This is a genomic window from Tenacibaculum aquimarinum, assembly GCF_022478115.1.
In the GTDB taxonomy this organism is placed as follows: Bacteria; Bacteroidota; Bacteroidia; order Flavobacteriales; family Flavobacteriaceae; genus Polaribacter; species Polaribacter aquimarinum_A.
Genome location: NZ_JAKGSC010000001.1, coordinates 403,701 through 519,043 on the forward strand (window position 1 = coordinate 403,701; position 115,343 = coordinate 519,043).

The window sequence follows — 115,343 nt, forward strand, 5'->3', positions numbered from 1 at the left end:
AAAGTAATCATTTTTTCATTAATTTCTAAAGAAATTTTTTCGTCTTTTTCTATCTGCTGAATATCTTCTGCCGTAAAACCTTGAACAGCATTGGCAACCAACTTCATGTCTTTACCAAATTTTGGTCCTAACGTTTTAAAGTTTGGTTTAATTTGTTTGACTAAAATGTCTGAAGCATCATCTAAAAGTTCAATTTCTTTTACGTTTACTTCTGATTTTATTAAATCTGAAACCGCTAAAATTGATGCTTTTTGTGCATCATCTAAAACCGGAATCATTATTTTTTGTAATGGTTGACGAACCTTTATCTTCTCTTTAGCTCTTAATGATAAAACTAAAGATGAAATAGTTTGTGCATCTTCCATTTTACGTTCTAAGGCTTTATCAATAATAGCTTCATTATAAACCGGAAAAGTTGATAAATGAATACTTTCAAACGTTTCTTGTTGTGTTGTAGCCATTAAATCTTGGTACAGTCTGTCCATAAAAAATGGAGCAACCGGCGCGCTTAATTTAGCAACAGTTAACATACAAGTGTATAAAGTCTGGTATGCAGAAATTTTATCTTGCTCGTATTCTCCTTTCCAAAAACGTCTTCTACACAAACGAACATACCAGTTACTTAAATGGTCTTGTACAAAGCTATTTATAGCTCTTGTTGCCTTTGTTGGCTCGTATTCGTTATAAGCTTCGTCTACTTTCTTTACTAATGTATTTAATTCTGAAAGAATCCAACGATCTATTTCTGGACGTTCATTTAATGGAACATCATCTTCAGAATAATCAAACTTATCTATGTTTGCGTATAAACAAAAGAAAGAATAGGTGTTATATAATGTTCCGAAGAACTTACGTTTTACCTCTGCAATTCCTTCTACATCAAACTTTAAATTGTCCCACGGATTTGCATTTGAAATCATGTACCAACGCGTTGCATCTGCTCCATAAGTTGATAATGTTTCAAAAGGATCCGTTGCGTTTCCTAAACGCTTCGACATTTTATGTCCGTTTTTATCTAACACTAATCCGTTAGAAACCACATTTTTATACGCTACGGAATCAAAAACCATTGTTGCAATTGCATGTAACGTATAGAACCAACCTCTTGTTTGATCTACTCCTTCTGCAATGAAATCTGCTGGAAATGATTCGTTTTTGTCAATTTTTTCTTTATTTTCAAACGGATAATGCCATTGTGCATAAGGCATTGAACCAGAATCGAACCAAACATCAATTAAATCGCTTTCGCGTTTCATTGGTTGTCCACTTGCTGAAACTAACGTAATTTCATCAACTATATTTTTATGTAAATCTATTTTAGCATAGTTTTCGTTAGACATATTACCAACTTCAAAATCTTGGTAAATATCTTTAGCTAAAACTCCTGCATCAACAGCTTTTGCCATTTCGGCTTTTAATTCTTCAACAGAACCAATACAAATTTCTTCTCTACCATCTTCTGTTCTCCAGATTGGTAATGGAATTCCCCAATAACGAGAACGAGATAAATTCCAATCGTTTGCGTTGGCTAACCAGTTTCCAAAACGACCTTCTCCGGTAGATTTTGGTTTCCAATTAATAGTTTCATTCAGCTTAAACATCTTGTCTTTAACGTCTGTAACTTTAATAAACCAAGAGTCTAACGGATAATATAAAATTGGTTTGTCTGTACGCCAACAGTTTGGATAACTGTGCACATATTTCTCTACCTTAAATGCTTTATTTTCTGTTTTTAATTTAATTGCCAACTCAACATCAACAGATTTTTCTGGCGCTTCACCATCTGCATAATATTCGTTTTTAACATATTTGCCAGCAAATTCACCCATTTCTGGTCTAAATTTACCTTGTAAATCTACTAATGGAACTGTGTTTCCGTTGTCGTCTAAAACTAATAATGGTGGGATTTCTGGTGTTGCTTGTTTTGCAACCAAGGCATCATCTGCTCCAAAAGTTGGTGCTGTGTGTACAATTCCTGTTCCGTCTTCTGTGGTAACAAAATCGCCCGAAATTACTCTAAATGCATTTTCTGCATTTTCATACGGCAATACATAATCTAATAACTGCTCGTATTTTATTCCGACTAAATCTTTTCCTTTAAATTCTTTTACAACATAAAAAGGAATCTTTTTATCGCCTTCTTTATAGATTAAAAGTTCAGATTTTTCTTCAACTTTATTGAATTTTTTATCAAACTGTTTTCCGACTAAGTTTTTAGCCAAAATAACATTCATTGGTTTAAATGTATATTGATTATACGTTTCTACTAAAACATAATCAATTTTATTTCCAACGGTTAACGCCGTATTACTTGGCAATGTCCAAGGTGTTGTTGTCCAAGCTAAAAAGTAAACAGTTCCTTCATTTTGTAAAAATTCTGGAAGTGTTTCTTCAACAGCTTTAAATTGTGCAACAATAGTTGTATCAGTTACGTCTTGGTACGTTCCTGGTTGGTTTAACTCATGCGAGCTTAAACCAGTTCCGGCTTTTGGTGAATAAGGCTGAATTGTATAGCCTTTATACATCAATTTTTTGGTGTAAATTTCTTTTAACAACCACCAAACTGATTCCATATATTTTGGATCGTAGGTAATATATGGATCGTCCATATTTACCCAATAACCCATTTTATTGGTTAAATCGTGCCAAATATCAGTATAACGCATTACTGCTTTTCTACAAGCTGCGTTGTAATCTTCTACAGAAATTGTTTTACCAATATCTTCTTTGGTAATACCTAATTCTTTTTCTACGCCCAATTCAATTGGTAAACCGTGAGTATCCCAACCTGCTTTACGCTTAACTTGGTAACCTTTCATGGTTTTATAACGTGGAAAAATATCTTTAATAGAACGTGCTAAAACATGGTGAACTCCTGGTAAACCATTTGCTGAAGGTGGTCCTTCAAAAAACACATAAGGTTCTGCTCCTTCTCTTGTAGTTACACTCTTTTCGAAAATATTATTTTCTTCCCAATAGTTTAAAATTTCTTCTGCTACTTTTGGTAAATCTAACTGCTTATATTCTGCGAATTTTACGCTCATTTTATCGATATTTCTTATATGGTTGCGAAATTACGTAATTTCTGTAAATTGTTGTGTTTGAAGTCTAAAAATGTAATAGTAAAAAAAGTAAATTAATTTCCGCTATTAGGAGTTGAATCTGGATCTTCTTGATCTAGACTAATAATTTCAGAAGTATTAGTAATTGTATTGATTGCATTTACCGTTGCAGCAATTTCAATACTAATAGTTTGACTAACTGAAATTACATTTCCTGTTAAATCCCATTCTCCAGTAACATCATTGTATGTTCCAGTAGAAATATTTGAATTTGCTAAATTAAATTGAAGTCCTGTTGGTAAGAGGTCTTTAACTACTACTCCTGTTGCTCTATGTGGTCCATTATTAGTTATTGATAATGTAAAAACAACAATACCTCCTACTTTTTGAATAGCAGAATCTACAGTTTTAACCAAACTCAAATCTGCAACAGAAACTATTTCTAAAGTAAAATAATCATTATCATCAAATTCTACTGTAGATGAATATATGCCACCTGATAATGTTAAATCATATTCTTGCACTACTGTGCTAAAGTCTGCAACTGTACTTCTAACAAGCTTAACCGTACCAAAAGGAACACCCGTAAGATCTAAGTCTGCAGCATTTACAGAAAAATTTACAGTACCTACTTCTCCTGTTTCACTAACTCTCCATTTTGTATTTAATCTATATCTTTTATTTAAAGGCGCTATGGCAGAAAAATCATAATCTGCAGCTATTTCATCTTCACCCCAAAATAGATATTCATCATTTTGTAAATCATTTGGTGTGTTAATTCTTACAATTCCTGTTCCTTGAGAATCTGTATGATTAGAACCGTCTGTAGCCTGACCAATACCAGCAACATTAAAATCGAAGTTTTCTCCAGTAGTATCTTCGTCATAAAAATTATTAGTAGTTATTGCAATATTATATTTTGCTGATAAATAATTAGAAACTATAATTCTTTCTGCTTCGTTAATATAAGTATTGTACAAAATTACTTCAGAAAAATCTCCTTGATGTGATTGCCCAGGATCAAAAGAATAAGGAGAACTACCTCCATCTTGTTCTCCCGCTAAAGCTAAATCTCCACCAGCAGTAATAGCATTTCCATTTTGATTTGCAGTAACTGTGGTTCCATTAGTACCATTTATAGACATTCTTGAATTCCCTCCTGCACTTGTCCACCCAAAACCAACAATATTCCAAACATTATTATTTGCGTCAAGGTTAAATGTTCTTGCACCCCTTCTATACATACGTAAATTCTGGCTTCTAAAAATTAGAAAATCATTATTATGACCTGTAGATGCGTATGATAAAGTTCCATCATTAGAATCTCCAGTATTATTTACATAAAAACCAGAAATTGCTGTTGTTGGAAAATTTGTAAAATTAGTTTTTTGAAGCCTTTGGTTACCTGTTCCAAAACGTACAACATCGTAACCATTAACTATATTTTCTTTAATTATTGGCTGAAAAGCAACGGTAGGCTGAGTTAAATCTGAACTAAAACCAGATAAATCTGGCCAACTTGTAAAAGCAGCATTGTCTGCTTCTGTAATGTCATCTGGATTTGTCCATAATACCAAATTAGAAGCTCCAGTTGTTCCTCCAACTCCTCCAGGACCCGTTTGAGAAAAAGCTTTAATACTGAATATTAAAAATAAAAAAAGTATATGTTTAGAACTAACCATTATGTAAATATATTAAAAACCTCTTACTCCTTTTATCTTTTGATACGCTTCTTGTATTTTCTGAAATTGCTCTTTGGCAATAATAACATCATCTTCCGTTGTATTTATTAATTTATCTGGATGATATTTTTTTACCAAACTTCTATACGTTTTTTTAATTTCAATATCCGATACAGACTCTGATAAACCAAGCGTTTCATAATAATAATTACTAGCCTGTGTATAATTTGAAGACGCTTTTTTATTGAAATCTTTAAAAAATAAAGATTGTAAGTATAAATAATCTTTTTTTCTTAAGTATAGATAACCAGCAATTCTCCTAACTTCTAATTCTTCTGCTTTAGTAACTTTTCCGTCTGAATAAGCAATGCCAAATAAAAATTGAATAAAATTGAAACGTTCTTGATAGCTAAGTAAATCAAAAACTTTTTTAGCCGTTTTTTCAATTGAAACCTTATCTAAAGTAACTTCTTTTAATTGCTCAAATGCTCTATTTGCTTTTTTCTTACCGTAGTTTTTAATAAAATAATTTCTTACAAAACCTTGTTCTATCTTATTAATTTTCCCGTCCGCTTTAATTATTTTTGAAGCTAAAATAAGTAAGTTTCTATTGTAATATTTCTTGTTTACAGAAAGGTCTAAAGCATTTGTTATATGAATATTTATGACTTTAAAAAAAACATAAAGTACAATAACAAACATTATAATTACAAGCAGTCCAAAAAATATTGGCAATACTACCGCATCTTCCTGAAACAAAAACATTAAAAACCTCTTTCGTCTTTAATTTTCTCGTAAGCTTCTTGTATTTTTTGAAACTTTTGTTCTGCTACTTTAATATGTTCTTCTCCTAAATTTTGTAATTTATCTGGATGATGCTTTTTAGCCATTTTTCTGTAGGCTTTTTTAACTTCATCATTTGTGGCAGCTTTTGTTATTTCTAAAATTTTATAAGCACTATCTACAGCGTTGTAAAACATTGCTTTTATAGACTCATAATCGCGCTGATTGATATACAAATAACCGGCAATTTTCTTTATTTCTTGTTCTTCAGATGAAGTTACATTTCCATCTGCTTTAGATATTCCGAATAAAAAATGAACTAATTGCAATCTTGATGCATGCGACATATGTTCACGTATTTGCATAGATACTTGACGTACGGATACTTTCTTTTTAAGTATTCCGCTAAAAAGTCTAAATGCAGAATTTGCACGTTCTTTACCGTACATATTTACAAAATGCTGACGTACATAATCTAACTCGCGCTGATCTACTTTTCCGTCTGCTTTTATAACGACAGAAGCTAAAACTAATAAACTAATTTCAAAATCGCCTGAAGTAGTTTGACTTTGTTGTGGTCTTCTTCTACCACGAGTTTGGGTTTGGCGTCCTCTTTCGTAATCTATTTGTTCTTGTTGAAATCCTTCAAATTTAAATCCGTCTACAAAACTACCAACTGCAAAACCTATTAATGCTCCTATTGGTCCGCCTAATGTAAATCCTAAACTTGCGCCTAACCAACTTGCAAATTTTCCCATATTATATTTTTTTTTGAATTTCAAAGATAAATAGATTATTTGGATACATATTGTTAATATTTAAAGAGACATTTCGCTGGCTCGCGTGAAGGATTGAAGCATTTGTTTGAGCTCTTTTTTGAAGTATGAAAAAAAAAGCGAGTGCGGAAAGCCTGACGGATTTGTAGTTTTTTGTGTAGAGAAACGAAGCAAGAAGCTATAAATGCGACACGCCCAAATTATAAGAAAAATGAGTATCTTTGTAGTTCAAAATTTTATAGAATATGTATCCAGAAGAATTAGTAAAACCAATGAGAGACGAGCTTATTAACGCTGGTTTTGACGCATTATATACCGCTGAAGACGTAGACAACGCCATAGCAAAAGAAGGAACAACTTTAGTAATGGTAAACTCTGTTTGTGGTTGTGCTGCAGGAACTGCAAGACCGGGAGCAATTGCTTCTTTAGGAGCAGATAAATTTCCTACGCATTTAACTACTGTTTTTGCAGGTGTTGAGAAAGAATCTACGGCAAAGGCTCGTGAATATATGATTCCTTTTCCTCCATCTTCTCCAGCAATAGCGCTGTTTAAAGATGGTAATTTAGTACATATGTTAGAGCGTCACCACATTGAGGGTAGATCTGCGCAAATGATTGCACAGAATTTAGCAGGTGCTTATGATGAGTTTTGTTAATAGAAAGAAACAAGACTTTTAGAGACAAGAAATAAGACTAAAAAACCACTCAATTTGAGTGGTTTTTTAGTTTTTATGATAACATCATTTTTGCTTTTTTGATGGCTTCTATCATCACATCAATTTCTTCTTTGGTATTGTAAAAAGCGAAAGACGCTCTTACCGTTCCTGGTATTTTGTAAAATTCCATAATTGGCTGCGCACAATGATGTCCTGTTCTTACAGCTACACCTAGTTTGTCTAAAATTACTCCAATGTCATACGGATGAATTCCTTCTATATTGAAAGAAATTACAGATGTTTTATTTGTTGTACCGTAAATTCTTAATCCGTCTATTTCTAATAACTTTTCTGTTCCGTAAGCTAATAGGTCGTTTTCTTGTTGCTGAATGTTTTCAAATCCAACTGAGTTCACATAGTCTAATGCTACACCAAAAGCAATTCCGCCACAAATATTTGGCGTTCCGGCTTCAAATTTATGCGGCAAACCCGCATAGGTTGTTTTTTCAAAAGTTACTGTTTCTATCATTTCTCCACCTCCTTGATAAGGCGGTAACATTTTTAATAACTCTTCTTTTCCGTAGAGCAATCCAACGCCTGTTGGTCCACAAATTTTATGTGCAGATGCTACGTAAAAATCTACGTCTAAATCTTGCACATCTGGTTTTATATGTGGTGTTGCTTGTGCTCCATCAATTAAAACATAAGCACCAAATTTATGTGCTGCATGTATAATTTCTTCAATAGGATTTATAGTTCCTAAAGCATTTGAAACATGGTTACAGAAAACCAATTTTGTTTTTCCGTTTAGCAACTCATGATAATTATCCATGCGTAAAGAACCGTCTTCATCCATTGGAATAACCTTTAAAACAGCGCCTGTTTTTTCGCATAGCATTTGCCAAGGCACAATGTTAGAATGGTGTTCTAATGCCGATACTATAATTTCATCTCCTTCTTCTAATAACTCAGAAAAACCAGATGCAACCATGTTTATTCCATGTGTTGTTCCTGTAGTAAAAATAATTTCATATGAATGTTTTGCATTAAAATGTTGTTGAATTTTAATACGTGCTTCTTCATATTTATCGGTAGCTTCTTGACTTAAACTATGTACACCACGATGAATATTTGCGTTGTAATTTGAATAATAATCTACAATTGCATCAATAACCACTTGTGGTGTTTGCGATGTTGCTCCATTATCAAAATACACTAAAGGCTTATTATTTACCGTTCTTTTAAGGATCGGGAAATCGGCACGAATTTTATCAACTTTAAACATAATACTAAATTATACAACAAAGATAAGGCATGCTTTTTACAACACCTACACAAAAAAATATTTGTTACTTTTAGCATATAATAGGCATTACTTATTTTTAATAATATGAAAACATTAAAACGAATTTTATTACTATTGGCTGTTTTACTTTTAACAGTTGTTTTTTATAATTATCCTAAGTTGAATATTTTAGCGGGTTATTCTGCTAAATATGCAAGTTCATCAGTTTTTGTAGCTGAAAGAACTTTAGATTTTACTGATAAAACTGATTTAGACTTTTCTCCTATAAATTTAGCTTCGGATGAAATAATTACTGAAGACAAACTAGCAACTTCATCTGCATTTGGATTATTAACCCGAAAAGCAGTTTATAGAGAAGGTTTAGGAAGTGTTTTAATTTCTGATGAAAGTGATTTGGAAGAAAACCCTTTAGTTCCTAAAAGATTAACTCCTGATAATGTAACACCTTATCCGTATGGAAATGCTACTCAAAAAGATACTGTCTTCACAAATATAGATTACACTAAATTGAACGAAACTGTTGCTTCAATTTTTAGTGATTCAACTAAAACAAGAGCCGTAGTTGTTATTTATAAAGATCAGATTATTGCGGAAAAGTATGATGAAGGATTTGATAAAAACTCTAAAATATTAGGTTGGTCAATGACCAAAAGTATTGTAAGTACTTTAATTGGAATGCGTCAATTTACAGGTAAAATGAACGTGCAAGACAAAGCTCCAATTGCAGAATGGCAAAACGATAGTAGAAAAGAAATTACCATTCATAATTTATTACAAATGAATAGTGGGTTAGAATGGGATGAAAACTACGATGAAATTTCAGACGCTACGCAAATGCTATTCCTTGATAAGGATATGACCAAAATGCAAGCAAAAAAACAATTTGTTGGTAAACCCAACGAAACTTGGAACTATTCTTCTGGAACCACTAATGTATTATCAGGAATTTTACGTGGAAATTTTGCTACGCATCAAGAATATTTAGATTATTGGTACACTTCTTTAATTGATAAAATTGGCATGAACTCAATGCTTATTGAAACCGATTTAAGCGGAAATTACGTTGGTTCTTCTTACGGTTGGGCAACGCCAAGAGATTGGGCAAAATTAGGCTTGTTGTATCTTAAAAACGGTACTTGGAAAGGTGAACAATTGTTTGATAAATCTTGGGTAGATTATGCAACTACGCCAACACCAACTTCAGATGGTTGGTATGGAGCTCAAATTTGGTTAAATGCCGGAAACAGATATCCTGATGTACCAAAAAACATGTATTCTTTTAACGGTTACCAAGGTCAGAATGTATTTATTTTACCTAATGAAGAATTGGTTATTGTAAGAATGGGATTGACTAAAAAAGCAGATGTTAATGCTTTCTTGAGTGGGATTTTAACTTCTTTAAAATAAATATGAAACAATTACTATATATAGTATTGATAATATGTTTTTCTTGTAATTCAGACAGAAAATTTAACTCAAAAAACTGGGCTCCTTATGAATCTGGTGTTATTGGAGGTGAAAGGAAAAGAATGTTATCAGATTTAACTCAAAATGTTTTAAAACCAAGTTTTACTACAAAAAAAGAAGTAGACTCTTTATTGGGTAAATATTACATAATTGACATTGAGAATAAAACATATAACTATGAGGTTTTTGAAAAATATGGATGGAATATCGATCCTGAAGGTTATATAACTTTAAAATTATCTTTTGATAAAGATTCTATTTTACAACAATGGTTAATTGAAGAAACTACTTTTAATCCTTAATTAAAACTACTTAAATCTTATAAATTTAGCTTCGTTAAAATAATATCCAGGAACTTCTGTATAGGCATTCAATTGTAAATTGTACCACGGACTCATCTTTGTATCTGTTGGGTTCTTCAACATATGCACACTTTGTGCTGGTATGTTTCCTTGTGCTAGAATGTATTTTATTTTTCCTTCGGAATTTTTAATCTTATCTACAATCATAACAATATGACCTGGAGTTCCAGGGTTTACCAACATGTCTCCAACTTCAAAATTAGTTTTAACCTTTGGCAATTCGTTGTATAAAGACAACGTACCTGAATACATATAAATTAGGTTTAAGTATTTATAAAAATTAGCTTTTGAAGTGTTAGGAGTTCCCGTTTTATGAAACGTAACTTTGTTTCCTTTTACTTTTGGCCTATAGCCTTCTGCATATTTTTTCCAAGGACAATAATGTCCGCTTGTAAACTCAAATCCTATTTTGTTTTGTTGATTGGTTTTCCACAGGTATTCAGAACGTAATCTAATAAGTGCATCTGCACATTGTTGCAATCCGTTTTTAGGCACAGACAAATCTAATACACCAATATGACCTGATTGATAAAAGTATTTACTTCCATCATAATTTATTACTTCTGCCCCGTAATTTTTAAGTGCATAATTTTGAATAAATGATTGAAAAGAACCTTCAGAGTAAGTAACTCTTGTAAAATCTTCTGGGATTTTTACTCTATTAATAACTGTATTTCCATTTTTGTTGATATAACTTGGTGAAGAAAATACAGTTGTAATTGTGTTTTTAACAATTTTTGTTTTTTTTGGTGCAAACAAATAGCTCCAAAAAACAATTAAAACAAACAATAAACCAATTAAGTAAAATAGCTTTTTCATATTAGTTACTCTAACGAATAAAATTTTAACTTTAGTATTATAAAACAAAAAAACCGATACATTTCTGTATCGGTTTTTAATATCTAAATAAACGCTTAGCGTTTATCCTCCAAAGTCATCAAAACGGATGTTTTCGTCTGCTAGACCAAAATCTTCTCCCATTTTTTGTACTGCTTTGTTCATTAATGGTGGTCCACAGAAATATAATTCTAAATCTTCTGGAGATTCATGGTGATTTAAGTAGTTATCAATTACACAATTATGTATAAAACCTACAAAACCATCTCCTGCTTCATCATTAATATCTTTTTTGGTAGTCCAATTATCTGCTTCTGCAGGATCAGATAAAGCAATGTAAAATTTAAAGTTTGGAAAATCTTTTTCTAAAGCTCTAAAGTGTTCGATATAAAATAATTCTGCTTTAGAACGACCTCCATACCAATACGTTACTTTTCTACCAGTTTTTAATGTTCTGAATAAGTGATATAAGTGAGAACGCATTGGCGCCATACCTGCTCCACCTCCAACATATAACATTTCTGCATCAGATTCATTGATAAAGAATTCTCCATAAGGTCCAGAAATAACACATTTATCTCCTTTCTTTAAGTTGAATATGTACGAAGAAGCAATTCCTGGATTTACATCCATCCATCCACCTTTCACTCTATCAAAAGGAGGTGTTGCAATACGTACATTTAACATAATTTCTCTTCCTTCAGCAGGATAAGAAGCCATAGAATATGCTCTTTCTACAGTTTCTGTATTTTTCATTACTAATGGTCTTAAGCCAAATTTATTCCATTCAGCTTCAAACTTATCTGCTACGTCATGCTCTTCTGGGTGTGCAGTAATATCCATATCAGCATAGTTTATTTCACAAGCTGGAATTTCAATTTGAATATATCCACCTGCTTTATAACCCATGTCTTCTGGAATCTCAACAACAAACTCTTTAATAAAAGTTGCTACGTTATAATTTCTTACAACAACTGCATCCCATTTCTTAATTCCAAAAATTTCTTCTGGAATAGAAATATCCATATCTTGTTTTACTTTTACTTGACAAGATAAACGAACACCGTGTGCTAATTCTTTACGAGTAAAGTGAGGTGTTTCTGTTGGTAAAGCTTCACCTCCACCAGAGTTTACGTGACATTCACATTGAATACACGTTCCACCTCCACCACAAGCTGATGGTAAAAATATTTTTTCGTTACCTAATGTAGTTAATAAAGATCCACCTGAAGCAACTTCAATAGTTCTCTCTCCATTAATGGTAATTTTTACCGGTCCAGATGGCGATAACTTTTGCTTTACAAAAAGTAACAACGCTACTAATAATAAGGTAACTACTAAAAAGGCTCCTACTGTAGCTCCAATAATTCCAAAGTCAATTGCTCCTATCATTATTTAATTTCTTTAGTGTTAACAGCTACTTCTTCTTTGACTTCTTTAGTAGCTTCTTCTATTTTTTTCTCTTCAACCGGTGTTTCGATTGCTGTTTTTTCTTCAGCTTTCGCTTCTTCTTCTCCACCTGTTAACATTCCACCGAAACTCATAAAACCAATTGCCATTAAACCTGTAACAATAAATGTAATTCCTAAACCTCTTAAAGGCGCTGGAATGTTAGAGTATCTAATTTTTTCACGAATTGCTGCAATAGCTAAAATTGCTAAAAACCATCCAATTCCTGATCCAACTCCGTACGTTAATGCCAAACCTAAAGTTGGTATCTCACGAGACTGCATAAATAAACTTCCTCCTAAAATTGCACAGTTTACTGCAATTAATGGTAAGAAAATACCTAATGAATTGTATAATGATGGTGAAAATTTTTCAACAATAATTTCTACTAATTGTACCATTGTTGCAATGGTTGCAATAAATAAAATAAATGAAAGGAAACTTAAATCGTATGCTGCATATTCTACACCTAACCATTTTAAAGCTCCTGGTTGTAATATATATTGATCTAATAACCAGTTTAACGGTACTGTTACCATTAATACAAAGATTACTGCGGCACCTAAACCTACAGCCGTAGTTACTTTTTTAGATACAGCAAGGTAAGAACACATTCCTAAGAAAGTGGCAAATACCATGTTGTCTATAAAAATCGACTTGAAAAATAATTCTAAATGTTCCATAATATTTTTTAGTTTTCTTCGATTAATGCTTCGTTTCTACTACGTTGAATCCAAATAATAATTCCAACTACAATTAACGCCATTGGAGCTAATAACATAAATCCGTTATTTTCATAACCTAATGCGTATAATCCTGTTTTTTCAATTGGATCTCCTAAAACTTTAAATCCTAATAACGTACCAGAACCTAATAATTCTCTAAAGAATCCTACCAATATTAAAATTACACCGTAACCAACTGCATTTCCAATTCCGTCTAAGAAAGAACGCCAAGGTCCGTTTGCTAAAGCGAAAGCTTCAAAACGTCCCATAATAATACAGTTTGTAATAATTAGTCCGATAAAAGCACCTAAGGTTTTACTTAAATCATAAGCAACCGCCTTTAATACTAAATCTACTATAATTACTAAAGTAGCAACAACAATAAGTTGCGCAATAATTCTAATTTTTGAAGGAATAATGTTTCTCATTAAAGAGATAACAACGTTTCCTACTCCCATTACAAACAGCACTGAAACTGCCATTACAATAGAAGCTTTTAATTCTGCAGTAATTGCTAATGCAGAACAAATACCTAATACTTGAATAGTAATTGGATTGTTATCTGCAAATGGATCTGTGATTAATGCTGCGTCTTTTTTTGATAAAAGTCCCATATTAATTTGTTTTTAATGTTTTAAAGTAAGGTACATATTTTCTCAACTCAGACTTAATCATTGCTGAAACTCCATCACCAGTAATTGTTGCACCGGCAATTGCATCTACTTCGTTATCTGTTTTATCTATATTCTTTGGATCGTTGTTGGATTTAGAAATTGCAATTCCTTTGAAATTACCATCATTTTTTAAATTTTCTCCAATAAAGTCATCCATAAAGAAACGTAGTTTAATGTTTGCACCTAAACCTGCTGTTTCTCCTTTATGATCAAAATAGGCTCCTTGAATAACCATATTTTCATCCATACCAACATAAGCCCAAACTGCATCCCAAAGACCTTTTCCTCTAATTGGTGCGATGTAAAATGTTTTACCATCTTTTTCTCCAATAAATAAAGGTAACTTTCTTTCTTTCCCTTCTTTTTCTGCTGTTTGTTGCTTTTTAACATCAATTAAATACGCATTTTCATCTTCGGTAGTTTTACCTCCTTGAATAACAATTTGCTTTGTAATGTATTTAGAAAATTCTCCAGCTACTTTATCTTTAGAAACAAAGATTGCGCTAGATTCATCATTTTCATTTACACCCATTGCGTATAAAATGTTTTGTTGTTTTTCTATACGTTTATTTTCATCAATTGTTGGTTTCAACGACGAAGCTAAAAACGCTAATAATGATCCTACTACTATTACCATTCCTGTGGCAAAAAGTAGTGTATATAAATTACTATCTGTTCTCTTACTCATAACTAGGCAGTTTTAACTTTAGCACGTTTTAATCTCTTTTTTACATTTCCTTGAACCACATAATGGTCAATTGTTGGTGCAAATACATTCATTAATAGAATTGCAAGCATTACTCCTTCTGGATATGCTGGATTGAAAACACGAATCATAATAGATATAAAACCAATTAAGAAACCGTAAATCCATTTTCCTTTATTGGTTTGCGATGCTGTTACAGGATCTGTTGCCATATACACTGCTCCAAATGCAAAACCTCCAATTAATAGATGCTTCCAGAAATCTAAACTCATTAATCCATAAAACTTACTTGTTTCACCAATCCAACCCATTTCTACAACTTGGTTGAATACAAAGCCCATTACTAAAGCTCCGATTACTGCTGATAACATTATTCTCCAACTTCCTATTTTAGTGAAAATTAAAAATAATGCTCCAAGTAGTATTAATAAAGTTGATGTTTCACCAACCGAACCTGGAATAAATCCGAAGAACATATCCCAATTAGAAAAGCTTGATTGTGCATTTTGTGCTAAACTACCTAACATAGTTTCACCTGAAATTGCATCTGCTGTTCCTGTTAATTCTCTTGCGTCTGCTACCCAAACTTTATCTCCAGACATCCAAGTTGGATATGCAAAGAATAAGAATGCTCTAATTGTTAAAGCTGGATTTAAGATATTCATTCCTGTTCCTCCAAAAACTTCTTTACCAATAACAACACCAAAGATTACGGCTACTGCCAACATCCAAAGTGGTAAATCGATTGGTACAATTAATGGAACTAGCATTCCTGTAACTAAGTATCCTTCTTCTACTTCGTGACCTTTAATTACAGCAAAAATAAATTCTACTATTAATCCAACTCCATACGATACAATTACTAATGGTAAAATTTTAGCTGCTCCGATAAGTAAATTATCTAAGTTCCAGAAATCTCCACTAAAGAAAGACATTCCTTCAGTAAAACCATTAATTGCTGCGTTGTGTTGGTAACCAGCGTTAAACATACCGAAGATTAAACAAGGTACTAATGCCATAATTACTATGTTCATTGTACGCTTTAAATCATCTGCAGCTTTTATATGAGTTCCGTTATGAGTAGTCTCATTTGGTAAGTATAAAAAGGTATGGATTGCATTAAATGCAGGTGCCATTTTGGTTCCTTTATACTTCTCTTTTAAATTATGTAAATTTTGTTTTAAGCCCATATTATCCTAATTCTTCTCTCATTAAATCTAACCCTTCTCTGATTATTTTTTGGTGAGGTTGTTTTGATACACAAATAAACTCAGTCAATGCAAAATCTTCTGGTGCAACTTCATAAGCACCTAAAGCTTCCATTTCATCTAAATCTTTATACATACAAGCTTTTAAAAGTTGCATTGGATAAATATCTAAAGGAAAAACTTCTTCATAAGACCCTGTAACTACAAATGCTCTATGCTCACCGTTTGTATTGGTGTTTAGATCATATTTTTTCTTTGGAGTTAACCAAGAAAAAGTAAATGCTCTTGAAGTAGAAATCTTATTAAAAATTGGCTTATTCCATCCAAATAGTTCATAATCATTTCCTTCTGGAATTGCAGTAATTTGAGTGTCGTAATATCCTAAGAAATTATCTTGAGAAACTTGCGTTCCACTTAAAACATTTCCACTAATAATACGCTCGTTATCTGTATCTAAATTACCTTTAACAACATCTCCTATATTTGCTCCTGCTAATGCAGTTACATAGTGAGGTTTGTTAAACTTAGAACCTGTTAATGCTACTGTTCTTGTTGCATTGAATTTTCCTGTTAAGAATAATTCACCTATTACAACTAAGTCTTGCGGATTAACAACCCAAACAACTTCTCCTTTATTTATAGGACTTACTTTAGCAATTTGCGTACTAACATTTCCTATTGGATGCGGTCCAGAAACTTGGTGCACTTCAACCCCTTTAGCCGAAGCTAATGGTGAGTTTGAAGAACCTACAGCAACATGTACTCTACCTGTTGTTAACTTTGTTAACGCAGTTAAAGCTGTTTGCAACTCTGCTTCCTTACCTTTTAAAGTATAATCTAAATCTCCTGCTAACGGTGCACTTGCGTACCCTGAAACAAAAATTGCTTTTGGTGCTTGGTTTGGATTTGCAACAACATCATACGGACGTTGTTTAACAAAAGGCCAACAACCAGAAGCAAATAAATGATTTTTAACTTCTTCAGCAGACATTGCGTCTACATTAGCTGTTCCAAAATCTTTATAATCTTGCTTACTATCTGCAGTAATTTTGATGGTTAATACTTTTCTTCTTTCTCCACGTATTATCTCAGAAATTTTACCACTTACCGGACTTGGAAATAAAATACGCTCATCACTTTTATCATAAAAAAGTGCTTCACCTGCTTTTACCTCTGTTCCTTCTTTTGCTAAAATCTTAGGGACAACTCCATGAAAGTCTTCGGGATTTACTGCATAAACACTACCTAAAGAAAGTTTGGTAGTTGTTTGTTCTGCATCACCGACAAGCTTAATATCTAAGCCTTTTTTAATTCGAATGTCTTTTGACATAGTCAAGTTTAACTTTTAGTTATCTTAAAAAACATGCAAATTTACTGATTTTGTCAATTTTTAATAAACATTTGCTTTCTTATCTTTAAACAAAAACTTTATTTATATTCGTTCTAAATAAAACGATTTTAGTTTGGCGTATATTTTGATACATTTGTAAATATGATAAAGAATTGCATCCTTTCTTTTTTTCTATTGATGTTGGGCTTAGCTCAAAGTCAAAATATAAAAACCATTCAACTACGCCCATTAGCTGAAAATCAATTTTCGGCAATTGTTCCTTTAGGTTCTGTTTTAGAATTATCTTTTGATGATTTAGATGCAGATAGTAAAGAATATCAATATAAAATAAAACATATGACTCCAGATTGGGAGCCTAGCAACTTAATCTCTAATCAATATATAAACGGATTTGAACAAAACTACATTTCAAATGTTTCAAATTCATTTAATACGTTACAAAACTACTCTCATTATTCGGTACAAATACCAAATCAAAGTACCCAAATTACCAAAAGCGGTAATTACTTATTATCTGTTTTAGATGAATATGACGAAATACTGTTTACACGTAAATTTGTTCTCTATGAAAATGCCACAACAGTTGGTGTAGCTGTTTACAGAAGTAGAGACACTAAAACAATAAACGAACAACAAACCATACAATTCTCTATAAACTATCCTGGACTTCGAATAAATAATCCATCTCAGGAAATAAGTGTTTCTCTCATACAAAATAATAATTGGAACACGGCAATAAATAATTTACAACCTCAATTTTTACGACAGAATCAACTTTTGTACAAGTACACAAGAGAAACTAATTTTTGGGGCGGAAATGAATATTTACATTTCGACAATAAATACATTAGAAACACAAGTTTAAATATTGCTAAGACGGAGCAAAAAGAAATTTTTCATAATTACCTTTATATAGACGAGCCCAGAGCAGAAAACATTTACACCTATAATCCTGATATAAACGGACAGTTTGTTGTACGAACTTTAGACGGAAAAGATTCAGAAACGGAAGCAGATTACGCAATGTTACATTTTGCCCTGGAAGCTACAGAACCTTATAAAAATAAAGATGTTTACGTATTTGGTGCTTTCAACAATTTTGAACTGAATGCTAAAAACAAAATGACATACAATAAGGAAGGAAAGTTTTATGAAGCTGAAATTCCTTTAAAACAAGGTTTTTACAATTACAGTTATGCAACAATTAATGAAAATGGCGTTGTAAATTTATCTGAAATTGATGGCTCTTTTTATCAAACAGAAAATGAATATACAGTAATTGTTTACTACAAACCTTTTGGAGAAATTTACCACAGAGTAATTGGAGTTGGCACTGGTTTTTTTGATCAAAATAGGTAATACTCTTATCACAACTTTACACATCTTCCAGTTTAAAACTTGCACTACTCAAACAAAACCATTATTTTTATTCGATGGTTACAAAAATAACAAATGGCATTCAAATTTCTGTAAAGACTACTTACGATGGAACAATCCACCGTAATAACATAACCTACCATGCTTTTAGTTATTATATTTCTATTGTAAATAAATCTAAAGACACTGTACAATTAACGGAACGCTTCTGGAATATTTACGACTCTTTAAATGACCCTGAATTTGTTGAAGGAGAAGGTGTAGTTGGACAAACTCCAACATTATTACCAAATGATGAATACACTTACAAATCTAATTGTTATTTACAATCTACCGCAGGTTCAATGAAAGGATTTTATAAAATGATTAACCAAGAAAACAATGATGAGTTTTTAGTAGCAATTCCAACTTTTCAACTAACAACGACACCACAACTTAACTAATGGCTAAAAGTAAAAAGCTCGTAAAAATAAAAGACCCTGAATGTTTAAATTGCGGCTATCCTTTTTCTGGTTATGAAGTTTTTTGCCCAGAATGTGGTCAAAAAAACAAAGGAGTTAAACTTACATTTGGTAGTTTTATTAAAGAGGTATTTAATGGTTTTGTTTCTTGGGACGCAAAATTTTGGAAAACCATTGTTCCTTTAATAATTAAACCCGGTAAAGTTTCTAAAGACTACGTAGAAGGTAAAAGAATGCGATACTCCAACCCGTTTCGTTTTTACATTACCGTTTCCATTATCTTCTTTATTCTACTTGGTTTTTTCAATAATTTTAATGAGTTTAAATACTTAAATAACGGCAATACAAAAAAAGAAACTAGTAAAAAGAAAACGAAAAAAAAATCAGGTGACAAAAAAGAGATAACACAACAAGAAATAGATTCTATAAAAAACGAAGTGAGTGAGTCTTTGGACAAAAACCCGTTTATGCCAGCAGTAGCTAAAAAAGAAATTTTAAAAGCTGTTGAACAAAAAGCTAAAGATACTACAGCTTATTCTTCCGGAGGAAATTCAATTTCTTTTGGTGGAAGCAGTAGAATTGATAAGTTCTTTAAATTTCAAAAAAAACACCCAGAGTTAGAAATAGACGATGCACTAGATAGTCTTAAATACGATAAAGTTTTTCTAAATAGATTTTTATACAAAAGAGCAAGTGTTACAAATTCGTTATTGAATAATAAAGACATAGAAAACACATTAGAAAAGGAAATGATATCTTACGGTTCTATTTCTTTATTTATTTTACTTCCAATATTTGCAATATTTTTAAAACTCTTCTATATCAGAAGAAAGTATACTTATGTAGAACATTTAATATTTGTTTTTCATACACAAACCGTGTTTTTTATACTTTCTCTAATCTATTTATTATTAAACTTCTTCTTTGAAATTGATACTGAGTGGTTATTTATTTTACTCTTTTTAATTTATCTTTTTATGGCAATGAAAAAGTTTTATCAACAAGGAAATTTTAAGACTTTTATAAAGTTTAGTATGATAAACTTTATCTACATGATTTTAGCAACTTTTGGAGTAGTGTTTGCTTTCGCAGCCTCTTTTGCTTTTATGTAATAGTTTCTAGAATAGAATTATCTTGTAAATTATAATACAAAACATTTATCTTTTCTTCGAATACTTTTTTTACTGAAGTAATACTAACAGTTTCTACAAACGGTCGTTTCATTTTTAACGAAGTACCAACAGTTCCTTTTATTTCATCTTGATGAAATTCTAAAATGTTTTCTTGCTGAAAATTGGCTTGCTCTTTTAACCAACCTGCAAACCAATCTTTTCTCATTTGCTTCATTTCTTCAGTATATAAAGTTGAAGAAGACCAAATGTGTGGTTTTTGAGCAAGTTTAATAAAATGTTTTTCAGTTCCGTCCCAAACCAATTCGTAGGTTTCTAGTTGATTATTCCAATCAACCAAAACAATAGTAAATGGTTCAATATCCACAAAATCATAATCAGTTATAAAAGCTACAGCATTATCTGAAGTTAAAATTTCTTTTACAATTATACCTCTACTTAATCTGTAATACTCGTTACGTTCGTGTTTTGTAAATCCGCCATTTAATAAACAAACTAACCTGTTTTTTTCACTTAAACCAATCCAAGTTCCTCCAGCTAATTCATCTTTCGGAAAGATCAATTCCACACCATTTTCATCATATTTTTTAGGCGGAATGGTTTTTCGTATTGGACTTTCGTCTCTATTAGAAGTTAATATAAAATCGTTATTTCCTAAAGGAAGATAGGTAACAGTACACATTTACTTTTCTTGATAAAATTAGCTTCAATTTAGCACAAAATCGTTTGATTAAAAATCGTAACTTTGTAATTCAAATTTAATATAAATTCACAAACAACATACAAAATGGCAAGAGGATTTTTTAACGTTCCAAAAGCAGTAAACGAGCCTGTAAAAGGCTATGCTCCAGGATCTCCAGAAAGAGAAGAATTATTAGCTACTTACAAAACAATGTTTAACAGCAATATTGATGTGCCAATGCATATTAATGGCGAAGAAGTTAGAACAGGAAACACAAAAAATATAACTCCACCACACGATCATAAACATGTTGTAGGACAATATCATACAGCAGACAAGTCTCACGTAGATACTGCAATTTCTACAGCATTAGCTGCAAGAGAAGCTTGGTCTTCTGTTTCTTGGATGGAAAGAGCTTCAATTTTCTTAAAAGCTGCTGAATTATTAGCAGGACCTTATAGAGCAAAAATGAATGCTGCAACAATGATTGCACAATCTAAAAACGTACACCAAGCAGAAATTGATGCCGCTTGTGAAATGATAGATTTCTTCCGTTTTAATGTACAATACATGACGGATATTTTTAAAGATCAACCAGCATCTGCACCAGGAATTTGGAACAGAGTTGAGTACAGACCTTTAGAAGGGTTTGTATATGCAATTTCTCCTTTTAACTTTACATCTATTGCCGCAAACTTACCTGCATCTGCAGCGTTAATGGGTAATGTTGTTGTTTGGAAACCATCTGATCATCAAGCATATTCTGCACAAGTAATTGTAGATTTATTTAAAGAAGCTGGTTTGCCAGATGGAGTTATAAATGTTGTTTACGGAGATCCTGTTATGATTTCTGACACTGTTTTATCGCATGCAGATTTCTCTGGATTACATTTTACAGGTTCTACATTTGTATTTAAAGAATTATGGAAACAAATAGGTAACAACATTCATACTTATAAAACGTACCCAAGAATTGTTGGAGAAACTGGTGGAAAAGATTTTATTTGGGCACACAACTCTGCAAATCCTTTACAAATTGCAACCGCAATTACAAGAGGTGCATTTGAATATCAAGGTCAAAAATGTTCTGCAGCATCACGTGCTTACATTCCAACTTCAATTTGGAGCGATGTAAAGAAACATTTAGTTGCACAAACAAACGAATTAAAAATGGGTTCTCCAGAAGATCCATCTAACTTTGTAAATGCAGTAATACACGAAGGTTCTTTCGATAAAATTGCAAAATATATTGACCTTGCAAAAGGAGACAAAGACGCAGAAGTTATAATTGGAGGTAATTACGATAAATCTGTAGGTTACTTTATTGAGCCAACAGTTATTTTAGCAAAATCGCCAACATTTGCAACCATGACAACTGAATTATTTGGACCTGTTATGACTATCTATTTATACGAAGATGCAGAATGGGAAGCTTCATTAAAATTAGTTGATGAATCTACAGAATACGCATTAACAGGAGCTGTTTTATCTACAGACAGGTACATTGTAGAAAAAGCATCTAAAGCTTTAGAAAACGCTGCAGGAAACTTCTATATTAACGACAAACCAACTGGAGCAGTTGTAGGTCAGCAACCATTTGGAGGCGCAAGAGCATCTGGAACAAATGACAAAGCAGGTTCTGCACAAAACTTATTACGTTGGACATCTGTTCGATTAATTAAAGAAACATTTGTAACACCAACAGACTATAAATATCCTTTTTTAGGGTAATCAGAAATAGTAATTAATAAAGAATCCCGAGCATTTTGCTTGGGATTTTTTTGTTTGAAGCTATTTCCTGCTTTCGCTACTCGCTTTTTTTTCGTACCTCAAAAAAGAGCTCAAACAAACCGCTCAATCAGGGCTAAAATTGTTTGCCGCTAATCTTAGTATTTTACTTCAAATCATTTCTAAATTTATTTCAGTAAATTTGAGTTTTTGAACATAAAAACACTTAATATTTTGAACCAACTTAAGACAATAATCAAGTTAAAGACACTTATTTTATTAAATATTTTCTTTTTTCTGTTTAGTGTTTTTATTTTTAGCAATCTTAGAATTTTAGGAAACATAGCAAGTGCTAGAGATTTAATTCAGTTTTTTTCTGCGGTTTCTGTGGTTCTTTTTATAATAACAATAGTTAAAAAATATAAAATATCATGGATTGTTACAAGTGCAATTCCTGCCATTATCTTTGGAATAGTTGCACTTTCTGAAACCTTATAATATCTATAAATTTAACTATTAAAAATTACATTTCTAATATCTTGTTTTAAGTTACCTTTGCATAAAAAATAAATATGCAGTTTTCTGATTTACCTTTACACGAAACTATCTTAAGAGCAATTGCTCAAGAAAATTACAGAACAGCAACACCTGTTCAAAAAAAGGCAATTCCGTTAGTGTTGGCTAAAAAAGATGTAATTGTTTCTGCACAAACAGGTTCTGGTAAAACTGCTGCATTTGCGTTGCCAATTATTCAAATGTTATTAAACGGGCAAGATTCAGAAAAAAAGAAAAAGAGAATTAAAGCATTAGTTGTAAGCCCAACAAGAGAATTAGCGTTACAAATAGAAGAAAACTTTAAGAATTATAGCAAATTTACGGACTTAAAAACTACAGCCGTTTTTGGTGGTGTTTCTTTAAATCCGCAAAAAGAAGCTTTAAAAGAAGGAGTAGATATTTTAATTGCAACTCCAGGTAGATTAATCGACCTATACATGCAAGAGCAAGTAGATTTACGCTCTCTAAAAATGTTTGTTTTAGATGAAGCCGATTTAATGTTAGATATGGGTTTTATTAACGATGTTAAAAAAATTGAAGGTTATTGCCCAGTTAAAAAACAAACCTTATTGTTTTCTGCAACAATGCCAGAAAAGATTGTAGCACTTGCAAATAGAACTTTAATTAATCCAGAAAAGGTAGAAATTAATCCAGAAAGTACAACGGCAAAAACTATTGGTCAATTATTATATCGTCTACCAAAGAAAAACAAAACCGATTTGTGTTTACACTTACTAAGAAACACCATAAACGGCAAAATTTTAATTTTTAGACGTACTAAATTTGGCGTAGACAAATTAGAACAAACCTTATTAAAAAACGATTATAAAGTTGGAAGTATTCATGGAGATAAATCACAAATATTGCGTAATCAAGCAATTGAAGACTTCAAAAACAAAAAGACACACATTTTAGTAGCAACAGATGTTGCAGCTCGTGGAATTGACATCAGTAAAATTGATGCAGTTTTAAATTTTGATATTCCTAATGTACCTGAAACCTATATTCATAGAATTGGTAGAACAGGACGTGCAGGAAAATCTGGAATTGCTTTTTCATTCTGTAGTCCAGATGAAGATGCATACATTAATCTTATTGAAGAATTATTAGGCAGACCAATAAAACAAGTAGACGATCATCCTTATCCTTTAGTACAACCAAAGAACAAAAAACCAAGCAATACGGTTAGTAAACATAAGAAAAGTAGAAAATCTGCTAATTCTAAAAAGAATAAAAAACGCTGGTATTAAGCTTTAAACTTCATTCCTAAATGCACTACTTTTTTAGTTTCAAAGAAATCTTCTTCAAAGAAATCTGGTAAATTATAAATAGTTGCAGAGGTGTATTTTTCTAGTTCCTCAGTTAAATCGCCACCTTTTAAATACAAAATTCCGTTTTTTAAATCGTGATTTTGTTTTTTAGCAATTTTACCTTTATTCCAACGAACAAAAGTTTCCATTTGTGCAACAGCTCTACTTACAATAAAATCATAGGTGTCTTTAACATCTTCAACTCTACCGTGTGTAGTTTTTACGTTTTCTAAACCTAAACCGGCTACAACTTCGTTTACTACTTTTATTTTTTTACCGATAGAATCTACCAAATGAAACTGTACTTTTGGAAATAAAATTGCTAACGGAATTCCAGGAAAACCACCTCCAGTACCAACATCCATAACTTTTGCACCCGGTTTAAACTGCATTACTTTTGCAATTCCTAAAGAATGTAAAACATGACGTAAGTACAACTCATCAATATCTTTTCTAGAAACAACATTAATTTTTAAGTTCCAATCCTCATATAACTCTTGTAATTTAGAAAACTGCTCAATTTGAGTTGCTGTTAATTCTGTAAAATATTTCTGTATAATTTCCATAAATAAAATAATAAGTTGCAAAAATAGTTATACTTAACAAACAATTAGCAACAAAAACTGACGTTTATCATATAAAGCAACTACAAAAAGCATAAATTTGTAAATTATATACAATACAAATGAAAACAATAAACTTTTCGAGAGTAGATAAAGCTAAATTCTTTAGAACTCTAAACAAAAGAGTAAATACATATTTTAAAGAACATAATATAAAACGAACAGGAAACTGGAAACTATATACAAAAGCAATCTTAATGTTTGCTATTTTCTTGGTTCCATTCATTTTAATTTTAACTATTGATATGTCTCAATGGATTAAATTAGCGTTGACTGTTTTAATGGGAATTGGAATGGCTGGCGTTGGTATGAATGTTATGCACGATGCTAATCACGAGTCTTTTTCTAAAAGAAAATGGGTGAATAAATTAATGGGAAGCAGCATTTATATTTTAGCTGGTAATGTGTATAACTGGAAAGTACAACACAACGTTTTACACCATACATTTACCAACGTAAAAGACCATGATGAAGATATTGATGCAGGAAGAATTATTCGTTTTTCGCAACATTCTAAATGGTTTCCTATTCATAAACTTCAAAAATATTATTCTATATTTTTATATGGTTTATTAACCATAAACTGGGCAATTACAACAGATGTAAAACAAATGCACAGTTATTTAAAACGTAAATTATCTTACGGAAAGTTTCCAAATCCGGCTACAGAATGGACTAAATTAGTAATTTCTAAAATTGTGTATTATGCATTTTGGATTGTCTTACCAATTGCTGTTTTAGATGTTGCTTGGTGGAAAGTTTTAATTGGATTTTTTGTAATGCATTATACTGCAGGAATGATTTTAAGCCTTGTTTTTCAACTAGCACATATTGTTCCAAATACAGAAATGCCACTTCCAGATAAAGACGGAAATTTAGAACACACTTGGGCAGTCCATCAATTATATACAACATCTAACTTTGCGCCTAGTAACTGGTTGGTAAACTTCTATACTGGAGGTTTAAATCATCAAGTTGAACATCATATTTTTCCACACATTTCTCACGTGCATTATGGCAAATTAGCTAAAATTGTAAAAGAAACAGCTAAAGAATTTAACTTGCCTTATAATGAATACAAAACTACAAGAAAAGCAATTGTAGAGCACTTTAAGCATCTTGCTGATTTAGGAAAACAACCACAAACCGCATAAATTATTATTACAAAAATGGCACATCCATTATCTGATCGAATTAACAATTTACCAACTTCTCAAACTTTAGCAATGGCGGCAAAAGCTCGCGAACTAAAAGCAGAAGGAAAAGACATTATTAGCTTAAGTTTAGGAGAACCAGACTTTAATACTCCAGATTTTATTAAAGACGCAGCAATTGAAGCTATTAACCAGGATTACAATTCTTACACACCAGTTGATGGTTATGCTGAATTGAAAGAAGCTATTTGTACAAAATTTAAAAGAGATAACGATTTAGATTATCAACCAAATCAAATTGTAGTTTCTACAGGAGCAAAACAATCTATTGCAAACATTGCACAAGTATTGTTAAATCCAGGAGACGATGTATTATTACCAGCTCCGTATTGGGTAAGTTATTCTGCAATTGCAACTTTATGTGAAGCAAATTTTATAGAAATTCCTTCTTCAATAGAAAGCGATTTTAAAATTACGCCTGCACAATTAGAAGCTGCAATTACGCCAAAAACAAAAATGATTTTCTTCAACTCGCCAAATAACCCGAGTGGAAGTATTTATTCTGAAGCAGAATATAGAGCATTGGCCGAAGTATTAAAAAAGCATCCGCAGATTTATATTTTATCTGATGAAATTTACGAACATATAAATTATGGAGACAAACCTTTCAGTTTTGCTAAAATTGAAGGAATGTTTGATCGTACAATTACTGTAAACGGTTTGGCAAAAGCATTTGCTATGACAGGTTGGAGAATTGGTTATATTGGCGCTCCACAATGGATTGCTAAAGCATGTACAAAAATGCAAGGACAAATTACATCTGGAACAAATTGTATTGCTCAAAGAGCTGCAATTACAGCTGTTTTAGCACCTATTACTAAAATACAATACATGGTAGACGAGTTTAAATCTCGTAGAGATATTGTATTAGATTTACTTGGTAAAATAGACGGACTTAAAATAAATGTTCCGGAAGGAGCTTTTTATGTTTTCCCTGATGTTTCTTCATTCTTTGGAAAAACTATTCGCAATAAGAAAGTAGAAAATGCTACAGATTTTTCTATGTTATTATTAGAAGAAGCAAACGTTGCTACGGTAACTGGAGACGCGTTTGGTGCACCAAACTGTATCCGAATGTCTTATGCCGCTTCTGAGTTACAACTTAGAGAAGCTATAAAAAGAATTAAAGAAGTATTGTCTTAAAAAGAAATTAAGACCAAGACTACAAAAAACAACGACACTTGCAAACTTGTTGCCAAAGAGCAACAAGTTGCTGCGTTGTACTTTTTTATATTGCTTTTAAATCCAGATAAAGATTTTGAACGGATAGAACGTACATTATTACGTATTTCTTGTTTATAACTGGAAGTTAAAATTCCTCTTTCTTCGATTGATGTGTTTGATAAAGTTTTCATACTATTTAGTTTAATTGATTACATCAGTAAGACGACATCAAAAACAAAATGTTACAAGAATATTTCAAGTATACGTTGAAAAACAAGCTATAAATCAATCGATTATCAATAAGAATGGTTTACACAAACCACATAAAAAATATTAAAAAAACTTCAAAATTTTATTTAGAAACTCAATTTCGAATACTTTTTAGATTTCTTTTTCTTCATTTTTTTAAGAAATAACGCTTTTTTATCATAATCAATTAACGCTTTTCCACTTTCTAGAATATCTGCACCAATAATTCCATGAACTTCTTTGGCATTGTGTTGCGTTAAAGCAGTATTTACATGCGTTAAATCGAACAGTACTAAATGGCAACTATCCGTTTTCCATTTTCCAATTTTTAAAGTATTGTTTTCAGATTTTTGAGTTTCCATTCCTGTTGCTCCAGCTCCAGCAGCTTTTATTTCGCTTTCTTCAGAAATTAGGTTGAAATGTTCAATCAAATCTAAACCAACGCAAGAATTAGAAGCGCCAGTATCTAAAATAAAACGTCCTTTTACACCGTTAATTTTTGCTTCTAATTCTAAATGATTAGTAACAATTTTTTTCAGTTTAATTTTAATAAATTTCTTTTTTCGTAAGACTTTTTTCAGACTTTTCATTTCAGTACTTTTGTTACACAAAGATAGCCAAAAATGATTACAGATACGCACACACATTTATATTCAGAACAATTTAATGAAGATAGAAAAGCAATGATGCAACGCGCAAAAGATGCTGGTGTTTCTCGTTTTTTTATTCCTGCTATAGATAGTTCTTATACAGAAAGTATGCTTACTTTAGAACAAGAATATCCTAATGATGTGTTTTTAATGATGGGTTTACATCCAACATCTGTAAAAGAAAATTACGAAGAAGAATTAGCGTTAGTAAAAGAATGGATTGATAAACGTGATTTTTTTGCCATTGGAGAAATTGGAATTGATTTGTATTGGGACAAAACCTTTTTACCACAACAGCAAGAAGCTTTTAGAACACAAATACAATGGGCAAAAGAGAAAAAATTGCCAATTGTAATTCACTGTAGAGATGCTTTTGATGAAATTTTTGAAGTTTTAGAAACTGAAAAAGGAGATGATTTATTCGGAATTTTTCATTGTTTTACAGGAACTTTAGAACAAGCCCAAAAAGCTCTTTCTTACAAAATGAAATTAGGTATTGGTGGAGTTGCAACATTTAAAAATGGAAAGATTGATAAATTTCTGAATCAAATTGATATAAAACACATTGTTTTAGAAACAGATTCGCCTTATTTAGCGCCAACTCCATACAGAGGAAAACGAAACGAAAGTTCTTACATAACGCAAGTTGTAGATAAATTAGTTGATATTTATGGTTTAACTTTCGAGGAAATTTCTAAAATTACTACACAGAATTCTAAAGATATATTTGGTGTCTGATTTACAAACCACATATTACAAAACACCAATTGGTACAGCAAAAATTGTTGGAGATGAAAACGGAATTCAATCTATTGCTGTTTTAGATGAAGATTTCTCTACTGCGCTCGAAATGACAAAATCAACTGAAGCACCAACAGTATTACAAAATTGTGTAACTCAATTAGACGAATATTTTGCAGGAAAAAGAATAAAATTCGATTTAAAACTAAATCCACAAGGAACCGATTTTCAACAAAGAGTTTGGAAAGAGCTTCCAAGAATTTCATACGGAAAAGTAAGAACTTATTTAGAGCAAAGCAAGCAGTTAGGCGATGTAAAAGCAATTAGAGCAGTTGCTACTGCAAATGGTAAAAATCCAATTTGGATTGTAATTCCATGTCATAGAGTAATTGGTTCTGACGGTTCTTTAACAGGTTATGCTGGCGGAATTTGGCGTAAAAAATGGTTGTTAGAACACGAAGGCTTTTTAAAACAACAGTCGCTTTTCTAACAAGTATAAAAAGGATTATAAATTAGGTCTCGACTTTCGAGTAAACTAAATTTGTAATAACTTCGTTACTACATTATGATCAAAAAACTCTTTTTTGTTTTTTTATTTTTCTTCGGATTTTTTGCCCAAGCGCAAAAAACTTCGAAAGAATTTAGGTCTAAAATAATAAACGTACAAAAAGATACAATTCAATTAGACTCCATAAGTATTAATCCAGCAAATTTTAAGGTTTTTACTTCGGATAAAAAACAGCTATCAACTTCAGAGTTTCAAGTAGATTTCTCAAAAGCACAACTAATTATTAATAGTAAAAAATACAGTGACATTTTAGTTGAATATTATAGATATCCTGAATTTATTACCAAAACCTACACGCCTTTTGATAAGAAATTAATTGTCCCAAATACAAATAATAATGGGCAATTATATAGTTTAACAACCAATAAAAACAAGGAAGATATTAAATTGTTTGACGGTTTAAATACACAAGGTTTTATTGCTCGTGGAATAACGGTTGGTAACAATCAAAATGCAGTTACAAACTCCTCTTTAGACTTAAATATCTCAGGAAAATTATCAGATAAAGTTGGTATTAGAGCCAATATTTTTGACACCAATATTCCGTTACAACAAAATGGATATTCGCAAAATGTAACAGATTTCGATAGAATTTTTATAGAAATGTTCAGTGAAAATTGGCGCGTAAAAGCTGGTGATGTTTCTCTTAAAAATGACAATTCGTACTTTTTAAATTTTGAAAAACAAGTTGCTGGTGTTGAGGTTGAAGCAAATTTAAGCGATAAAACAACCGTTTCTGCTTCTGGCGCAGTTGTTCGAGGTCGTTTTTCTGCTTTTGATCTTGTAGGAATTGAAGGAAATCAAGGTCCGTATAAATTATTGGGACCAAATAACGAACCTGCAATTGTAATTGTTTCTGGAAGCGACAAGGTTTTTGTAAACGGAATTCAATTAAACAGAGGTGAAACTAAAGATTATGTAATTGATTATAACATTGCCGAAATCCGTTTTAACACAAGATATCCAATTACAAACGATATGAGAATTCGTGTAGAATTCCAATATTCCGATAGAAATTACACACGATTTATAACTTATGAAAAAGCGGAATATAAAAGTGATAATTTTTCTATTTCCGGTCATTTTTACAATGAGAATGATGCTAAAAATCAACCTTTACAGCAAAGTTTAACCGACGATCAAAAACAAATTTTAGCCAATGCAGGTAACGATACTTCGTTAATGGTTTCTGAAAGTGCGTTTTTAGATGAATATTCGCCCAATAGAATTCAGTATAAAAAAACAATTGTTGGTGCTGTAGAAACCTTTGAACATTCTACAAATGAAAATGACGAATTATACACAGTAACTTTCACCAATGTTGGTACAAATCAAGGAGATTATGTTATTGATAACACAATTGCAATAGGAACTATTTTTCGCTACGCGGGAAATAACGCAGGTAATTACAACCCAATTGTTAAATTGATTGCACCAACAAGTTTACAGATTTTTGACATAAATGCAAGTTACAATCCAACCGAAAAAACTACTATTAATGCAGAATTAGCGTATAGTAATAACGATTCCAATTTATTTTCTTCCATAAATGATAGTGAAAACAAGCGTTTTGCAACTAAAATTAATTGGCAACAAGTACTTATTGATAAAAAATGGCAATTAAAAAGCGATGTCGATTATAAATATATTCAAGATAATTTTACAACTGTACAACGTTTTCAAAATGTGGAATTCAATCGAGATTGGAACTTGGTAAATCCAACTGGAAATCAACATCAAATTGGCGCAAAATTCATTCTTCAAAACAAAAAAAATGACTTTATTTCTTATGGTTTTCATCATTTAAATTTTGCAGATAATTTTAATGGAAGTAAACATGAAATCAACTCACAATTAAAATTCAACAAAACTACTTTTTCTACAGACGGAAGCTTACTTAATAATACTTCGCTCGTTGATAAAGACAATTTCTTTAGATTAAAATCTACTATTGAACATAGTTTTGGAAAACCTTGGGCTGGAGCATTTATTAATTTTGAAACTAATGAACGAAAAGATAAAAACACAGATGAATTTAGTAATTTAAGTCATCAATTTAAAGAATACGAAACCTATGTTGGTGTTGGAGATTCTACTAAAATTTTTACGAAAATCGGATTTAATTACCGTACAAACGACAGTGTAAAAAGCAATAGTTTTACGCAAATAAATAATAGAAAAACGTTCTATATAGACAGTAAAATTATTCAAAATAAAACAACAAACTTATCTCTGTATGCAAATTACAGATTGACCGAAAATGCGTTTGCTGAAAACGAAAAATCATTAAACTCTAAAATAATTTATAATCAGCAATTTTTTAATAATTTCTTGAATTTAGGAACTACGTACGAAACCTCATCTGGAAACATTGCAAGACAAGATTATGTGTATGTAAAAACAGAACCAGGACAAGGTTTTTATACTTGGATTGATTATAATAATGATGGAATTCAACAGTTTGAAGAGTTTGAAATCGCGCAATTTCAAGACCAAGCAGATTACTTAAGAGTTGCCTTGCCAAACTTACGTTATGTGCCAACACAACGCGCAAAATGGAAACAATCTATTAGTTTAAATCCGGCAAGTTGGGCAAACAAAACTGGAGTTAAAAAGACACTTTCTCATTTTTACAATCAGACTTATTTATTAATTGATAATGAACAACAACGCGTTGGTGATTCTTTTAATTTAAATCCGTTTGATTTAGACGAAGACAAATTATTGGCATTGGCTTTTAATTTTAGAAATAGCTTATATTTTAATAGAAATTTACAGAATTATAGCTTAACGTACACGTATGGAAACTCGAGAAATAAACAACAATACAACGTTGGAAATCAAGAGAACAATACGTTTATTCATCAATTAGAACTACAACATAAACTCTCTAAATTTTGGGTATTTGATTTTAAAACAGCAACTTCAGAAAACAAGTTAGAAACTGAAAATTTTGCCAATAGAAATTACACTATTTCAAGTAAAGAAATTGCACCAAAATTCACTTTTCTCTATAATAAAGACCATCGCTTTTCAATCTTTTATGAGTATGTGAAAAAAGAAAATAGTATTGAAGATTTTGAAGAATTAAACCAACAACAATTTGGTGCTTCGTACTTTTTTATCAGTAAAAAGAGAAATCAAATTAGTGCAGATATAACGATGTTTTTAAACGATTTTACAGGAAATGCTAATTCACCTGTTGGATATCAAATGTTAGAAGGTTTACAAATTGGCCGAAATTATACTTGGAACATGCTATTTAACCAGAAATTAAATTCTTATCTAAATTTAAACTTAAATTATTTGGGTAGAAAAAGTGAAAATTCTAAAACCATTCATACAGGAATGGTACAATTAAAAGCTATTTTTTAAGTATGTTTGTGGTATTATAATTGATACAATAAAAATTAAAATATTCATTTTAAAAATTATATATGAAAAAATTATTGATAGTAATAACGATATTTATTAGTTCGTTTTCTCAAGCGCAACAAGAAATTAGTGTAGATTTAGGTGATGCTTTGGCAATGAAAACATTGGAATTAACGTATGAATACTATATAAATCCGCAATCTTCAGTTGGTGTATCTGCATTATTTAATTTTGAAGGAAGAACTTCAGATTTTAGATATAATGAAGATAGAATGATTACGCCTTTTTTCCGTCATTATTTTACAAACAATCAAAATTGGAATTATTTTGGTGAAGTTTTTCTAGGTGTAAATACTGGTGAAGATGAAGTAGAAATTGATGGAATAACAAGTTATGAAGATTATACAGATGGTGCTTTAGGAGTTTCCATAGGTTCTAAATATGTTTCTAGTGGCGGCTTTGTTGTAGCCATTCATGGAGGAATTGGAAGAAATATGTTTGGGTCTGCATCGCCAATTATTGTACCAAGAGTTGGTGTTAATTTAGGATATAGATTCTAGATTATTAAACCATATAAAACAAAAAAAACCGAGCAATATGCTCGGTTTTTTTTGTTATTACCTTTTAAGATTATTCAACAACTAATGTATATTGAGGTGTTTTGTTAAAAGGACAAAAGTATTTATACGTTCCTTTTTTTAAGATTACTTCTTTAGAAGATTCTTTTTTACCGTGTTTTACCATTTGAGAAACATACGCGTCTTTTATATGGTTTTCTGGTTTAGAACCATCTTTACCGTCTTTTATTAAAACCAACCCAACTTCTGGAGCCGCATTGTTGTTTGAAACTTCAAAAACATAAGTTCCTTCTGAAAGGGTAAGTGATTTTTGAGTAAATTCTCCTGTTGTTTGCTCTAAAGAAACTGTTTTTACTGTTTGTGCATTTGTATTAAATGCAAATCCTAATACTATTACTACTACTGCTATTAATTTTTTCATGATGTTTATTTTTAAATATTAAAATTGATTGTTTTTTAAACCGTTGCTACTTCTAAAGATTGTGCTACTGGAAAATCTACAGCTACATCTGTTGTTTTATGGAAGTAGTTTGTAATTGTAATTTCTCCGATTAAGATAATTGCATCTGCAAGATTTCCTTTTGTATATCCTTGTGCGTATAAATTTTCTACCGTTTCTGGTGTTGCAGCTCCTCTATTTAAAGCTACACTTCTAGAAAAATTAGCTAAAGCGTTTAATTTTGCATCAAATGATGCTTTACCAGCTCTTAATTCTAAAATTTGATCTTCAGAAAAACCGTTCATTTTACCTATTGCTGTGTGTGCAGACAAACAATAAACACACTCGTTTACTTGACTTACTGCTAAATTAATTACTTCTTTTTCTTTTGCTGAAAAGCTTGTTTTACCAGCTCCTATTGCTAAGAAATTTCCTAAAGCAGTTTCACTGTGTGCAAATGCTGCATATAAGTTTGGTACAAAACCTAAACCTTTTTCTAATTGATCAAAAATTGCTTGATTGTTTGCTGATACTTCTTCTCTTTTTGGTACGTTAAATGTGCTCATAATTTTCTGTGTGCTGAATTTAGTTCAGCATCTTTTTAAATTGTTTTATTATTTATTTTAAACTTGTTTACTTTTATTCTTTACACTCGCAAAGTTGTTGTTCTGGGTTTTGCTCATCATAAGTTTGGTAACCCCAACAGTTTGGACATTGTGTGTTTTCTATTGTTTTCATATTGTTGGCTTTTTTAATTGTTATTGTTTTACACTGCAAAGATGCAACCAATAGCAACCTCAAAAATTGGACAAAAGTTCCTTCTGTTTGGACTGATAAAAAAAGTTGGCAAAAATACCCGCGTGAAGGATTGAAGTGACATCCTTTTTAATGTTAGTTCGAGTAATTTTCTTGAAGAATGAAAGAAAATTGTATCGAGAACAAATTAAAAAGATATAACGGAAAGCCTGACTTGGTCCTGATTGCTATCAGGATAAAGGCACGCCATAAGAAAAATGTTTAATTTAATATTCCTTTTTAAACTGAAGTGGAGATTTTGAATTTGCTTTGGTAAAGAAGCGCGTAAAATAAGCTGGATCGTTAAAACCAAGTTCGAAAGCAATTTCCTTTACAGATTTATCTGTGTAAATTAGTTGACGCTTTGCTTCTAATAAAATTCGGTTTTTAATAAAGTCAGAAGGTGTTTTTGTGCCTAACTTTTGAAAGTGTTTGGTAATGGATTTTGGAGAAACACCCAATCGGTTTGCATAAGCTGTTACGGAATGAAGTGTTCTAAAGTTTTGCTCTACCAACAAACTAAAATCTTTAAAAAGACGAGTTTCTGTGTCTTCTTTAATTACGTGATTTTCTTTCTTTACACGAACAGCGCAAATAATAAATTGCTTTAAATAAGATTGCAACATATCATATTGAGCGGTTTCGTTTTGCTGAAACTCTTCTATAAGATTCTCTAATATAAAACTAAGCTTTTTGGTGTCTTTTTCGCAAGGTTTTACAAAAGGTGTTTCATAAATATTGTTGAATAGAATTCCGTTACAAGCTACTTCTTTATCGTGTGTTTGTATGCAGTAAAAGTCTCGCACAAAACTCAATTTATAAGCATTTTTAATTTGTTCGGAATCTACCGTAAACACTTGTCCAGGCGACAAGAAAAACAATACATTGTCTTCAAATTGATATTGTTCAAAATCTATGTTATAAGTTCCTTTTCCTTCTTTAATCCAGTAAATAGAATAGGCATTTTGTTGCTCATTATGATCTATTGTACAAGCTTTTTCAAACTGAACTGTACTTACCGAAAAAGTATCTTTAAAAGCGTATTTTACAATGTCTTGAACTGCCATTTATTGGTTTTGTGTTGTTTTGGTCGGTGTAAAGTTAAGGAGTTTACTTTTTATTCTGGTTTGTTTCTAAACTTTTAAAAAACTACCTTTCGTGGACTTTGTATATAACGAATTAAAAACTGAGATATACCCAATATCACTTTGGATATCATTTTATAAAACTACAAAATGAATAAAAAAATAGGTTTAAAAGAAGCAATTTCTATTGGAATCGGTGGAATGGTAGGCGGAGGAATTTTTGCAGTCCTTGGACTTGCAGTATCACTCGCTAAAGGAGGAACACCAATAGCATTTTTATTTGCAGGAATTTTAGCATTAATAACGTCTTATAGTTATGTTAAGTTATCTAAAAAGTATCCTGACCGAGGAGGAACAGTTAAATTTATCAACCAAGGTTTTGGAAAAACAGTTTTTAGTGGTGGAATTAATAATCTATTGTGGATAAGTTATATAATTATGCTTTCGCTTTATGCTTCAGCATTTGGGTCTTATGCGCCAAATTTATTTGAACTAACCCAAGACAAAACAATTGATTCTCACATTTATGCAAGTGCAATTATTGTTTTAGCTACTGCAATTAATTATTATAGTATTACTGTTGTTGGTAAAATAGAATCTTACGCAGTAATTATTAAATTAGTAATTCTAATTTCCTTTATTTTTATTGGTGCTTATGGATTAATTGGTAACCCAAATATTACTCAACTTGCAGTATCAAATTGGGAAGCTCCAGTTAAATTATTTGCTGGCGGAATGGTTATTTTTGTTGCTTATGAAGGATTTGAACTTATTGCTAATGCTGCTCCAGACATCATTAATCCTGAAAAGAATATTCCACGAGCTTATTATTATTCTGTAATTTTTGTAATTATTTTATATATAATTATTGCTTTTGTAACTGTTGGTTCACTTCCTTTTACAAAAATTGCAACAGCACAAGATTATGTGTTGGCAGAAGCAGCAAAACCAATGTTAGGGAAAGTAGGTTTTTCAATAATTACAGTAGCTGCATTAATTTCAACTTTTTCTGCCATTAACGCATCTCTTTACGGTGGAAGTAAGGTAAATTATGAAATAGCTGAGGATGATGAACTCCCTCACCACTTTTTAGCTAAAATTTGGAATCAGCCAATTGGCTTAATGATTACTGCTGTAGCAACATTAATTTTAGTAAACGTGCTTAAATTAGAAAGTATATCTACCGCAGGTAGTGTTGGTTTTTTACTCATTTTTGGTGTTGTTAATCTTGTTGGATATCGCTTATCTAAAGACACTGGTAGTAATAAAACAATTCCATTAGTAGGTTTTGTTTTATGTATGATAGCTACAATTATCTTAATTAATCAACAATACTCTTCAAATACTACTGGTGTTATAATTTCAATAATAATTATTGGGTTTTGCTTTTTAATGGAATGGATTTATAAAAAGACAGAAAAGAAATAGTATTTAGATTTTTACAGAGTTATTACCAACAAATTCTACGCAAATACATTAGCGAAGTTTCTTAAAGTTTAACACTAAAAAAGTAATAAGAGCTGGTAAAACCCAACCCAAACTAAACTGTGCAAACGGAATAAAGCTTTTTATTCCGGTTAAACTTTCTCGTGGAATAATAAATCCTAAAAAATCTGGAATACTAAATATAAAAGTTACTAATACTACCATTTTAAAAACCATTGCTGATGCGTATTTTTCTGGAAGTACATTCAGTAAAATAAGCACAATAGTTATTGGATATAAAAACATTAATGCTGGCACAGCCAATGTAATAATTAAATCTACTTTGTAACTTCCTACAACAATACCAATTATAGAGGCAATTACTGCTGTAATTATATATGCCTTTTTAGAATTTCTACAAATTCCTTTTACATAATCTGCGGTTCCAGTTACAATACCAACTGCTGTTGTAAAGCAAGCCAATGCAACTAAAACACTTAAAAACGTTGTTCCAAAATTTCCTAAAGTTTGGGTACTTAAACCTGATAAAACTTCAATTCTTGAAGCATTTTCTATAAAGGTTGAAGAAAATAGTGAGCCGCTTAAAATTAAACCTCCGTAAATTAACAACAAACCTGTTCCAGCAATTAAACCTGCTTTTCTAATTAGTCTTCTTTTGGCTAAAAAAGTTGTGTGGCTACTATAGTTTAAAGAAATAATAATTACCGCACCAACAACAACACCACCAATTGCATCAAAAGTTTGATAACCTTCTAAAAGGCCGTCTATAAAAGGAGTTTTAAATACTGAAGGCTTAACCATTTCTGGTGATGTAAAAATTGCAACCGCAATAATTCCAAGTAGAATTAAAACTATAATTGGCGTTAAAAACTTACCTATTAAACCAATAACTCTGGATCGATTTATGGCAAAAATAAAAACCAATCCAAAATAGATAATACTTGTTAAAAGAGCAGGTGTTTCAAAAAATGGCTGCACTGTCATTTCGTGCGTTACCGCCGCCGTTCTTGGAGATGGAATTGCAATTGAAATTATATAAATTAGAAAACAGTAAACAGTACTAAAAAGAGGTGAAACTTTTTTACCAAAATCATACAGTGTTCCTTGTAGTTTTGCGTGTGCAAAAATTGCTAAAATAGGAATTGCAACAGCTGTTAAAACAAATCCCAAAACAACAATCCACCAATCTAAACCCGATTTTACACCTAAAGTTGGAGGTAAAATTAAATTTCCAGCACCAAAAAAGAGTGAGAAAAGCGCAAAACCTGCAATCCAAATTTCTTTCGTTTTATTCATTTTGTAAATTTATCTTTGCCGAAGATAACAGAAAAATGATTTTACAACACAAAGGCATCAATATTTTTTATTCAGACGTTGGAAAAGGAAGCGCTGTAGTTTTATTACATGGTTTTTTAGAAAACGCTACAATGTGGAAAGACATTGTCCCAGAACTTTCAAAAAAAAATAGAGTAATTACTATTGATTTATTAGGTCATGGTAAAACCGATTCTTTGGGTTATGTACATGCTATGGAAACAATGGCTGAAGCTGTTGAAGCTGTTTTAAAACATTTAAAATTGCGTAGAATAACGTTAATTGGTCATTCTTTAGGCGGTTATGTTGCATTGGCGTTTGCTGAAAAAAATCAGAAAAAAATTAAAGGTTTGTGCTTAATGAATTCTACCGCACAAGCGGATGATGAAGAACGAAAAAAACTACGTGCTAGAGCTAATAAAATGGTTCAAAATAGTTTTGAAAGCATGGTTAAAATGTCTGTTGCCAATTTGTTTTCTTCGGAAAATTGGACGCGTTTTTCAAACGAAATAGAAATAACAAAAACGGAAGCATTAAAAACACCAATACAAGGTTATATTGCCACAAATGAAGGCATGAAAGAAAGACCAAATAGAGAAGCTGTTTTATTGAATTCGAGCTATAAAAAGTTGATGATTATTGGTGAAAAAGATCCAGTTTTAAATTACACTTCTTTGGTTGAAGAATGCAAAAGAACCCAAACAAAAACAGTTGTTTTTCCTGATGGACACATGAGTCACATTGAAAATAAAGAGGAGTTAATTACTACTTTAACTAACTTTATAGGAAGCTGTTAAACTTGACTTTCCAATAAAAAAACGCTAACTTCGTTTAACGTTAAATATTAACAATTAAAACTGTGAATATTCTTATACATTAGCAAAAATTAAAATGAAAAAATTATTACGATTCAAATTTGTATTCATAAACCTGATTTTTATATTAATTCTAACAAATTGTTCAACAACTAGAATAGATGGTGAAAAATTGATTTCAAAAAATGTCTCCTTTTATTTTGACAATTGTTGCTTGGCAACTTTTATAAAAGGAAATGGAAGAATTGATGTTTATGAAAAAAAACTGAAAATAAAGATTAACAAAGGTAGTATAAAAATTAATCCAGAATTTGATAATCCGACTTATACTGTCGGAGAAATTTATCTGAGTTTAGGGAAATATATTGACAAGGAAAAAGGCAGTTGGACAAGATACAATCACAGTAAATCGATAAATATTGACAAAAAAATTAATTCATTAAAAGATTCTATTGATATTTCTAATTTAACATTTGAAATACCTTATAAAGATTTAGATTTAATTGATTCTTGGATTATTATAACAACGACAAATGAAGAAAGGTATGGTTTAAATCACTCACATTCAATAAATAAGTTTCAAAAATTTAATTGAGAAACAAAAACTTTTACTAACACCTCATAAAATTTATGCTTACTTTTAAACTAAATAACGAACCGACAAACATTCAACTAACGATTTGCTACGGCAGAAAAATCTCTGATTTTCCAGTCGCACAAATCTTATAAAAAACCGTTAAACGAACCTGTTTTTATTCACTCTTAAAAGAACTCCAACCTTGCGCTTTTAATTCCATTTCTTGTCCAGAACGTGTTACTAAATTCATTCCTTGGTTTTCTTCCGTAATATGACCAATAATAGAGAAATTAGGGTTTCCTTTTATACTGTCAAAATCTGCAATAGGAACTGTAAAAAGTAACTCGTAATCTTCGCCACCACTTAAAGCAACCATTGTAGAATCTATATCAAACTCTTCACAAGTAGAAATTACTTGAGGATCTAAAGGTAATTTGTCTTCGTAAATCTTACATCCAACTTTGCTTTGTGTAGCAATGTGCATAATTTCAGACGAAAGTCCGTCAGAAATATCTATCATAGAAGTTGGTTTAATGTTTAGTTCAGCCAACAATCCAGCAACATCTTTACGAGCTTCTGGCTTTAATTGACGCTCAACTAAATACGTATAGTTTTCTAAATCTGGTTGATTTTGAGGATTTACCTGAAATACTTGCTTTTCTCTTTCTAATACTTGTAAACCTAAATACGCTGCACCTAAATCTCCAGTAACTACAATTAAATCGGTTGGTTTTGCTGTATTTCTATACACAACATCTTCTTTGTTTGCAGTTCCAATTGCGGTAACAGAAAGCAACATTCCTTTTGTAGAAGAAGTTGTGTCTCCACCAATTAAATCAACATTATAAGTTTCACAAGCAAGTTGAATTCCTGCATATAATTCTTCCAACGCTTCTAAAGGAAAACGGTTAGAAACAGCAATTGAAACTGTAATTTGCTCTGCTTTAGCATTCATAGCATAGACATCAGACAAATTAACCATAACGGCTTTGTAACCTAAATGCTTTAACGGCATGTAGCTTAAATCGAAATGTACGCCTTCAATTAATAAATCAGTAGTAACTAACGTTTCTTTTCCTTCTGAAGAGATAACAGCACAATCATCTCCAATTCCTTTAATTGTAGATGCTTGACTTATTTTAAAATATTGCGTTAAATGTTTTATTAAACCAAACTCACCAAGTTCAGCTAACGTTGTTTTCTCTTGATTTTTATCTTCTAACATACTGCAAAGATACATGGAAACAAGAGAATTTAACAAGAATAACTTTAAATTCAAAAAAGCAAAATGTACATTTGTTAAACTCAATACTTTTTATTGAGTTTCTACGTTAAGTTAATACAATAAAATGATAGCAACTATGAGTAAAAAAAGCACTTTATTTCTTTCAACAATCCTGTCTTTTATTATGCTTATTTTCATTGCTTGTGAAGAAGAAGGTATTAATCTTAACAATTTGGATGCTGATTTGGACACTATTACAGATACTGTTGATAATTGTCCTAACACTGCAAATACAAACCAATTAGATACAGATAATGACGGAATTGGAAATGCTTGTGATACAGATGATGATAATGATGGAGTTTTAGACACGATTGATAATTGCCCTTTAACACCAAATCCAAATCAAGAAGACACTGATTTAAATGGAATTGGAGATGTTTGTGAGTCCTTACAAAGCGCAATACCTTTAAGTCCTTGTGAAGGAGGGTTTGCTGGAATTTACCCTTGTGATGGTTACGATTTAATGGCTTTTATTTCATTAAGAGATATGAGCTCCGCCGAAGGAAATGATTCTTGGGGTTGGACAGATCCAACAACAAATAAAGAATATGCAATTATGGGACTAGAAAACGGAACTGCATTCATAGATATTTCAGATACTGAAAATTTAGTTTACTTAGGTAAATTAACAACAGCAACAGTAAATAGTTCTTGGAGAGACATAAAAGTTTATAACAACCATGCTTTTATTGTAAGCGAAGCTTCGGGTCATGGAATGCAAGTTTTCGATTTAACAAAACTAAGAACAGTTACAAGTCCAGGAGCTACTTTTACAGCTGATGCACATTTTACCGATTTTGGAAACGCACATAATATTGTAATAAACGAAGATTCTGGTTATGCTTATGCCGTTGGAACATCTCAATTTAGTGGAGGTCCAGTTTTTATCAATATTCAAAATCCAACAAATCCTATTGCAGAAGGAGGTTATGCAAATGATGGATATACACACGACGCACAGGTAATTACTTATAATGGGCCAGATTCAGATTATGCTGGAAAAGAAATTTTAATTGGAAGTAACGGACAACGTTTTGGCGTAAACGAAGTTGCTGTTGTAGATGTTACTGATAAAGCAAATCCTACAGGAATTTCAACAATTACATATGATAATGAATCTTATACACACCAAGGTTGGTTTACTCAAGATCAACGTTATTTTATTGTTGGAGATGAATTAGATGAAGTTGATGGTAATGTTTCTAATACAAGAATTTTAATTTTTGACATGTTAGATTTGGATAATCCTATTTTATTAGAAGAGTATTTTGGACCAACTGAAGCTATTGATCATAATGGATATGTAAAAGGCAATAATTATTATTTAGCGAACTATCGTGCTGGTGTTAGAGTACATGATATAAGTAATATTGCTTCTGGAACTATGACTGAAACTGGGTTCTTTGACACATATCCTCCAAATGATAATCCTGAGTTTAACGGAACTTGGAATGTTTACCCTTATTTCGCAAGTGGAAATATTGTGGTAAGTGATATTGAAAAAGGATTGTTTGTCATCAAAAAACAATAAATGAAATTTCTTAAAACAAGTTTCTTATTTGCATTCATTTTACTTTTTTCATGCTCATCAGACAGCATTGAAAGTACTAGTAATTTTAAAGGTGAAATTCTTCAATTAAATACTTTTGGAGGTACTAAAAATGAAAGTGCTTATAATGTTGTTACTACAATAGACGATGGTTACGCAGTCTTCGGATTCACACAAAGTAATGACAATGATGTTACCGACAAAACAGATGAAAGCTTCGATTATTGGTTGTTAAAATTTTCTTCGGAAGATGAACTACAATGGTCTAAAACCTACGGAGGAAGTAATGATGACAGAGGAAGAAGTATTATTACAACTTCAGATGGAGGTTTCGCAATTGCAGGTTTTAGTCAAAGTAACGATGGCGATGTAACTGAAAATAATGGTTTATACGACTTTTGGCTGGCTAAATTAGATGTAAACGGAGCTGTTTCTTGGCAAAAATCATTTGGTTTTTCTGGCACAGATCAGGCTTTTTCTATTATTCAAACTAACGATGGAGGTTATTTAGTAAACGGAATTTTAGATGTTACAGCTTCGGGCGGACAAGGAAATGCTCGTAATAACAGACACGCTGGTGGAGATTATTGGGCAATTAAAGTTGATGCAAACGGAAACCGCGAATGGTGGAATTATTACGGCGGAACAAATACAGATACTGCTTTTAAAGCAATTCAAACCAACGATAATGGTTTTCTGTTTTTTGGCTCTTCAGATAGTGACGATGTAGATATTACTGACAATAAAGGTGTTTATGATTTTTGGGTTGTAAAAACAAATAATACAGGAGAAGTTCAATGGAAAAAAAACTACGGAGGTAGCGAACTTGACGAAGCTTTTGACGCCATAAAAACTAATGATGGCAATTTTTTAATTGTAGGAAATACAAGAAGTAACGATAAAGACATTTTTGAAAGTAATGGTTCTTCAGATATTTGGGCAATTAAAATTGATTCAAATGGAACTTTACTTTGGGAAGAAAGTTATGGAGGTTCTTCTTTTGATTTAGCTAACGGAATTACACAAGCTCAAGATGGCGGATTTTATATTGTTGGTAACACAAGAAGCTCTAATATAGACGTTACAAACAACAACGGAAATAAAGATGTTTGGGTTCTAAAAATTAACGCAAGCGGAAAATTACTTTCACAAAAAACAATTGGAGGTAGCGAAATTGACAACGCAAATGATGTTGTACAATTAAGTAATGGAAATATTATTGTAGTTGGAGAAAGCTGGAGTTCTAACTTCGATATTACTGAAAATAAAGGTTTTTCGGATGCCTTAATTATAAAAATGAAATAGTATGAAAAAAATAATAAGCTTAGTATTCTTAATTCTAATTAGCTTTATAAGTTGTGACGAGAAAGAGTGTTGTGTAAACTTAGAACCAGCTCAAGTTACATTAGATTTTACACATAATTGGAATGAAACTTCTGTAAATGCTTCAGATTTTTCTGCTTTTAAATTTACAAATGAAAATGGAGAAGAAGTTAGTATAGAAAACCTTAGATATCTTCTTTCTAAAATTAAACTTACAGATACAAATAATCAAGAAATTGTATTAAAAGACTATCAATTAATTAATATTGGAGAAGAAACAGGTTTACAACTCATCACAGAGAATATTCCAACTGGTAATTATAATCTTTCATTTACTTTTGGTTTTTCTGATGCTGATAATCAAGATGGAATTTACCAAGATTTAAACACGGCTAATTTTAATGTTCCAGGAATGTTAGGTGGCGGTTATCATTACATGCAATTCGATGGAAAATATTTAGACACAGCAAATATGGAAGCGCCATTTAATTACCATGCAATTAGAGCTGTAGATAGATCAGATCCTAATAATTTAATCCTAGAAGACACCTCATTTCTTGTAGATTTAGGAAATGTTGAAATTTCTAATGATATGAATATTGAAATTAAGATGAACATTTCAGAGTGGTTTAAAAATCCAAATACTTGGAATCTAAACGAATTAAATACCGTTTTAATGCCAAATTTTGCAGCCCAGAAATTAATAAGTGCTAATGGAGAATCTGTATTTTCCTTGGGAGAAATAACAAGTAACTAAAATGAAAAAACTCCTAATTTATTTTATGTTTTTTGCATGCTTTACGAATTGCAATCAAGAAAAAATAAATTTTGGTGAGTACACTCCTGTTCCAGTTTCACTGGAAATTCCAACACTTTTTTCAGACAAATTAATTGAACCTTTAATACCTATAAACAATCCTTTAACGGAAGAAGGAATTGCTCTTGGAAAAAAATTATTCTTCGATAAAATTTTATCTGGTGATGGAACTCAATCTTGCGCAACGTGCCATAATCCCGAAAAAGCATTTACAGTTAACACACAGTTTAGTGACGGAATTGACGGTAATTTTGGAACAAGAAACTCAATGCCTTTATTTAATTTAGCATGGAATTTTGATGAACGTTTTACTTGGGATGGAAAAGAAATTACTATAGAACATCAAGCTTTTGAACCCGTTATAAATCCAATTGAAATGCACAACAATTGGGTAATTGTTGCTCAGAAATTACAAAATCACCCAGAATATCCAACGTTATTTAAAAATGCTTTTGGAACTTCAACAATAGATTCAACTTTAGTAACAAAAGCAATTGCACAATTTGAAAGAATTTTAATTTCTGGCAACTCTAAATTCGATAAATTTCAACGAGGAGAAACAACGTTAACACCACAAGAACAAAACGGATTCAATGTGTTTATGGACGAAGATCGTGGAGATTGTTTTCACTGTCATGGAAGTGATAACAATCCGCTTTGGACAGATAACAAATTTCATAACAATGGTTTAGATGCTGTTTTTTCTGATTTAGGTTTGGGTGCAATTACTGGAGATCCAAATGATAATGGAAAATTTAAATCACCTTCAATAAGAAACTTAGCATTTACCGCTCCTTACATGCATGATGGTCGTTTTTCTACTTTAGAAGAAGTTATAAATCACTATTCAGAAGGTTTACAAAACTCTTCAACTATAGATCCTTTAATGAAAAAAGTAAACGATGGTGGTGTTCAACTTACAACCCAAGATAAAGCCGATTTAAAGGCATTTTTACTTTCTCTTTCAGATAACGATTTTATTAGCAATCCAAACTTCCGAGAATAATCAGTAAAACCAATGCTTTTATAGTAAAACACAATGAAAGGTTTTGCGGCTAAATGAGACTTATATCGTATATTTGCAATCAATTTAGATTTAATCTATTTAAAATTATGATAAAAGTTTCAGACACAGCAAAAAAGAAAGTCATAGAACTAATGACTGACGATGGTTTTGACGCAACAAAAGACTATGTTAGAGTTGGGGTAAAAAGCGGCGGTTGTTCAGGTTTATCGTATGATTTAACATTTGATAAAACACAACAAGAAAACGATAAACTTTTTGAAGAAAATGATGTAAAAATTGTTGTTGACAAAAAGAGTTTTTTATATTTAGTTGGAACAACCCTAGAATATTCTGGAGGTTTAAACGGAAAAGGTTTTGTATTTAATAACCCAAACGCAAATAGAACTTGTGGTTGTGGAGAATCATTTTCACTTTAAAATTAGACAAAAATGTCAAAGTATACAGAGGAAGATTTAGAACAAGAGTTAAAAACCAAAGAATATGAATATGGTTTTTATACAGATATAGAAAGTGAAACCTTTGCAAAAGGGCTAAATGAAGATGTAGTTCGTGCTATTTCTAAAAAGAAAAACGAACCACAATGGATGACCGATTGGCGTTTAGAAGCATTTAGAGTATGGCAAAAAATGGAAGAACCAGATTGGGCAAATGTAAATTACCCTAAACCAAACTTTCAAGAAATAGCCTATTATTCTGCACCTAAAAAGAAACCAAAATTAAATTCTTTAGACGAAGTAGATCCAGATTTATTGGAAACTTTTAAGAAATTAGGTATTTCTATAGATGAACAAAAGAAACTTGCAAATGTTGCAGTTGATATTGTTATGGATTCTGTTTCAGTTGCTACTACTTTCAAGAAAACTTTAGGTGAAAAAGGGATAATTTTTATGCCAATTTCTGAAGCAATTCAAGAACATCCAGAATTAGTTAGAAAATATTTAGGAACCGTTGTACCAACAACAGATAATTTTTATGCGGCATTAAATTCGGCAGTTTTTTCTGATGGATCTTTCTGTTACATTCCAAAAGGTGTTCGTTGCCCAATGGAATTATCAACTTATTTTAGAATTAATGAAGGTGGAACTGGTCAGTTCGAACGAACTTTAGTAGTTGCAGATGAAGGAAGTTACGTTTCTTATTTAGAAGGTTGTACTGCACCGCAAAGAGATGAAAACCAATTACACGCTGCTGTTGTAGAATTAATTGCAATGGATGATGCAGAAATAAAATACTCAACAGTTCAAAACTGGTTTCCTGGTGATGAAAATGGAAAAGGTGGTGTTTTTAACTTTGTAACCAAAAGAGGTTTATGTGAAACAAACGCAAAAATTTCTTGGACGCAAGTAGAAACTGGTTCTGCTGTTACTTGGAAATATCCTTCATGTATTTTAAAAGGAAATAATTCAGTAGGCGAGTTTTATTCAATTGCTGTAACTAACCATTATCAACAAGCAGATACAGGAACAAAAATGATTCACCTTGGTAAAAACACCAAGTCAACTATTATTTCTAAAGGTATTTCTGCAGGAAAATCACAAAACTCATATAGAGGTTTAGTTCAGATAAATTCAAGAGCAGAAAATGCTCGTAATTTCTCTCAATGTGATTCTCTTTTAATGGGTAATGAATGTGGAGCACATACATTTCCTTATATAGAAGCAAAAAATAAATCGGCACAAATAGAACACGAAGCAACTACAAGTAAAATTGGTGAAGACCAACTTTTCTATTGTAACCAACGTGGTATAGATACTGAAAAAGCTATCGCTTTAATTGTAAACGGTTTTAGTAAAGAAGTATTAAATAAATTACCAATGGAATTTGCTGTAGAAGCTCAAAAATTATTGGAGATTAGTTTAGAAGGTTCTGTAGGATAAAAAATATAATAATGAAAAAAATAATTTTCTTATTACTTGCAATTAGCATAGTAAGCTGTAAAAAATCAGAAAAAAAAGCTGAAGAAACAAAACAAGTTGACGTAAAATTACATCAATTAGTTGGTGGTTCTATTTTAGTGAAAAAACTAGAGGTTTTTTCTCAAGACACAACCTATACAGGTCAACAAAAACAATTTACAGATGCATACTATGTAATTTCTCATCCAAAAGGAAACTTAATGTGGGATGCAGGTTTACCAGAACAATTAGTAGTTGCTGAGTCTTTTCATGAACCAAGCGGAGTTTTTGCAATTCAAAGACCAGATTCACTAGCAAATCAATTAAAAACTATTGGTTTAAAAATTGAAGACTTTAAATATTTTGCAATGTCTCATTCTCATTTTGATCATATTGGACACGCAAGTTATATGAAAGATGCAACTTGGATTGTACAGGAAAATGAATATAATGCAACAGTTGGTGATTCAGTAAAAGTGAAAAACCCATCGTTAACTGCTTTAACAAACGTTAAAAAAATCAATGGAGATTATGATGTTTTTGGAGACGGAACGGTAGTTATAAAATACATGCCAGGTCATACAGTTGGGCATCAAGTATTATATGTTGAAGTTGCCGGTTTAGAAAAACCTGTTTTATTAACGGGAGATTTATATCACTTTGAAGAAAATAGAACAAATAAAGGAGTTCCTTCTTTTAACTATAATGTTGAACAAACATTAGAAAGTATGGATAAATTTGAAACTTTTGCAAAAGAAAAAAATGCAGAAGTTATTATTCAACATTCTCCAATAGCATTTGAAAAATTAGAAAAATTATTAAAAAAATAAACGCTTAAAGCAAAAGCTTAAGGCATATAGCAAATAATCATGTTAAAAATCAACAATTTACACGCGTCAATAGAAGATAAATCAATTTTAAAAGGATTGAATTTAGAAGTAAAAGCAGGTGAAGTTCACGCAATAATGGGACCAAATGGTGCTGGTAAAAGTACATTAGCTAATATTGTTGCTGGAAAAGAAGACTATGAAGTTACAGATGGATCTATTGAATTAAATGGAGAAGATATTAGCGAATTAGCAGCTGAAGAAAGAGCGCATAATGGTGTGTTTTTATCATTTCAATATCCTGTAGAAATTCCTGGAGTTTCTGTAACAAACTTTATTAAAACAGCTATTAACGAAACTCGTAAAGCCAAAGGTTTAGAAGACATGCCTGCAAAAGACATGTTAAAAATGATTCGTGAGAAATCTGAATTATTAGAAATAGACCGTAAATTCTTATCTCGTTCTTTAAACGAAGGTTTTTCTGGAGGTGAAAAGAAAAGAAATGAGATTTTTCAAATGGCAATGTTAGAGCCAAAATTAGCTATTTTAGATGAGACAGATTCAGGTTTAGATATTGATGCTTTACGTATTGTTGCTAATGGTGTAAACAAGTTAAAATCTAAAGACAATGCAGTAGTTGTAATTACACACTACCAACGTTTATTAGATTATATCGTTCCAGATTTTGTACACGTTTTACACGATGGAAAAATTGTAAAAACTGGAGATGCTTCTTTAGCTTTAGAATTAGAAGCAAAAGGATACGATTGGATTAAACAAGAAGTAAATTCTTAACAGGTAAATTGCAAAATGGAATTAAAAGATAAAATAGTATCGTCTTATGTTGCTTTTGAAAATGATGTTGACATCAATTCAGAAATACATAATATACGTACAAAGGCATTACAAAATTTTGAAGAGTTAGGTTTTCCAACCAAAAAATTGGAAGCATGGAAATACACTTCTTTAAATTCAGTTTTAAAGAACGATTTTAGTATTTTTCCTAATAAAGAAAATACAATTGAATTTGCTGATGTAAAAAAATACTTTATACACGATATTGACACGTATAAAATTATTTTTATTGATGGGAAATACAGCTCTTTTCTTTCTGATGTAACGCACGATGGAAAAGATATTTGCTTACTATCTTCTGCTTTATCAAAAGCAAAATACAGTCCGGTAATTGAAAACTACTTCAATAAAATTGCAAAACAAGATAATTTAACATCGTTAAATACTGCATTTGCAAACGAAGGTGCTTACATCTATATTCCTAAAAATGTAGAGGTAGAAAAGCCAATTCAAATTATAAACTTTACAACAGGTTCTGAAGCTGCAACTATGATTCAGCCAAGAAATTTAATTGTTGTTGAAGAAAATGCACATGTTCAAATTATAGAACGTCACCAAAGCTTAACAGACAATGCAGTATTGTCTAATATTGTAACAGAGGTGTATGCAGCTAAAAGTTCTACGGTAGATATTTATAAAATTCAGAACGATAATATAAATGCTTCATTAGTTGACAATACTTACATTGAGCAAAAAGATAATAGTGTAGTTTCTGTACATACTTTTTCTTTTGGAGGAAATATTACTCGTAATAATTTAAATTTCTATCAACGTGGAGAACACATGGACTCTATCTTAAAAGGGATTACAATTATTGAAGGAAAACAACACGTAGATCACCACACTTTGGTACATCATATTGAACCAAATTGCGAATCTCATCAAGATTATAAAGGAATTTTTGACGAGCGTTCTACAGGTGTTTTTAACGGTAAAGTAATTGTAAATAAAGAAGCTCAGAAAACAAATGCTTATCAACAAAACAACAATGTTTTAATAAGTGATAAAGCTACAATTAACGCAAAACCACAATTAGAAATTTTTGCTGATGATGTAAAATGTTCTCACGGTTGTACAATTGGTCAGTTAGATGATGATGCTTTATTTTACATGCAACAGCGTGGTATTCCTAAGAAAGAAGGAAAAGCATTGTTAATGTATGCTTTTGCAAATACAGTTTTAGAAAGTGTAAGAATACCAGAAGTAAAACAACGAATTAATAGGTTAATAGCGAAAAAATTAGGTGTTGATATTGGCTTTGATTTATAATATCTAATAACACTTTATTATATTAAAAAACCACGCAATTTGCGTGGTTTTTTTACGTCTTGTAACTCCTGCGAAGGCAGGAATCTATTCTTACTTTATTTGGATTCCTGCCTTTGCAGGAATGACAGATAACCTAAAAACGCAAAATTTTCTATTCAGCTATTTTTTCTCCCATTTTAACAAAAGATTCAATCTTATTTTTTGTGTTGGTAAGAATATCTTGGTCAATTTTAATTTTGTCTTTATCTACTAAAATAACAACTGTAGAACCTCCAAAAGCAAAATAACCCATTTCATCTCCTTTATTCAAAGGTTTATTTGGTGTATAGGTTTCTATAATAGTTCCTACCATTGTAGCACCTACAGGAGCCAATAAAACTTCACCTTTATCTTCTGTTTTTAACTCACAAAACTCACGTTTATTTTCACAAAAAACTTTGGTAAAATTACTTGCTAAAGCGTGTGGAGAAACAGAAAAATAACTCCCTTTTATTGTTGTGGTTTTTGTTGGAATACCATCATACGGAAAATGAAAACGGTGATAATCATTAGGTGCTAATCTTAAAATTAACATGGAAGCATTTTTATACTTTTCAGCTAAGCTTTCACTTCCTAAAAATTCTGAAAGTGTAAACTCTCTTCCTTTTACAAAGAAGTTATGAACTTCAGAAATATCTTCAAAGGCTAACAATCTTCCATCTCCGGGTGAAACAAAATTACTTTCTATTGGACGTGCTGATGGTTTTAGTTTTCGATAGAAAAAATCGTTAAACGTAGTAAATTCTTCTATTTTTTTAACCGACTCGGTCATGTCAATTTTTAACTCTTCAACAAAACCTTTAATCTTTTCAACAGATGAAGGTTTGTCCATTCTTCTACCATAAAAAGAAGAAATAAACTTTCGTTTTGCTATTGGTAACAAGGTTAACTTTGCAAACGGATTGTTGTAAAAAAACTTAAGTAAGTTTTCTGCAGGCGGAGTTTCTGTTTGTAATTCGCCAGTTTTTCTGTTTATATATTTAATTGTCATTAAAAAATTTTATAAAGAATGGTTAAAGATAATGCTTCAGAAATTAAACTTCCATAGACATTAAAACCATTTTTAATTCCATATAGGTAAAACTTGGATCCACCTTTTCTTTTAGTGCTGTTAATCCTTTTACATCGCCAGCTGCTTCTACTTCATTTAATATTTTTTTATAGCGCTTTAATTCAATTAATTCTAGCACATCTATTTCTCCTGAAGAAATATAATTTGCTAAATGATTTTCTATAGTTCCGGCAGTTAAACTGCGTGCTTTTGCAATTTCTTTTATAGAAAGTCCAGATTTAAACAACTCAAATGTTATTTGTTTCGTTGGTTTTTTGTCTTCCTTTTTTTGCTCGTTGAATTTGTTGATTCCGTTTTCTTCACAATAACTGTTTATTACTTCTAAAATTTCTTCGCCATATTTAGAAACTCTAATTTTACCCATTCCTGAAATTTTTAACAATTCAGATTCGGTTCTTGGAAGAAGATCACACATTGCGTATAAAGTTTCTTGCGTAAAAATTTGAAAAGCAGGTATACTTTCGGTAATTCTAATTTCGTCTCTTAATTCACGTAATTTTAACGCTAAAATAGGATCTCTTTTAGAAGAAAGTTTCTTTTTCTTTTTGGTTGGCGCTGTTTTTTGTAAAACCGCTTTAGCTCTTACTTCTAAATAACTTTTGGTTTTAAATCCATTATTCATTTTCTGAAGCGCAAATAATTTTTCCATCAATTTTTCTTGCAACGCATCAAACTGTTTTGAGAAATCTTTTTTTACCGCTTTATTATCTGTTGAAAACTCTATAGCATTCAACGGTTTTAAAATATTCTCTTTTGTTTGCGTTATAAAATAATCGAGTGCTTTTGCAAAACGTTCTTGAATTTGCGAGCTATTTTCAGGTAAAATACCATCTTCATTAATTTGAGCCAATTGATTTCTAAATCCGCTTGAAACTTTCATTAACGCAACAACTCCTTTGTCTTTTATAATTTGAAGATGATCAATAACTTCTCCTTTTATACTTGTTCTATTTTTATAAAAGATATCAATTAAACGTGTTGTTGGATATAAAAAAGGTTGATAGTCGAATAATTCTGAGATTAAATTCAACTGAAATTGTTGTTCCGATTTGTTTAAAATACGTTCATCTGGATGATTTTCTTCAACGGATTCATTAAAAGAACTTACTGTTTTATCATTTATAATTGCGTTGCTTGTAATTGGTGTTTTTAAGACCAAACCTTCTAAAGAGGTACATCTACTCATTGCAACATACGTTTGTCCGTGTGCAAATGAAGCTTCCGCATCAATAATTGCTTTTTCAAAGGTTAAACCTTGACTTTTATGAATGGTAATTGCCCAAGCCAAGCGTAATGGAATTTGTTTAAACGAACCTGAAACATCTTCTTTTATCTCTTTTGTTTCTTCGTTAATTGAATAATTTATGTTTTCCCAAGTTTCTCTTTCTGCTACTATTTCGTCAATTTCATCGCCACATTGTACGGTTACATTTTCTCTTGTAATATCAGTTACAATTCCTATTTTACCGTTGAAAAATCTTTTTTCTGGCGAAGAATCATTTTTGATAAACATAACTTGCGCACCAACTTTTAATTCTAGTTTTTCTGAATTTGGAAACGAATTTTCATTGAATTTACCAGAAACCTCAGCATCAAAAAAGTAACTTCTGTTAGAAATTTTATTCAGTTCAGAATCGTTAATTAAATTGGCTCTGTTATTATGTGTAGTTAAAGTTATGTAACCTTCTTCTTTGGTTGGTGAAAAAGTTGGATTGTAGCGTTTGTTTAAAATTTCAGCAGATTTTTCTGATAATTTATCGTTTCTAATTTCATTTAGAATTGTTATAAAGTCTTCATTCTTCTGACGATAAATATGCTTCAATTCAATAGAAACCACATTTGCTTCCTGGTACGCTTGAGAACTAAAAAAGTAAACGGTATTGTAATATTGTTGCAGTAAACTCCATTCGTTTGGTCTAACAACTGGCGCTAATTGTTGCAAATCTCCAATCATTAAAACTTGCGCGCCACCAAATACTTTGTTTCGGTTTTTGTATCTACGCATAACTTGATCTATTCCATCTAACAAATCGGCTCTTACCATAGAAATTTCATCAATAATTACTAAATCAAGCGATTTTATAATATCAATTTTTGTTCTTGAAAACTTACGTTGTTGGTTTGTATTGGCAATCTGATTTGGTAAAATAGGTCCAAATGGCATTTGAAAAAACGAATGAATAGTAACACCTTTTGCGTTAATTGCTGCAACACCTGTTGGCGCAACAATTACCATTCTTTTTAAAGATTCGCTTTTAATTTTATGTAGAAACGTAGTTTTTCCTGTACCTGCTTTTCCTGTGATAAAAAGATTTCTATCGGTTTTTTCTATAAACTGTAAGGCAAGTTCTAATTCAGGATTTTTAGGCATTGTAGCTTTTTAGGATGCAAGGTAAAGAATACCTATTTATTTTCTTACTATTTTCTACCTCTTTCTCAATGAAATTAAACCTAATATTGGGCCAATTGCTAAAATCATAAAAATTTTATTTGAATCTACTATATTGGTTAAACTAGTAATATATTGAATACTAATAATTGTAATAGAAAAACCAATACAATTAACAATTGTAAGCGCAGTTCCTTTTAATTTTATAGGTGCATTTTGCGCAACTAGAGTAGACAAAAGAGGCGAGTCTGCTATAACAACAAATGCCCAAAATATTAGAAAACTTAAAAATAATATTTCATTGTTACTCCCCAAAATTAATGGAGAAATAATACAACATAAACAAGACAAAAACAATGCGATAAAAGCGGTTTTCTTTATACCAATTAACTTAGAAATATAACCACTAAAAATACAAGCAATGCTTCCTGTTGCAATAATTATAAAAGACCAAAGAGAAATATTAAGAGACAGTTCTTGATGTAAGCTATATTTCTTTAAAATAACTGGAACAAATGCCCAAAAAGCATACAATTCCCACATATGTCCAAAATAACCAAAAGCAGCGGATCTAAATTTTTTATGACGGAAGACTTTAAAGAATGCAAATAAATTTGTTTTCTGACTAGGTTTCCTAAAAGGCCCATTAGGAACAAGTAGTAACATTATTAAACCTCCTAAAAAGGCAAGTGTAGATGTTGTAAGTATTGTGTATTTCCAAGAGTAATAACCTGTTATATTTTTTAGTAAATGCGGAAAAGCTGTTCCTAAAACTAAAGCTCCAACTAAAAACCCTAAAGATTTACCAAGATTATCTTTATAATAATCGGCAGCTATTTTCATTCCTACAGGATAGATTCCTGCTAGAAAAAAACCTGTAAAAAAACGCATTGAAAGTAAACTGGCTATGTTATTGTGGTCCCATAAAACACCTAAATTTAATAAAGCACCCAAAAAAGCACTTATAAAAAATACTTTAGAAGGAGAAAAGCGATCTACAACTGTTAAAATAGCAAATGTTAACGTACCAATAATAAATCCAAACTGTACTGCTGAAGTTAAATGGCCTAATGCATTATTATTTAAGTTGAAAGTAGTAACTAAATCATTAATAACGCCATTACCTGCAAACCAAAGAGAGGTGCAGAAAAATTGAGAAATTACAATTATCGGAAGAATTATCTTAGCGTTTCTAGGCACGTAAAATCTTTTCCATTTTTCTACCTTTAGCTAATTCATCTATTAGCTTTTCCATTTGTCTGCATTGTTTGTATAATGTAAACTCCTCTTCAATTTCTTCAATTCTATAACCACAAACAACACCTTTTATCATGTGTGAATTAGGATGTAAAGTAGCTTCTTCAAAAAAGGTTCTATAGGTTACTTTTTCTTCAATAAGCGATTTCAATTTTTCTTCATTAAAACCCGTAAACCATTCTAATACTTGATGAAAATCTTCTCTTGTTCTACCATTTTTCTCCAATCTATTCCAGTAAAGTGGATAAATAGTTGCGAAGATCATATTGGCAACTTGCTCGTTTTTTTTGGTGGTTACTTTCATTTTATAGGTTCTAAATAATGATGGAGCAATTTACGAAATTATGTTAATGTAAATACTTGGATTTTTTAGCAAGTTCGCTAACGTTAACACTGATATGTGTCGTTTCAATGACTTATATCAGTAGTTAGCGAAGTTATCTTTTTTTAAGGAGAAAGTCAAGAGGAAAAACGCTAACATTAAGAATCAAAAAAAACTCGCAAACAAGTTTAGCCCTGATTGAGCGGTTTGTTTGAGCTCTTTTTTGAGGAACGAAAAAAAAGCGAGTAGCGAAAGCAGGAAATAGCTTCAAACAAAAAAAATCCCAAGTATAAAACTTGGGATTTGTATCTCTAAAAATCTAATTGTCTAAAATTCTGACAATCTAATACTACATTTCAAATGCTTTTGTTGGGTTGTTGTCTAATAACAATTCCATCGGATTTTCTAATGCTTCTTTAACAGCCACTAAGAAACCAACCGATTCTTTACCGTCAATAATTCTGTGATCGTACGATAAAGCAACGTACATAATTGGCTGAATTACCACTTGTCCATCAACAGCCATTGGTCTGTTTACAATGTTGTGCATTCCTAAAATTGCACTTTGCGGTGGATTGATAATTGGTGTAGATAACATAGAACCAAAAACACCTCCGTTTGTAATTGTAAACGTTCCTCCAGTCATTTCATCCACTGTAATTTGTCCATCACGAGCTCTAATTGCTAAACGTTTTACTTCGCTTTCTACACCTCTAAAAGATAAGTTTTCTGCATTTCTAATTACAGGAACCATTAATCCTTTTGGTCCAGAAACTGCGATAGAAACATCTATAAAATCGAATGATACCATTTCTTTTCCGTCAATCATAGAATTTACTGCTGGGTACATTTCTAATGCACGTGCAACTGCTTTTGTAAAAAAGCTCATAAATCCTAAACCAACACCATGTTTTTCTTTAAAAGGAACTTTAAATTGAGAACGTAAATCGAAAATTGGCTGCATGTTTACTTCGTTAAACGTAGTTAACATTGCAGTTTCATTTTTTACAGTAACTAAACGTTCTGCAACTTTTCTACGTAACATAGACATTTTCTTGCGAGAAGTTCCACGAGTTCCGCTTGCTGGTTGTGTTCCCATAGAAGGTACTGCTTTTACAGCGTCTTCTTTAGTTACACGACCGTCTTTTCCTGTTCCTTTAACAGTACCGGCTTCCATTCCTTTTTCAGCTAAAATTTTCTTTGCTGCTGGAGATGCAGTTCCTGTTGCATAGGTTGCAGCTTTGGGAGCTTCTTTAACTTCTACTTTCTTTTCTTCTGGTTTAGTTTCTGCTTTTGGAGCAGTAGAAGAACCTTCTGGTTTTGCAGCAGCAGTATCAATTAAACACACAACTGCGCCAACTTCTACAGCATCACCTTCTTCAGCTTTTAAAGTAATAATACCACTTTCTTCTGCCGGTAATTCTAACGTTGCTTTGTCTGAATCTACTTCGGCAATTGGTTGATCTTTTTCAACATAATCGCCATCTTCAACTAGCCAAGTTGCAATTTCTACTTCTGTAATTGATTCTCCCGGAGAAGGAACTTTCATTTCTAAAACACTCATGGTTTCTTAATTTATTTTAATCTGAAATTCTATTTTATTCTTTTTGGACGTTTTAACGGGCTTTCCACTATATCTTTTTTATTTTTCATAAAAAAGGATGCCATTTCAATCCCTAACGCACGCTTACTTATTATGTTCTGTTATTAATCGAACACTTTATCTAATACTTCTTGATGACGTTTTTTATAACGTGTACTTGAACCTGCAGCTGGTGCAGCTTGGTATCCTCTAGAAGCAACTTCTAATCTATCTACAAAATCGAAACGTTCTAACATATAACCCCAAGCTCCCATATTTTTAGGCTCTTCTTGTGCCCAAACATAACGTTCAGCATTCGGATAATTTGCTATTACAGCTTTAATTTTTTCTTCGTGTAATGGAAACAATTGTTCAATTCTTACCAAAGCAACATCTTCTCTTCCTAATTGTTCGCGTTCCGCTAACATATCATAATAGAATTTACCCATACAGAACACCATTTTAGTTACGTTCTTTGGGTTAATTGTATCGTCTATTACTTCGTTAAAACCTCCTTCAGCTAACTCTTCAATAGTATTTACAGCCTTTGGATGGCGTAATAAACTCTTTGGTGTAAAAACAACTAAAGGTTTTCTAAAATCACGTTTCATTTGTCTACGCAACAAATGGTACATATTTGCAGGATTAGAACAATTTGCAACCGTAATATTATCTACAGCACATTGTTGTAAAAAACGTTCTATTCTACCTGAAGAATGTTCTGGTCCTTGACCTTCATATCCATGAGGTAATAAAACTACCAATCCGTTTTGCAACTTCCACTTATCTTCTGCAGACGTTATATATTGATCAAAAACAATTTGTGCTCCGTTGGCAAAATCTCCAAACTGTGCTTCCCAAATAGTTAATGTTTTTGGTGTTGCCATTGCATAACCATAATCGAATCCTAAAACTCCGTATTCCGATAAATGACTATTATAAATTGTTAATTTTCCTTTATTATTTGTGTTTGTGTTTAATAAGTTAACACGTTCTAAAGTGTTTTCGTCGCGCATAATTGCATGACGGTGAGAGAATGTTCCTCTCTCTACATCTTCTCCAGAAATTCTAACATCAAAACCTTCTTCTAATAAACTTCCGTATGCTAAGTTTTCAGCAATTCCCCAATCTAAAGAGTTTTCTTGAAACACCATTTTCTCACGGCCTTGTAAAATACGTTCTGCTTTACGTACAAACTTATGCCCTTCTGGAGTTGTTGAAATTACTTTAGCAATATTTTTCAATTTATCTGCCGAATACGTTGTGTCAGTAGACTGCAACATATCTTTTAGTTGCTTACGAACAAAACCATCCCAAACTTCTGGCATAAACTCTTGAATCTTAGAAGTAGTTTTCTTTTTAGATTGTTTAAACTCTTCTTCTAAGTGCTCTTTAAATTCATTGGTAATTTGTGTTACATATTCTGGAGCAATAGTGTTTTCGGCAATTAACCTTTCCGCATAAATTTCTTTAGCATTTTTATGTTTTGATATTGCTTTATATAATTTTGGCTGCGTAAAACGAGGTTCATCACCTTCGTTATGCCCGTATTTTCTATATCCTAATAAGTCTATGTAAATGTCTTTTTTAAACTTCATTCTGTATTCTACAGCTATTTCCATAGCGTGACATACAGCTTCTGCATCATCTGCATTTACATGTAATACAGGCGATAAAGTTACTTTTGCTACATCTGTACAATAAGTACTAGAACGTGCATCTAAATAATTGGTAGTAAAACCAACTTGATTATTTACAACTACATGAATAGTTCCACCAGTTTTATAACCGTTTAAAGTCATCATTTGTGCTATTTCGTAAGCAATTCCTTGCCCAGCAATTGCAGCATCTCCGTGTACTATAATAGGTAATATTTTACTATTATCTCCTTCGTAAACTTTATCAATCTTTGCTCTTACTATTCCTTCTGCAACCGCAGCTACAGTTTCTAAATGTGATGGATTTGGAACTAAATTCATCTTCATTTCTTGACCACCTTTATAGGCTTTACTTAATGTTAATCCTAAGTGATACTTAACATCTCCACTAATTGTTTGGTCTTCGAAATCTTTTCCTTCAAACTCGCTAAATAAATCTCTAACAGGTTTTTTAAAGATATTTACCAATGTATTTAAACGACCACGGTGTGCCATTCCTAAAACACATTCTTTAACACCATATTTTTCAGCGGCATCTCTAAGCGCTACACTAATTCCAGGAATTAATGTTTCTCCTCCTTCTACAGAAAAACGTTTTTGACCAACATATTTTGTTTGTAAAAAACTTTCAAACGTTGAAGCTTGATTTAGTTTTGTAAGAATATATTTTTTTGCTTCTAAATCGTAACTTGGGTGGTTATCGTTTTTGTTAACACGAGTTTGCCACCATTTTAATTCATCAGGATTACGCAAATACATATATTCTACTCCAATACTATCACAATAAATTGCTTTTAAATGCTCAATAATTTGCGATAATGTTTTTGCTCCAATACCTAAAATTTCTCCGGCACTAAATACTGTAGATAAATCTTCTTTAGTTAAGCCAAAGTTTTCAAACTCTAAATGCGGAGTATATTTTCTACGTTCACGAACCGGGTTCGTTTTAGTAAACAAATGTCCACGTGTTCTGTAGCCATTAATTAAATCTATTACTAAAAACTCCTTACGAACTGCTTCTGGAATTTCTGAAGAAACCTCTTCATCATCTAAATATTCTTCATTTGCAAGGTCATATCCTTGAAAAAAACTTCTCCAACTTGGTTCTACTGCATCTGGGTTTTTTTGATATTGCTCGTACAATTCGGCTATAAACCCTGTATGTGCTGCATTTAAGAACGAAAACTTATCCATATTGTTACTCCTTGTCATATATATAATTAAAACAAAAATACAAATTTAAAGAACTTTAGCTATTGTTTTAGATTGAAAATAAAAAATGAAATAAAAATGATTTTTTTTTAATTTTTATTTGGCAGTTTTCAAAAATGGTATATATTTGCACTCGCTAAACACAAATGGTGTTATGCAAACTCCTCCTTAGCTCAGTTGGTTAGAGCATCTGACTGTTAATCAGAGGGTCTTAGGTTCGAGTCCTAAAGGAGGAGCAAAAAAGTTCATTAAAATAAAGACTGCGAAAGTAGCTCAGGGGTAGAGCATCACCTTGCCAAGGTGGGGGTCGCGGGTTCAAATCCCGTCTTTCGCTCTATACTTTGAAAAAAATTCCAAGCTGAAGTGGTGGAATTGGTAGACACGTTGGACTTAAAATCCAATGTCCATTAGGACGTGCGGGTTCAAGTCCCGCCTTCAGTACTAAAGCCTTAACGATAATCGTTAAGGCTTTTTTTATTTATAATAATATTGTTTTAGGAAAAAGAAAAACCGTAATCATTTTTAAAAATGATTACGGTTTTTTTGTACTCGAGGTGGGAACAGAAACCCACTATCTTTAACACTTAACAACCCGCTTAAAACACTGGTAAATCATTTTAAAATCAATAAAAGCACCATTAATAAAGGAATTTGTTATTGTTTAATAAAATTGAAATAAATTTAATACAATGTAAAAATGGTTGGCAAAGGGTTGGCAAGAACCTAAAAAGTTTGTATATTAGTATTGTTCAAAACACAAAACTATGGCTTCAGTTAAATATCAACTTCTTACAGAAAAAGAAAACGCACCAATTTATTTAAGACTTTCAGTAAGTCGAAAAGTAAACACACGTACAAAAACTGGGTTACATATAAATGCAAAAGATTGGAGCACCTCGAGTTTTCCAAAAACAAATACAGAAACTAATAAAAATTTAAAATCTGAATTACAGAAATTAGAAATCTATATTTTGGATGAGGTTAATAATGCAAATAGTATTGGCGAAAAGATAAACACCGCGTGGTTGAAATTTAAAATAGATGTACACTTTAAAAGAGCAACAGAAAACAAACAAAGTGACTTATTAATAGATGCAATACAAACAATAATAGATGAAGCACCAACAAGAAAAAACGCAAAGGGCGGGATTGGTTTGTCTAAGAGTAGAGTAAACTCTTATACTTCATTAAAAAACATACTTACAGAATATCAAAAGAATAACACGTTTAAGGTTAAAGATGTAGATGTAAAATTTGCTAAGAATTTTTTAAAGTGGCTACTAAATTCTAAGAAGTACCAAAAAACAACAGCATTAAAAAAGATATCAGATTTAAAGACCGTTTGTAATGATGCTTCATTTTATGGAATTGAAACAAGTGTACAACTAAAAAAAATAGATAGCACAAAAGCAAAAAAAGACAAAATACTGTATTTAACACCCCAAGAACTAAAAAAGATAGAAGACACACCGCTTTTAAACGAAGCGTATAAGAACGCAAGAAAATGGCTTTTATTAGGTTGCCAAGTTGGGCAACGTGGTGGCGATTTGTTAAACCTCAACGAAAGTAATTTTATAAACTTAAACGGACTGGATGTAATACAGTTAAAGCAACAAAAAACAGATAAGACCGTAACAATACCAGTATTAGAAAAAACGCAAGAAATAATAAAAAGCGGGTTGCCTTATAAAATATCTATTCAGAAATTCAATAAACACATTAAAGAGGTTTGCAAATTAGCAGAAATAAACGAACCGATAGAAGATAGCAAGATAACTGTAACTGTAAAAGGTAAGGGAAATAAAGAGAAAAGAAAAATTAACGGAACTTATGAGAAATGGGAATTAATGGCTTCACACGTTTGTAGACGTTCTTTTGCTTCTAACTTATACGGCACACTTCCGACACCTCTAATAATGAGTATAACGGCTCACAGTTCAGAAAAAATGCTATTAAATTATATCGGTAAAGACAGTTTAGACTATGCGCAACAAATAGCAGATTTCTATACGTTACAAGCATTAAAAAATAAAAAAGAAACTCAATTAAAAGTTGTAAAAAACGCGTCGAGTCAGTAATATTTCAGATAATTTAATTTTAAAGTATAAATAATACCTTTAAAATTTATTTTTAGAGGGCTTATATTGCTTTTATTTGACTGTAAACCAATTACTTGTATTTTTATAATCCTTAGGAACAAATCGTTGCCGTTTCTAAAAACAGTGTTTAATTAGTTGATTTATGTTTTTTAAACAACTGATTTTTAGTTATTTATGTTTTTTGAAGTTATTGACAAGGGACTTTTTTGTTAATAATTAGAAGTGTTTCGTTAATAACGATATACTTATACCTTATTAAACCTCATTATATTTACCAAAGTAAAAAAGAGCAAACTACCAACTTGCGTCGAAAAGAATGCCCTTGTACTTAGGAAATACAAAGATACACCTTTTCGCGTAATTGACACCTAATAAGGTTGTGGTGGTTTGTTAAGTATTAATTTTAAAATATTTAACCAATGAAGCAAGTTCAATTAGTGGGTATTACACCCGAAGAAAACAACAAGCCAATTTTTGAGTACATCGACAAAAAATTTGATGACTTAAAAAAATTCTACCAACCAAAGAAACCTACGGAATACCTAACAAGGCAAGAAACCGCAGACCTTTTAAAAGTTGATTTGTCAACTATTCACAATTACACTAAACGTAAAGTATTAAATGCTTGGGCAATTCAAGGTAGAGTTTATTATAAACGTTCTGAAGTTGAAGGTTCAATTATCAAACTTAATAAATAGAGTTATGATGAAAGCACCACAACCAATTATTCACGTATTCAAGGAATTTAACGTGGGTAAATTTAAGGGAGTAAAACACTACGAACTTGAAGAAGTAAGCAAAGGAACTTCTTTGCTGTCTAATCAAATAAATTTAAGTATCAATAGAAATTTTGCCAAATCAAGTCCAGAGTATTGGCTTAAAATAAGAGAGGGCGAAAAATGGAGTAATTGTATTACTGGTTTATTTAAAACCAAAGAAGAAAATATTTTTAAAGGAGATGTAGAAAGGAAAAAACATTTACTAATATTTAGACTTTCTTTTGACGCAAGAACACTAACAGTCTATTACTTTTTAGACTACCATACAAACGATTTAAGCGAGGTAATGCATTTGCTTAGAAGATAACACAAACAATTCTTTTGAGGGTGTAAAAACCCTCTTTTTCTCAATATTAATATTTAGGAGTTATAGCAACGTAACATCTGAATACAAACACTCTATTCTATATTTTGATAGACAATATGCCATTTAAAACATCTGATGAGGTTAGTATGCATAACGCGTATTATAACCCCTTATTAGAGTTTGTAAGTAAGACAGAGGTGGCAAATAAAACGACTTCAGAATGTTACTACTATGTCAAAACAAAATACTTAAATCTATCATTTGTATTTATGTTTAATTACAAGAATGAGATGCAAGAATTAACCGTTAGGGGCTCAATTCATACATTTTACAACAATGGGCTTCATAATGCAAACAGATTAACATTTGAGCAATTTAAAACCTCTTTAGATAAATATACTTCAATCTTTGGTATTGACTTGACAAAGTGCAAACTTTTACCATTAGAAAACGGTACAAACTTGTATTTAAACAACTTTAAAAATCATATATATAATGTTGATGAAATAATAGAAAACACTATTTGCGTTAAAAGAAATATGTTTAATCGTAATGCAGGAATAGATACTTCTTTAATTTCAGGAACATCTAAAAATGAAGTAAGAATTAAGTTTTATTCTAAATCGGCAGATTATCCAAAATATTGTACAGATACATTAAGAACAGAAGATAAACTATCTAAAATAAGAGGACTTAATAAAAAAGGGATTGTATTTGTTTCAGATTTATATAATATCAAAAATCATATAATTTTACTTGAAAAACATTTAGAGAATGTGTCCAATATAGTTCTGTTTGATTACACAATTAAGATGCCTAAAAAAAGTAAATACTTAAAGATAATTAACGAGTTAAAGAACCCTAATTATTGGAAAAAGTTAATTAAAAACTGTAAAAACTCAAAAGAGTATAACACGAAATACAACGAAAAAGTAAAACTATTAAATAGTTTGTCAAAAAGGTATGGAACAAATCTACTTCAAAACATTATACAAGAAACTGAAAAACAATCACTTAAAGATTTGGGTGTTTGTAATTTTAGTACCTTTAAAATAAGTAAAACACTAAAGAATGCACTATTTGTAAAACCAAAGAATGCACCCTTATATATATGGTGCACTCCTTATCCATATAAAGTAGAAAGAATTGGTTTCATTCAATGTAATACAGATATTAAAAACACCTCTTTACAATCACTACCATATAATCATTAATGATTTTTTTTTGATTAATCAATATTTGATTTCTTTTGATTAATCAATACTTTTTCAATTACAAAAATTCAGTTTACTGATTTATATCGATTATTTATTTAATACTTATATTTGAAGTAAATAAAAAAAACTATGAAAAAATATCTGTTAGTAATTGCATTATTATCACCGCTTGTATTTATGGCGCAAGGGAAAAGTTTTCAATTAAATAAGGAGACTCCAGAATTAATCAATCAATATGTTGTAATAGAAAGAGACTCTATGACAATAAGTGATGGTTATGACAAAATAATTGAATGGGTAAATATAACTTATAACACACCTAAAGAAGTTATAAAGTCACAGTTAAAAGATGAGTATATAAGGATTGAAGGAATTAATCAATCAATGACAAGTCAAAAAATATTAGGAAGAAAATTTTCATATAAAGGCAAATACTCTTTAACTTTTGAGTTTAAAGAAAATAAGATTAAGATGGAATTAACTAACCTACAAATTTACTATGAAGGAACGAAATACACTACTGGTGGTTGGATGAATGATAACCCATCTCTTGCAAGTCAAACTAAAAAGAACGGCAAGACTAAAAAAGGAAAAGCAAGATTTAATCAAGGGATTATAGATAGTGTAAACGAATTAAGACTAAGTATTCAAGATTACATTGATAATAAGAATAAATCTATTATAAAAAAAAATGATTGGTAGGGTAAAATAATTCACCAATCTAATGCTTACGTATAAAGGCTTTTTGACGGTCACACGCGCGTATTGTTTTGTTTTTTGCTAAAGTTATAATTCAGAAAATTAAAAAGCCACTCTTTTAAGAATGGCTTTTTTGCTATGAAAAAGAAAAAATGCTATGAGCACTTTTAATTTGTTTAAATATACAATAAAAAAAGGAGAAAACGAAAAACCTTACCTTTTGCACTTCGTTGTTGTCTGTTCGCGTGTGTGTTATATGTAGTGAAGTTCTCTAATAAATATAATAAGTTGTTCTTCAAATTGCTTAATTGTTTTAAGTTTATTAGAATAGCAAGTTTTTACTTTCCCTTTACTGATATAGAATTTAAAAAAAACAGAATTATATTCTAATTCTATTCTGTACCCTTGCATTATTGCAGTTCTATAACCTTGTGAGTTTCTTATTTCCGTTCTACTTGGCAACATAAAAAAGATGAGGTTTTTAAAAATTGTTGGCATATGGTTGGCAAATAAAAAGCCAATAAACTAAAAAACCATTGAAAATCAGATGATTAACAACGGTTTTTGTACTCGAGGTGGGAATCGAACCCACACTCTCGAAAGAACTGGATTTTGAATCCAGCGCGTCTACCAATTCCGCCACTCGAGCAATAAATAAACTTACTGCAAAGCTAAAAAATATTTTTCTGTTAATCTTCTAATAATATAGATAACTCATTAAATAATTTCTATTTTTGCACTCAACAACAACACTAACTTAAATATTTTATCTCAAATGACTGGACAACAGTTAACTCCAAAAATTTTTGCTTGTAGACAAAGCATAAAATTAGCTGAAAAAATAGCAAAACAATACGGTGCAGAACTTGGCGATGTAGAAATAACCCCATTTAGTGACGGTGAATTTCAACCTGCTTTTAAAGAATCTGTAAGAGGTAGAAGAGTTTTTATTATTGGCTCTACAAACCCACCAGGAGACAATTTAATGGAAATGTTATTAATGCTAGACGCAGCCAAAAGAGCTTCAGCAAGACACATTACTGCCGTTATGCCTTATTTTGGTTGGGCTCGCCAAGACAGAAAAGACAAACCTCGTGTTGCAATTGGCGCTAAAATGGTTGCAAATTTATTACAAACTGCTGGTGCAACAAGAATTATGACTATGGATTTGCATGCAGATCAAATTCAAGGGTTCTTTGAAAAACCAGTTGATCATTTATTTGCATCAACAATATTTCTTCCATATATAAAGTCTTTAAATTTAGACAATTTAACAATTGCTTCACCAGATATGGGTGGTTCTAAAAGAGCGTATGCATATTCTAAATACTTAGAAAGTGATGTAGTTATATGTTACAAACAACGTACAAAAGCAAATGTTATCGGTCACATGGAATTAATTGGTAATGTAGAAGGAAAGAATGTAATTCTTGCTGATGACATGATTGACACAGGTGGAACATTAGCAAAAGCTGCCGAAATAATGATGGAAAGAGGAGCAAAATCAGTACGTGCAATTTGTACACACCCAATACTTTCTGGAGGTGCTTATGAAAAGATTCAAAATTCTAAATTAACAGAGTTAATTGTTTCAGACACAATTCCTTTAAAACAAGAAATTTCTAAAATTAAAGTTGTATCTTGCGCGCCCTTATTCGCTGATGTGATGGACAAAGTTCAAAACAATACATCGATAAGTGGTCAATTTTTAATGTAGTTTCGGCTACGATCAACGTCCAAAAAGGAAGTTGAAAATTTAATTTATTTAATAAAAAGTAATGAAATCAATTACAATCAAAGGATCTCAAAGAGAAAGCGTAGGTAAAGTAGCAACTAAAGCCTTACGTAATGCTGGTCAGGTACCTTGCGTATTATACGGAGGAGACAAACCAGTACACTTTTCAGCTGAAGAATTAGCTTTTAAGAAATTAGTGTATACTCCAAATGTATATACTGCAACGATTGAAGTAGAAGGAGCAACATACGCTGCTATTTTACAAGACATTCAATTTCACCCAGTAACTGACAGAATTTTACACGTAGATTTCTATCAATTATTTGATGATAAAGAAATTACAATGAACATTCCTGTAAAATTAACAGGGACTTCTCCAGGTGTATTAAATGGTGGTTCTTTACGTTTTACAAATCGTAAACTAAGAGTAAAAGCTTTACCAGCTAATTTACCAGATTTTATATCTGCTGATATTTCTAGTTTAAAAATTGGAAGCAAGTTATTATTATCTTCTTTATTTAATGAAGATTATACTTTTATGCACCCAGACAATACAGTTGTTGTACAAGTTAGAACTTCTCGTAATGCAACTGCTGAAGATGATACAGAAGAAGCAGAAACTGCTGAAGGAGCTGAAGCTGCTGCACCAGCTGCAGAATAAGTTTTATTCACATAAATTACAAAAAGCGTTACATAAATGTAACGCTTTTTTATTGTCCTGATTTTTTTTCAGGATCTCAAAAACAATAAATTCTTCTTATTTTTGAAAAATGAATATTATTCAATTTTTTAAAAATCTGTTGGGATTTAAAAAAGAAACGCAAGAAGATATAATGAAGAAGTTTTTAATTGTTGGTTTAGGAAATATTGGTGAAAAATACAACAACACTCGCCATAATATAGGTTTTCAAATAGTAGATGCTTTTGTAAAAGAACACGAAGAAACTTTTTCTACAGATAAACTTGGTGATATTGCTAAGCTAAAAATTAAAGGTAAAACCGTTATTGTTTTAAAACCAAACACTTACATGAATTTAAGCGGAAAAGCTGTTCAGTTTTGGTTGAAAAAAGAAAATATTAACGTTGAAAACCTTTTAGTAATTACCGACGATTTAAATATTGACTTCGGAAAAATACGTATTAAAGGAAAAGGAAGTTCTGGCGGACATAATGGATTAAAAGATATTCAAGAAAAATTTAATACCGGAGCGTATCCAAGATTTAGGTTTGGTGTTGGAAATTCTTACGGAAGAGGAAAACAAGTAGATTATGTACTTGGCGAATGGAATAAAGAAGAACAAAGCGAAATGATTGAAAGAATACCATTTTGCGTTAATGCCGTAACTTCTTTTATTACGGCAGGTTTATCTAATACTATGAATGAGTTTAATGGAAAGTAAGTTTTTGTCATTCCTGCGTAGGCAGGAATCCATTTAAAAACTTGTTCACCTTTATTAAGATTCCTGCCTTCGCAGGAATGACAGATTATAAATTATCACTCGCAAACCACTCAGCAAAACTTGTTTCAGTTTCTTGTAATCTTAATGAATGTAAATTAATGTTCTCAGGTAAACGATTCTTAATTTTTTCAGCAAAATCAATAACCATCATTTCACTAGTTGGTTGATAATCTACCAAAATAACATGATGTCCACGATCTTGTAGTTCTTTTGCCAACTCTACATGCGGCGTATTTTTGTTAAAAACAGTTGCATGATCAAACGCATCAACAATTTCTTCTTTCACAACTTTTTTTAAGTCAGAAAAATCGATAACCATTCCAAATTTTACGTTTGAACTATCTGTAATTGGACTACCAATAACAGTTACTGAAAGTTTATAACTATGTCCGTGTACATTTTTACACTTACCATCGTAACCATATAATGCATGACCAGTTTCAAAATTAAACTGCTTTGTAATTCTAATAGTACTCATTAACGTTTTCTTTTTTTATTGTAAAAATATACAACTACTAAACCTACTGCTAAAATTGCAAATAAATAATCTCCACCCATAATTTAAATTTTTATATAATCCTTCTAAATGTAGCTTGGCTACTATTTTTTAAATTTGTTTAATGCGTTTTTTGTGAATTCTGACAACACTAATTTTCCTGACATTTCTGCCCTTTCAATTAATAAATTGTTCCAGTTTTCTGTTCCAAGCCAAAGCGCTTTTTTCATTGCTGATAAAGCTTCTGGATTGTAAGATGCTAATTTTTCTGCTAACAAGTCTACTTCTTTATCTAATTCTGAAGTATTTTCTAAAACTTTTGCATATAAACCTTTGTCTTTTGCCCAATAAGCAGTTTTCCAACTTGTAGCATCTATAGTTAATTCTGCTAAACCACTTACACCAATTTTACGTTCTACTGCCGGAGCAATTACAAAAGGTCCAATTCCTATTGTGAATTCCGATAATTTTATAGATGCGTGTTCTGTAGCCAAAACATAATCGCACGCAGCTGCTAAACCAACTCCGCCACCAACAGTTTTACCTTGTACACGCCCAATAATTAATTTTGAACAGTTTCTCATGGCATTTATAACATTGGCAAAACCAGAGAAAAAAGCTTTTCCTTCTTCTAAATTAGAAATTGCAACCAGTTCATCAAACGAAGCTCCAGCACAAAAAGCACGATCACCTTCAGATTTTAAAACGATAACTGAAACAGTTTCATTTTCTGATAAGACGTTCAATTCCTTGGTTAATCTATCTAACAATTCACTCGGAAAAGAGTTACTTGCCGGATGACCAAACTCTACCGTTGCAATGTTATTTTGAATATCTGTGTATAAACTTCCGTTTTGTCGGTTAGTTGTCATGTAAAATTGATTTTTTGTCAAAGTTAACTTTTTTCCACAAGCGGAATAAACTTTCTTCTAAATTTGATGATTAAAGGTAAACCTCGGGCAATTATCCAACCAAAAAAGGCAATCCAAATTGCATATAACTTATACTCTAAGTGATTAAAATATAATAAAAGAGGAATAAACACAAAGCTTGTGGCTAAAATTAATAAGTTTCTAAGAAACTTCATTTTTCCCATTCCTTTAAACATTGCATCAAAAACAAATGTAATTCCACAAATAGGTTGCATTATTAAAATTACCCAAAAACTTATATAAAACTGCTCTAAAACAAGTTTGTCTTTTGTGAAAATTCTTCCTATTGGTTCGTAAAATATAAATCCTACAATAGCCATAAAAACACCTGTTAAAAAACCATATAACAATAATTTGTTGCTTAATTTTAAAAGTGTTTTATAATCTTTTGCTCCTAATAGTTTACCCGATAAAATATTGCCTGCGCTAGAATATCCGTCAATACTAAAAGCGCCTAATAACCAAAGATTAAGACCAATTGTGTAGGCAGCAATATAGTTGTCTCCGTAACTTGTTGCATAAGAAGCTCCAAAATACAACGCAACGTTTAACGCAATTGTTCTAACAAATAAATTTAAAATCATGCCAATCACTTTTTTTATTTCTTTGTTAAAAGGCATTGTGATTTTTAATGAAATGGATGTTTTAAAAAACAACAAAACTGCTGCAATAATTGCCATTGTTACTTGTGCTATTACACTTGCATAGGCTGCTCCTTTTATATTCATTGCTGGTATAAAACCTTCTATTCCGTAAACAAAAGCATAATCTAAAACAATATTTAAAAGTGCTCCAATAATTGCAATTATCATTGGATAAAAGGTGTTTTGTAAGCCTCTAAAGGTTCCGAAAACTCCAAAAACAAAAAGAGCAAATGGAAAACCGAAAATTCTTATTTTATAATATTCTATACAATATTCTAAAATAGTTCCTGATGCGTTATAAAATTGAAAAATTTGTTTTGCAAACGGATACGTAATTAGCAAAACTAATAAGCTTGTTGCCACAACAATGGTAATGGCTTGTGCTGGTAAATTTTTTACTTCGTTTAATTTATTGGCTCCAACATATTGTGAGATAATTGAAGAGATTGCGCTTCTACTTTGTCCAAAAACCCAAACCAACATAGATAAAAATGCACCAACAATACCAACGGCGGCTAAACTTTCTGTTGCATTATTTTCTATATGACCAATAATTGCTGTGTCTGTTATTGATAATAGTGGTTCTGCAATTCCTGCAATTAATGCCGGAATTGCTAATTTATTAATGTTTTTAAAACTGATTTCTTGATTCACGAAAAAATAATTGCAAGTACAAATATAGTGAGTATTTATACATTCCGTAAGCAAGTAAGTGCGTTAGTGATAGAGCGGTATGTTTGAGCTCTTTTTAGGTTTTGTAAACCTAAAAAAGCGAGTAGCGAAAGCACGACTTTAATCCTGAATGTCTTCAGGATAAAGTAACGCCCAAAACAATATCCTTTTTTTTAAGTATCTTTGCGGTCTTATTAAAATCTTGATTATGAAACATATTTTGGTTCCTATTGGTTCTACGGAAAACTCGATAAACACGTTGCAATATGCTATTAATTTTGCTAAAGAAATTGATGCAAAAATATTTGTAATGCGTGCTTATCAAGTGTTATCTAAAGCGGGTGCTTTTGTAAATGCTGATGCAACAATGCAACGCGAAACCAACTTGTACCTAAATTCTATGGTTAGAGGTTGCGATACAAAAGGTGTTGAGATTAAGTTAATTGCTTCAAAAGGAAATGTAATTGATAGTATTACAGCAATTGACAGAGAAATTGGAATCGATTTAATTGTTGTTGGACCAAAAAGTAACTCGATTAAAGATGAAGTTTTCTTAGGAAAGACATCTGGAAAGATTGTAAAACAAACTGAAATACCTGTTTTAGTGATTCCTGAAGGTTATAAATATGTTCCTGTTCGTAGAATTTTAACTGCGTTTAAATCTGGTATCCTTAATAAGAAAAAAGTATTAAAACCTTTAAAAACAGTTTTAGAAGCTTTTAATATAAAAGCTACTTTATTATTAGTAAAAACGCCTGGGTTTACTGATGAAGATTTAGTTTTAGACTCTAAATTAGATGCTTTAAAAAGCGAATTAATTATTACTGAAAACGCAACTACTTTTCAAGGTGTATTAGCCAATTTTCAAGCACAAAACCCAGATATGTTATGTGTTTTTAGACGTAAACGTGGTTTCTTTAAAAAACTTTGGGAAAGTAATACTATTTTAAAGGAAGAGTTTCACTGTAATGTTCCTTTATTAGTGTTGAGCGGGAAGAAATAGGTTTTGGTTTATACGTTTATTTGTGTAATTGTTTATTCGGGTAAATGCTTAAAAAGGCAAATCTGCTGGTTCTTTAAAGGTGATTTCTTTGTTGTAAATTTCTTTAATCAAACCTTTTAATTGCGATATAAAATCAGCTAAAATTTCTTCTGTAATTTCATTGTCTTGTCCACCTCTTTTTTCTGAAAAATTGAGTTTTAAAAATCCGTTATTCAGGTTTTTAAAGGAATAAATTCCGCCTTCAATTGGCTTATTAAAGCTATAATTTTGAGTTTTTGTGTATAAATAACTGTACAGTAAAACCTGTATGGCTTTTGCGTATTTAAAATCGTTTAAGACATCAAAGTCTACAATTTTTAAATCGGATGCTTTTACCATTCCGGTTTTGTAATCTATAATTCTGGTTACACCATTTAGCTCATCTACTCTATCTACTTCTCCGTGTATTTTTATTGGAAAATCGATGCCTTCAACTTCAATTTCAAAAGCGTATTTTTTCTCAGTATCTATTATTTTTAACTGGTTATTCTTGTCTTTTAAAAGTGTTTTTTCTTGCGACAGGAAGTTTTGTGTAAATCGTTTGGCAACTTCAAAAATCAATCTATTTTTTCCTGTTGAAATATCGCCATCTTTAAATTGAATTTTAAAATGTTTTTGCGTTAATTCTTCAACTTTTTGCTGCATTTTAGTAACGTTGTCAGCGGTTATAAATTTACCCACAAATGGTTTGTATAATTCATCTAAAACTTCGTGAACTACGGTTCCCATTGTGTTTGCTGCAACAGTTTCTTCTACATCATCAAACTCTCTTATTCTTAATATTTTCTGCTTGTAAAACGCAATTGGGTTGTACAAATAGTTAGTTAAAGCAGAAGGTGACAATCCGCTTTCTGCAATTACTTTTAATCTAACTTCAGTTTGGGGTGATTTAGATATTTCTTTTAATTCCGTTGGAGAAGTTACTACTTTAGGACTTATTATTTTTTCAGAAAAATCTTTTTTGAGCATTTCTAATTGAGTAATAAATCGGCTTTTTTCTCCGCTTCCAAAAGAATCGTGTTCTGTGTTGTATAAAATGTATACATTTTTAGCGCGTTGAATTAATCTAAAAAAGTGATACGAGAAAATAGCATCTTTTTCTCTGTAGGTTGGCAAATCGAACGCTACTTTTACATCAAAAGGAATAAATGTGTTTTGGGTAGCACTTGCTGGTAAAACACCTTCGTTTACTGATGTTAGAATTACGTTTTCGAAATCTAAAACACGTGTTTCTAACATTCCCATTAGTTGCAAACCTTGTAATGGTTCTCCTTGAAATGACAACGTTTCAGAATCTATTAATTGCTTAAAAAATTGATATAAAGTTTTTAAATCTTGAATATAATTGTACTCTAAATGTAAATTTTGAAGCTGTGTAAAAGCAGTGTAAAAACGAAACAAATATTCCTTTTCTAAAACAGTTGTATCTTCTTTTAACAGCTCTATTAGTTGTAAAATTCTATCTAAAAAATCGGTGATTATTACAAACGGTTTAAAAATACTTGCTATGGTCTTATTTATTTCTTCGGAAGTTGAAGTTAATTGAGCATCAATAAAATTCTCGTCTATAAAAGTGCTGTTTTGACTAGCAATTTTTGTGGCAATTTCTTCAGCTATTTCTGGCAATAACTTATAAATAGCGGCTTGTTTAAAAAAACCGATTACATCTTTATAATAAAACTGATTTACAACTGTTTTTTGTAATTTTTCTTGCGTTAAAAACAATTGAAAAACAGCAAAAATTAAACTTGTAGTTGGTATATCTTTTAACGGGTAACCCATTGTAATATTTATAGCTTGGGTATTCTTTGGCAACGAGTTTAATGTAATTGGTAATAAACTTTCATCTGCTAAAACCAGAGCCGTTTTATTATGATTTGGCATTTTTTGCAAAATTTCGCCTGCATATTTTACCTGTGTAATATTTTTTGAAGCACCAATTATCTGAATATTTTTTTCTTCTGAAAAAGTATTTCCAACTGTGTTTAGTGCATTCTTCTCATAATACTTCCAATTCTTTTTATATTTTCTAATAAATCTTCCTGCTTGGTGGTTTCCTTTTAAAAATACTGTATCAATATCCCAAAAAACTTGTGTATTTCCTGACATTAACATTTTTTGAAATAGCAGTTCTTCAGCTTTATTCAGAGCGTTAAAACCTATAAAGAAGAATTTTTTATGTGCATTTCTCTCTATAAAACCATCAATTTTATTAGTTGCTTCTCTATATAAAATACCTTGATAACCAATTCCTTTTTCAAGTAAAAACTGATAAAACTTATCATAATATTTACTCAGTTTTTCCATAAAAGATAAATGATCTTTTATCAATTCGGTTTCTTTAAACTCTCCTTTTACTGACCATTTTTTTAAGCGATGAATGTCTCGTAAATACACAAAAATCTCTTTTGCAGCTACCAAATGTTGATCTATCTCATTAAAATCTTGAATAATTGTAAATGCCCAAGAAGAAAACACATCAAACGTTACTGGCTCTTGTTCTTCTTGTTTGTAAATTCCATATAAGTGAAATAATAATTGAACTGAATCTATTTTTTTTATTTCAGATACTTCGGAAACAAATTGTTCTATGTTTAAAATTTCAGGTAAAAAACCTGCAGAAATATGATTTTTTAACTCTTGTTTTACAAAAACTCCTGCACGTTGTGATGGTAACACAAAACATACATTATCAAAAGATTGTGTTGTTTTTAAGATTTGTAAAAGTGTCTCTGAAATAAAAGTTTGCATAAATCGAATTTACAATTTTTATCTTATTTTTGAGAAACCTTCAATTTTAAATTTTGACAAAAACGAATACTTTAGAAGCTGCTGTTTTACAAGCCGATTTGGTTTGGGAAAATGCCGTTGAAAATAGAAATCAGTTTACAAAAATAATTGATTCACTTTCTACAGAAGTGGAACTGATTATTTTACCAGAAATGTTTACTACTGGTTTTACAATGAATGCTGAAAAAGTAGCTGAAACCATGAACGGAGATACAGTTTTATGGATGCAGAAAATTGCCAAAATAAAACAAACTGCTATTTGTGGAAGTGTTGTTGTTAAAGAGAATAACCAGTACTTTAATAGGTTCTTGTTTGTACATCCTTCCGAAAAAGTTGAGTTTTATGATAAACGACATACATTTACTTTGGCTGGTGAGCATAAAGTTTATACTGCTGGAGAAAATAAATTGATTGTAAATTATAAGGGTTGGAAAATTTGCCCACTAATTTGTTACGATTTACGTTTCCCAGTTTGGGCAAGAAACGCTGAAAATTACGATTTACTTCTTTATGTTGCTAGTTGGCCTAAACAAAGAATTAATGCTTGGAATTCGCTATTGCAAGCAAGAGCCATTGAAAATATGAGTTATACAATTGGTGTAAATAGAGTTGGAAAAGATGCCAATAATTATGAATATAATGGCAATTCTGCTATTTATGACTGTTTAGGAAATACTGTTAAACATTTTGAAAACGGTACGATTGAGCCTGTACTATTTACTTTAGACAAGAATCAGCAAGACAAACTACGTGAAAAATTTAGTTTTCTAGAGGATAAAGATACTTTTACAATTCAATAAAAAAAGCAACCGGAAAAGGTTGCTTTTTTATTATTTACTATAGCGGGTTCATCCACTTAAACTGAAATTTTGTATCTGGAATTATAATTCTTTCTGTAATTCTGTACATTCTGTCTGGCAATTTCATTAACCAATCTCTTGCTTTTTCTGCTTCTGGAGTTAAGTTTGAAATCTTATCTATTTCCCAGGCTGTATTTAATTTTTTGATAATATCGACATAATCAAAACCTGTATAAACTCCTATTCTTTGAGCTACAGCAGAAAAATCATCAAATAATGTGCCTTTAGCTTCGTGAGAATGTCTTAGATGTAATGCAGGCATAACAATCTTATATTTCATCATGTCTCTAAAAGCAAGCATCATTTCTGATGGATCTATTTTAAATATTTGCTTCACAAAATCGGTATAAGCTATGTGATGACGCATTTCGTCTCCTGCAATAATTTTAGACATTTTGGCTAATGCTTTGTGTCCTTTTTTACGTGCTATTTTTGCAACATTATTATGAGAAATATACGTGGCTAGTTCTTGAAAACTTGTGTAAACAAAGTTTTTGTAAGGATCTGTTGAAGTCCCAATATCAAAACCGTCTGCAATTAAATGTTGTGTGGTAATTTCTACTTCACGCATGTTAACTCTTCCTGATAAATACAAGTATTTGTTTAAAGTATCTCCATGTCTATTTTCTTCAGAAGTCCAAGCTCTTACCCATTTTGCCCAGCCGTTATCTGGATCTTGGTGAACGCCATCTAGGTCTAACAACCAAGATTCATAGGTTGGTAAGGCTTCTTCTGTAATTGTATCTCCTACTAAAACTACCCAAAAATCGTCATCTAATTCTTTAGATAATTCTCTAATTTCTTCTACTTCACTTATAAAAGAATCTTTTTGAGAGTTCGGTAAAAAATCTGTTGGTTGCCATATTTTTTCTGGTGGAATTAAAAATTGATCAACAAAACTGTCAATATTTTTTTCCAATGCTTGCATTACTTCCTTACGAATGTTTTTTATAGACATCTAGTTGTTGTTTATGTTGTTTGTTATAGTTGTTTCTACTTCTTTAATAAGCTCTTTAAAATCTAAAGATTTTACTTGAATTGGCTTATGTGTTTCAATAGTTATTGGACTAAAAATACCTAATGGAAATTTCCCATATTTAAATACTTTCCAAGAATTATTTATTGTTAAAGGTACAACAAATGCTTCTGGATTGTATTTTGCTATCATTTTTAAGCCATTTGCTGAAAAAGATTTTGGCTTACCGTTTCTACTTCTTGTTCCTTCTGGAAAGATAACTGCAGACCAATTTTCTTTATTTATTTTCTTTGCAAACTTACCTAAAGCAGTAATTGCTTGTTTACCATCTTTTCTATCTATTAATGCTGCGCCTCCATGACGTAAGTTAAATGAAATACTTGGAATACCTTTGGATAACTCAATTTTAGATACAAACTTTGGGTGGTGTTTTCTAAATGTCCATATTATAGGAGAAATATCAAACATACTTTGGTGGTTTGCAACAAATATTAATGTTGTATTTTCTGGAAGAGTGTGTTTATTATTAACTGTAACTTTAATTCCTATTATTAACAGGGTTTTCATTAAGAACCAATTCATTGTATCAACAACAAATTTATGTCCTTTATAACCAAATATTTTTAAACCTAACCATTGTAATGGATGAAAAATAAATAGAAACAGGAAAAAAACAACTGCAAAAACAGATGATAAAATATAACTTAAAAACTTCATTATTAATTTTTAAATATGTTTCCGCTTTCGCGGGAAAAATAACACTTTTATACCAACCAATTAGACCACGGAATTCTTGATAGAATAATGACTAAAGCTAATCCATAGAAAATAGCAAAAGACTTAAACTTAGATTCGCTTTTCACTTGTTTTTTGTGTTTAGACCAACCCATTGTTATTAATACAATAGCAATAATCATCATTAAAGGATGCTCTAAAGCTAATAAACGTGTTGCTGAGTTTTTCATATCACTAAGAAAACTATACCAACTGCCAACAATATAAACTGCCAACCCAATTAATAGTTGAATATGAGTTAAGATTAAAGCGAATAACCCAAGTCTAAAATCTTTATGAGTAAATTCTTTCTTTTTTAGCAAACCAATTATGGCGTTTACTACAGCAAAAATTAATACTGCAAGTACAATAAAGGCCCAGTATGAATGTATATTTTTCATCATAATTTTATCTTATTATTTATAAATGTAAATGTACTGATTTTTGGGTATAAAAAAACCACCTCGTTTGAGGTGGTTCTTAATATTTATAAAGTTCTAAAATTAGAAGCTTATTGCTTTACATATTCAGTTCCTACTTTAATAACATTTAAAGCCCAAACTGCATCTGCACCATTATATACGTTATAAGAAACGATATATTTTTGACCTTCTGCGTCTGATGGGAAATTGTTTTTAAGAATAGTATTAATTTTCTCTAATCTTACAGACTCTTCTGCTTCAGCTTTTCCTGCTCTTACATCAAAATTTGCGTAATAACCATTATCAACTAAATCATAATCTGCTTGAGTTAAAGTATACTTAATTGTATTATCTGGAACCCAAGAAGTACCATCGTGTCCAAACTTAATTGATTCTTGAACTACATTTTCATATTCAGACCAAGTTGATCCATCATAGATATAGCTTACAAGAAAACTTTGAGTAGAACCACTAACATACAGTTTGTACATTATTGTTTCAATATCTCCAGCTACTTTACCATCATACTTAAATTTCTCTACTAAAAATACAGGTATCTTAGTTAAAGCTTCTGTTTCACTAGAAAAATTAGGGTAACTTTCTCCCATTGTATTGTATTCTTCATCTGTAAAACCTTGAGCCATTTCCCAAGTACCGTCTACATTTAAAAATCCATTATTAAGAGTAGCAACACTACCTGAATAATATTTGTACGTTAAAGAAACTAACAATCTGTGAGCTGCATTTGGGTATTTAGTATCTAAAAACTCAGTAATATCTGAAGAGCTACTAAAGTTTCCATAAGTATGACCTCCAGCTGCATAATCTGCAGAGCTAACTGTGTAAACCTCTAAACTTCTTTCATCAAACTTTGGTGCATATAAATCGAAATTTACAGTTACTAAAGATTCATTTCCCCAAGCTGGGTATTTAGCTGATAAAAAAGCTGGTAATTCTGCTTTTGCATCATCTTCAGAACTAAAGTTTGGAAAGCTAAAACCTAAACCACCGTCTTCAACATCTCCAGTATAATCGTCTTCTGTTAAAGTGTAAGTCGCTTCACCAGAAACAACAGATTCTAAAGCGTCAACTTCATTATGGATATCCTCTAATGGATCACATGAAGTAAGGATCAAAGTAAAAATTGCGAAATAATAAACTACTTTTTTCATTTTTTTGTTTTTTAAAATTTAATTTTTGCACTTAAGTTAAATGTTCTTCCGAAACCATACCATACTAAAGCTGTTTGAGAAGTACCATCTAATGCGTCTGAAATGTAATCTGTATTAAATACATTATTCATTCTAGCCGTAATTGTTGTATCTAAACCACCGATTTGGAAACCATGTCTTAAACTAGCGTCAAAAAGACTATAGTTTGGTACTTTCCATGGTTGAACACCTTCTTTAGTAGAATCTGTTCTATCGTTAGGATCATAATCAGAATATAAATTTCCGTAGTAATTATAATCTACAGTTACACTTGTTTTTTCCCAGAATTTATAATCTAAACCTAATGCTGCAGTTGTTTGAGCTGCATCACCAACTTTTAAATCTTTAATATACAAGTCAATTGTAGCAATTCTTTCTTGAGCATCGTTAAAAACAGGAACATCTAATACATTGTCTGTCCAGTTCCAGTCTCCAATAGAAGCCATACCTGTAATTGTTAATTTATCAGTAGCTTTATAGTTAAAGTCTACCTCTACACCTTGGTGTAATGCATTTACTCCTTGTAAGTTAAAAGCAAAATCTTGTCCAAATGTAGGAGATCCAGCAAGTCTATCTGTATAGAAATCTGTAAAAGTTCTATCTTTCCACTGTGTTCTGTAAATATTAATGTTTGCAGCAAATTTCTCGCTTCTGAATCCGTAACCTAACTCTACACTAAATATTTTTTGGTTTTCAGCATCAGGATTGATGTTTTCATTATCGAAATTTTGGAATACTGCATCAAAACCAGCTGCTTTTTCAAAGTAACCAACGTTTGCAAATATGTTGTGGTTTTCATTTAATCTGAAGTTAGCACCACCTTTTGTTCCAAAACCTAAAAAGTTATAAGTATCTGTAGTTTGTAATGGATCACTATCTAAATAGTTAAAATAATCTACTCTTTGGTAAGATGTATTAGATAAAGAAGCAGATAAAAATGCAGATACATTTTCTTTTTCAAGCTCTAATTGTGCAAAGAAACCTTGCCAACCAACATTACCGTCATTATAGTAATCTCTTTTATCTCCAACTTTTAAAGTTCTATTTGGATTGTTAACGTCTGCATCATCTAAAGCATATTGTCCTCCTAATAAATCTGTAACTTCAGAAAAGTGAATACCTGTGTACTCTCTTAAATCAATACCTGCTACAAGTGCAAGTTCATCAGTTACATCATTTTTATAAGTAGATAAGATTCCGTACCATTCATGATCGTTTCTTGAAGCTCTTAAATATGCTTCAGAACCTAAAGCTCCGTTATTTCTATTAATTTCAACAATTGCGTCTAAATCTACTGGTTGGTCATCTCCACCTATTCTATTTTTAAATAAGTCTCTGTTTGTTCCAGCAGTTCCACCTCCACCACCATTACCGAATGATACGTATAATGCAGTTGATAAGTTAGATCTATCGTTAATTGTCCAATAGTGATTTAAAGAAGTTTGAGATTTGTGGTAAAAGTTATCTTCAATATGAGTTACTTGACCATTTTTATAACCCCAATCTGGATTAAATTTTATTCCTTGTTCAGCATTTCTATAAGTAGCTATTGTACTTCTATTTTGTCTTTGTCCATGTCTTTGTGGAGCTCCAAAAGTTGTGAACGATAATTTATGACTATCGTTGAACTTTTTAGATACGTTAACGAAATAGTTGTATCCATCAAACTCAGTACCATCTACATAACCTTCTCCTGTAGTTTTAGAAGCAGATACTGTAGCAGCTAATCCGTTATCCATTAATCCTGTAGATAATGTCATACCGTATTTTTGGTATCCATCATTACCAGTAGACATAATAATATTTCCACCTTTTTCAACATCCGTAGTTTTAGATAAAATATTAATAGTACCTCCAATAGAAGGAACGGCAACTTTAGATGCACCTAGACCTCTTTGAACCTGCATTGCAGATGTAACATCTGAAAGACCTGCCCAGTTAGACCAGTATACTCTACCATTTTCCATATCATTAACAGGAACTCCGTTAATTAATACAGCAACATTTTCTGAATTAAATCCACGTAGGTTAATTCTTGAATCTCCAAATCCACCACCAGATTTAGTAGCATAAACACCTGGAGTTGATTTTAAAACTTCAGGAAATTCCTGAGATCCTAATTTTCTTTCAATATCTGCAGCTTTTAATGTAGAAATTGCAACTGGAGTTTTTCTATCTATTGCAAATGAAGTAGCTGTAATTACTATTTCATCTAAGATATCACCATCTGTTGCTAATTGAATTCTTCCTAAATCAGTATTAGCTGAAGAAAAACTTACTAGTTTGTTAGCATAGTTAACAAATGATACTACAACTGTTCCAGAGTTTGATTTTGTGTTTAAAATAAACTTCCCATCAAAATCGGTAGCAGTTCCGTTAGTAGTTCCTTGTTCAAGAACTCCTGCACCTGGTAAAGGCTCGCCAGTTTCATCAACAACGATACCTGTAATTTTTGTTTGTCCAAGAACTAGTGCTGATGTAAAAAACATCGCAATTAGTAATAGATTTTTAAAATTTCTCATTTTTAAATTTTAGTTATTAAATGTCTTGCAAAAGTCTTGCTTTTAGATAACTCCAATATTAATTTAATGTTAAGTTTTAACAATAAATTAAGAATTGAAAAAACAACCTAAATCCTTGTAAACAGGGAGTTATCAGATTTTTTATGTTAACAAAATAGAACTTTAATGTTAAAAAACATAATTTTTAACATTTAAAAACCTTGTTTACTCTTTTGCTAATAGTTTATTTGCTAATTCTTTTCCTAATTCTACTCCAAATTGATCGTAACTGAAAATATTCCACACAATTCCTTGTACAAATATTTTGTGTTCATACATTGCTATAAGTTTTCCTAAAGATTTAGGTGTTAACTTTTTAAATAATATTGAAGTATTTGGCTTGTTACCTTCAAAAACTTTATATGGTAATAATTGATTAATTTCCCCTTTGTTTCCTGATGTTTTTAATTCCAAATGAACTTCTTCTTTAGTTTTACCTAATGTAAGCGCATCCATTTGTGCATAATAATTAGCCATTAATTTTTTATGATGATCTGTTAATCCATGTAAAGATTCTTCAAAACCAATAAAATCTGCTGGAATTACTTTGGTTCCTTGATGTACAAGTTGCATAAAAGCATGTTGCATATTTGTACCTGTACTTCCCCAAATGATTGTACCTGTTTGATAATCTACAGCATTCCCATTTCTATCTACACTTTTACCATTACTTTCCATAATTGCTTGCTGCAAATATGGCGGTAACTTAGATAAATATTGAGAATATGGTAAAACTGCTTCAGTTTCATATCCAAAGAAATTATTATACCATACACTTATTAATGCTAATAAAACTGGAATATTTTTATCAAAATCTTCATTTTTAAAATGAATGTCCATTTCTTCTGCTCCATCTAATAAGCTTCTAAAGTTATCAAACCCTACAGAAAGGGAAATTGACAAACCTACAGCTGACCAAAGCGAAAAACGACCACCAACCCAATTCCACATTGGAAAAACATTTTCTTTTGCAATTCCGAAGTTTTTTACCGCTTCTAAATTTGTTGATACTGCCACAAAGTGCTTAGGAACGTCAAACAATGTTGCTCCGTTTTGCAAAAACCAATTTCTTATTGTATTGGCGTTTGTTATGGTTTCTTGCGTGGTAAAGGTTTTAGAAACTATAACAAAAAGTGTGGTTTCTGGGTTAATGTTTCTTAATACTTCAGAAACATGATCTCCATCAATATTAGAAACAAAGTGTGTGTTTAATTTATTTTTATAAAATTTCAAAGATTCTACAACCATATCTGGACCAAGGTCAGAACCTCCAATTCCAATATTTACTATATCTGTTATAGATTTACCTGTATAACCCTTCCATTTACCAGAAATTACTTTATTACTAAATGCTCTAATTTTACGTAATGCTGAGTTAATTTTTGGTTTTATATCTTTTCCTTCTATTAAAATCTCTTTATCTGAATTACTTCTTAAAGCTGTATGCAACACTGCTCTATCTTCGGTTGAATTAATTACTTCTCCAGAAAAATATTTTTGAATAGCATCATCTAGTTCAACCTCTTTAGCTAAATCTAATAATAAATCTATAGTTTTTTGAGTAAGCTTATTCTTTGAATAATCAACTACTAAATCATTAAAAACAATTGAAAATTCAGATTTTCTGTTAGGATTATCTTTAAACAACGTTTTTAATTTTAACTCTTCTACTTCTGTAAAATGAGTCTCTAATTTTTTCCAAGCTTCCGTATTTGTTGGATTAATATTTTTTAACATAGTTGATTAGTTGTTAGCAATTAGATGTTCTTCTTCAATTAAGTTTTCTTGATTATTTTCCTCTAAACTTATAGTATCCAATTTATCTTTAAGTGGTTTAATATATTCAAAATAATCAGGTTTTATAGCTTCATCCATTGGTTTTGCAGATGGTAATTTTTGCTTAAAAGGATCTACTTGTCTTCCGTTTTTCCAAAAACGATAACAAACGTGTGGGCCACTTGTGTTACCTGTCATACCAACCCATCCAATAATATCTCCTTGTTGCACAAAATCTCCCTTTTTAACATTACGTCGCTTCATATGCAAATACTGAGTAGTATAAGTACTATTGTGTTTTACTTTTACATAATTTCCATTACCTCCTCTACGAGCAGACTCTACAACAGTTCCGTTTGCTGTTGACATAATTGGCGTACCTCTTTTGGCAGCAAAGTCAGTACCTTTATGCGCTCTAACTCTATTTCCGTATAACTTTATTCTTCTTCTTAAATTATATCTAGATGAAATTCTATATTGAAACTTTATAGGAGACTTTAAAAATTGTCTACGCAACAAACCTGCTTCATCATCAAAATACTCTGGTATTTTTTTTATAGAATCTGCAACATATCTATAAGCATACAAATCTTTTCCTTTGTGATTAAAAACGGCAGCTTTTATTTTCCCATAACCTGCAAAAGTAGTGTCATTAATAAATTTTTCTTCGTAAATAAGCTTAAAAGTATCTCCCTTTTGTAATTTAAAGAAATCTAAAGTCCAAGCATAAATATCTGCTACTTCATTTGTTAAATTGTGTTTTAACCCTAAACTATCCATAGTTACAGAAAAGTTTGAGTTTACAACACCCATTATCTTTTTTTCTACAGTTTGAATTGGTTTTTTGTAGGTATAAGCATTTATCGTAGAGTCTTTAAAATTGATAATTGTTGCATCAATTTTATTATGTTTATAAATAAAAACTTGAGCTTTAGTTAAAGAATCTTTAGAAGCTAAAATGGTATAAGGTTTTCCTGAGCGTACTCTTCTTACATCAAAAGTATCTTTTATTGAAGATGCAATTTTATTAATTTTTGGGTATAAAACATGATGTCTATCCATTATAACCCCAAAACTTTCACCAGTTTTAATAGTGTCATTTATTACCTCAAAGTCATTCAATTTAAAACCATATTCAAATATTTCAATAGGTTTTATTACTTCGGTAATTTTTGCAGGAATAGCATCTTTTTTACAAGAATAAAAAAACAATACTACTATTATGGGGATTAAATAAGTTCTCAAGAAAAATGTTTTTATCAATAAGTTTGAAAAACAAAAATACAAATAAATTAAGTTTATTTAAGGACTTTAACAATATGCAAACAATTGTTATAAAAAGAGTTAGTCAAAAACTACTTTAAAAGAATTAGCAAGTCCTTTATAACCTTCTAATTCCGCACTCAAAGAACCTACAGATAACGAAGCTTTCATTTTAATTGGTATTTTATTATCGTCTGCAGTTATCCAAACGGTAACGCTTTCTTGTTCTTTAAAAACTCGACCAGCTTGTACAATTGGTCTAAACTTTAAAGTTTTTACTTTTCCGAACTTTGTCTTAAGCGTTTCTCTACCTAAGAATTTTAATTTAAAAGGGTATGTTTTCTCATCAAAAAACATATTTATCTCAATAGCTTCTCCTTCTTTTAAGTTATCTGTATTTTGATTTCTTAAATAATAAAAGGCAGAAATCATGTCTTGGACATTAGTTATTGAAACCGATGTGTCTTTTCTCTTTAAAACATCTTTAACATATGCTTTTTTATCATTGTAGTTAAAACGAATTTCTTTCTTCTTTTTATAACCACCTTCATCAATATTACGTTTAAAAAAATAAGGTTTTCCTGTAGCTTGGTCAAAATAGCTTTCGTAAGTGTCTTTTACTTTAAAAAACCAACTTACCATACCAGAAGTCCATCCTTTTGCTGTAGAATGAAAAACTTTTTTCCCATCTAACTCTTTTTCCTTAACAGACAACTCTGCAGAACCTGCTTTTAGAAAACCACTATAACTCATCTTATAACGCAACCATTCTCCACCTTTAAAAGCCTTAGACTTTGTTTGACTTGATAGAATTGTTGTTAAGAATAATAGTGTAATAAAAAGTATTTTCTTATTCATAATTTCAAACTTATAAAAAAGGAATGACAATATTCGTTCCAAAAATAAAAAAGCCAATTATTTTACTAAATAAATGGCTTTTTAACTGAATTTTAATACTTTAAAAAGTTCCCCAGTTTTTTATTTCTTCTTCACTCCATAAATACGGAAAGAATATTCTTCTTTGATATTTAGGATGCATGTATTTGCGCCAGTTACTTCCTCCAGTAGCTTCTAAATCTTTATCGCCGCCGCCTAAATATTTACCTGCTGCATTGTAGTGAGCCATAACCCATTTAACATTTACAGTATAATCATAATGACGCATTGCTTTTATCAACTCTTCATTTTGTTGAACCTCTTCTGGTAATTGCTGAAATTTTTTAGATAAATTACAATCGTTATAATCTTCCATAAAATCAATAAAATCTCCCATGTATTTTTTTTCAAAAAGCTGAATTAAAATCGATTTTTCTCCAGTTTTATGATTTTTACCTGCTGCTTGCCAATACAAATGTTCAAAGGCATTTCTAAAAGATGAATTTCTATCTATTGTATCTCTATACCTTGCATCTATTAAATTGATAAGTTCTGTTGAAGCAAACTCAATTTTACGGTATTGCGCAGATTGAAATCCACTTGCAGGCGCTAAAGTATTTCTGAACTTTAAATACTGATCTACATCCATTCCATCTCCCATTACACTAAAAGAACTACAAAGCATATCAAAATATCTACTGATACGCATTAAATGTTTAGAAAATTTTTCTGCTGTAATTTCTTTAGTTGAAAGTGAAATTTGATCAATTTCCCATAAAATCATTTTAAACAACAACTCGTTTACCTGATGATACATGATAAAAACCATTTCATCTTTTTCTGTTGTTCTTGGAATTTGTAATCCTAATAAAGCATCAGTTTGGATATAATCCCAATACGTTATTGGTGTACTATGCAATAAACCTTCTAACATAGTTTCGATTGGAACACCTAATTTACTGTATTTCTCTTCTATTGCTTTTAAAATTTCGTCTTTACTCATTTTTATATTTTTATTAATTAAAATTTACTTTTCACTCTGTTAAAAAGTAAATTCTATGAGAAAGGTGATTTTATATTTTTGAAATTTCTATTCATTTTAAATGATGGATAAAGAGAATAAAACCAAGATCAAAGAGTTTTTTGTCTTGTATCTTGGCTATTTCTTCTTGTTTCTATTTTACAAAGTTCCTCTTTTTTCTTGTTCTCTTTCTATAGATTCGAACAATGCTTTAAAGTTACCAGCTCCAAAACCTCTTGCTCCCATTCTTTGAATAATTTCAAAAAACAACGTTGGTCTGTCTTCTACAGGTTTTGTGAAAATTTGTAATAAATATCCTTCCTCATCTGCATCAATCATAATACCTAAACCTTTTAGTTTTTCGATATCTTCTTTTAATTCGTGACTAAATTCTTCTAAACGTCCAGGAACTGCTCTATAATATTCTTCTGGTGGTGTTGATAAAAATTCAACTCCGTTTGCTCTTAATTGTGATACTGTTTTTAAAATATCATCGGTTGCAACCGCAATGTGTTGCACTCCTGCACCTTCGTAAAAGTCTAAATATTCTTCAATTTGAGAACGTTTTGCTGCTTTAGCTGGTTCATTTATAGGAAACTTAATTCTACCATTTCCGTTAGACATTACTTTACTCATTAATGCTGAGTATTCTGTATGAATCTGCTTATCATCAAACGATAAGAAGTTCTCAAATCCCATAACATCTTCGTACCATTTTACCCAAACGTCCATTTGATTCCAACCAACATTACCAACCATGTGATCTATATACTTTAAACCTGCACTTGGCGGATTGTAGTCTGATTCCCATTTTTCGAAACCTGGTAAAAACGCTCCGTTGTAGTTTTTACGCTCAACAAACATGTGTACCGTTTCTCCGTATGTATAAATTCCTGCTCTTACAACTTCTCCATGTTCATCTGTTTCTACAGTTGGTTCCATGTAAGATTTTGCGCCGCGTGAAGTAGTTTCTTTATAAGCTTGTCTTGCATCTTCTACCCAAAGTGCTACAATTTTAACTCCGTCTCCATGTTTTACAATATGGTCGTTTATTGGTGATTTACTACTTAACGGAGTTGTAAGCATCAATTTGATTTTATCTTGTGTTAATACATAAGACACAGAATCTTTAGCTCCAGTTTCTAATCCGCGATATGCGTGCGATTGAAATCCGAATGCTGTTTTGTAAAAATGCGCTGCTTGTTTTGCGTTACCTACGTAAAACTCAACGTAATCTGTTCCTAAAAGTGGAAGAAAGTCTTGTGCTCCTTCAAATATTTTTTCTAAACCGTAGTTTACTGATTTTATTTCTTTTGCCATCTTGAGATGATTTTAATGTTTTGTTTGTGCTAATTGTTAGCAAATATGTTTAGCCCTGATTGAAGTGACATCCTTTTTGTTTTTCACAAAAAGATATAGCGGAAAGCAGGAAATAGCTTCTAATGTTTATTCTCTTCTAACCACGATTTATAATAATCTTCATCGGCAATTTTCATGGCTTCTTCTGTAACCATTAAAGGTTTAAAAGTGTCTACCATAACCGCCAATTCTTCGGTTTTAGTTTTACCTATACTTTTTTCCGTGGTTCCTGGGTGTGGACCATGAGGAATTCCGGCTGGATGTAAGGAAATATGGCCTTGATCGATGTCGTTTCTACTCATGAAATCGCCATCTACATAGTATAAAACCTCATCAGAATCTATATTACTGTGATTGTAAGGCGCAGGAATTGAATTTGGGTGATAATCGTATAAACGTGGAACAAACGAACAAATTACAAAAGTATTTGTCTCAAAAGTTTGATGCACTGGTGGCGGTTGATGAACACGACCTGTTATTGGCTCAAAATCGTGAATAGAAAATGCATATGGGAAATTGTAACCGTCGTAACCAACCACATCAAAAGGATGTGAAGCGTATACCATTTCTATGATTTCGCCTTGTTTTTTTACTTTAATTAAGAAATCTCCAAGTTCATTATTTGTTTCTAGTTCGTAAGGTCTTCTTAAATCTCGCTCACAAAATGGTGAATGTTCTAATAATTGACCAAACCAGTTTCTATAACGTTTTGGTGTATAAACTGGCGAATAAGATTCTACAATAAACAGTCTGTTGTTTTCATCATCGAAATCTAATTTATAAATAACTCCACGCGGAATTACTAAATAATCTCCGTATTTAAAATCGATATTTCCAAGATGTGTTCTTAATTTTCCTGTTCCTTTATGGATGAAAATTACCTCATCTGCATCGGTATTTTTATAGAAATAATCTTTAGTCGATTGTTTTGGTGCAGAAAGAATAATATTACAATCGGAATTTGTTAAAACTACTTTTCTACTTTCTAAATAGTCGTTTTCTGGCGGCACTTGAAATCCACGAAACCTATAAGATTGAATATTGTTTGCTTTGGCAATTTTAGGTTTTACTGAATATTGCTTGCGTATTTCTTTGACCATTGTTGGTCTGTGCTCGTGATATGAGTTGGTAGACATTCCATCGAAACCAATGGTACCAAACAATTGTTCGTAATATAAAGAACCATCTTTTTTACGAAATTGTGTGTGTCTTTTGGGTGGAATACTTCCTAATTTATGATAAAAAGGCATATTGCTTAATGTTTAAATGAATTAATATAAGAATGTAGCAATTAAAAAATTGATACATTTTAACATTGACAAATTAGTACATTAAACCCTTATTCTGGATTACGCTTTATCAAATATTTTAAAAGTGACAGTAAGTCTAAATACATTTTTTAGCCCTTTTAAGTTGGTTGCTCTACAAATATACAGAAAGTTTTTGTAGAAGTTATAAGTTAAGAGCTGGAAGTTGGATGTTGAAAAATTAACTTTCTGGAGCTAGTTCTACTTCTAATCCGTTCATTTCTGGTGTTATTTGTATTTGACAACCTAACCTGCTATTATCTTCTACATGAAATGCTTCTGCTAACATTAAATCTTCATCAATACCCATTTCTGGCAACTCATGGTCAGATTTTACATAACATTGGCAAGATGCACACATTGCCATTCCGCCACAAATACCAATGGTTCCTTCTGGAGCTAATTCGTAAGAACGCACTACTTCCATTAAATTCATTGCCATATCTGTTGGCGCTAGAATTTCATGTAAAGTTCCTTCTCTGTCAGTAATTTTTATGGTGATGTCTGGGTTGTTCATCTTACTCAATCTTTTTAACAATCGCTTTTGGCGCTTCTTTACGCGTTCCATCAAAACCGTCTACACCACCAACTGTTGTGTATTTCATTACATACTTTTTATCTGGGAAAATACGTTTGTATGCACTTTGACACATTAATGTTGCTTCGTGGAAACCACATAAAATCAACTTTAATTTTCCTGGATACGTATTTACATCTCCAATGGCGTAAATTCCTTCTCGGTTGGTTTGATAATCTAACGCGTTATTTACCTTAATAGCATTTTTTTCTATTTCTAATCCCCAATTTGCAATTGGCCCTAACTTTGGAGACAATCCAAAAAGCGGAATAAAATGATCGGTTTCTATTGTAAATGGTTCTTCTCCTTTTTGTACAACAGAAACACCTTCTACTTTATCGGTTCCAACAATTCCTTTTACTTCTGCTGGTGTTATCATTGTAATTTTACCAGCATCTTTTAATTCTTGTACTTTATCTACAGAATCTAAAGCACCTCTAAATTCGTTTCTTCTGTGAATTAAGGTTACTGAAGAAGCTACATCAGTTAAGAAAATAGACCAATCTAAGGCAGAATCTCCTCCTCCTGAAATTACTACTTTTTTGTCTCTATAAAATTCTGGATCACGAATTATATACTCTACACCTTTGTCTTCAAAATCTGCAATGTTTGGAATTGGTGGTTTTCTTGGCTCGAAAGAACCCAATCCACCAGCAATTGCAACTACTTTTGCTTGATGCTTTGTACCTTTATTTGTGGTTACAATAAATGAACCATCTTCTTGCTTGTCTATTGTTTCTGCACGTTCTCCTAGCGTAAAACCTGGTTCAAATTGTTTAATTTGTTCCATTAACTTATCGGTTAAATCACCCGCTAAAATTTCTGGATAAGCAGGAATGTCGTAGATAGGTTTCTTCGGATAAATCTCAGAACATTGTCCGCCAGCTTGTGGCAACGCATCTATTAAATGACAACGAAGTTTTAATAAACCTGCTTCGAAAACCGTAAAAAGTCCAGTTGGACCTGCTCCTATAATTAAGATATCTGTAGTAATCACTTTTTTTTATTTTTTTAGGCCTCACAAATTTAAAATTTGTGAGGCCTTTTTTATGCTGTTGAGCGCGTTAGGGATTGAAGCAACTGTTTGAGCTCTTTTTTACTTTTTTCAAGTAAAAAAAGCGAGTGCGAAAAGCCCGACCTTTAGGTAACGCCCAAAATTATATTTTTTTTAATGTTTAAAAACTGATTTTTATCAGCTTACTGCACATTTATAACTTCTGTAATTTCTGGCGCGTACTTTTTAATGGTAGCTTCAACGCCGTTTTTCAACGTCATTTGGTTTACGGAACAACCTATACAAGCGCCTTCTAATTGCACTTTTACTGTATTGTTTTCTATAGATAAAAGCTTAATGTTTCCGCCATCACTTACTAAAAATGGACGAATTTCTTCTAAAGCTTTTTCTACGTTATTTTGTGTTTCTGTTGCTGTCATAATCTGAGATTATTTTGTGCTACAACCACTCATTGTTGTAATTCTTACAACTTCGGTTGGTGGTAAATTTGCATTTCTTTTTAATAATTGAGAAACCATTTCTTTGGTAATATCGGCAAAAGCTTTTTCTAACTTTGTTCCGTTTTGTAATGCTACCGGATGACCAACGTCACCAGCTTCTCTTACGCTTTGTACTAAAGGAATTTCTCCTAAAAATTGTGTTTTTATGTCTTCTGCAAGATTTTTTGCACCGTCTTTACCGAAGATATAATATTTATTTTCTGGCAATTCTTCTGGTGTAAAATATGCCATATTTTCTATAATTCCTAAAACAGGAACGTTTATACTGTCTTGCTGAAACATTGCAACTCCTTTTTTAGCATCTGCCAAGGCAATGTTTTGTGGTGTACTTACAACAACCGCACCGTTTATTGGTAAGGCTTGTACTATTGATAAATGTACATCTCCTGTTCCTGGTGGTAAATCGATTAGTAAGAAATCTAACTCGCCCCAATCTGCATCAAAAATTAATTGATTTAATGCTTTTGAAGCCATTGGTCCACGCCAAATTACTGCTTGATCTGGATTTGTAAAAAAACCTAAAGACAATAATTTTACGCCGTAATTTTCTACGGGTCTCATTTTAGAACGACCTTCTACTTTTACTGAAAGTGGTCTTTCTTTTTCTACATCGAACATTATGTGTTGTGATGGTCCGTAAACATCGGCATCTAAAACACCAACCTTAAAGCCCATTTTTGCTAAAGAAATAGCAGTATTTGCTGTAATTGTAGATTTACCAACTCCTCCTTTACCTGAAGCTATGGCAATAATATTCTGAATATTTGGAATTTCTTTTCCGCGAATTTGATTCGGGTTTTCCTTTGGTGCAGCGGCAACAACTTTTACAGTTACTTTTACGTCAATCTCTTCACCAAAAGCAGTTTTTAAAGCTTTTGTAATTTCTGTATCAACTTTCTTTTTTGCTTGTAAAGTTGGGTTGCTAATTGTTACATCTATTAACACTTCGTTACCGAAAGTTACAACGTTTGTAACGTTATTATTTTCTATTAAACTTTTACCTTCTCCTGGTGCAGTAATAGTTTCTAATACTTTGTATATATCTTGTTTCTTAAAACTCACGTCTTATCTTTATTTAATCTTGATTGCAAAGATACGGCTTAGTAAGCAGAAAATAAAGCAAGTAGATTGTGATTATTTATGGATTGATAAGTAGTGCTTATTATAATTCTTCGGAAGGATTCCAAAAGACTTTTTCTAAATCTTGAATTTGATTTTCAACAACAACAATTCCTTCGTTTTCCAGTAATTGTTGCATTAAATTGGTTCCATCAAAATGATGCTTTCCTGTTAGTAAACCTTTTCTATTTACAACTCTATGTGCTGGAATATCTTCTAAATTATGAGCTTTGTTCATTGCCCAACCAACCATTCTTGCAGAACGTGCTGCACCAAGATAGGTTGCAATTGCTCCGTAACTGGTTACTTTTCCTAACGGAATTAAACGCGCTACTTTATAAACTCTTTCAAAAAAATTATCGGATTCTTTCACGAAGGGAAGATACAACCTTTAATAAGATTCTGAAACAAATTCAGAATGACAAAAAACTAATAGTTGAGCTTAAAACGAATATAAGTAATTGCTTTATCTGTTTCTAAATACTGTTTTTCGTAGAAAGTTTGTGTAGATAAAACATCTTCTGGAGCGCCTTCATTTTTATAAACCGTATGGTTTGCATATAAAACTTCATGACCTTCTCCATGCAATAATCCTAAAGTATAACCGTGCATGAATTCAGAATCTGTTTTAAGATTCATAATTCCGTCTTCCTTTAAAATGTGATGGTATTTCTTTAAAAATGACGTGTTTGTCATTCTATGTTTTGTTCTTTGGTATTTTATTTGCGGATCTGGGAAAGTAATCCAGATTTCATCAACTTCATTTTCAGCAAAAATAAAATCTACTAACTCAATTTGAGTTCTAATAAAAGCTGCATTTTCTAAATTCTCTTCAGTAGCAGTTTTAGCACCACGCCAAAAACGAGCACCTTTAATATCTATACCAATAAAGTTTTTTTCAGGGTATTTTTGAGCTAAAGCAACTGTATATTCACCTTTACCACAACCTAATTCTAAAACAATAGGATTATCGTTCTTAAAAAAAGTGTTCCATTTTCCTTTTAAAGAAAAACCGGTAACAACCTCTTCTCTAGTTGGCTGAATTACATTTTTAAACGTTTTGTTTTCTTCAAAACGCTTTTGTTTGTTTTTGCTTCCCAAAATTAGTAGAAATTAAGCTCTGTCTTCAGTTCCGTTTTTTGCAAATTTCTTAGACTCTCCCATCCAATATGCAAAAAGAACAATAAGTACAAGTAAGAAAAGCCAGTTAACTCCGTTTGAGAGCCACCAACCATATTCTTGATTTGCAAGATCTAAACGTAACCAATTAAAAGGTAGAAATAATAAATCAGTAAATAAACTACCAATCCATTTAAAAATATTGAATGCTAACATAACTTGAGTATCTTTACACTGCAAAAATATAAAAAGAAACGATGTTAGCCAATTTTTTCGCAAAATCTAAGCCTATAACTTTTGTAGTTCTAGGATTATTGTTTGTAGTGTACTTGTTTTTGGCGCTTTTTACTGGTTTTGACATCAGTTTTTATTTCAAGAATTCTATTTTTTCTTACTTCACCTTTGCTGTTTTATTGCTATTAACCTTCTTTTTTCAGAATTTTATAGTTGTAAAAAACAATTTAACGTTTGGTAACAGTTATGCTTTTTTGTTTTTTATTCTTTGTTTAGGGTTATTCCCAAGTTCCTTTTTAGATGAAAAAACACTGATTGTAAATTTACTATTACTCTTATTTTTAAGAAAAGTGTATAGTTTACAGTCTAGTAAAAATGTTTTTAAAAAACTTTTTGACGGCGGTTTATGGTTGGGTATTTCATTCTTAATAGAACCTTTTACTTTAATTTTTATGTTTCTTTTGTATGGCGCAATTTTTATACATAAAAAAACTTCTTTACAAACGTTACTAATACCTGTAGTTGGCTTTTTAACACCTTTATTTTTATACTTTTCTTATTGTTTTTGGTATGATGCTCTACAGGATTTTTACAGTCTTTTTATCTGGTTTTCTTATTATGATTTTGAAAACTACAAGGCTATAAACTATATTTTTCCGGTTAGTATTATTGGTTTGTTTGGCTTAATTTCAATTTTTTTAAAAACCCCAAAAACTTTATCTGTAAAAAACACATTTAGAGAAAGTTGGTTGGTAATAATTTTAAATTTAGCGCTAACAATTTTATTTATAATTATATTAAAGGAACATAACGGAAGTGAGTTTCTATACCTGTTATTTCCTATTGCAATAATTTTAGCTAATGGATTAGAATTAGTTGAAAGAACATTAATAAAAGAAGTATTAATTACGGTATTTTTTCTGTGTTCTTTAGCAGTTTACTTCTTATAATTTAACTCCGTAAGCTAAATCTCCAGCATCGCCAAGACCTGGAACAATATATCCTTTATCGTTTAAAGTATCATCTATATCTGCAATCCATAAATGTGTATTCTCTGGAAAGTGTTTTTTGATAAAATCTACTCCTTCCGAAGAACCAATAACAGAAACTAAATGAATTTCTTCTGGCATTCCATGTTTTTTAATAGCTTCATAAACGGCAACTAAAGATTGTCCTGTAGCTAACATTGGATCTGCTAATAACAATATTTTGTTTTCAATTGAAGGTGAAGCAAAATACTCAACCACAATTTCGAATTCTTTATCATTATTTGGATGATGTCGATACGCAGAAATAAACGCATTTTCAATTCCGTCAAAATAATTTAACAAACCTTGATGCAACGTTAAACCTGCTCTTAAAACTGATGCTAAAACAAGGTTTTTGTTTGGTACATTAATAGTCTTTGTTCCTAAAGGAGTTGTAATATCCGTAGAATGATATGATAAATTTTTACTTAATTCATATCCTAAAATCTCTCCTATTCTTTCAATATTTCTACGAAAACGCATAGCGTCTTTTTGAATTTCAGTAGAACGAATTTCTGCTAAAAAAGTATTTAAAACTGAGTTATCTTTCGCTAAATGATGTACTTGCATAAACTTAAGGTATTACCATTCAAAAGTAGTTTAAAAACTAATAGTATAAAATAATTATTGGCATAAAAGTTGTATATTGGTCATTGAAATTATTTATTAATCTAAAAACAAAAATCAAAAAAATGGGACTTTTTTCATTTATTAAAAACGCTGGTGCAAAAGTATTTGGTATCGGTAAAACAACTGAAGAGGAAGCTGCTGAAAAAGCTAACAAATTAGTAGAAGCTGTAAGAGCTTTAGAATTAGGAGTAGAAAACTTATCTGTGTCTATAGAAGATGACAAAGCATCTGTTTCTGGTGAAGCTGCAGATTTAGCAACTAAAGAAAAAGTAGTTTTAGTAGTAGGAAATACTGACGGAATTGCATCTGTAGAAGATAATATGACTGTTGCAGAAGTAGAAGAAATTGACGAAGCTTTAATGGCTCAATTTCATACTGTTGCAAGTGGAGATACTTTAGGTAAAATTGCAAAAGAATATTATGGAAATGCTATGAAGTATCCTGTAATTTTTGAAGCAAACAAACCAATGCTTTCTCATCCTGATAAAATTTATCCAGGACAAGTATTAAGAATTCCACCTTTAGTTGACTAATTAAAAAATTAACAAAAAGGAGAAAAGCGCTGCATATTTGTAGCGCTTTTTTTGTTTTAATTTTCAAATGAAATCAATTAAAAACAGATTTTTTATCGGATTTTTGCAACTAAATTTCAAGTAAAATGAATACTAGAACAATTGCTTTAATTGCTGTTTTTATTACATCTTTAATTTATGGTGTAACATTTACCATTGCAAAAGAAGTAATGCCTTTGTACATAAAACCTTACGGATTTATATTGTTGCGTGTTGGTGGTGCAACAATTGTTTTTTGGTTAGTTGGTTTGTTAGTAAAAGCAAAATCAATTGAAAAACAAGACTATAAACACATTTTACTAGCATCATTTTTTGGAGTTGGAATAAACATGCTTACCTTTTTTAAAGGTTTAAGCTTAACTACTCCAATTAGTGCGGCAGCAATTATGGTAATGTCGCCAATAATGGTTTTACTTTTTGCAAGTATTTTATTGAAAGAAAAACTTATTCCGAAGAAAATAATAGGAGTAATAATTGGTTTTATCGGCGCTTTATTATTGATTATCTATGGAAATGCTTCCGATGTAAACGGAGAAAACATAATTTTAGGTAACTTTTTGGTGTTTGTAAACGCAGCTTCGTATGGTTTTTATTTAGTACTTGCTAAAAAACTAATTGAAAAATACAATCCGGTTGTATTTGTAAAATGGCTCTATTTATTCGGGTTAATCTGGGTAATTCCTTTTGGTTTAAATGAATTAACGGAAGTACAATGGAATATAATGCCAAATTCAATATACTTAAAAGCAGGGTTTGTTGTTTTATTTACAACGTGTATAACCTACTTATTTAATTTGTTTGGTTTATCTAAATTAAAACCAACAACAGTAAGCGTTTTTATTTATTTACAACCTGTAATTGCATCAATTTATGCACTTTCTGTTGGTAGCGATACTTTAAATACAGTAAAAATAGCTGCAACACTACTAATATTCTTAGGCGTTTATTTGGTTACAAAACAAGTACAGAATTCCGCTAAATAAATTTATCTTTGCTTTTCATTCTCAAGAAATTATGATACAATCTATGACAGGATACGGGAAAGCCGTATTACAACTGCCAACCAAAAAAGTAACCATTGAAATTAAATCTTTAAACAGTAAAAATTTAGATTTAAATGTTCGTATTCCTTCTTACTATAAAGAAAAAGAACTATCGGTTCGTAAAAAATTAGCAAGTAGTTTAGTTCGTGGAAAAGTAGATTTTTCTATTTGGGTAGAAATGACAGCTGATGAAACCTCAACAACTGTAAATAAAAATGTAGTTTTAGAATATGTTCAACAATTAAGAAACACCCTTTTTATTGGTTCTGATAATGATGTAGAATTATTAAAAATGGCCATAAAAATGCCAGATGCTCTTAAAGTTGAACGTGCAGAATTAGATGAAAATGAATGGGCAAAGATTGATGATTCTATTGATGTAGCTATTAAAGAAATCATTCAATATAGAACAGACGAAGCTGCTTCTTTAGAAGTAGATTTTAACGAAAGAATTGCAAATATTAAAGAAGCGTTAGCAGCTATAAAAATCTTAGATACAGAAAGAATAGATCACGTAAAAGCTCGTTTACAAAAAGCTTTAGACGATTTAAAGGTTGAAATAGACGAAAACAGATTTGAGCAAGAGTTAATTTATTATCTAGAAAAATTAGATATAAATGAAGAGAAAGTTCGTTTAGCAAATCATTTAGATTACTTCTTAGAAACCTTAGCTACACCAGATTCTAACGGAAAAAAACTTGGTTTTGTAATTCAAGAAATCGGAAGAGAAATAAATACAACTGGTTCAAAAGCTAATTATGCACCAATGCAAAAATTGGTAATTAGAATGAAAGATGAGCTTGAGAAAATTAAAGAACAAATTCTGAATGTACTTTAGTGCATTCAAATTCTGAACTCGTTTCAGAATCTAAATATTAAGATGCTGAAGTAAATTCAGCATGACAAATAATAAACTATATGTCAAATTTCAAAGGAAAATTATTTGTGTTTTCGGCTCCTTCTGGTAGTGGAAAAACAACTATTGTTCGCCACTTATTAAAACAAGAACGTTTTGGTTTAGAGTTCTCAATTTCTGCAACTTCAAGAGAACCTAGAGGCGAGGAAAAAAATGGAGAAGATTATTACTTTATTTCAACCAAAGAATTTAAACAACACATAAAAAATGAAGATTTTTTAGAGTGGGAAGAAGTCTATAGAGATAATTTTTATGGAACTTTAAAAACGGAAGTAGAACGTATTTGGGCACAAGGAAAACATGTTATTTTTGATATTGATGTTGCTGGTGGTCTTCGTATTAAAAAGAAATTTCCGGAGCAAACATTAGCTGTTTTTGTTAAACCACCAAGTATAGATGAGTTAAAAATTAGACTAAAAAAACGTTCTACAGAAAGTGAAGACAAGATAAATATGCGAATTGCAAAAGCATCTGTAGAATTAGCAACTGCTCCACAATTTGATGAAGTTATAAAAAATTACGATTTAAGTATCGCATTAAAGGATGCTGAAAATTTAGTTGATAATTTCTTAGGTTTAAAAAATAATCAAGAAGAAGAATAAATGAAAAACATCGGACTTTATTTTGGAACTTTCAACCCAATACATGTTGGGCATTTAATTATTGCCAATCATATGGTAGAAAATTCTAATTTAGATGAAATTTGGATGGTTGTAACACCACACAATCCATTTAAAAAGAAAAGTTCTTTATTAGACAATCATCACCGATTAGAAATGGTTTTTAGAGCCACAGAAAAGTATGATAAAATAAAACCAACCGATATAGAGTTTAAATTACCGCAACCAAATTACACAGTTCATACATTAGCGCATATTTCAGAGAAATATCCGAAGTATAAATTTAACTTAATTATGGGCGAAGACAATTTAAAAAGTTTTCATAAATGGAAAAATTATGAAACTATTTTAGAAAACCATAATGTATATGTGTACCCAAGAATTTCTGAAGGAACAATTGAAACTCAATTTGATAATCACCCAAAAATACACGCTGTAAAAGCGCCAATTGTAGAGATTTCTTCAACAATGATTCGTAACGGAATAAAAGATAAAAAGAATATTCAACCATTACTTTCAGATGCAGTTTGGAATTATGTTGATGAAATGAACTTCTACAAGAAGTAAGAAAAGTCATAATCTTTCGTTATAATTTAAGCAGAAAAACAATTTTAAAACTGTAATTAGTATTTTTACAAAAAGATTAAAAAACTACAGTGTCTAAACAACAAAAAAAGAAAGGTAAATTAAAACAAAAACTAACCGATAAATATAGGTTGGTAGTTTTAAATGAAGATACATTTGAAGAACGTTTTTCTTTAAAACTATCTCGTTTAAATGTCTTTGTTTTAGGCGGATTTTTCTCAATTTTCCTGATTGCATTAACAATTTTATTAATTGCATTTACGCCATTAAGAGAATATATTCCTGGTTATTCTTCTACAGCATTAAAAAAGAAAGCAACTCAACTTACATTTGAAGCAGACTCTTTAAAAATGAAATTAGCAGTTTTAGAAAACTTTACTAATTCCATAAAACCTGTTTTAACTGGAGAAATTAAACCAGAAAGTATTGATTCTTTAAGAGCAGAAGCAGAGAGTATTGTTATAAATGATGAAATGCTTAGTGCCACTAAAGAAGACTCTTTATTTAGAGAAAAGGTTGAAAGTAAAGATCGTTTTCCATTATCTAACAGTACAAATAATAAAACTAAAATTGTTTTTTTCGCACCTGTTTCCGGTACTATTTCTCAAGATTTTAATGCAACAGAAAAACACTTTGCAATAGATGTTGTAGCTAAAACAGGTACACCTGTTAAAGCAGTAGCAGATGGAACCGTTATTTTCTCTGAATGGACAACAGAAACTGGCTATGTATTAACCATACAACACACAAATAATTTTATTTCTGTATACAAACACAACGGTAATTTATTAAAACAACAAGGAGATTTTGTGAAATCTGGAGAAGTAATATCTACCGTTGGTTCTACAGGAGAATTAACAACGGGGCCACATTTACATTTTGAACTTTGGAACAATGGTTATTCTGTAAATCCTAAAAATTATATCGATTTTCAATAAATGAGCTTAAAATCATTCTTCGCTATACCTTTTGCCAAACTTGCTACCAAGCAGGTTAAAAAATGGGCAAAAAAACCACACAAAACTCAAGAAAAAGTATTTCAATATTTAATTTCTGAAGGATGCAAAACTGCCTTTGGTAAAGATCATGATTTTGTTTCCATAAACACCTATGAAGACTTTAAAAAGCGCGTAAAAATTAATGATTACGAAGGTTTAAGACCTTATGTTGATAGAATTGTTGCTGGAGAAGAAAATGTTTTATGGAAAGGAAAACCTATCTATTTTGCTAAAACGTCTGGAACTACTTCTGGCGCAAAATACATTCCTATTACAAAAGAATCTATGCCAACGCATATTAAAGCTGCACGTAATGCTTTGTTATTTTACATTGCTGAAAAAAAGGATGCAAGTTTTGTAAACGGAAAAATGATTTTTTTACAAGGAAGTCCGGTTTTGGAAAACAAAAACGGCATCAATTTAGGTCGTTTAAGTGGAATTGTAGCACACTATGTTCCAAGTTATTTATTAAAAAACAGATTACCAAGTTGGGAAACCAACTGTATTGAAGATTGGGATACAAAAGTTGATAAAATTGTTGAAGAAACATTGCCAGAAGATATGTCTGTTATTAGCGGAATTCCGTCTTGGGTACAAATGTATTTTGAAAAACTAATAGAAAAAACAGGGAAACCAATCTCAGAAATTTTTCCGAATTTTAACTTCTTTATTTATGGTGGCGTTAATTTTGAACCTTATAAAAATAAGTTCGAATCGCTTATTGGTAAAAAGATAGATTATATAGAATTGTATCCTGCTTCAGAAGGTTTTATAGCATACCAAGACACACAAACCGAAAAAGGAATGTTATTGCAATTAGATTCTGGTATTTTCTATGAATTTATTCCTGCAACAGAATTCTTTGATGAAAATCCGACAAGAATTTCATTAAAAAATGTTCAATTAGGTGTCAATTATGTTATTATTTTAAACACAACTGCCGGTTTATGGGGTTATAATATTGGTGACACAGTAGAATTCACTTCACTAAAACCCTATAGAATAAAAGTATCTGGACGTATAAAACATTTTATTTCTGCCTTTGGCGAACATGTAATTGGTAAAGAAGTAGAGAAAGCATTGAATGATGCAATTGTTGGAACTTCAACTACAATTAGCGAATTTACAGTTGCTCCACAAGTAAACCCAGATAGCGGATTGCCTTATCACGAATGGTTTATAGAGTTTGAAAACGAAGCTGAAGACTTAGAAAAACTAGCTGCTAAAATTGATGCTTCTATGCAAGCACAAAATATTTATTATCAAGATTTAATTGATGGTAAAATATTACGCCAGTTAGTTATAAGAAAAGTAAAAAGAGGTGGTTTTCATGAATATATGAAATCGATTGGCAAGTTTGGTGGACAAAACAAGATTCCACAGTTGTCTGATAATCGTAAAATTGCTAATGTATTACAGAACTTTCTAAAAGAATAAAACATGAAAATTGTTGCAACTTGTATTGGTGATAAGAAAGAAATTGAATGGAAAGGAGAAACTGTTACTACCGGTATTTTTAAATACGCAGTTGATAAACCTATTTTTTTAGATCTTGAAGATGTAAAAGGAGATACCATTTGTAACAGAGAAAACCATGGTGGAATATTACAAGCCATTTATGGTTACTCTTTAAAACATTACGATTATTTTAAAAAGTTTTACCCAGATTTAGATTTTGAAATGGGAATTTTCGGTGAAAATTTAACAATTGATAATTTAGATGAAACTAAGATTCATCAAGGAGATACTTTTAAAGTTGGCGAAACTATTTTAGAAGCCACAGTTCCAAGAAATCCATGTTATAAATTAGGTATTCGTTTTAACAATATTAAAATTGTTAAGCAATTTTGGAATACTACTTTTTGCGGCGTTTATTTTAAAGTTTTACAAACTGGTTTTGTAAAAGCTGGTGATATTTTTGAACAAATAAAGAGTTGCCCAGAAAATCCAACAATAGCAGATTTGTATACTGAGAATCGGGTTGAAAAAGGAATATAAAAACAAAAATCCCGAGCAACAGCTCGGGATTTTTTTATTTCAGTAAATTAAGAAATATTATTTTTTTGATAATAAATCTCTAATTTCAGCTAATAAATCTTCTTGACTTGGTCCTGCTGGAGCTGGTTCTTCAACCGGTGCTTTCGTTTTATTGTAAGCTTTTACAATTAAAAACATTACTAAACCAACAATTAATAAATTAATAATAGTGTTAATCCAAGATCCCCACATAATTGCATTTTCTGGTGTAGTTACTTTACCTGCGGCATCTACAACTGCTTCAGTTAAAACTGTTTTTCTGTCTGCAAAATCTGTACCTCCTGTAAAATAACCTACAAATGGCATTACAATATTATTTACAAAACCTGTAACAACAGCTCCAATAGCTCCTGCCATAATTACAGCAACGGCAAACTCAATAACATTACCGCCTGTAATAAACTCTTTAAATTCTTTTAACATGATTCTTTGTTTTTAATTTGTTAATCGATGCCAATTTAACACTTTTTTAAGACTTTACAAGTCTTTTTACTCTTTGTGAGATTCCAGTAAGTACTTCATAAGGTATTGTCTCTGCTTTATAAGCCATATATTCAACTATTTGCTGATGATTAAAAACAATAACTTCATCTCCTTCTTTACATTCTATATTGGTAACATCAACCATAATCATATCCATACAAACATTACCAATTATCATTGCTTTTTGATTATTAATAACTACAAAACCTTCTTCATTTCCAAGTCTACGAGAAATTCCATCTGCATGGCCAATTGGTAATGTTGCCGTTTTTGTAGGTTTTTTTGCTACAAAAGCACGGTTGTAACCTACAGTTTCTCCTTGTTCAACTAAATGTAATTGAGATATAATTGTTTTTAAAGTATGTGTGTTTTTTAATTGTGCAGTAACTTCCGGATTATTTCCAAAACCATATAATCCAATACCTACTCGTACCATATCAAATTGTGCTTGCGGATAATTAATAACTCCTGAAGTGTTTAAAATATGTATCAACGGTTCGTAACCTAGATGTTTATACATTTCCTTTACAATAAATGCAAAGTTATTAATTTGATTGATTGTAAAATCTTGTTCTTGTGGATCATCGCTAGCTGCTAAATGAGAAAAGATAGACACAACCTTAACGTTGTTAGATTTTTTTAAATCTACTAAAATGTTACCAATATCATTATGCCAAAAACCCAATCTATTTAAACCTGTATTAAATTTAATATGAATTGGATAATTCATTAACGGAGCTTCATCTGCATATTTTAAAAAAGCAGAAAGAATTTTAAAATTATATAAATTAGGCTCTAATCTATGCTTTACAATACTATCAATATTTGCAATTTGTGGATGTAAAACTAAAATCGGCGTTTCTATACCAGCTTCACGAAGTGCAATACCTTCAGCAGCATACGCAACTGCAAAATAAGCAACATCATCTTTTACTATTTTTGCAACTTCTATACTATCACTTCCGTAACCAAAAGCTTTAACAACCGCCATCATTTTAGTTGTTGGTTGTAGTTGTTTTTTAAAAAACTCTATATTATGTTTAATCGCTTTCGCATCAATTTCTAATACAGTTACATGATTATTTATCATCTTTTGTTGCTGGTTTTTCTTGTTGCTCTCTTAATGCCTTGTAATATGCTGCTCTACTCAATGGCTCATATTCTTGAGTTTCACCAAGTAAAACTAAATCTTCACTTTGTGCTTTTCTAAAACTATAATGTGCTAAATTTCCTGTTCTGGTACAAACTGCATGTACTTTGGTAACGTATTCTGCAGTTGCCATTAGTGCTGGCATTGGTCCAAAAGGTTTTCCTTTAAAGTCCATATCTAAACCTGCTACAATTACTCTAATTCCTCTATTTGCTAGCTCGTTGCAAACGTTTACAATTTCATCATCGAAAAACTGTGCTTCATCAACACCAACAACATCTACATTATTGGCTAATAATAAAATATTTGCAGCTGCAGGAACTGGTGTAGAACGAATTCTTGAATCGTTATGAGAAACAACCTCTTCTTCATCATAACGTGTATCTACGGCTGGTTTAAAAATCTCAATACGTTGTTTTGCAAACTGTGCACGTTTAAGTCTTCTTATCAATTCTTCTGTTTTACCAGAAAACATTGAGCCACAAATTACTTCAATCCAACCAAATTGTTCTGTATGATTTACTGTATTTTCAAGAAACATTTTGTAATTTTAAGGCTTAAAAGTTATTTTTAACTTACTTTGTAAAAGTAACAAATTTATTAAAAATTCAGCCCAAAAATAAAATAACACTTACAACTTATGCACAAAAAATTAGCAGCAGATTTAACTAGTTTAGCACATAGCATTTTACAACTAAAAAATAAAGAAGATGTACTTGTTCTTAAAGAGAAGGCTCATGAAATTTATGAAAAATTAGCTGTATTAGCTTATGTAGAAGAATATATTAATACAACACCAAATGCTACCGTTACTAAAGAAGAGTTAATTAATAAAATTGAAAAAGCTTCTATGGTAATAAATGAACCTCTAAAAGAAATAGAAATACCAAAAGTTATACATGCTCTGGAAGAAGAAGAAATTATTGGTGAAGTTGAAGAAGAAGAATCACAAATGACAGATGCTGCAGATGATTTTGCTGATGCTGTTATTGGCGATATTGAAAAAGACAAAGAAGATACATACTTAGAACAACCTTTTGAAGAATTAGAAAAATTATTTAATACAAATAATAGTTTTAAAGATGATGCAAAAGATGTTGGTGGAATTTCAAAAATACCAACTTTAGAAGAAGAACTACAAGACACCGTTTCTGTAGATGATGTTGTTAATTTATTTGAAAAAGCAGAAAAAAAGACTTTGAATGATCAACTTTTTGGTGATATACAAATTGGTTTAAATGATAGAATAGCTTTTGTAAAACACCTTTTTGATAATAATCAAGGAGATTTTAACCGTGTAGTTTCTCAACTTAACACATTAAAAACAAACAAAGAAGCTAAAAAGTTTATCAATAAAATGGTGAAACCAGATTATAATTGGACTGGTAAAGAAGAGTATGAAGCTCGTTTAATAGAAATAATAGAACGTAGATTTTCGTAAGTAAATGAACTCTGAACCAATTTTAATTCAAACTCATTTTCATAAACGAAGAACCGGAGTTACAAGAAGTATTGAAAACGTGTTACCTTTTCTTGAAGCAAAAACAGCAACTTATGTTTATGGTTACGGAATTGAAGGCAACAAAATTTCTCGTAAAAAATTAAAATCAATTTTATTTTCTGATAAAAAAACAGTGGTTCATTGTCATCGAAATAATGAAATTTTACGCATGCTTTATTTTCGTGTTTTAGGCGCCAAATTTACGCTTGTTTCTACGCGTCATGCAGAATCTAAACCTTCTGGTCTTACAAAATATTTACTTAAAAAGTCTGACAAAGTTATTACACTTATTAAAAGCATGAGTGATAATTTGGGGATTAAAAATACCATTGTTGGTCATGGAGTAAACATAAATAACTTTGTACCAAATCCTAATTCAACCTTAAAAAACATATCACAAGAAAATATTATTTTATGTGCAGGTAGAGTTAGAAAAGCAAAAGGTCAAATTGTATTATTAGAAGCTTCAAAGGTTTTAAAAAACCATGAAAATTGGGCGTTAATTATTGTTGGTAAAGTAGACAAACCTGCTTTTTTAGAAGAATTAAAAGCAATTGCTAATAAACATCAAATAGAAAATCAGGTTCATTTTGTAGATGAAACTTCAGCAATTACTTCTTATTATCAAGCAGCAAAAATAGCTGTAATTCCAAGTTATTCAGAAGGATTTTCTTTAGTTACCGCAGAAGCTATGTCTTGCGAATGTAATGTTATTGCAACAAAAAATGTTGGTGTACATTCTAGTTTAATTTCAAATGGTAAAAATGGTTATTTATTTGAAGCTGGCAATATTAATGAATTAGAAAATCTTTTATCTAAAGCAATAAATAATGAAATTCCACATTTAGGAAAACAAGCTCGAGAAGAAATAATAGCAAACTGGAGCGCCAAAAAAGAAGCCGATAACTTAATGGCTGTATATAATTCTTAAGATTATGAAAAACTTGTTTTTAGTAGCTTTTATTCTGCTTTTTTTAAGTTGTAAATCAACTTACCAAACGCAAACTTTTCAACCAAAAAACACACCATCTTCCCCAGATTATAAACAAGAAGCTAGTTGGGCAGTTTTACCAACAAATTACAACGAAGAGTTAAAGAAGTATTCACCAGATCAAACAGCTATAAATGCTTTAAAAGCAGATGTTTTTTACATTTATCCAACGTTAAATACAGACAAGAAAGATATTCGTTGGAATGTTCCTATCAACGATAAAGAGCAACAAGAAAAGGTTTTAAATACAGCTGTAAAATACCAAGCTTCACCTTTTGCAACTTCAGGAAAAATATACGTTCCCTATTACAGACAAGCACATGTTCGTTCTTATACGTTATTAAACGAAGGAGGAAAAGAAGCACTAGAAATTGCCTATTCAGATGTAAAAAATGCCTTTAAAACTTATTTAGAAAAATACAATAACGGAAGACCAATAATTATTGCAAGTCACAGTCAAGGTACAACACATTCTCGCAGATTATTAAAAGATTTTTTTGATGAAAAACCATTGCAAAAACAATTAATTGCTGCATATTTAGTTGGAATGGGCGTAAAATCAAACGAATTCAAGTCAATAAAACCAATGTATAATCCGGCTGAAACTGGTGGTTTTGTATCTTGGAATACCTACAAAAAAGGTAAATTTCCTAAAAACAAAGATTGGTACAAAGGCAGCGTAACCACAAATCCTATTACTTGGAATAACGCAAAAACCACCACTTTAGAACAACACAAAGGATTTTTATATACAAATGATAAATTATATGAAAACGCCCTTACAATTGAAATAACTGACGGCTTAGTTTGGAGTTCAAACCCAAAGTTTCCGATGCGTTTTTTTATGTCTTTTATGAAAAATTATCACGCAGGCGATATCAATTTATTTTGGGAAGATATTAAGCAAAATATAGAATTAAGAACAAGCCTTTGGCTTTCAAATAAAAAATAAAAAGATGTCTGGAGAAACAAATTTAACCAAGTTAATACAAGAAATGACACCAATACTACAAAGCGGAGAATATGTTTTTGTTACTTTAAAAGATGTCAGCTGTATTAAACGAGAGGATACAATTTGTGAATTTAAAGAAAGTGAAGGAACAACCGTAATAATTAATCGTGTAAAGGCAGATGCATTAAAACTTAGTTATCAATTTGTATCATCTTGGATTACCTTAGAAATTCACTCATCATTAGATGCTGTTGGTTTAACTGGTGTTTTTTCTACCGAACTAGCTAAGCATAATATTAGTTGTAATGTTGTAGCAGGTTATTATCACGATCATATATTTGTAGCAAAAAAAGATGCTGATAAAACTATTAATGTTTTAAAAAACCTATCGAAAAATTACAATTAAAACTTATCTCAGTAACAAAACTCTTGGTTTATCGTCTCTATATTAAAACCAAGTATTATGAAACAATTTTTAACTACCGTATTTTGCTTATTCATTTTAAGCATTTCAGCACAAGAAAAAAATTTTAAAGAATTTTATAAAGCACATAAAAAAGAAGCTAACCTTTCTTTAAATGTTCCTGGCTTTATTGCAAGTTTTTTTATTGACGACCAAGATGACAAAGCCTTAGATGATTTATTAGACAAAGCAAACAATTACAAAGTATTAGTTTTCGACAACAATTCTTCAAGTGTACAAAAGGATTTTAAAAAATTTGTAAAACGTAACAAATTAAAAACCATTGTACGCATAAAAGATAAAGGAGATAGAATTAGCATTCACTTTAGAGAAGAAAAAAACCGAATTAAAGAAATTATAGTAAATGTCTTTAGTAAAAATAAAGACGCAGTTATGGTTGGTTTAAAAACAAACCTAACAAAAGAAGAATTAAATACAATTATTAGTAAAACCGATATTAAATTAGCTTCAAAATAAAACTAAAAAGCCTCACAATTTGTGAGGCTTTTTTTATCCGATTCTTTCTTTCAATGCTTCAACAACCTTTTTACTATTTCCAATAAAAATTTCATTTTCAACAATAAAAACAGGGCGTTTTAAAAAAGTATACTCATCTAAAATAAACTGACGATAATCTTTTTCTAGCAAGGTTTGGCTCTTCAAATCCATAGCTTTATACATTTTTGCACGCTTGTTAAACAAACTTTCATAACTATCCGTAAGTTTTCGCATTTCTTCTAATTGCGCAACATTTACAGGATTTGCTTTAATTTCTTGCTTCTCAAAACCTTCAATATTTACTTCTTTTAAAATACGTCTGCACGTATCGCAAGTTTGTAAAAAATAGACTTTCTTCATTTTTTAAGATTATATTTACATTTCAAAATTACAATAAAAATGACAACTCAATTTAATATTCTTAAAAAATCAAGAGAACTAATCTTAAAAGCAATAGACGGTTTAACGTTAGAACAATTGCATAAAATTCCAGACGGATTTAAAAATAACATTGCCTGGAACGTTGCCCATTTAGTGGTTACACAGCAATTATTGCATTACAAATTGTCTGGTTTAAATTGTTTGTGTCCAGAAGAATTAATAGAAACTCATAGAAAAGGAACAACACCTACAACAACTTTTACACAAGAAGAATTTGATGAAGTTTTAGAACTTTTTTCGGGTTTACCAGAAACTTTACAAGAAGATTACGAGGCTGGTATTTTCGAAAATTATAATGAATACCCAACAAGCACAGGTTTTGTTATAGATTCAATAGAAAACGCAATTCCTTTTAACAATTACCACGAAGGTATACACTACGGAACAATTTTGGGTTTAAAAAAGTTGGTGTAATTTAAGAAGCTATTTCCCGCTTTCCGCACTCGCTTTTATTGGTTTATCAACCAAAAAAGAGCTCAAACAAATGCTACAATCGGGGCTAAGCATATTTAGAAAGTAAGTGCAAATTTTGTGTTTTATTCAATTTAAAACAACCTATTCAGTATGAAATTCAATACAAAAACAATTCATGGAGGTCAAAGACCAGAAAAGTTAACAGGCGCAATTGTACCGCCAATATTTCAAACGTCAACCTTTGCACAAACAAGCCTTGAGGAAAATCAAGAATATAATTACTCAAGAGGTTCTAATCCAACAAGAACTGCCTTAGAAGACAGTTTGGCTTCACTTGAAAACGGAACGCATGGTTTTGCTTTTTCATCAGGTTTAGCAGCAATAGACTGTGTTTTAAGAATATTAAAACCAGGTGATGAAGTTATTGCAGGAAACGATTTGTATGGAGGAACTTACAGAATGTTTACCAAGTTATTCGAAAAATACGGATTAGAATTTTCTTATGTTAACATGAATTCTGCAAAAAACGTATCAGAAGCAATAACAGAAAAAACCAAGTTAATTTGGTTAGAAACACCAACAAATCCATTAATGAAAATTGCCGATATTAAAGCAATTTCATCTGCTGTAAAAAAAGTTAATCCATCTATTTTAATTGGAGTAGATAACACTTTTGCAACACCTTATTTACAACAACCTTTAAATTTAGGAGCAGATATTGTTATGCATTCAGTAACAAAATATTTAGGCGGACACTCCGATGTTTTAATGGGCGCTTTAATTGTAAAGGAAGCAAAACTTGCCGAAGAATTACACTTTATTCAATTTGCAGCAGGTGCAATTGCTGGTCCAATGGATTCTTTTTTAGCACTTCGTGGAATAAAAACATTACATCTTAGAATGCAGCGTCATTGCGAAAACGCCAAAAGTGTGGCTACTTTATTAAAAAATCATCCAAAAGCTGGAGTAGTTTATTATCCGGGTCTAGAAGATCATCCAAATTACGAAGTAGCAAAAAAACAAATGAAAGATTTTGGTGGCGTGGTTTCCTTCAGCTTAAAAGATGAAAGTAAAGAGGCTACATTTAAATTTCTGAAAAATCTAAAGTATTTTACATTAGCAGAATCTTTAGGTGGTGTAGAAAGTATGGTTAATCATTCTGCAACCATGTCTCATGCATCTATGTCAAAAGCAGCACGTTTAAAAACAGGAATAACTGACTCATTAATTCGATTAAGTGTAGGTATAGAAGATGTAGATGATTTATTGGCTGATTTAGAAAACGCATTATCTAAATAACTGAATTTCAGGTAATAATTATTAGAATACGGCAAATGCCGTATTTTTTTTGCGCTCATTTCAAACTAATTTTGGAGTATTAATTCTAAACTAATTTTATTATGAAAACAAAAATTCTACTTACCTTATTATTAGTACCTTTTATTGCTTTTGCACAAATTAAAGGTAAAAAATCGAAAAGTCCTTACAAAACATCTAAAGGAACTGAGTTTAAAGTTGGCGATATTATTCAACTTAAAAAAGCAAGTAATAACAATAAGTTTGCCTACGTTTATGTAAAAAAATCTGGGTTGTCTTTAGGTAATATTACAAAAGCGGTAAAATCTGTAAGAGATGTAAAAAACATGAATGTTAATAGTGTTCAGAATATTTCTAATACTTTAGACAACGTAAATAATTTAGCAAATAGCGAATTGGTAAATTCTGCAATGAACCAATTAATGGGACAAGCTGTTAGCGCTAGTTATGTAGAAGAAAATGCATTACCAGCAGCTATGGAAGGCTCTAAATTTAAAATAAAGCAGTTTAAAGTGTATACAGATAAAGATACTGGAGATCAAATTGTACACGCAATAGCAAAAGGAGGTGGTAAAAATGTGGCTATTCTTTTAGATTTTGCAGAAAAAATGAATGAACTTTAAATAAATTCAACAAATAAAAAAACCCGCAAAATTGCGGGTTTTTTCTATATATAATTTTTTTGAAACTATTTAGCTTCTGCATATCTACGCTCAACTTCGTTCCAGTTAATAACGTTAAAAAACGCGTTAATATAATCTGGTCTTCTGTTTTGGTAGTTTAAATAATAAGCATGTTCCCAAACGTCTAATCCTAAAATTGGAGTTCCTTCACAAGTTACTCCAGGCATTAATGGATTATCTTGATTTGGAGTAGAACAAACTTCTACTTTTCCTCCAGGAAGTACACATAACCAAGCCCAACCTGAACCAAATTGAGTTGCTGCAGCTTTAGAAAAAGCATCTTTAAAAGCATCTACATCACCAAAAGCTGATTCAATAGCATCTTTTAATTCTCCAGATAAACGCCCTTTTCCTTCTGGATTCATTACTGACCAAAATAAAGAGTGATTGTAAAAACCACCTCCGTTATTTCTTACTCCACCATTACTCATGTCTAAATTAGCAAGAATATCTTCAATAGATTTTCCTTCTAAATCTGTACCGGCAATAGCAGCATTTAATTTTGTTGTGTATCCGTTGTGATGTTTTGTATGGTGAATTTCCATAGTTCTTGCATCTATATTTGGTTCTAACGCATCATAAGCGTAACCCAATTCTGGTAATTTAAAAGCCATAATTTTATATTTTAATGTGTAATATTAATAATTGTTCTACAAATTTAACCATAAAAAAATGGTTTTACAAGTAGTTAATGTTTTGATAATCTATAATATAATAGAGAGGATTTATTCTCCAAACTCTCTCATAAATTCCTCAGCTTTCTCAACCATATTTTTGCTTCCGCATATAAAAGGAACTCTTTGGTGCAATTCAGTTGGTTCTACATCCATTGTTCTTGTGTAACCATCAGATGATTTTCCATTGGCTTGTTCAGCAATAAATGCAATTGGATTACATTCATATAACAAACGTAATTTACCATTTGGATTTCTTGATCCTTTTGGATATAAATAGATACCACCTTTAATCATATTTCTATGAAAATCAGAAACTAAAGAACCAATATATCTACTTGTATAAGGTCTTTCGCCTTCTTCTTCTTGGCAATATTTTATGTATTTTTTCATCCCTAAAGGAAAGTCTAAATAATTTCCTTCGTTTACAGAATAAATATTTCCATCTTCTGGAAACTCCATTTTTGGATGCGATAAGTAAAAAGAACCAATTGCTGGATTTAGAGTGAAGCCATTTACACCATCTCCAGTTGTATATACAAGCATTGTTGAGGTTCCATAAACCACATAACCAGCAGCAATTTGCTCACTTCCTTTTTGTAAAAAATCTTCTAATTGAACAGGTGTTCCTGTTGGCGTAACACGTCTATATATTGAGAAAATGGTTCCTACTGAAACGTTAACATCTATATTTGAAGAACCATCTAATGGATCTATTAAAACAACATATTTGTTTTGATGGTTTTCATCAATACTATTAATACTTATAAAACTATCTTCTTCTTCACTAGCAATACCACAAACAATATTTCTTCTTGTTAAAGTTTGAATGAATTTATCGTTTGCGTAAACATCAAGTTTTTGCTGATCTTCTCCTTGTATATTTGTATCTCCAGCAGCGCCAATAATATCAACTAAACCGGCTTTATTAACTTCATAATTTACCACTTTAGCAGCCAATCTAATAGAGTTTAATAAGCTAGAAAGCTCACCAGAACTGTATTTAAAAGAGTGCTGATTTTCAATAATAAATTCACCTAAAGTCTGTTTTTTTACTGCCATTTTAAGATATATTTTTACGCATGCTTACAAAGATGCTACTTTTTTTAACAATTACAATGTTTTCAGAATAAAAATGAAGCTATAAATTCTAAACAATTTTATTAAAATCGTTATAATTTAACATCTATTTTAAGATGAAATCAAATCAACTATCTTTGAAAAAAAATAATGAAATGAGTTTTAAAATTAGAAGCGGACAACCTAAAGACATGCAATCTGTATTAGATTTAATAACAGAATTAGCTGTATTTGAAAAGGAGCCTAATGCGGTTGAAGTTACGGTTGATGATTTACTTCGTGATGGTTTTTCTGAAAACCCTAAATTTAAAACTTTTGTTGCAGAAGAAAATAATGTAATTATTGGAATGGCCCTTTTTTACGAACGTTATTCTACATGGAAAGGTGTTTCTATTCATTTAGAAGATCTTATGGTTACACAAAGTAAAAGAGGTATTGGAGCTGGTAAAGCTTTATACACCGCAGTTTTAAATTACGCACATAAAAACAATTGCAAAAGAGTTGCTTGGGAAGTTTTAGATTGGAATACAAATGCAATTAAATTTTACGAAAACTCAGGTGCAAAAATTTTAAAAGGTTGGTCTGTTGTTCATATGACAGAAGGAAATTTAGATACATATATAAATGAGAATATTTAAGTTTGGTGGTGCATCTGTAAAAGATGCCGATAGTGTAAAAAACGTAGCTCATGTTTTGCAACAAGAAGGCACAAAAAACACGTTAGTTGTTATTTCTGCTATGGGAAAAATGACAAATGCTTTTGAAAACATAGCGAATTCTTTTTACCACAAGGAAGTTGTTTTAAAAGAAAATCTTGATTTTGTAATCGAATTTCATAAAGCAATTATTAACGATTTATTTGAAGAAAAACATCAAATAAACAATGAAATAGCCCTGCTTTTTGTTGAATTAAGTGGTTTTATGGCTACAAACAAAAATTCTAATTATAATTTTGTTTACGATCAAATTGTAAGTTTTGGTGAGCTACTTTCAACTAAAATTGTTAGTGCTTATTTAACTGAAATCAATTTATTAAATAATTGGATTGATGTAAGAGATTTAATTAAAACTGACGCTACTTATAGAGATGCTAAAGTAAATTGGGAACTTACAGAAGAAAATATTCAACATAAAATAAAAGCAAACACCTTGTACATAACCCAAGGTTTTTTAGGAGGAAATAGCAATAACACAACTACACTTGGTAGAGAAGGTTCAGATTATACAGCAGGTATTTTTGCCTATTGTTTAAACGCAGAAAGTGTAACTATTTGGAAAGATGTTGATGGCGTTTTAAATGCAGATCCACGCGTTTTTAAAGAAACACAATTGTTAAACCAAATTTCTTATACAGAAGCTATTGAAATGGCATTTTATGGAGCTTCGGTAATTCATCCCAAAACTTTACAACCTCTAGAAAAAAAGGAAATTCCGCTATATGTTCGTTCATTTATCAATTTAAAAAATAAAGGAACAAAAGTTAGTAAAGGTGTAAATTTAATGCCGCTTACACCTTGTTTTGTAGTTAAAAATGATCAGATTTTAGTTTCAATATCTGCTAACGATTTCTCGTTTATGGTTGAAAATAATATTAGTTATATCTTTAAAAAACTACATGAACATAGATTAAAAGTTAACTTAATTCAAAACTCCGCTATAAGTTTTTCTGTTTGTATTGAAGACAAGTTTTCTAATTTCGATTCTTTCTATAATGAATTAAAAAACGCATTTAAAATTACATTTCATTCAGAAGTTACTTTATATACCATTCGCCATTTTAATGAAAAGTCAGTAAAGAACATTGAAAAAAATGGTAAAGTCCTTTTAAAACAGATAAATAAAGAAACCACTCAAGTAGTAATAAAATAAGTAGTGTAATCTAATTTTTCATATATTTGTGGTTGCGCCAAATTTAAATTAATGGGATTAGTTACATCAAAGGAAATTGCACAAGTAATAGGATTAGAAAAATGGGGGTTTCTAGGTACTTTTATTGGTTGGCTTTTAATGAAAGTTACTCGTATTTCTGCTGTTAACAGACTATATGACAATAACAAAGATAAATCTGACTTAGATTTTTTAAATGGTATTTTAAATGATGCTCAAATAGAATTTGAAATTCCA

114 protein-coding genes and 4 tRNA genes (2 of these 118 cut by a window edge) are annotated in these 115,343 nt (G+C 31.0%); 60 read left to right on the top strand and 58 right to left on the bottom strand.

Features of this window, described 5'->3' with window-relative positions:
• The 4 genes from ileS to L1S33_RS01945 all read right to left on the bottom strand — a co-directional run.
• Positions 1–3,044, bottom strand: the 5' portion of a protein-coding gene (gene ileS, locus L1S33_RS01930; protein ID WP_240560986.1) for an isoleucine--tRNA ligase. It extends 361 nt beyond the left edge of the window; the window shows 3,044 of its 3,405 coding nt (coding positions 1–3,044); its start codon is at positions 3,042–3,044; its stop codon lies off the left edge, out of view.
• 92 nt (positions 3,045–3,136) lie between these two features.
• Positions 3,137–4,744 carry a hypothetical protein gene (locus L1S33_RS01935; RefSeq protein ID WP_240560987.1) on the bottom strand — a complete coding sequence of 536 codons (1,608 nt, stop codon included), beginning with the start codon at positions 4,742–4,744 and terminating at the stop codon, positions 3,137–3,139.
• Between the two features lie 12 nt (positions 4,745–4,756).
• The gene (locus L1S33_RS01940) at positions 4,757–5,509 is read right to left on the bottom strand and encodes a TerB family tellurite resistance protein (protein ID WP_240560989.1); all 753 of its coding nucleotides are present in this window, start codon (positions 5,507–5,509) and stop codon (positions 4,757–4,759) included.
• Entirely contained in the window at positions 5,509–6,285 is a 777-nt protein-coding gene (locus tag L1S33_RS01945; protein ID WP_240560991.1) for a TerB family tellurite resistance protein, read from the bottom strand. The genes L1S33_RS01940 and L1S33_RS01945 overlap by 1 nt, the downstream gene beginning before the upstream one ends.
• Before the next feature lie 263 nt (positions 6,286–6,548).
• Between L1S33_RS01945 and L1S33_RS01950 the strand changes: the two genes are divergently transcribed.
• A complete protein-coding gene (locus tag L1S33_RS01950; RefSeq protein ID WP_240551229.1) occupies positions 6,549–6,959 on the top strand; it encodes a BrxA/BrxB family bacilliredoxin in 411 nt (136 codons plus the stop codon).
• 73 nt (positions 6,960–7,032) lie between these two features.
• On the opposite strand, the gene L1S33_RS01955 is transcribed toward L1S33_RS01950, so the two are convergent.
• Positions 7,033–8,244: an aminotransferase class V-fold PLP-dependent enzyme gene (locus tag L1S33_RS01955; protein WP_240560993.1), complete on the bottom strand. Its 1,212-nt coding sequence runs from the start codon at positions 8,242–8,244 to the stop codon at positions 7,033–7,035.
• Between the two features lie 105 nt (positions 8,245–8,349).
• On the opposite strand from L1S33_RS01955, the gene L1S33_RS01960 reads away from it, so the two are divergent.
• Together L1S33_RS01960 and L1S33_RS01965 are read left to right on the top strand one after the other, a co-directional pair.
• On the top strand, positions 8,350–9,672 hold the full coding sequence (locus tag L1S33_RS01960; RefSeq protein ID WP_240560995.1) for a serine hydrolase domain-containing protein: 1,323 nt from the start codon (positions 8,350–8,352) through the stop codon (positions 9,670–9,672).
• A gap of 2 nt (positions 9,673–9,674) precedes the next feature.
• Positions 9,675–10,034 (top strand): hypothetical protein, encoded by a 360-nt coding sequence (locus L1S33_RS01965; protein ID WP_240551226.1) that lies wholly within the window; start codon positions 9,675–9,677, stop codon positions 10,032–10,034.
• Between the two features lie 6 nt (positions 10,035–10,040).
• Here the strand turns inward: L1S33_RS01965 and L1S33_RS01970 are convergent, their stop codons facing one another.
• The 7 genes from L1S33_RS01970 to L1S33_RS02000 all read right to left on the bottom strand — a co-directional run bounded on the left by L1S33_RS01970 (position 10,041) and on the right by L1S33_RS02000 (position 17,023).
• On the bottom strand, positions 10,041–10,913 hold the full coding sequence (locus L1S33_RS01970; protein WP_240560997.1) for a DUF4846 domain-containing protein: 873 nt from the start codon (positions 10,911–10,913) through the stop codon (positions 10,041–10,043).
• Between the two features lie 102 nt (positions 10,914–11,015).
• Positions 11,016–12,323, bottom strand: a complete 1,308-nt coding sequence (gene nqrF / locus L1S33_RS01975; protein ID WP_204218318.1) for an NADH:ubiquinone reductase (Na(+)-transporting) subunit F — start codon at positions 12,321–12,323, stop codon at positions 11,016–11,018.
• Positions 12,323–13,063: an NADH:ubiquinone reductase (Na(+)-transporting) subunit E gene (gene nqrE, locus L1S33_RS01980; protein WP_240560998.1), complete on the bottom strand. Its 741-nt coding sequence runs from the start codon at positions 13,061–13,063 to the stop codon at positions 12,323–12,325. The genes nqrF and nqrE overlap by 1 nt, the downstream gene beginning before the upstream one ends.
• A gap of 8 nt (positions 13,064–13,071) precedes the next feature.
• Positions 13,072–13,719, bottom strand: a complete 648-nt coding sequence (locus L1S33_RS01985) for an NADH:ubiquinone reductase (Na(+)-transporting) subunit D (RefSeq protein ID WP_072556135.1) — start codon at positions 13,717–13,719, stop codon at positions 13,072–13,074.
• A gap of 1 nt (position 13,720) precedes the next feature.
• The gene (locus L1S33_RS01990) at positions 13,721–14,467 is read right to left on the bottom strand and encodes a Na(+)-translocating NADH-quinone reductase subunit C (RefSeq protein ID WP_240560999.1); all 747 of its coding nucleotides are present in this window, start codon (positions 14,465–14,467) and stop codon (positions 13,721–13,723) included.
• Between the two features lie 2 nt (positions 14,468–14,469).
• Positions 14,470–15,675 (bottom strand): NADH:ubiquinone reductase (Na(+)-transporting) subunit B, encoded by a 1,206-nt coding sequence (locus L1S33_RS01995; protein ID WP_240561000.1) that lies wholly within the window; start codon positions 15,673–15,675, stop codon positions 14,470–14,472.
• Position 15,676: 1 nt separating this feature from the next.
• Positions 15,677–17,023, bottom strand: coding sequence for a Na(+)-translocating NADH-quinone reductase subunit A (locus tag L1S33_RS02000; protein ID WP_240561002.1), 1,347 nt, complete (start codon positions 17,021–17,023; stop codon positions 15,677–15,679).
• A gap of 162 nt (positions 17,024–17,185) precedes the next feature.
• Here L1S33_RS02000 and L1S33_RS02005 point away from each other — a divergent pair, with 162 nt between their 5' ends.
• From L1S33_RS02005 to L1S33_RS02015, 3 genes are all read left to right on the top strand, one after another.
• The gene (locus L1S33_RS02005) at positions 17,186–18,403 is read left to right on the top strand and encodes a type IX secretion system plug protein (protein WP_240561004.1); all 1,218 of its coding nucleotides are present in this window, start codon (positions 17,186–17,188) and stop codon (positions 18,401–18,403) included.
• Between the two features lie 74 nt (positions 18,404–18,477).
• Positions 18,478–18,864 (top strand): Co2+/Mg2+ efflux protein ApaG, encoded by a 387-nt coding sequence (gene apaG / locus L1S33_RS02010; protein WP_240551220.1) that lies wholly within the window; start codon positions 18,478–18,480, stop codon positions 18,862–18,864.
• Positions 18,864–19,994, top strand: coding sequence for a DUF3667 domain-containing protein (locus L1S33_RS02015; protein WP_240561006.1), 1,131 nt, complete (start codon positions 18,864–18,866; stop codon positions 19,992–19,994). The genes apaG and L1S33_RS02015 overlap by 1 nt, the downstream gene beginning before the upstream one ends.
• On the opposite strand, the gene L1S33_RS02020 is transcribed toward L1S33_RS02015, so the two are convergent.
• The gene (locus tag L1S33_RS02020) at positions 19,987–20,694 is read right to left on the bottom strand and encodes an NRDE family protein (protein WP_240561007.1); all 708 of its coding nucleotides are present in this window, start codon (positions 20,692–20,694) and stop codon (positions 19,987–19,989) included. The two genes, L1S33_RS02015 and L1S33_RS02020, sit on opposite strands and share 8 nt — an antisense overlap.
• A gap of 105 nt (positions 20,695–20,799) precedes the next feature.
• Here L1S33_RS02020 and pruA point away from each other — a divergent pair, with 105 nt between their 5' ends.
• The 3 genes from pruA (at position 20,800) to L1S33_RS02035 (ending at position 24,227) form a co-directional block, all read left to right on the top strand.
• Positions 20,800–22,425, top strand: coding sequence for an L-glutamate gamma-semialdehyde dehydrogenase (pruA, locus tag L1S33_RS02025; protein ID WP_240561008.1), 1,626 nt, complete (start codon positions 20,800–20,802; stop codon positions 22,423–22,425).
• 231 nt (positions 22,426–22,656) lie between these two features.
• Positions 22,657–22,920 (top strand): hypothetical protein, encoded by a 264-nt coding sequence (locus L1S33_RS02030; RefSeq protein WP_240561010.1) that lies wholly within the window; start codon positions 22,657–22,659, stop codon positions 22,918–22,920.
• Between the two features lie 74 nt (positions 22,921–22,994).
• Complete coding sequence (locus tag L1S33_RS02035) at positions 22,995–24,227, top strand: DEAD/DEAH box helicase (protein ID WP_240561012.1); 1,233 nt, start codon at positions 22,995–22,997, stop codon at positions 24,225–24,227.
• Here the strand turns inward: L1S33_RS02035 and rsmG are convergent.
• Positions 24,224–24,853 carry a 16S rRNA (guanine(527)-N(7))-methyltransferase RsmG gene (gene rsmG / locus L1S33_RS02040; RefSeq protein ID WP_240561019.1) on the bottom strand — a complete coding sequence of 210 codons (630 nt, stop codon included), beginning with the start codon at positions 24,851–24,853 and terminating at the stop codon, positions 24,224–24,226. The genes L1S33_RS02035 and rsmG overlap by 4 nt on opposite strands.
• Before the next feature lie 119 nt (positions 24,854–24,972).
• Between rsmG and L1S33_RS02045 the strand changes: the two genes are divergently transcribed.
• Entirely contained in the window at positions 24,973–26,064 is a 1,092-nt protein-coding gene (locus L1S33_RS02045) for a fatty acid desaturase family protein (protein ID WP_240561021.1), read from the top strand.
• Positions 26,065–26,079: 15 nt separating this feature from the next.
• Positions 26,080–27,267: a pyridoxal phosphate-dependent aminotransferase gene (locus L1S33_RS02050; RefSeq protein ID WP_240561023.1), complete on the top strand. Its 1,188-nt coding sequence runs from the start codon at positions 26,080–26,082 to the stop codon at positions 27,265–27,267.
• Here the strand turns inward: L1S33_RS02050 and L1S33_RS02055 are convergent.
• Entirely contained in the window at positions 27,264–27,479 is a 216-nt protein-coding gene (locus L1S33_RS02055; RefSeq protein ID WP_240551211.1) for a hypothetical protein, read from the bottom strand. The genes L1S33_RS02050 and L1S33_RS02055 overlap by 4 nt on opposite strands.
• Before the next feature lie 165 nt (positions 27,480–27,644).
• A complete protein-coding gene (locus L1S33_RS02060) occupies positions 27,645–28,127 on the bottom strand; it encodes a retropepsin-like aspartic protease (protein WP_240551209.1) in 483 nt (160 codons plus the stop codon).
• Positions 28,128–28,160: 33 nt separating this feature from the next.
• Here L1S33_RS02060 and L1S33_RS02065 point away from each other — a divergent pair, with 33 nt between their 5' ends.
• The 4 genes from L1S33_RS02065 to L1S33_RS02080 all read left to right on the top strand — a co-directional run bounded on the left by L1S33_RS02065 (position 28,161) and on the right by L1S33_RS02080 (position 33,431).
• Positions 28,161–28,925 (top strand): TatD family hydrolase, encoded by a 765-nt coding sequence (locus L1S33_RS02065; protein WP_240561025.1) that lies wholly within the window; start codon positions 28,161–28,163, stop codon positions 28,923–28,925.
• Complete coding sequence (locus L1S33_RS02070) at positions 28,918–29,418, top strand: methylated-DNA--[protein]-cysteine S-methyltransferase (protein WP_240561029.1); 501 nt, start codon at positions 28,918–28,920, stop codon at positions 29,416–29,418. Before L1S33_RS02065 ends, L1S33_RS02070 begins: the two co-directional genes overlap by 8 nt.
• Positions 29,419–29,493: 75 nt before the next feature.
• Positions 29,494–32,871 carry a hypothetical protein gene (locus L1S33_RS02075; protein WP_240561030.1) on the top strand — a complete coding sequence of 1,126 codons (3,378 nt, stop codon included), beginning with the start codon at positions 29,494–29,496 and terminating at the stop codon, positions 32,869–32,871.
• Between the two features lie 62 nt (positions 32,872–32,933).
• Positions 32,934–33,431, top strand: coding sequence for a DUF3575 domain-containing protein (locus tag L1S33_RS02080; protein WP_240561031.1), 498 nt, complete (start codon positions 32,934–32,936; stop codon positions 33,429–33,431).
• Between the two features lie 70 nt (positions 33,432–33,501).
• Here the strand turns inward: L1S33_RS02080 and L1S33_RS02085 are convergent, their stop codons facing one another.
• The 3 genes from L1S33_RS02085 to L1S33_RS02095 all read right to left on the bottom strand — a co-directional run bounded on the left by L1S33_RS02085 (position 33,502) and on the right by L1S33_RS02095 (position 35,750).
• The gene (locus L1S33_RS02085; protein ID WP_240551204.1) at positions 33,502–33,870 is read right to left on the bottom strand and encodes a cupredoxin domain-containing protein; all 369 of its coding nucleotides are present in this window, start codon (positions 33,868–33,870) and stop codon (positions 33,502–33,504) included.
• Between the two features lie 35 nt (positions 33,871–33,905).
• Complete coding sequence (locus L1S33_RS02090; protein WP_240561035.1) at positions 33,906–34,454, bottom strand: carboxymuconolactone decarboxylase family protein; 549 nt, start codon at positions 34,452–34,454, stop codon at positions 33,906–33,908.
• Between the two features lie 456 nt (positions 34,455–34,910).
• Positions 34,911–35,750 carry a helix-turn-helix domain-containing protein gene (locus L1S33_RS02095; protein WP_240561037.1) on the bottom strand — a complete coding sequence of 280 codons (840 nt, stop codon included), beginning with the start codon at positions 35,748–35,750 and terminating at the stop codon, positions 34,911–34,913.
• Positions 35,751–35,918: 168 nt separating this feature from the next.
• Between L1S33_RS02095 and L1S33_RS02100 the strand changes: the two genes are divergently transcribed.
• Positions 35,919–37,196 (top strand): APC family permease, encoded by a 1,278-nt coding sequence (locus tag L1S33_RS02100; RefSeq protein ID WP_240561039.1) that lies wholly within the window; start codon positions 35,919–35,921, stop codon positions 37,194–37,196.
• Positions 37,197–37,244: 48 nt separating this feature from the next.
• On the opposite strand, the gene brnQ is transcribed toward L1S33_RS02100, so the two are convergent.
• Positions 37,245–38,510, bottom strand: a complete 1,266-nt coding sequence (brnQ, locus tag L1S33_RS02105; protein WP_240561041.1) for a branched-chain amino acid transport system II carrier protein — start codon at positions 38,508–38,510, stop codon at positions 37,245–37,247.
• A gap of 35 nt (positions 38,511–38,545) precedes the next feature.
• Between brnQ and L1S33_RS02110 the strand changes: the two genes are divergently transcribed.
• Both L1S33_RS02110 and L1S33_RS02115 read left to right on the top strand, forming a co-directional pair.
• A complete protein-coding gene (locus L1S33_RS02110; protein ID WP_240561043.1) occupies positions 38,546–39,325 on the top strand; it encodes an alpha/beta fold hydrolase in 780 nt (259 codons plus the stop codon).
• A gap of 232 nt (positions 39,326–39,557) precedes the next feature.
• Positions 39,558–39,938, top strand: a complete 381-nt coding sequence (locus tag L1S33_RS02115) for a hypothetical protein (RefSeq protein ID WP_240561044.1) — start codon at positions 39,558–39,560, stop codon at positions 39,936–39,938.
• Between the two features lie 157 nt (positions 39,939–40,095).
• Here L1S33_RS02115 and thiL read toward each other — a convergent pair whose 3' ends face one another.
• Positions 40,096–41,145 carry a thiamine-phosphate kinase gene (thiL, locus tag L1S33_RS02120; protein ID WP_240561046.1) on the bottom strand — a complete coding sequence of 350 codons (1,050 nt, stop codon included), beginning with the start codon at positions 41,143–41,145 and terminating at the stop codon, positions 40,096–40,098.
• Positions 41,146–41,281: 136 nt separating this feature from the next.
• Here thiL and L1S33_RS02125 point away from each other — a divergent pair, with 136 nt between their 5' ends.
• The 9 genes from L1S33_RS02125 to sufD all read left to right on the top strand — a co-directional run bounded on the left by L1S33_RS02125 (position 41,282) and on the right by sufD (position 50,770).
• Positions 41,282–42,739, top strand: a complete 1,458-nt coding sequence (locus L1S33_RS02125) for a choice-of-anchor B family protein (protein ID WP_240561048.1) — start codon at positions 41,282–41,284, stop codon at positions 42,737–42,739.
• On the top strand, positions 42,740–44,062 hold the full coding sequence (locus L1S33_RS02130) for a hypothetical protein (RefSeq protein WP_240561050.1): 1,323 nt from the start codon (positions 42,740–42,742) through the stop codon (positions 44,060–44,062).
• Position 44,063: 1 nt separating this feature from the next.
• The gene (locus L1S33_RS02135; protein WP_240561051.1) at positions 44,064–44,837 is read left to right on the top strand and encodes an MbnP family protein; all 774 of its coding nucleotides are present in this window, start codon (positions 44,064–44,066) and stop codon (positions 44,835–44,837) included.
• Between the two features lies 1 nt (position 44,838).
• Positions 44,839–45,903 (top strand): cytochrome-c peroxidase, encoded by a 1,065-nt coding sequence (locus L1S33_RS02140; protein WP_240561052.1) that lies wholly within the window; start codon positions 44,839–44,841, stop codon positions 45,901–45,903.
• A gap of 107 nt (positions 45,904–46,010) precedes the next feature.
• Positions 46,011–46,340, top strand: a complete 330-nt coding sequence (locus tag L1S33_RS02145) for a HesB/IscA family protein (RefSeq protein WP_240561053.1) — start codon at positions 46,011–46,013, stop codon at positions 46,338–46,340.
• 12 nt (positions 46,341–46,352) lie between these two features.
• Positions 46,353–47,801: a Fe-S cluster assembly protein SufB gene (gene sufB, locus L1S33_RS02150; RefSeq protein WP_240561054.1), complete on the top strand. Its 1,449-nt coding sequence runs from the start codon at positions 46,353–46,355 to the stop codon at positions 47,799–47,801.
• Between the two features lie 11 nt (positions 47,802–47,812).
• Positions 47,813–48,649, top strand: a complete 837-nt coding sequence (locus L1S33_RS02155; protein ID WP_240561055.1) for an N-acyl homoserine lactonase family protein — start codon at positions 47,813–47,815, stop codon at positions 48,647–48,649.
• 39 nt (positions 48,650–48,688) lie between these two features.
• Complete coding sequence (gene sufC, locus L1S33_RS02160; protein WP_240551192.1) at positions 48,689–49,441, top strand: Fe-S cluster assembly ATPase SufC; 753 nt, start codon at positions 48,689–48,691, stop codon at positions 49,439–49,441.
• A gap of 15 nt (positions 49,442–49,456) precedes the next feature.
• Complete coding sequence (gene sufD, locus L1S33_RS02165; RefSeq protein ID WP_240551191.1) at positions 49,457–50,770, top strand: Fe-S cluster assembly protein SufD; 1,314 nt, start codon at positions 49,457–49,459, stop codon at positions 50,768–50,770.
• A gap of 151 nt (positions 50,771–50,921) precedes the next feature.
• On the opposite strand, the gene L1S33_RS02170 is transcribed toward sufD, so the two are convergent.
• The 6 genes from L1S33_RS02170 to L1S33_RS02195 form a co-directional block, all read right to left on the bottom strand.
• The gene (locus L1S33_RS02170) at positions 50,922–51,800 is read right to left on the bottom strand and encodes a phosphatidylserine decarboxylase (RefSeq protein WP_240551190.1); all 879 of its coding nucleotides are present in this window, start codon (positions 51,798–51,800) and stop codon (positions 50,922–50,924) included.
• Positions 51,801–51,843: 43 nt separating this feature from the next.
• A complete protein-coding gene (locus L1S33_RS02175; RefSeq protein ID WP_240561056.1) occupies positions 51,844–54,252 on the bottom strand; it encodes a helix-turn-helix domain-containing protein in 2,409 nt (802 codons plus the stop codon).
• Positions 54,253–54,306: 54 nt separating this feature from the next.
• Entirely contained in the window at positions 54,307–55,470 is a 1,164-nt protein-coding gene (locus L1S33_RS02180; protein ID WP_240561057.1) for an MFS transporter, read from the bottom strand.
• A complete protein-coding gene (locus tag L1S33_RS02185; RefSeq protein ID WP_240551187.1) occupies positions 55,463–55,831 on the bottom strand; it encodes a DUF2200 domain-containing protein in 369 nt (122 codons plus the stop codon). Before L1S33_RS02185 ends, L1S33_RS02180 begins: the two co-directional genes overlap by 8 nt.
• A gap of 367 nt (positions 55,832–56,198) precedes the next feature.
• Positions 56,199–57,413, bottom strand: coding sequence for a 2-oxoglutarate dehydrogenase complex dihydrolipoyllysine-residue succinyltransferase (gene odhB / locus L1S33_RS02190; RefSeq protein ID WP_240561058.1), 1,215 nt, complete (start codon positions 57,411–57,413; stop codon positions 56,199–56,201).
• A 143-nt stretch (positions 57,414–57,556) separates the two neighbouring features.
• On the bottom strand, positions 57,557–60,283 hold the full coding sequence (locus tag L1S33_RS02195) for a 2-oxoglutarate dehydrogenase E1 component (protein ID WP_240561631.1): 2,727 nt from the start codon (positions 60,281–60,283) through the stop codon (positions 57,557–57,559).
• Between the two features lie 180 nt (positions 60,284–60,463).
• Between L1S33_RS02195 and L1S33_RS02200 the strand changes: the two genes are divergently transcribed.
• The 8 genes from L1S33_RS02200 to L1S33_RS02235 all read left to right on the top strand — a co-directional run bounded on the left by L1S33_RS02200 (position 60,464) and on the right by L1S33_RS02235 (position 65,405).
• Positions 60,464–60,537, top strand: a tRNA-Asn gene (locus tag L1S33_RS02200).
• Positions 60,538–60,563: 26 nt separating this feature from the next.
• Positions 60,564–60,635, top strand: a tRNA-Gly gene (locus L1S33_RS02205).
• A 23-nt stretch (positions 60,636–60,658) separates the two neighbouring features.
• Positions 60,659–60,742 (top strand) — tRNA-Leu (locus L1S33_RS02210).
• A 323-nt stretch (positions 60,743–61,065) separates the two neighbouring features.
• On the top strand, positions 61,066–62,379 hold the full coding sequence (locus L1S33_RS02215) for a tyrosine-type recombinase/integrase (protein WP_240561059.1): 1,314 nt from the start codon (positions 61,066–61,068) through the stop codon (positions 62,377–62,379).
• Between the two features lie 440 nt (positions 62,380–62,819).
• Positions 62,820–63,098, top strand: coding sequence for a helix-turn-helix domain-containing protein (locus tag L1S33_RS02220; protein WP_240561060.1), 279 nt, complete (start codon positions 62,820–62,822; stop codon positions 63,096–63,098).
• Between the two features lie 4 nt (positions 63,099–63,102).
• Positions 63,103–63,486 carry a hypothetical protein gene (locus L1S33_RS02225; RefSeq protein ID WP_240561061.1) on the top strand — a complete coding sequence of 128 codons (384 nt, stop codon included), beginning with the start codon at positions 63,103–63,105 and terminating at the stop codon, positions 63,484–63,486.
• 269 nt (positions 63,487–63,755) lie between these two features.
• The gene (locus L1S33_RS02230) at positions 63,756–64,700 is read left to right on the top strand and encodes a hypothetical protein (protein ID WP_240561062.1); all 945 of its coding nucleotides are present in this window, start codon (positions 63,756–63,758) and stop codon (positions 64,698–64,700) included.
• A gap of 132 nt (positions 64,701–64,832) precedes the next feature.
• On the top strand, positions 64,833–65,405 hold the full coding sequence (locus tag L1S33_RS02235) for a DUF4468 domain-containing protein (RefSeq protein ID WP_240561063.1): 573 nt from the start codon (positions 64,833–64,835) through the stop codon (positions 65,403–65,405).
• Between the two features lie 249 nt (positions 65,406–65,654).
• Here L1S33_RS02235 and L1S33_RS02240 read toward each other — a convergent pair whose 3' ends face one another.
• Entirely contained in the window at positions 65,655–65,900 is a 246-nt protein-coding gene (locus L1S33_RS02240) for a hypothetical protein (protein ID WP_240561064.1), read from the bottom strand.
• A 69-nt stretch (positions 65,901–65,969) separates the two neighbouring features.
• A tRNA-Leu gene (locus tag L1S33_RS02245) sits at positions 65,970–66,051 on the bottom strand.
• A gap of 126 nt (positions 66,052–66,177) precedes the next feature.
• On the opposite strand from L1S33_RS02245, the gene L1S33_RS02250 reads away from it, so the two are divergent.
• From L1S33_RS02250 to pth, 3 genes are all read left to right on the top strand, one after another.
• On the top strand, positions 66,178–67,119 hold the full coding sequence (locus L1S33_RS02250; protein ID WP_240551184.1) for a ribose-phosphate pyrophosphokinase: 942 nt from the start codon (positions 66,178–66,180) through the stop codon (positions 67,117–67,119).
• 61 nt (positions 67,120–67,180) lie between these two features.
• Positions 67,181–67,798 (top strand): 50S ribosomal protein L25/general stress protein Ctc, encoded by a 618-nt coding sequence (locus L1S33_RS02255; RefSeq protein WP_240551183.1) that lies wholly within the window; start codon positions 67,181–67,183, stop codon positions 67,796–67,798.
• A gap of 109 nt (positions 67,799–67,907) precedes the next feature.
• On the top strand, positions 67,908–68,537 hold the full coding sequence (pth, locus tag L1S33_RS02260; protein WP_240551182.1) for an aminoacyl-tRNA hydrolase: 630 nt from the start codon (positions 67,908–67,910) through the stop codon (positions 68,535–68,537).
• Between the two features lie 85 nt (positions 68,538–68,622).
• On the opposite strand, the gene L1S33_RS02265 is transcribed toward pth, so the two are convergent.
• The 3 genes from L1S33_RS02265 to L1S33_RS02275 form a co-directional block, all read right to left on the bottom strand.
• On the bottom strand, positions 68,623–69,075 hold the full coding sequence (locus L1S33_RS02265; protein WP_240561065.1) for a 6-pyruvoyl trahydropterin synthase family protein: 453 nt from the start codon (positions 69,073–69,075) through the stop codon (positions 68,623–68,625).
• A gap of 122 nt (positions 69,076–69,197) precedes the next feature.
• Positions 69,198–69,965, bottom strand: a complete 768-nt coding sequence (locus L1S33_RS02270; RefSeq protein ID WP_240551179.1) for an enoyl-CoA hydratase/isomerase family protein — start codon at positions 69,963–69,965, stop codon at positions 69,198–69,200.
• 23 nt (positions 69,966–69,988) lie between these two features.
• Positions 69,989–71,323 carry an MATE family efflux transporter gene (locus tag L1S33_RS02275; RefSeq protein ID WP_240561066.1) on the bottom strand — a complete coding sequence of 445 codons (1,335 nt, stop codon included), beginning with the start codon at positions 71,321–71,323 and terminating at the stop codon, positions 69,989–69,991.
• A 226-nt stretch (positions 71,324–71,549) separates the two neighbouring features.
• On the opposite strand from L1S33_RS02275, the gene L1S33_RS02280 reads away from it, so the two are divergent.
• A complete protein-coding gene (locus tag L1S33_RS02280) occupies positions 71,550–72,344 on the top strand; it encodes a universal stress protein (RefSeq protein ID WP_240551177.1) in 795 nt (264 codons plus the stop codon).
• A gap of 48 nt (positions 72,345–72,392) precedes the next feature.
• Here the strand turns inward: L1S33_RS02280 and L1S33_RS02285 are convergent, their stop codons facing one another.
• Entirely contained in the window at positions 72,393–75,134 is a 2,742-nt protein-coding gene (locus L1S33_RS02285; protein ID WP_240561067.1) for a PD-(D/E)XK nuclease family protein, read from the bottom strand.
• Positions 75,135–75,187: 53 nt separating this feature from the next.
• On the opposite strand from L1S33_RS02285, the gene L1S33_RS02290 reads away from it, so the two are divergent.
• Positions 75,188–75,973 carry an amidohydrolase gene (locus tag L1S33_RS02290; protein WP_240561068.1) on the top strand — a complete coding sequence of 262 codons (786 nt, stop codon included), beginning with the start codon at positions 75,188–75,190 and terminating at the stop codon, positions 75,971–75,973.
• A gap of 37 nt (positions 75,974–76,010) precedes the next feature.
• On the opposite strand, the gene L1S33_RS02295 is transcribed toward L1S33_RS02290, so the two are convergent.
• From L1S33_RS02295 to L1S33_RS02380, 18 genes are all read right to left on the bottom strand, one after another.
• Positions 76,011–76,991 carry an acyl-ACP desaturase gene (locus L1S33_RS02295; RefSeq protein WP_240561069.1) on the bottom strand — a complete coding sequence of 327 codons (981 nt, stop codon included), beginning with the start codon at positions 76,989–76,991 and terminating at the stop codon, positions 76,011–76,013.
• Complete coding sequence (locus L1S33_RS02300; protein WP_240561070.1) at positions 76,992–77,726, bottom strand: lysophospholipid acyltransferase family protein; 735 nt, start codon at positions 77,724–77,726, stop codon at positions 76,992–76,994.
• Positions 77,727–77,773: 47 nt separating this feature from the next.
• Complete coding sequence (locus L1S33_RS02305) at positions 77,774–78,184, bottom strand: hypothetical protein (protein WP_240561632.1); 411 nt, start codon at positions 78,182–78,184, stop codon at positions 77,774–77,776.
• Between the two features lie 110 nt (positions 78,185–78,294).
• Complete coding sequence (locus L1S33_RS02310; protein WP_240561071.1) at positions 78,295–79,377, bottom strand: hypothetical protein; 1,083 nt, start codon at positions 79,375–79,377, stop codon at positions 78,295–78,297.
• Positions 79,378–79,388: 11 nt separating this feature from the next.
• Positions 79,389–81,938: a TonB-dependent receptor gene (locus L1S33_RS02315; protein ID WP_240551170.1), complete on the bottom strand. Its 2,550-nt coding sequence runs from the start codon at positions 81,936–81,938 to the stop codon at positions 79,389–79,391.
• 204 nt (positions 81,939–82,142) lie between these two features.
• Entirely contained in the window at positions 82,143–83,714 is a 1,572-nt protein-coding gene (gene pgi, locus L1S33_RS02320; protein WP_240561072.1) for a glucose-6-phosphate isomerase, read from the bottom strand.
• Between the two features lie 6 nt (positions 83,715–83,720).
• Entirely contained in the window at positions 83,721–84,998 is a 1,278-nt protein-coding gene (locus L1S33_RS02325) for a peptidoglycan DD-metalloendopeptidase family protein (protein ID WP_240561073.1), read from the bottom strand.
• A 99-nt stretch (positions 84,999–85,097) separates the two neighbouring features.
• Entirely contained in the window at positions 85,098–85,874 is a 777-nt protein-coding gene (locus tag L1S33_RS02330; RefSeq protein WP_240561074.1) for a DUF3108 domain-containing protein, read from the bottom strand.
• A 100-nt stretch (positions 85,875–85,974) separates the two neighbouring features.
• Entirely contained in the window at positions 85,975–86,895 is a 921-nt protein-coding gene (locus L1S33_RS02335) for a tryptophan 2,3-dioxygenase family protein (RefSeq protein ID WP_240561075.1), read from the bottom strand.
• A gap of 177 nt (positions 86,896–87,072) precedes the next feature.
• Positions 87,073–88,233 (bottom strand): 4-hydroxyphenylpyruvate dioxygenase, encoded by a 1,161-nt coding sequence (gene hppD, locus L1S33_RS02340; RefSeq protein ID WP_240561076.1) that lies wholly within the window; start codon positions 88,231–88,233, stop codon positions 87,073–87,075.
• Positions 88,234–88,352: 119 nt separating this feature from the next.
• A complete protein-coding gene (locus L1S33_RS02345; protein WP_240551163.1) occupies positions 88,353–89,522 on the bottom strand; it encodes a homogentisate 1,2-dioxygenase in 1,170 nt (389 codons plus the stop codon).
• A gap of 238 nt (positions 89,523–89,760) precedes the next feature.
• Positions 89,761–90,096: a 2Fe-2S iron-sulfur cluster-binding family protein gene (locus L1S33_RS02350; RefSeq protein WP_240561077.1), complete on the bottom strand. Its 336-nt coding sequence runs from the start codon at positions 90,094–90,096 to the stop codon at positions 89,761–89,763.
• 1 nt (position 90,097) lies between these two features.
• Positions 90,098–91,153: an NAD(P)/FAD-dependent oxidoreductase gene (locus L1S33_RS02355; RefSeq protein WP_240561078.1), complete on the bottom strand. Its 1,056-nt coding sequence runs from the start codon at positions 91,151–91,153 to the stop codon at positions 90,098–90,100.
• A gap of 200 nt (positions 91,154–91,353) precedes the next feature.
• Positions 91,354–91,590: a NifU family protein gene (locus L1S33_RS02360; RefSeq protein WP_240561079.1), complete on the bottom strand. Its 237-nt coding sequence runs from the start codon at positions 91,588–91,590 to the stop codon at positions 91,354–91,356.
• Positions 91,591–91,599: 9 nt separating this feature from the next.
• Positions 91,600–92,733: an Mrp/NBP35 family ATP-binding protein gene (locus tag L1S33_RS02365; protein WP_072556203.1), complete on the bottom strand. Its 1,134-nt coding sequence runs from the start codon at positions 92,731–92,733 to the stop codon at positions 91,600–91,602.
• 100 nt (positions 92,734–92,833) lie between these two features.
• Complete coding sequence (locus L1S33_RS02370; RefSeq protein WP_240561080.1) at positions 92,834–93,163, bottom strand: MGMT family protein; 330 nt, start codon at positions 93,161–93,163, stop codon at positions 92,834–92,836.
• A 56-nt stretch (positions 93,164–93,219) separates the two neighbouring features.
• The gene (gene trmB / locus L1S33_RS02375; protein ID WP_072556205.1) at positions 93,220–93,891 is read right to left on the bottom strand and encodes a tRNA (guanosine(46)-N7)-methyltransferase TrmB; all 672 of its coding nucleotides are present in this window, start codon (positions 93,889–93,891) and stop codon (positions 93,220–93,222) included.
• Between the two features lie 12 nt (positions 93,892–93,903).
• Positions 93,904–94,125 (bottom strand): DUF6341 family protein, encoded by a 222-nt coding sequence (locus tag L1S33_RS02380; RefSeq protein WP_240561081.1) that lies wholly within the window; start codon positions 94,123–94,125, stop codon positions 93,904–93,906.
• Between the two features lie 41 nt (positions 94,126–94,166).
• Between L1S33_RS02380 and L1S33_RS02385 the strand changes: the two genes are divergently transcribed.
• Positions 94,167–95,093: a DUF6427 family protein gene (locus L1S33_RS02385; protein ID WP_240561082.1), complete on the top strand. Its 927-nt coding sequence runs from the start codon at positions 94,167–94,169 to the stop codon at positions 95,091–95,093.
• Here the strand turns inward: L1S33_RS02385 and upp are convergent.
• Positions 95,088–95,741 (bottom strand): uracil phosphoribosyltransferase, encoded by a 654-nt coding sequence (upp, locus tag L1S33_RS02390; protein ID WP_240561083.1) that lies wholly within the window; start codon positions 95,739–95,741, stop codon positions 95,088–95,090. The two genes, L1S33_RS02385 and upp, sit on opposite strands and share 6 nt — an antisense overlap.
• Before the next feature lie 122 nt (positions 95,742–95,863).
• On the opposite strand from upp, the gene lysM reads away from it, so the two are divergent.
• From lysM to L1S33_RS02430, 8 genes are all read left to right on the top strand, one after another.
• Positions 95,864–96,334 carry a peptidoglycan-binding protein LysM gene (lysM, locus tag L1S33_RS02395; RefSeq protein ID WP_072556209.1) on the top strand — a complete coding sequence of 157 codons (471 nt, stop codon included), beginning with the start codon at positions 95,864–95,866 and terminating at the stop codon, positions 96,332–96,334.
• Between the two features lie 125 nt (positions 96,335–96,459).
• Complete coding sequence (locus L1S33_RS02400) at positions 96,460–97,356, top strand: DMT family transporter (protein WP_240561084.1); 897 nt, start codon at positions 96,460–96,462, stop codon at positions 97,354–97,356.
• Positions 97,357–97,387: 31 nt separating this feature from the next.
• Positions 97,388–98,254, top strand: coding sequence for a YicC/YloC family endoribonuclease (locus tag L1S33_RS02405; RefSeq protein ID WP_240561085.1), 867 nt, complete (start codon positions 97,388–97,390; stop codon positions 98,252–98,254).
• A gap of 80 nt (positions 98,255–98,334) precedes the next feature.
• Positions 98,335–98,934, top strand: coding sequence for a guanylate kinase (gmk, locus tag L1S33_RS02410; protein WP_240561086.1), 600 nt, complete (start codon positions 98,335–98,337; stop codon positions 98,932–98,934).
• On the top strand, positions 98,935–99,519 hold the full coding sequence (gene nadD / locus L1S33_RS02415; protein ID WP_240551151.1) for a nicotinate (nicotinamide) nucleotide adenylyltransferase: 585 nt from the start codon (positions 98,935–98,937) through the stop codon (positions 99,517–99,519).
• A gap of 89 nt (positions 99,520–99,608) precedes the next feature.
• Complete coding sequence (locus L1S33_RS02420) at positions 99,609–100,475, top strand: M23 family metallopeptidase (protein WP_240561087.1); 867 nt, start codon at positions 99,609–99,611, stop codon at positions 100,473–100,475.
• The gene (locus L1S33_RS02425) at positions 100,476–101,972 is read left to right on the top strand and encodes a GH3 auxin-responsive promoter family protein (protein ID WP_240561088.1); all 1,497 of its coding nucleotides are present in this window, start codon (positions 100,476–100,478) and stop codon (positions 101,970–101,972) included. It abuts the gene before it with no gap.
• 3 nt (positions 101,973–101,975) lie between these two features.
• Positions 101,976–102,533, top strand: a complete 558-nt coding sequence (locus L1S33_RS02430; protein ID WP_240561089.1) for an MOSC domain-containing protein — start codon at positions 101,976–101,978, stop codon at positions 102,531–102,533.
• 57 nt (positions 102,534–102,590) lie between these two features.
• Here the strand turns inward: L1S33_RS02430 and mscL are convergent, their stop codons facing one another.
• The 3 genes from mscL to L1S33_RS02445 are packed head-to-tail and all read right to left on the bottom strand — an operon-like array spanning position 102,591 to position 104,746.
• Positions 102,591–102,995, bottom strand: a complete 405-nt coding sequence (gene mscL / locus L1S33_RS02435) for a large conductance mechanosensitive channel protein MscL (RefSeq protein ID WP_240551147.1) — start codon at positions 102,993–102,995, stop codon at positions 102,591–102,593.
• 46 nt (positions 102,996–103,041) lie between these two features.
• A complete protein-coding gene (alr, locus tag L1S33_RS02440; protein WP_394801755.1) occupies positions 103,042–104,142 on the bottom strand; it encodes an alanine racemase in 1,101 nt (366 codons plus the stop codon).
• A complete protein-coding gene (locus L1S33_RS02445) occupies positions 104,135–104,746 on the bottom strand; it encodes a thymidine kinase (protein WP_240551145.1) in 612 nt (203 codons plus the stop codon). The genes alr and L1S33_RS02445 overlap by 8 nt, the downstream gene beginning before the upstream one ends.
• A gap of 99 nt (positions 104,747–104,845) precedes the next feature.
• Between L1S33_RS02445 and L1S33_RS02450 the strand changes: the two genes are divergently transcribed.
• Genes L1S33_RS02450 through L1S33_RS02470 form a run of 5 tightly spaced genes read left to right on the top strand, consistent with a single transcriptional unit; the run spans position 104,846 to position 108,589 of the window.
• On the top strand, positions 104,846–105,646 hold the full coding sequence (locus L1S33_RS02450; protein ID WP_240561091.1) for a hypothetical protein: 801 nt from the start codon (positions 104,846–104,848) through the stop codon (positions 105,644–105,646).
• A gap of 4 nt (positions 105,647–105,650) precedes the next feature.
• The gene (locus tag L1S33_RS02455) at positions 105,651–106,637 is read left to right on the top strand and encodes a glycosyltransferase family 4 protein (protein WP_240561092.1); all 987 of its coding nucleotides are present in this window, start codon (positions 105,651–105,653) and stop codon (positions 106,635–106,637) included.
• Positions 106,638–106,641: 4 nt separating this feature from the next.
• On the top strand, positions 106,642–107,649 hold the full coding sequence (locus L1S33_RS02460; protein ID WP_240561093.1) for a DUF3089 domain-containing protein: 1,008 nt from the start codon (positions 106,642–106,644) through the stop codon (positions 107,647–107,649).
• Between the two features lie 4 nt (positions 107,650–107,653).
• Positions 107,654–108,055: an ACT domain-containing protein gene (locus L1S33_RS02465; protein ID WP_240551142.1), complete on the top strand. Its 402-nt coding sequence runs from the start codon at positions 107,654–107,656 to the stop codon at positions 108,053–108,055.
• Between the two features lie 57 nt (positions 108,056–108,112).
• The gene (locus tag L1S33_RS02470) at positions 108,113–108,589 is read left to right on the top strand and encodes a DUF4252 domain-containing protein (RefSeq protein WP_240561094.1); all 477 of its coding nucleotides are present in this window, start codon (positions 108,113–108,115) and stop codon (positions 108,587–108,589) included.
• A gap of 33 nt (positions 108,590–108,622) precedes the next feature.
• On the opposite strand, the gene L1S33_RS02475 is transcribed toward L1S33_RS02470, so the two are convergent.
• Positions 108,623–108,970 (bottom strand): arsenate reductase family protein, encoded by a 348-nt coding sequence (locus tag L1S33_RS02475; RefSeq protein ID WP_240551140.1) that lies wholly within the window; start codon positions 108,968–108,970, stop codon positions 108,623–108,625.
• A 39-nt stretch (positions 108,971–109,009) separates the two neighbouring features.
• Between L1S33_RS02475 and L1S33_RS02480 the strand changes: the two genes are divergently transcribed.
• From L1S33_RS02480 to L1S33_RS02490, 3 genes are all read left to right on the top strand, one after another.
• On the top strand, positions 109,010–109,465 hold the full coding sequence (locus tag L1S33_RS02480) for a DinB family protein (RefSeq protein WP_240561095.1): 456 nt from the start codon (positions 109,010–109,012) through the stop codon (positions 109,463–109,465).
• A gap of 150 nt (positions 109,466–109,615) precedes the next feature.
• Positions 109,616–110,764, top strand: a complete 1,149-nt coding sequence (locus L1S33_RS02485) for a cystathionine gamma-synthase (RefSeq protein ID WP_240561096.1) — start codon at positions 109,616–109,618, stop codon at positions 110,762–110,764.
• A gap of 101 nt (positions 110,765–110,865) precedes the next feature.
• Positions 110,866–111,405, top strand: a complete 540-nt coding sequence (locus L1S33_RS02490) for a hypothetical protein (protein ID WP_240561097.1) — start codon at positions 110,866–110,868, stop codon at positions 111,403–111,405.
• 65 nt (positions 111,406–111,470) lie between these two features.
• Here L1S33_RS02490 and L1S33_RS02495 read toward each other — a convergent pair whose 3' ends face one another.
• On the bottom strand, positions 111,471–112,079 hold the full coding sequence (locus tag L1S33_RS02495; protein ID WP_240551137.1) for a superoxide dismutase: 609 nt from the start codon (positions 112,077–112,079) through the stop codon (positions 111,471–111,473).
• Between the two features lie 111 nt (positions 112,080–112,190).
• Entirely contained in the window at positions 112,191–113,201 is a 1,011-nt protein-coding gene (gene fbp, locus L1S33_RS02500) for a class 1 fructose-bisphosphatase (protein ID WP_240551136.1), read from the bottom strand.
• Positions 113,202–113,374: 173 nt separating this feature from the next.
• On the opposite strand from fbp, the gene L1S33_RS02505 reads away from it, so the two are divergent.
• The 3 genes in view from L1S33_RS02505 to L1S33_RS02515 are tightly spaced (at most 51 nt apart) and all read left to right on the top strand, a layout consistent with a single transcriptional unit that may run on beyond the window.
• Positions 113,375–113,857: a GNAT family N-acetyltransferase gene (locus tag L1S33_RS02505; RefSeq protein ID WP_240551135.1), complete on the top strand. Its 483-nt coding sequence runs from the start codon at positions 113,375–113,377 to the stop codon at positions 113,855–113,857.
• Positions 113,844–115,088 carry an aspartate kinase gene (locus tag L1S33_RS02510; protein WP_240561098.1) on the top strand — a complete coding sequence of 415 codons (1,245 nt, stop codon included), beginning with the start codon at positions 113,844–113,846 and terminating at the stop codon, positions 115,086–115,088. The genes L1S33_RS02505 and L1S33_RS02510 overlap by 14 nt, the downstream gene beginning before the upstream one ends.
• 51 nt (positions 115,089–115,139) lie before the next feature.
• Positions 115,140–115,343 carry the 5' end (the start) of a GNAT family N-acyltransferase gene (locus L1S33_RS02515; protein ID WP_240561099.1) on the top strand. The gene runs 1,605 nt beyond the window's last position, so 204 of the gene's 1,809 nt are visible here — the first part of the coding sequence; the start codon lies at positions 115,140–115,142; its stop codon lies off the right edge, out of view.

Excerpts from the sequence above, each read along its gene's own strand:
- L1S33_RS01935 (WP_240560987.1), bottom strand. The coding sequence starts at position 4,744 with ATGGTTAGTTCTAAACATATACTTTTTTTATTTTTAATATTCAGTATT.
- L1S33_RS01940 (WP_240560989.1), bottom strand. The coding sequence starts at position 5,509 with ATGTTTTTGTTTCAGGAAGATGCGGTAGTATTGCCAATATTTTTTGGA.
- L1S33_RS01945 (WP_240560991.1), bottom strand. The coding sequence starts at position 6,285 with ATGGGAAAATTTGCAAGTTGGTTAGGCGCAAGTTTAGGATTTACATTA.
- L1S33_RS01950 (WP_240551229.1), top strand. The coding sequence starts at position 6,549 with ATGTATCCAGAAGAATTAGTAAAACCAATGAGAGACGAGCTTATTAAC.
- L1S33_RS01955 (WP_240560993.1), bottom strand. The coding sequence starts at position 8,244 with ATGTTTAAAGTTGATAAAATTCGTGCCGATTTCCCGATCCTTAAAAGA.
- L1S33_RS01960 (WP_240560995.1), top strand. The coding sequence starts at position 8,350 with ATGAAAACATTAAAACGAATTTTATTACTATTGGCTGTTTTACTTTTA.
- L1S33_RS01965 (WP_240551226.1), top strand. The coding sequence starts at position 9,675 with ATGAAACAATTACTATATATAGTATTGATAATATGTTTTTCTTGTAAT.
- L1S33_RS01970 (WP_240560997.1), bottom strand. The coding sequence starts at position 10,913 with ATGAAAAAGCTATTTTACTTAATTGGTTTATTGTTTGTTTTAATTGTT.
- nqrF (WP_204218318.1), bottom strand. The coding sequence starts at position 12,323 with ATGATAGGAGCAATTGACTTTGGAATTATTGGAGCTACAGTAGGAGCC.
- nqrE (WP_240560998.1), bottom strand. The coding sequence starts at position 13,063 with ATGGAACATTTAGAATTATTTTTCAAGTCGATTTTTATAGACAACATG.
- L1S33_RS01985 (WP_072556135.1), bottom strand. The coding sequence starts at position 13,719 with ATGGGACTTTTATCAAAAAAAGACGCAGCATTAATCACAGATCCATTT.
- L1S33_RS01990 (WP_240560999.1), bottom strand. The coding sequence starts at position 14,467 with ATGAGTAAGAGAACAGATAGTAATTTATATACACTACTTTTTGCCACA.
- L1S33_RS01995 (WP_240561000.1), bottom strand. The coding sequence starts at position 15,675 with ATGGGCTTAAAACAAAATTTACATAATTTAAAAGAGAAGTATAAAGGA.
- L1S33_RS02000 (WP_240561002.1), bottom strand. The coding sequence starts at position 17,023 with ATGTCAAAAGACATTCGAATTAAAAAAGGCTTAGATATTAAGCTTGTC.
- L1S33_RS02005 (WP_240561004.1), top strand. The coding sequence starts at position 17,186 with ATGATAAAGAATTGCATCCTTTCTTTTTTTCTATTGATGTTGGGCTTA.
- apaG (WP_240551220.1), top strand. The coding sequence starts at position 18,478 with ATGGTTACAAAAATAACAAATGGCATTCAAATTTCTGTAAAGACTACT.
- L1S33_RS02015 (WP_240561006.1), top strand. The coding sequence starts at position 18,864 with ATGGCTAAAAGTAAAAAGCTCGTAAAAATAAAAGACCCTGAATGTTTA.
- L1S33_RS02020 (WP_240561007.1), bottom strand. The coding sequence starts at position 20,694 with ATGTGTACTGTTACCTATCTTCCTTTAGGAAATAACGATTTTATATTA.
- pruA (WP_240561008.1), top strand. The coding sequence starts at position 20,800 with ATGGCAAGAGGATTTTTTAACGTTCCAAAAGCAGTAAACGAGCCTGTA.
- L1S33_RS02035 (WP_240561012.1), top strand. The coding sequence starts at position 22,995 with ATGCAGTTTTCTGATTTACCTTTACACGAAACTATCTTAAGAGCAATT.
- rsmG (WP_240561019.1), bottom strand. The coding sequence starts at position 24,853 with ATGGAAATTATACAGAAATATTTTACAGAATTAACAGCAACTCAAATT.
- L1S33_RS02045 (WP_240561021.1), top strand. The coding sequence starts at position 24,973 with ATGAAAACAATAAACTTTTCGAGAGTAGATAAAGCTAAATTCTTTAGA.
- L1S33_RS02050 (WP_240561023.1), top strand. The coding sequence starts at position 26,080 with ATGGCACATCCATTATCTGATCGAATTAACAATTTACCAACTTCTCAA.
- L1S33_RS02055 (WP_240551211.1), bottom strand. The coding sequence starts at position 27,479 with ATGAAAACTTTATCAAACACATCAATCGAAGAAAGAGGAATTTTAACT.
- L1S33_RS02060 (WP_240551209.1), bottom strand. The coding sequence starts at position 28,127 with ATGAAAAGTCTGAAAAAAGTCTTACGAAAAAAGAAATTTATTAAAATT.
- L1S33_RS02065 (WP_240561025.1), top strand. The coding sequence starts at position 28,161 with ATGATTACAGATACGCACACACATTTATATTCAGAACAATTTAATGAA.
- L1S33_RS02075 (WP_240561030.1), top strand. The coding sequence starts at position 29,494 with ATGATCAAAAAACTCTTTTTTGTTTTTTTATTTTTCTTCGGATTTTTT.
- L1S33_RS02080 (WP_240561031.1), top strand. The coding sequence starts at position 32,934 with ATGAAAAAATTATTGATAGTAATAACGATATTTATTAGTTCGTTTTCT.
- L1S33_RS02085 (WP_240551204.1), bottom strand. The coding sequence starts at position 33,870 with ATGAAAAAATTAATAGCAGTAGTAGTAATAGTATTAGGATTTGCATTT.
- L1S33_RS02090 (WP_240561035.1), bottom strand. The coding sequence starts at position 34,454 with ATGAGCACATTTAACGTACCAAAAAGAGAAGAAGTATCAGCAAACAAT.
- L1S33_RS02095 (WP_240561037.1), bottom strand. The coding sequence starts at position 35,750 with ATGGCAGTTCAAGACATTGTAAAATACGCTTTTAAAGATACTTTTTCG.
- L1S33_RS02100 (WP_240561039.1), top strand. The coding sequence starts at position 35,919 with ATGAATAAAAAAATAGGTTTAAAAGAAGCAATTTCTATTGGAATCGGT.
- brnQ (WP_240561041.1), bottom strand. The coding sequence starts at position 38,510 with ATGAATAAAACGAAAGAAATTTGGATTGCAGGTTTTGCGCTTTTCTCA.
- L1S33_RS02110 (WP_240561043.1), top strand. The coding sequence starts at position 38,546 with ATGATTTTACAACACAAAGGCATCAATATTTTTTATTCAGACGTTGGA.
- thiL (WP_240561046.1), bottom strand. The coding sequence starts at position 41,145 with ATGTTAGAAGATAAAAATCAAGAGAAAACAACGTTAGCTGAACTTGGT.
- L1S33_RS02125 (WP_240561048.1), top strand. The coding sequence starts at position 41,282 with ATGAGTAAAAAAAGCACTTTATTTCTTTCAACAATCCTGTCTTTTATT.
- L1S33_RS02130 (WP_240561050.1), top strand. The coding sequence starts at position 42,740 with ATGAAATTTCTTAAAACAAGTTTCTTATTTGCATTCATTTTACTTTTT.
- L1S33_RS02135 (WP_240561051.1), top strand. The coding sequence starts at position 44,064 with ATGAAAAAAATAATAAGCTTAGTATTCTTAATTCTAATTAGCTTTATA.
- L1S33_RS02140 (WP_240561052.1), top strand. The coding sequence starts at position 44,839 with ATGAAAAAACTCCTAATTTATTTTATGTTTTTTGCATGCTTTACGAAT.
- L1S33_RS02145 (WP_240561053.1), top strand. The coding sequence starts at position 46,011 with ATGATAAAAGTTTCAGACACAGCAAAAAAGAAAGTCATAGAACTAATG.
- sufB (WP_240561054.1), top strand. The coding sequence starts at position 46,353 with ATGTCAAAGTATACAGAGGAAGATTTAGAACAAGAGTTAAAAACCAAA.
- L1S33_RS02155 (WP_240561055.1), top strand. The coding sequence starts at position 47,813 with ATGAAAAAAATAATTTTCTTATTACTTGCAATTAGCATAGTAAGCTGT.
- sufC (WP_240551192.1), top strand. The coding sequence starts at position 48,689 with ATGTTAAAAATCAACAATTTACACGCGTCAATAGAAGATAAATCAATT.
- sufD (WP_240551191.1), top strand. The coding sequence starts at position 49,457 with ATGGAATTAAAAGATAAAATAGTATCGTCTTATGTTGCTTTTGAAAAT.
- L1S33_RS02170 (WP_240551190.1), bottom strand. The coding sequence starts at position 51,800 with ATGACAATTAAATATATAAACAGAAAAACTGGCGAATTACAAACAGAA.
- L1S33_RS02175 (WP_240561056.1), bottom strand. The coding sequence starts at position 54,252 with ATGCCTAAAAATCCTGAATTAGAACTTGCCTTACAGTTTATAGAAAAA.
- L1S33_RS02185 (WP_240551187.1), bottom strand. The coding sequence starts at position 55,831 with ATGAAAGTAACCACCAAAAAAAACGAGCAAGTTGCCAATATGATCTTC.
- odhB (WP_240561058.1), bottom strand. The coding sequence starts at position 57,413 with ATGAGTGTTTTAGAAATGAAAGTTCCTTCTCCGGGAGAATCAATTACA.
- L1S33_RS02195 (WP_240561631.1), bottom strand. The coding sequence starts at position 60,283 with ATGGATAAGTTTTCGTTCTTAAATGCAGCACATACAGGGTTTATAGCC.
- L1S33_RS02215 (WP_240561059.1), top strand. The coding sequence starts at position 61,066 with ATGGCTTCAGTTAAATATCAACTTCTTACAGAAAAAGAAAACGCACCA.
- L1S33_RS02220 (WP_240561060.1), top strand. The coding sequence starts at position 62,820 with ATGAAGCAAGTTCAATTAGTGGGTATTACACCCGAAGAAAACAACAAG.
- L1S33_RS02225 (WP_240561061.1), top strand. The coding sequence starts at position 63,103 with ATGATGAAAGCACCACAACCAATTATTCACGTATTCAAGGAATTTAAC.
- L1S33_RS02230 (WP_240561062.1), top strand. The coding sequence starts at position 63,756 with ATGTTTAATTACAAGAATGAGATGCAAGAATTAACCGTTAGGGGCTCA.
- L1S33_RS02235 (WP_240561063.1), top strand. The coding sequence starts at position 64,833 with ATGAAAAAATATCTGTTAGTAATTGCATTATTATCACCGCTTGTATTT.
- L1S33_RS02240 (WP_240561064.1), bottom strand. The coding sequence starts at position 65,900 with ATGCCAACAATTTTTAAAAACCTCATCTTTTTTATGTTGCCAAGTAGA.
- L1S33_RS02250 (WP_240551184.1), top strand. The coding sequence starts at position 66,178 with ATGACTGGACAACAGTTAACTCCAAAAATTTTTGCTTGTAGACAAAGC.
- L1S33_RS02255 (WP_240551183.1), top strand. The coding sequence starts at position 67,181 with ATGAAATCAATTACAATCAAAGGATCTCAAAGAGAAAGCGTAGGTAAA.
- pth (WP_240551182.1), top strand. The coding sequence starts at position 67,908 with ATGAATATTATTCAATTTTTTAAAAATCTGTTGGGATTTAAAAAAGAA.
- L1S33_RS02265 (WP_240561065.1), bottom strand. The coding sequence starts at position 69,075 with ATGAGTACTATTAGAATTACAAAGCAGTTTAATTTTGAAACTGGTCAT.
- L1S33_RS02270 (WP_240551179.1), bottom strand. The coding sequence starts at position 69,965 with ATGACAACTAACCGACAAAACGGAAGTTTATACACAGATATTCAAAAT.
- L1S33_RS02280 (WP_240551177.1), top strand. The coding sequence starts at position 71,550 with ATGAAACATATTTTGGTTCCTATTGGTTCTACGGAAAACTCGATAAAC.
- L1S33_RS02285 (WP_240561067.1), bottom strand. The coding sequence starts at position 75,134 with ATGCAAACTTTTATTTCAGAGACACTTTTACAAATCTTAAAAACAACA.
- L1S33_RS02295 (WP_240561069.1), bottom strand. The coding sequence starts at position 76,991 with ATGTCTATAAAAAACATTCGTAAGGAAGTAATGCAAGCATTGGAAAAA.
- L1S33_RS02300 (WP_240561070.1), bottom strand. The coding sequence starts at position 77,726 with ATGAAGTTTTTAAGTTATATTTTATCATCTGTTTTTGCAGTTGTTTTT.
- L1S33_RS02305 (WP_240561632.1), bottom strand. The coding sequence starts at position 78,184 with ATGAAAAATATACATTCATACTGGGCCTTTATTGTACTTGCAGTATTA.
- L1S33_RS02310 (WP_240561071.1), bottom strand. The coding sequence starts at position 79,377 with ATGAAAAAAGTAGTTTATTATTTCGCAATTTTTACTTTGATCCTTACT.
- L1S33_RS02315 (WP_240551170.1), bottom strand. The coding sequence starts at position 81,938 with ATGAGAAATTTTAAAAATCTATTACTAATTGCGATGTTTTTTACATCA.
- pgi (WP_240561072.1), bottom strand. The coding sequence starts at position 83,714 with ATGTTAAAAAATATTAATCCAACAAATACGGAAGCTTGGAAAAAATTA.
- L1S33_RS02330 (WP_240561074.1), bottom strand. The coding sequence starts at position 85,874 with ATGAATAAGAAAATACTTTTTATTACACTATTATTCTTAACAACAATT.
- L1S33_RS02335 (WP_240561075.1), bottom strand. The coding sequence starts at position 86,895 with ATGAGTAAAGACGAAATTTTAAAAGCAATAGAAGAGAAATACAGTAAA.
- hppD (WP_240561076.1), bottom strand. The coding sequence starts at position 88,233 with ATGGCAAAAGAAATAAAATCAGTAAACTACGGTTTAGAAAAAATATTT.
- L1S33_RS02345 (WP_240551163.1), bottom strand. The coding sequence starts at position 89,522 with ATGCCTTTTTATCATAAATTAGGAAGTATTCCACCCAAAAGACACACA.
- L1S33_RS02350 (WP_240561077.1), bottom strand. The coding sequence starts at position 90,096 with ATGAACAACCCAGACATCACCATAAAAATTACTGACAGAGAAGGAACT.
- L1S33_RS02360 (WP_240561079.1), bottom strand. The coding sequence starts at position 91,590 with ATGACAGCAACAGAAACACAAAATAACGTAGAAAAAGCTTTAGAAGAA.
- L1S33_RS02380 (WP_240561081.1), bottom strand. The coding sequence starts at position 94,125 with ATGTTAGCATTCAATATTTTTAAATGGATTGGTAGTTTATTTACTGAT.
- L1S33_RS02385 (WP_240561082.1), top strand. The coding sequence starts at position 94,167 with ATGTTAGCCAATTTTTTCGCAAAATCTAAGCCTATAACTTTTGTAGTT.
- upp (WP_240561083.1), bottom strand. The coding sequence starts at position 95,741 with ATGCAAGTACATCATTTAGCGAAAGATAACTCAGTTTTAAATACTTTT.
- lysM (WP_072556209.1), top strand. The coding sequence starts at position 95,864 with ATGGGACTTTTTTCATTTATTAAAAACGCTGGTGCAAAAGTATTTGGT.
- L1S33_RS02400 (WP_240561084.1), top strand. The coding sequence starts at position 96,460 with ATGAATACTAGAACAATTGCTTTAATTGCTGTTTTTATTACATCTTTA.
- L1S33_RS02405 (WP_240561085.1), top strand. The coding sequence starts at position 97,388 with ATGATACAATCTATGACAGGATACGGGAAAGCCGTATTACAACTGCCA.
- gmk (WP_240561086.1), top strand. The coding sequence starts at position 98,335 with ATGTCAAATTTCAAAGGAAAATTATTTGTGTTTTCGGCTCCTTCTGGT.
- nadD (WP_240551151.1), top strand. The coding sequence starts at position 98,935 with ATGAAAAACATCGGACTTTATTTTGGAACTTTCAACCCAATACATGTT.
- L1S33_RS02425 (WP_240561088.1), top strand. The coding sequence starts at position 100,476 with ATGAGCTTAAAATCATTCTTCGCTATACCTTTTGCCAAACTTGCTACC.
- L1S33_RS02430 (WP_240561089.1), top strand. The coding sequence starts at position 101,976 with ATGAAAATTGTTGCAACTTGTATTGGTGATAAGAAAGAAATTGAATGG.
- mscL (WP_240551147.1), bottom strand. The coding sequence starts at position 102,995 with ATGTTAAAAGAATTTAAAGAGTTTATTACAGGCGGTAATGTTATTGAG.
- L1S33_RS02445 (WP_240551145.1), bottom strand. The coding sequence starts at position 104,746 with ATGTTTCTTGAAAATACAGTAAATCATACAGAACAATTTGGTTGGATT.
- L1S33_RS02450 (WP_240561091.1), top strand. The coding sequence starts at position 104,846 with ATGCACAAAAAATTAGCAGCAGATTTAACTAGTTTAGCACATAGCATT.
- L1S33_RS02455 (WP_240561092.1), top strand. The coding sequence starts at position 105,651 with ATGAACTCTGAACCAATTTTAATTCAAACTCATTTTCATAAACGAAGA.
- L1S33_RS02460 (WP_240561093.1), top strand. The coding sequence starts at position 106,642 with ATGAAAAACTTGTTTTTAGTAGCTTTTATTCTGCTTTTTTTAAGTTGT.
- L1S33_RS02465 (WP_240551142.1), top strand. The coding sequence starts at position 107,654 with ATGTCTGGAGAAACAAATTTAACCAAGTTAATACAAGAAATGACACCA.
- L1S33_RS02470 (WP_240561094.1), top strand. The coding sequence starts at position 108,113 with ATGAAACAATTTTTAACTACCGTATTTTGCTTATTCATTTTAAGCATT.
- L1S33_RS02475 (WP_240551140.1), bottom strand. The coding sequence starts at position 108,970 with ATGAAGAAAGTCTATTTTTTACAAACTTGCGATACGTGCAGACGTATT.
- L1S33_RS02480 (WP_240561095.1), top strand. The coding sequence starts at position 109,010 with ATGACAACTCAATTTAATATTCTTAAAAAATCAAGAGAACTAATCTTA.
- L1S33_RS02485 (WP_240561096.1), top strand. The coding sequence starts at position 109,616 with ATGAAATTCAATACAAAAACAATTCATGGAGGTCAAAGACCAGAAAAG.
- L1S33_RS02490 (WP_240561097.1), top strand. The coding sequence starts at position 110,866 with ATGAAAACAAAAATTCTACTTACCTTATTATTAGTACCTTTTATTGCT.
- L1S33_RS02495 (WP_240551137.1), bottom strand. The coding sequence starts at position 112,079 with ATGGCTTTTAAATTACCAGAATTGGGTTACGCTTATGATGCGTTAGAA.
- fbp (WP_240551136.1), bottom strand. The coding sequence starts at position 113,201 with ATGGCAGTAAAAAAACAGACTTTAGGTGAATTTATTATTGAAAATCAG.
- L1S33_RS02505 (WP_240551135.1), top strand. The coding sequence starts at position 113,375 with ATGAGTTTTAAAATTAGAAGCGGACAACCTAAAGACATGCAATCTGTA.
- L1S33_RS02510 (WP_240561098.1), top strand. The coding sequence starts at position 113,844 with ATGAGAATATTTAAGTTTGGTGGTGCATCTGTAAAAGATGCCGATAGT.